Source organism: Vibrio sp. R11-SG3-ISO9, assembly GCF_059834255.1.
Genome location: NZ_JCBDGU010000038.1, coordinates 57672 through 161074, shown reverse-complemented (window position 1 = coordinate 161074; position 103403 = coordinate 57672). Strand labels below are relative to the sequence as shown.

96 protein-coding genes, 5 tRNA genes and 1 other annotated feature (1 of these 102 only partly in view) are annotated in these 103403 nt (G+C 45.0%); of the genes, 31 read left to right on the top strand and 70 right to left on the bottom strand.

The annotated features are described in order from the left end of the window. Positions 1 to 41: 41 nt before the first annotated feature. The 7 genes from AC6R05_RS12385 to uvrY form a co-directional block, all read right to left on the bottom strand. Positions 42 to 117, bottom strand: a tRNA-Gly gene (locus AC6R05_RS12385). A 33-nt stretch (positions 118 to 150) separates the two neighbouring features. Then, positions 151 to 227 (bottom strand) — tRNA-Met (locus AC6R05_RS12380). A 45-nt stretch (positions 228 to 272) separates the two neighbouring features. After that, positions 273 to 348: transfer RNA gene (locus tag AC6R05_RS12375), tRNA-Gly, on the bottom strand. A 25-nt stretch (positions 349 to 373) separates the two neighbouring features. Then, positions 374 to 447, bottom strand: a tRNA-Cys gene (locus AC6R05_RS12370). 269 nt (positions 448 to 716) lie between these two features. Then, on the bottom strand, positions 717 to 1274 hold the full coding sequence (pgsA, locus tag AC6R05_RS12365) for a CDP-diacylglycerol--glycerol-3-phosphate 3-phosphatidyltransferase (protein WP_285403806.1): 558 nt from the start codon (positions 1272 to 1274) through the stop codon (positions 717 to 719). Positions 1275 to 1320: 46 nt separating this feature from the next. After that, entirely contained in the window at positions 1321 to 3153 is a 1833-nt protein-coding gene (uvrC, locus tag AC6R05_RS12360) for an excinuclease ABC subunit UvrC (RefSeq protein ID WP_500647521.1), read from the bottom strand. A gap of 15 nt (positions 3154 to 3168) precedes the next feature. After that, positions 3169 to 3813 (bottom strand): UvrY/SirA/GacA family response regulator transcription factor, encoded by a 645-nt coding sequence (gene uvrY / locus AC6R05_RS12355; protein ID WP_032549301.1) that lies wholly within the window; start codon positions 3811 to 3813, stop codon positions 3169 to 3171. A gap of 435 nt (positions 3814 to 4248) precedes the next feature. On the opposite strand from uvrY, the gene AC6R05_RS12350 reads away from it, so the two are divergent. Further along, a complete protein-coding gene (locus AC6R05_RS12350; protein ID WP_500647520.1) occupies positions 4249 to 6612 on the top strand; it encodes a DNA polymerase II in 2364 nt (787 codons plus the stop codon). Positions 6613 to 6692: 80 nt separating this feature from the next. Here the strand turns inward: AC6R05_RS12350 and AC6R05_RS12345 are convergent, their stop codons facing one another. Beyond that, a complete protein-coding gene (locus AC6R05_RS12345) occupies positions 6693 to 7460 on the bottom strand; it encodes a nucleotidyltransferase domain-containing protein (RefSeq protein ID WP_500647519.1) in 768 nt (255 codons plus the stop codon). Positions 7461 to 7597: 137 nt separating this feature from the next. On the opposite strand from AC6R05_RS12345, the gene efpL reads away from it, so the two are divergent. From efpL to AC6R05_RS12330, 3 genes are all read left to right on the top strand, one after another. Beyond that, positions 7598 to 8167, top strand: a complete 570-nt coding sequence (gene efpL / locus AC6R05_RS12340) for an elongation factor P-like protein EfpL (RefSeq protein ID WP_032549304.1) — start codon at positions 7598 to 7600, stop codon at positions 8165 to 8167. Between the two features lie 9 nt (positions 8168 to 8176). Next, positions 8177 to 8506 (top strand): HI1450 family dsDNA-mimic protein, encoded by a 330-nt coding sequence (locus AC6R05_RS12335; RefSeq protein WP_032549305.1) that lies wholly within the window; start codon positions 8177 to 8179, stop codon positions 8504 to 8506. A 98-nt stretch (positions 8507 to 8604) separates the two neighbouring features. Next, positions 8605 to 9087, top strand: coding sequence for an RNA methyltransferase (locus AC6R05_RS12330; RefSeq protein WP_500647518.1), 483 nt, complete (start codon positions 8605 to 8607; stop codon positions 9085 to 9087). A 243-nt stretch (positions 9088 to 9330) separates the two neighbouring features. On the opposite strand, the gene rluB is transcribed toward AC6R05_RS12330, so the two are convergent. From rluB to rnm, 3 genes are all read right to left on the bottom strand, one after another. Next, positions 9331 to 10371, bottom strand: a complete 1041-nt coding sequence (gene rluB, locus AC6R05_RS12325; RefSeq protein ID WP_032549307.1) for a 23S rRNA pseudouridine(2605) synthase RluB — start codon at positions 10369 to 10371, stop codon at positions 9331 to 9333. A gap of 160 nt (positions 10372 to 10531) precedes the next feature. Next, positions 10532 to 11152, bottom strand: a complete 621-nt coding sequence (locus AC6R05_RS12320) for an L-threonylcarbamoyladenylate synthase (protein ID WP_032549308.1) — start codon at positions 11150 to 11152, stop codon at positions 10532 to 10534. Next, positions 11152 to 12069, bottom strand: coding sequence for an RNase RNM (gene rnm, locus AC6R05_RS12315; RefSeq protein WP_500647517.1), 918 nt, complete (start codon positions 12067 to 12069; stop codon positions 11152 to 11154). Before rnm ends, AC6R05_RS12320 begins: the two co-directional genes overlap by 1 nt. A gap of 118 nt (positions 12070 to 12187) precedes the next feature. On the opposite strand from rnm, the gene trpL2 reads away from it, so the two are divergent. The 7 genes from trpL2 (at position 12188) to trpA (ending at position 19301) form a co-directional block, all read left to right on the top strand. Beyond that, a complete protein-coding gene (gene trpL2 / locus AC6R05_RS12310) occupies positions 12188 to 12313 on the top strand; it encodes a tryptophan operon leader peptide (RefSeq protein ID WP_032549309.1) in 126 nt (41 codons plus the stop codon). Then, positions 12260 to 12374, top strand: a sequence feature (Trp leader region). (Overlaps the previous gene by 54 nt.) Before the next feature lie 125 nt (positions 12375 to 12499). Then, positions 12500 to 14095 (top strand): anthranilate synthase component 1, encoded by a 1596-nt coding sequence (locus AC6R05_RS12305; protein ID WP_285403812.1) that lies wholly within the window; start codon positions 12500 to 12502, stop codon positions 14093 to 14095. A gap of 2 nt (positions 14096 to 14097) precedes the next feature. Then, positions 14098 to 14706 carry an aminodeoxychorismate/anthranilate synthase component II gene (locus AC6R05_RS12300; protein WP_261903923.1) on the top strand — a complete coding sequence of 203 codons (609 nt, stop codon included), beginning with the start codon at positions 14098 to 14100 and terminating at the stop codon, positions 14704 to 14706. A gap of 9 nt (positions 14707 to 14715) precedes the next feature. Next, positions 14716 to 15714, top strand: a complete 999-nt coding sequence (gene trpD, locus AC6R05_RS12295; RefSeq protein ID WP_500647516.1) for an anthranilate phosphoribosyltransferase — start codon at positions 14716 to 14718, stop codon at positions 15712 to 15714. Between the two features lie 24 nt (positions 15715 to 15738). Then, positions 15739 to 17166, top strand: a complete 1428-nt coding sequence (gene trpCF / locus AC6R05_RS12290) for a bifunctional indole-3-glycerol-phosphate synthase TrpC/phosphoribosylanthranilate isomerase TrpF (RefSeq protein ID WP_500647515.1) — start codon at positions 15739 to 15741, stop codon at positions 17164 to 17166. Between the two features lie 138 nt (positions 17167 to 17304). Next, complete coding sequence (gene trpB / locus AC6R05_RS12285) at positions 17305 to 18495, top strand: tryptophan synthase subunit beta (protein ID WP_032549317.1); 1191 nt, start codon at positions 17305 to 17307, stop codon at positions 18493 to 18495. Further along, positions 18495 to 19301 (top strand): tryptophan synthase subunit alpha, encoded by an 807-nt coding sequence (gene trpA / locus AC6R05_RS12280; protein ID WP_285403816.1) that lies wholly within the window; start codon positions 18495 to 18497, stop codon positions 19299 to 19301. The genes trpB and trpA overlap by 1 nt, the downstream gene beginning before the upstream one ends. A gap of 98 nt (positions 19302 to 19399) precedes the next feature. Here trpA and AC6R05_RS12275 read toward each other — a convergent pair whose 3' ends face one another. Together AC6R05_RS12275 and AC6R05_RS12270 are read right to left on the bottom strand one after the other, a co-directional pair. Beyond that, positions 19400 to 20197 (bottom strand): slipin family protein, encoded by a 798-nt coding sequence (locus tag AC6R05_RS12275; protein WP_500647514.1) that lies wholly within the window; start codon positions 20195 to 20197, stop codon positions 19400 to 19402. A gap of 66 nt (positions 20198 to 20263) precedes the next feature. Next, complete coding sequence (locus AC6R05_RS12270) at positions 20264 to 21715, bottom strand: NfeD family protein (RefSeq protein WP_500647513.1); 1452 nt, start codon at positions 21713 to 21715, stop codon at positions 20264 to 20266. Between the two features lie 530 nt (positions 21716 to 22245). Here AC6R05_RS12270 and AC6R05_RS12265 point away from each other — a divergent pair. Next, positions 22246 to 23445, top strand: a complete 1200-nt coding sequence (locus AC6R05_RS12265; protein ID WP_500647526.1) for a dicarboxylate/amino acid:cation symporter — start codon at positions 22246 to 22248, stop codon at positions 23443 to 23445. A 126-nt stretch (positions 23446 to 23571) separates the two neighbouring features. Here the strand turns inward: AC6R05_RS12265 and AC6R05_RS12260 are convergent, their stop codons facing one another. The 6 genes from AC6R05_RS12260 to hisC all read right to left on the bottom strand — a co-directional run bounded on the left by AC6R05_RS12260 (position 23572) and on the right by hisC (position 29904). Then, positions 23572 to 24153 (bottom strand): TetR/AcrR family transcriptional regulator, encoded by a 582-nt coding sequence (locus tag AC6R05_RS12260; RefSeq protein ID WP_500647512.1) that lies wholly within the window; start codon positions 24151 to 24153, stop codon positions 23572 to 23574. A 282-nt stretch (positions 24154 to 24435) separates the two neighbouring features. Beyond that, complete coding sequence (locus AC6R05_RS12255) at positions 24436 to 24831, bottom strand: hypothetical protein (RefSeq protein WP_032549323.1); 396 nt, start codon at positions 24829 to 24831, stop codon at positions 24436 to 24438. An 11-nt stretch (positions 24832 to 24842) separates the two neighbouring features. Continuing rightward, positions 24843 to 26093: a porin family protein gene (locus AC6R05_RS12250; RefSeq protein WP_150895057.1), complete on the bottom strand. Its 1251-nt coding sequence runs from the start codon at positions 26091 to 26093 to the stop codon at positions 24843 to 24845. Positions 26094 to 26105: 12 nt separating this feature from the next. Next, positions 26106 to 27725 carry a methyl-accepting chemotaxis protein gene (locus tag AC6R05_RS12245; protein WP_500647511.1) on the bottom strand — a complete coding sequence of 540 codons (1620 nt, stop codon included), beginning with the start codon at positions 27723 to 27725 and terminating at the stop codon, positions 26106 to 26108. 270 nt (positions 27726 to 27995) lie between these two features. Beyond that, positions 27996 to 28769: an ABC transporter substrate-binding protein gene (locus AC6R05_RS12240; RefSeq protein WP_152469535.1), complete on the bottom strand. Its 774-nt coding sequence runs from the start codon at positions 28767 to 28769 to the stop codon at positions 27996 to 27998. Positions 28770 to 28779: 10 nt separating this feature from the next. Continuing rightward, positions 28780 to 29904, bottom strand: a complete 1125-nt coding sequence (hisC, locus tag AC6R05_RS12235) for a histidinol-phosphate transaminase (protein ID WP_500647510.1) — start codon at positions 29902 to 29904, stop codon at positions 28780 to 28782. A 181-nt stretch (positions 29905 to 30085) separates the two neighbouring features. On the opposite strand from hisC, the gene AC6R05_RS12230 reads away from it, so the two are divergent. The 6 genes from AC6R05_RS12230 (at position 30086) to AC6R05_RS12205 (ending at position 33663) form a co-directional block, all read left to right on the top strand. Then, positions 30086 to 30973 carry a LysR substrate-binding domain-containing protein gene (locus tag AC6R05_RS12230; RefSeq protein ID WP_500647509.1) on the top strand — a complete coding sequence of 296 codons (888 nt, stop codon included), beginning with the start codon at positions 30086 to 30088 and terminating at the stop codon, positions 30971 to 30973. 353 nt (positions 30974 to 31326) lie between these two features. Further along, a complete protein-coding gene (locus AC6R05_RS12225; protein ID WP_032549329.1) occupies positions 31327 to 31575 on the top strand; it encodes a hypothetical protein in 249 nt (82 codons plus the stop codon). Between the two features lie 109 nt (positions 31576 to 31684). Next, entirely contained in the window at positions 31685 to 32251 is a 567-nt protein-coding gene (locus AC6R05_RS12220) for a septation protein A (RefSeq protein ID WP_500647508.1), read from the top strand. Between the two features lie 118 nt (positions 32252 to 32369). Beyond that, positions 32370 to 32765, top strand: coding sequence for an acyl-CoA thioester hydrolase YciA (gene yciA / locus AC6R05_RS12215; RefSeq protein ID WP_150871970.1), 396 nt, complete (start codon positions 32370 to 32372; stop codon positions 32763 to 32765). A 204-nt stretch (positions 32766 to 32969) separates the two neighbouring features. Then, the gene (locus tag AC6R05_RS12210; RefSeq protein WP_032549334.1) at positions 32970 to 33266 is read left to right on the top strand and encodes a YciI family protein; all 297 of its coding nucleotides are present in this window, start codon (positions 32970 to 32972) and stop codon (positions 33264 to 33266) included. A 1-nt stretch (position 33267) separates the two neighbouring features. After that, complete coding sequence (locus AC6R05_RS12205; protein WP_032549335.1) at positions 33268 to 33663, top strand: GspS/AspS pilotin family protein; 396 nt, start codon at positions 33268 to 33270, stop codon at positions 33661 to 33663. 103 nt (positions 33664 to 33766) lie between these two features. Here AC6R05_RS12205 and metE read toward each other — a convergent pair whose 3' ends face one another. Further along, entirely contained in the window at positions 33767 to 36082 is a 2316-nt protein-coding gene (gene metE / locus AC6R05_RS12200) for a 5-methyltetrahydropteroyltriglutamate--homocysteine S-methyltransferase (protein ID WP_500647507.1), read from the bottom strand. 269 nt (positions 36083 to 36351) lie between these two features. Between metE and AC6R05_RS12195 the strand changes: the two genes are divergently transcribed. Continuing rightward, positions 36352 to 37263 carry a LysR substrate-binding domain-containing protein gene (locus tag AC6R05_RS12195; protein ID WP_150871962.1) on the top strand — a complete coding sequence of 304 codons (912 nt, stop codon included), beginning with the start codon at positions 36352 to 36354 and terminating at the stop codon, positions 37261 to 37263. Positions 37264 to 37396: 133 nt separating this feature from the next. Here the strand turns inward: AC6R05_RS12195 and AC6R05_RS12190 are convergent, their stop codons facing one another. Next, entirely contained in the window at positions 37397 to 37597 is a 201-nt protein-coding gene (locus AC6R05_RS12190; RefSeq protein WP_150871959.1) for a DUF4250 domain-containing protein, read from the bottom strand. Positions 37598 to 37741: 144 nt separating this feature from the next. Beyond that, positions 37742 to 38422 carry an HI_1241 family integral membrane domain gene (locus AC6R05_RS12185; protein ID WP_500647506.1) on the bottom strand — a complete coding sequence of 227 codons (681 nt, stop codon included), beginning with the start codon at positions 38420 to 38422 and terminating at the stop codon, positions 37742 to 37744. A 246-nt stretch (positions 38423 to 38668) separates the two neighbouring features. Here AC6R05_RS12185 and AC6R05_RS12180 point away from each other — a divergent pair, with 246 nt between their 5' ends. After that, the gene (locus tag AC6R05_RS12180) at positions 38669 to 41038 is read left to right on the top strand and encodes a YgiQ family radical SAM protein (RefSeq protein ID WP_500647505.1); all 2370 of its coding nucleotides are present in this window, start codon (positions 38669 to 38671) and stop codon (positions 41036 to 41038) included. A gap of 134 nt (positions 41039 to 41172) precedes the next feature. On the opposite strand, the gene AC6R05_RS12175 is transcribed toward AC6R05_RS12180, so the two are convergent. Genes AC6R05_RS12175 through AC6R05_RS12165 form a run of 3 tightly spaced genes read right to left on the bottom strand, consistent with a single transcriptional unit; the run spans position 41173 to position 44106 of the window. Next, positions 41173 to 41634 carry a GtrA family protein gene (locus tag AC6R05_RS12175; protein ID WP_500647504.1) on the bottom strand — a complete coding sequence of 154 codons (462 nt, stop codon included), beginning with the start codon at positions 41632 to 41634 and terminating at the stop codon, positions 41173 to 41175. Continuing rightward, on the bottom strand, positions 41612 to 43087 hold the full coding sequence (locus AC6R05_RS12170) for an ArnT family glycosyltransferase (RefSeq protein WP_500647503.1): 1476 nt from the start codon (positions 43085 to 43087) through the stop codon (positions 41612 to 41614). The genes AC6R05_RS12175 and AC6R05_RS12170 overlap by 23 nt, the downstream gene beginning before the upstream one ends. After that, entirely contained in the window at positions 43084 to 44106 is a 1023-nt protein-coding gene (locus AC6R05_RS12165; protein ID WP_500647502.1) for a glycosyltransferase family 2 protein, read from the bottom strand. Before AC6R05_RS12165 ends, AC6R05_RS12170 begins: the two co-directional genes overlap by 4 nt. Positions 44107 to 44235: 129 nt before the next feature. On the opposite strand from AC6R05_RS12165, the gene AC6R05_RS12160 reads away from it, so the two are divergent. From AC6R05_RS12160 to AC6R05_RS12145, 4 genes are all read left to right on the top strand, one after another. Further along, positions 44236 to 44913: a response regulator transcription factor gene (locus AC6R05_RS12160; protein WP_150871944.1), complete on the top strand. Its 678-nt coding sequence runs from the start codon at positions 44236 to 44238 to the stop codon at positions 44911 to 44913. Further along, the gene (locus AC6R05_RS12155) at positions 44910 to 46181 is read left to right on the top strand and encodes a sensor histidine kinase (protein WP_500647501.1); all 1272 of its coding nucleotides are present in this window, start codon (positions 44910 to 44912) and stop codon (positions 46179 to 46181) included. Before AC6R05_RS12160 ends, AC6R05_RS12155 begins: the two co-directional genes overlap by 4 nt. 145 nt (positions 46182 to 46326) lie before the next feature. Then, a complete protein-coding gene (locus AC6R05_RS12150; protein ID WP_500647500.1) occupies positions 46327 to 47253 on the top strand; it encodes a pyridoxal-phosphate dependent enzyme in 927 nt (308 codons plus the stop codon). A gap of 111 nt (positions 47254 to 47364) precedes the next feature. Further along, positions 47365 to 48102, top strand: coding sequence for a dienelactone hydrolase family protein (locus tag AC6R05_RS12145; protein WP_500647499.1), 738 nt, complete (start codon positions 47365 to 47367; stop codon positions 48100 to 48102). 122 nt (positions 48103 to 48224) lie between these two features. Here AC6R05_RS12145 and AC6R05_RS12140 read toward each other — a convergent pair whose 3' ends face one another. From AC6R05_RS12140 to AC6R05_RS12085, 12 genes are all read right to left on the bottom strand, one after another. Then, positions 48225 to 49478 carry a D-amino acid dehydrogenase gene (locus tag AC6R05_RS12140; protein WP_500647498.1) on the bottom strand — a complete coding sequence of 418 codons (1254 nt, stop codon included), beginning with the start codon at positions 49476 to 49478 and terminating at the stop codon, positions 48225 to 48227. A gap of 249 nt (positions 49479 to 49727) precedes the next feature. Beyond that, positions 49728 to 50717 (bottom strand): DHH family phosphoesterase, encoded by a 990-nt coding sequence (locus AC6R05_RS12135; RefSeq protein WP_500647497.1) that lies wholly within the window; start codon positions 50715 to 50717, stop codon positions 49728 to 49730. Between the two features lie 58 nt (positions 50718 to 50775). Further along, positions 50776 to 51582 carry an ETEC_3214 domain-containing protein gene (locus AC6R05_RS12130; protein ID WP_032549347.1) on the bottom strand — a complete coding sequence of 269 codons (807 nt, stop codon included), beginning with the start codon at positions 51580 to 51582 and terminating at the stop codon, positions 50776 to 50778. A 2-nt stretch (positions 51583 to 51584) separates the two neighbouring features. Then, complete coding sequence (locus tag AC6R05_RS12125; protein WP_017071746.1) at positions 51585 to 51755, bottom strand: hypothetical protein; 171 nt, start codon at positions 51753 to 51755, stop codon at positions 51585 to 51587. Positions 51756 to 51833: 78 nt separating this feature from the next. After that, complete coding sequence (locus AC6R05_RS12120) at positions 51834 to 53327, bottom strand: transglycosylase SLT domain-containing protein (protein WP_500647496.1); 1494 nt, start codon at positions 53325 to 53327, stop codon at positions 51834 to 51836. Between the two features lie 84 nt (positions 53328 to 53411). Beyond that, positions 53412 to 54023, bottom strand: a complete 612-nt coding sequence (locus tag AC6R05_RS12115; RefSeq protein ID WP_152468497.1) for a lipoprotein — start codon at positions 54021 to 54023, stop codon at positions 53412 to 53414. Positions 54024 to 54026: 3 nt separating this feature from the next. Next, entirely contained in the window at positions 54027 to 55043 is a 1017-nt protein-coding gene (locus tag AC6R05_RS12110; protein ID WP_500647495.1) for a hypothetical protein, read from the bottom strand. 50 nt (positions 55044 to 55093) lie between these two features. After that, the gene (locus AC6R05_RS12105) at positions 55094 to 56077 is read right to left on the bottom strand and encodes an LPP20 family lipoprotein (RefSeq protein WP_500647494.1); all 984 of its coding nucleotides are present in this window, start codon (positions 56075 to 56077) and stop codon (positions 55094 to 55096) included. A 758-nt stretch (positions 56078 to 56835) separates the two neighbouring features. Continuing rightward, positions 56836 to 57621 carry an HAD-IIB family hydrolase gene (locus tag AC6R05_RS12100; protein WP_500647493.1) on the bottom strand — a complete coding sequence of 262 codons (786 nt, stop codon included), beginning with the start codon at positions 57619 to 57621 and terminating at the stop codon, positions 56836 to 56838. Positions 57622 to 57656: 35 nt separating this feature from the next. Next, entirely contained in the window at positions 57657 to 58940 is a 1284-nt protein-coding gene (locus AC6R05_RS12095) for a TRAP transporter large permease (RefSeq protein ID WP_150871913.1), read from the bottom strand. A gap of 9 nt (positions 58941 to 58949) precedes the next feature. Further along, on the bottom strand, positions 58950 to 59414 hold the full coding sequence (locus AC6R05_RS12090; RefSeq protein ID WP_500647492.1) for a TRAP transporter small permease: 465 nt from the start codon (positions 59412 to 59414) through the stop codon (positions 58950 to 58952). Positions 59415 to 59516: 102 nt separating this feature from the next. After that, positions 59517 to 60530, bottom strand: coding sequence for a C4-dicarboxylate TRAP transporter substrate-binding protein (locus AC6R05_RS12085; RefSeq protein ID WP_255230967.1), 1014 nt, complete (start codon positions 60528 to 60530; stop codon positions 59517 to 59519). Positions 60531 to 60774: 244 nt separating this feature from the next. On the opposite strand from AC6R05_RS12085, the gene AC6R05_RS12080 reads away from it, so the two are divergent. Both AC6R05_RS12080 and AC6R05_RS12075 read left to right on the top strand, forming a co-directional pair. Further along, positions 60775 to 61479 carry a glycerophosphodiester phosphodiesterase family protein gene (locus AC6R05_RS12080; RefSeq protein ID WP_500647525.1) on the top strand — a complete coding sequence of 235 codons (705 nt, stop codon included), beginning with the start codon at positions 60775 to 60777 and terminating at the stop codon, positions 61477 to 61479. Positions 61480 to 61488: 9 nt separating this feature from the next. Beyond that, positions 61489 to 62241, top strand: a complete 753-nt coding sequence (locus AC6R05_RS12075; protein WP_500647491.1) for a DeoR/GlpR family DNA-binding transcription regulator — start codon at positions 61489 to 61491, stop codon at positions 62239 to 62241. Positions 62242 to 62251: 10 nt separating this feature from the next. Here the strand turns inward: AC6R05_RS12075 and AC6R05_RS12070 are convergent, their stop codons facing one another. Then, a complete protein-coding gene (locus AC6R05_RS12070) occupies positions 62252 to 63184 on the bottom strand; it encodes a LysR family transcriptional regulator (protein ID WP_285464237.1) in 933 nt (310 codons plus the stop codon). A gap of 268 nt (positions 63185 to 63452) precedes the next feature. On the opposite strand from AC6R05_RS12070, the gene AC6R05_RS12065 reads away from it, so the two are divergent. Then, positions 63453 to 64124 carry a DUF1826 domain-containing protein gene (locus tag AC6R05_RS12065; protein ID WP_500647490.1) on the top strand — a complete coding sequence of 224 codons (672 nt, stop codon included), beginning with the start codon at positions 63453 to 63455 and terminating at the stop codon, positions 64122 to 64124. A 107-nt stretch (positions 64125 to 64231) separates the two neighbouring features. Here AC6R05_RS12065 and AC6R05_RS12060 read toward each other — a convergent pair whose 3' ends face one another. From AC6R05_RS12060 to AC6R05_RS11995, 14 genes are all read right to left on the bottom strand, one after another. Then, positions 64232 to 64426 carry a hypothetical protein gene (locus AC6R05_RS12060; protein ID WP_500647489.1) on the bottom strand — a complete coding sequence of 65 codons (195 nt, stop codon included), beginning with the start codon at positions 64424 to 64426 and terminating at the stop codon, positions 64232 to 64234. Positions 64427 to 64802: 376 nt separating this feature from the next. Continuing rightward, the gene (locus AC6R05_RS12055) at positions 64803 to 66737 is read right to left on the bottom strand and encodes an alpha-amylase family protein (protein WP_500647488.1); all 1935 of its coding nucleotides are present in this window, start codon (positions 66735 to 66737) and stop codon (positions 64803 to 64805) included. Then, complete coding sequence (locus AC6R05_RS12050; protein WP_500647487.1) at positions 66737 to 68212, bottom strand: glycoside hydrolase family 32 protein; 1476 nt, start codon at positions 68210 to 68212, stop codon at positions 66737 to 66739. Before AC6R05_RS12050 ends, AC6R05_RS12055 begins: the two co-directional genes overlap by 1 nt. A 168-nt stretch (positions 68213 to 68380) precedes the next feature. Next, complete coding sequence (locus AC6R05_RS12045) at positions 68381 to 69430, bottom strand: OmpG porin family protein (RefSeq protein WP_500647486.1); 1050 nt, start codon at positions 69428 to 69430, stop codon at positions 68381 to 68383. Positions 69431 to 69596: 166 nt separating this feature from the next. Then, on the bottom strand, positions 69597 to 70733 hold the full coding sequence (locus AC6R05_RS12040; protein ID WP_150871887.1) for an ABC transporter ATP-binding protein: 1137 nt from the start codon (positions 70731 to 70733) through the stop codon (positions 69597 to 69599). A gap of 105 nt (positions 70734 to 70838) precedes the next feature. After that, positions 70839 to 71471 (bottom strand): beta-phosphoglucomutase, encoded by a 633-nt coding sequence (gene pgmB / locus AC6R05_RS12035; RefSeq protein ID WP_150871884.1) that lies wholly within the window; start codon positions 71469 to 71471, stop codon positions 70839 to 70841. Then, positions 71464 to 73806, bottom strand: coding sequence for a glycoside hydrolase family 65 protein (locus AC6R05_RS12030; protein WP_500647485.1), 2343 nt, complete (start codon positions 73804 to 73806; stop codon positions 71464 to 71466). The genes pgmB and AC6R05_RS12030 overlap by 8 nt, the downstream gene beginning before the upstream one ends. A gap of 18 nt (positions 73807 to 73824) precedes the next feature. Further along, complete coding sequence (locus AC6R05_RS12025; RefSeq protein ID WP_500647484.1) at positions 73825 to 75243, bottom strand: carbohydrate ABC transporter permease; 1419 nt, start codon at positions 75241 to 75243, stop codon at positions 73825 to 73827. Continuing rightward, positions 75236 to 76330, bottom strand: a complete 1095-nt coding sequence (locus tag AC6R05_RS12020) for a carbohydrate ABC transporter permease (protein ID WP_500647483.1) — start codon at positions 76328 to 76330, stop codon at positions 75236 to 75238. Before AC6R05_RS12020 ends, AC6R05_RS12025 begins: the two co-directional genes overlap by 8 nt. An 11-nt stretch (positions 76331 to 76341) precedes the next feature. Beyond that, a complete protein-coding gene (locus tag AC6R05_RS12015) occupies positions 76342 to 77580 on the bottom strand; it encodes an extracellular solute-binding protein (RefSeq protein WP_500647482.1) in 1239 nt (412 codons plus the stop codon). Between the two features lie 298 nt (positions 77581 to 77878). Continuing rightward, positions 77879 to 78856, bottom strand: a complete 978-nt coding sequence (locus tag AC6R05_RS12010; protein WP_500647481.1) for a LacI family DNA-binding transcriptional regulator — start codon at positions 78854 to 78856, stop codon at positions 77879 to 77881. A gap of 410 nt (positions 78857 to 79266) precedes the next feature. After that, positions 79267 to 79354: transfer RNA gene (locus tag AC6R05_RS12005), tRNA-Ser, on the bottom strand. Between the two features lie 154 nt (positions 79355 to 79508). Next, positions 79509 to 79958, bottom strand: a complete 450-nt coding sequence (locus AC6R05_RS12000) for an L-alanine exporter AlaE (RefSeq protein ID WP_032549397.1) — start codon at positions 79956 to 79958, stop codon at positions 79509 to 79511. Between the two features lie 247 nt (positions 79959 to 80205). Further along, positions 80206 to 82641, bottom strand: coding sequence for a hybrid sensor histidine kinase/response regulator (locus tag AC6R05_RS11995; RefSeq protein ID WP_500647480.1), 2436 nt, complete (start codon positions 82639 to 82641; stop codon positions 80206 to 80208). A gap of 138 nt (positions 82642 to 82779) precedes the next feature. On the opposite strand from AC6R05_RS11995, the gene AC6R05_RS11990 reads away from it, so the two are divergent. Then, positions 82780 to 83349 (top strand): UPF0149 family protein, encoded by a 570-nt coding sequence (locus AC6R05_RS11990; RefSeq protein ID WP_500647479.1) that lies wholly within the window; start codon positions 82780 to 82782, stop codon positions 83347 to 83349. 108 nt (positions 83350 to 83457) lie between these two features. Here the strand turns inward: AC6R05_RS11990 and AC6R05_RS11985 are convergent, their stop codons facing one another. The 18 genes from AC6R05_RS11985 to aspS all read right to left on the bottom strand — a co-directional run bounded on the left by AC6R05_RS11985 (position 83458) and on the right by aspS (position 101084). Further along, a complete protein-coding gene (locus AC6R05_RS11985) occupies positions 83458 to 84504 on the bottom strand; it encodes a potassium channel family protein (protein ID WP_500647478.1) in 1047 nt (348 codons plus the stop codon). 145 nt (positions 84505 to 84649) lie between these two features. Beyond that, positions 84650 to 85711, bottom strand: coding sequence for a quinolinate synthase NadA (gene nadA / locus AC6R05_RS11980; RefSeq protein ID WP_500647477.1), 1062 nt, complete (start codon positions 85709 to 85711; stop codon positions 84650 to 84652). Positions 85712 to 85828: 117 nt separating this feature from the next. Further along, positions 85829 to 86611: a tol-pal system protein YbgF gene (gene ybgF / locus AC6R05_RS11975; RefSeq protein ID WP_500647476.1), complete on the bottom strand. Its 783-nt coding sequence runs from the start codon at positions 86609 to 86611 to the stop codon at positions 85829 to 85831. 31 nt (positions 86612 to 86642) lie between these two features. Next, positions 86643 to 87185, bottom strand: a complete 543-nt coding sequence (gene pal, locus AC6R05_RS11970) for a peptidoglycan-associated lipoprotein Pal (RefSeq protein WP_032549405.1) — start codon at positions 87183 to 87185, stop codon at positions 86643 to 86645. Between the two features lie 110 nt (positions 87186 to 87295). Continuing rightward, positions 87296 to 88648 (bottom strand): Tol-Pal system beta propeller repeat protein TolB, encoded by a 1353-nt coding sequence (tolB, locus tag AC6R05_RS11965; RefSeq protein ID WP_500647475.1) that lies wholly within the window; start codon positions 88646 to 88648, stop codon positions 87296 to 87298. Between the two features lie 12 nt (positions 88649 to 88660). Continuing rightward, positions 88661 to 89728, bottom strand: coding sequence for a cell envelope integrity protein TolA (tolA, locus tag AC6R05_RS11960; protein WP_500647474.1), 1068 nt, complete (start codon positions 89726 to 89728; stop codon positions 88661 to 88663). A 13-nt stretch (positions 89729 to 89741) separates the two neighbouring features. Further along, the gene (tolR, locus tag AC6R05_RS11955; RefSeq protein WP_032549409.1) at positions 89742 to 90185 is read right to left on the bottom strand and encodes a protein TolR; all 444 of its coding nucleotides are present in this window, start codon (positions 90183 to 90185) and stop codon (positions 89742 to 89744) included. A 3-nt stretch (positions 90186 to 90188) separates the two neighbouring features. Next, positions 90189 to 90872 (bottom strand): protein TolQ, encoded by a 684-nt coding sequence (tolQ, locus tag AC6R05_RS11950; protein WP_032549410.1) that lies wholly within the window; start codon positions 90870 to 90872, stop codon positions 90189 to 90191. Next, on the bottom strand, positions 90862 to 91299 hold the full coding sequence (gene ybgC, locus AC6R05_RS11945; RefSeq protein WP_150872871.1) for a tol-pal system-associated acyl-CoA thioesterase: 438 nt from the start codon (positions 91297 to 91299) through the stop codon (positions 90862 to 90864). The genes tolQ and ybgC overlap by 11 nt, the downstream gene beginning before the upstream one ends. Positions 91300 to 91464: 165 nt before the next feature. Then, entirely contained in the window at positions 91465 to 91767 is a 303-nt protein-coding gene (ybgE, locus tag AC6R05_RS11940) for a cyd operon protein YbgE (RefSeq protein WP_032549411.1), read from the bottom strand. Next, entirely contained in the window at positions 91760 to 91867 is a 108-nt protein-coding gene (cydX, locus tag AC6R05_RS11935) for a cytochrome bd-I oxidase subunit CydX (protein ID WP_000270284.1), read from the bottom strand. Before cydX ends, ybgE begins: the two co-directional genes overlap by 8 nt. 31 nt (positions 91868 to 91898) lie before the next feature. Further along, positions 91899 to 93035 carry a cytochrome d ubiquinol oxidase subunit II gene (gene cydB / locus AC6R05_RS11930; RefSeq protein WP_032549412.1) on the bottom strand — a complete coding sequence of 379 codons (1137 nt, stop codon included), beginning with the start codon at positions 93033 to 93035 and terminating at the stop codon, positions 91899 to 91901. Between the two features lie 13 nt (positions 93036 to 93048). Further along, positions 93049 to 94635 carry a cytochrome ubiquinol oxidase subunit I gene (cydA, locus tag AC6R05_RS11925; RefSeq protein ID WP_032549413.1) on the bottom strand — a complete coding sequence of 529 codons (1587 nt, stop codon included), beginning with the start codon at positions 94633 to 94635 and terminating at the stop codon, positions 93049 to 93051. A gap of 555 nt (positions 94636 to 95190) precedes the next feature. Continuing rightward, the gene (gene ruvB, locus AC6R05_RS11920; RefSeq protein WP_500647473.1) at positions 95191 to 96201 is read right to left on the bottom strand and encodes a Holliday junction branch migration DNA helicase RuvB; all 1011 of its coding nucleotides are present in this window, start codon (positions 96199 to 96201) and stop codon (positions 95191 to 95193) included. A gap of 122 nt (positions 96202 to 96323) precedes the next feature. After that, positions 96324 to 96935 (bottom strand): Holliday junction branch migration protein RuvA, encoded by a 612-nt coding sequence (gene ruvA, locus AC6R05_RS11915; protein WP_500647472.1) that lies wholly within the window; start codon positions 96933 to 96935, stop codon positions 96324 to 96326. Positions 96936 to 97026: 91 nt separating this feature from the next. Then, the gene (locus tag AC6R05_RS11910) at positions 97027 to 98487 is read right to left on the bottom strand and encodes a methyl-accepting chemotaxis protein (protein WP_500647471.1); all 1461 of its coding nucleotides are present in this window, start codon (positions 98485 to 98487) and stop codon (positions 97027 to 97029) included. 153 nt (positions 98488 to 98640) lie between these two features. Next, on the bottom strand, positions 98641 to 99162 hold the full coding sequence (gene ruvC / locus AC6R05_RS11905) for a crossover junction endodeoxyribonuclease RuvC (protein ID WP_032549418.1): 522 nt from the start codon (positions 99160 to 99162) through the stop codon (positions 98641 to 98643). 137 nt (positions 99163 to 99299) lie between these two features. Then, positions 99300 to 101084, bottom strand: coding sequence for an aspartate--tRNA ligase (gene aspS, locus AC6R05_RS11900; protein WP_500647470.1), 1785 nt, complete (start codon positions 101082 to 101084; stop codon positions 99300 to 99302). Between the two features lie 306 nt (positions 101085 to 101390). On the opposite strand from aspS, the gene AC6R05_RS11895 reads away from it, so the two are divergent. From AC6R05_RS11895 to cmoB, 3 genes are all read left to right on the top strand, one after another. Further along, positions 101391 to 102275 (top strand): DUF72 domain-containing protein, encoded by an 885-nt coding sequence (locus tag AC6R05_RS11895; protein WP_500647524.1) that lies wholly within the window; start codon positions 101391 to 101393, stop codon positions 102273 to 102275. Positions 102276 to 102422: 147 nt separating this feature from the next. Then, a complete protein-coding gene (cmoA, locus tag AC6R05_RS11890) occupies positions 102423 to 103151 on the top strand; it encodes a carboxy-S-adenosyl-L-methionine synthase CmoA (protein WP_500647469.1) in 729 nt (242 codons plus the stop codon). Between the two features lie 236 nt (positions 103152 to 103387). Further along, on the top strand, positions 103388 to 103403 hold the 5' portion of the coding sequence (gene cmoB, locus AC6R05_RS11885; protein ID WP_032549422.1) for a tRNA 5-methoxyuridine(34)/uridine 5-oxyacetic acid(34) synthase CmoB. The gene runs 956 nt beyond the window's last position; 16 of the gene's 972 nt are visible here — the first part of the coding sequence; the start codon lies at positions 103388 to 103390; the stop codon falls past the right edge of the window.

Below are 103403 nucleotides of genomic sequence, written 5' to 3'. Positions count from 1 at the left end.
TGCAAAAAAGGCTCACCGTTTCCAGTGAGCCTTTTTCAATTTGGAGCGACACACGAGGTTCGAACTCGTGACCTCAACCTTGGCAAGGTTGCGCTCTACCAGCTGAGCTAGTGTCGCATAAGTTAACCGCTAATGCGTTTAACTGTAATGTGGTTGCGGGAGCCGGATTTGAACCGACGACCTTCGGGTTATGAGCCCGACGAGCTACCAAGCTGCTCCATCCCGCGTCCGGATGCCATCATTTAAAGTAGATGCCAATGAACTTATCAATTTGGAGCGACACACGAGGTTCGAACTCGTGACCTCAACCTTGGCAAGGTTGCGCTCTACCAGCTGAGCTAGTGTCGCATAGTATTCAAACTCGAGGTTTGAATGGAGGCGCCTCCCGGAGTCGAACCGAGGTCCACGGATTTGCAATCCGCTGCATAGCCACTCTGCCAAGGCGCCTTAGTAACTCCAATCGAATCGCTTAGCGCCATCCTCTTGGGTACGGGATGCATTCTACGGAATCACACGTTTGAGTCAACACTATTTTTGTATTTTTAATTCGTTTGAATAGTATTTATACGAAAAGGGCTAAATAGCTAACTTAATGTACAAAAAGACCGAAAGAATCGATGACTAAAGTTGATCAGCATCACACTGTCACGTCACTAGATTACTTCGATGGTGAAATTCAAAGATCAAAAAAGCGAGCCTTAGCTCGCTTTTCTCAATTAATGATGTTGTTCATCCAACAAATCATCTTTGGCTGCCATTAAATACTGCGCCATTGACCAGTAAGTCAGAATGGTTGCCACATAAAGTGCTGCATAACCTACCCAAATCATCCAATCATCGTAGCGCCAGATGAGTACCCAAAGAGCGAACATCTGAGAGACAGTTTTCACTTTCCCGACCCAAGAAACAGCAACACTTGCGCGTTTGCCAATTTCGGCCATCCACTCGCGCAGTGCTGAGATAATGATCTCTCGTGCAATCATGGTCACGGCTGGTATCGTCACCCAAATTGAGTGGTAGTGTTCAGTAATCAGAATCAGTGCCGTCGCTACGAGAACTTTATCAGCTACTGGGTCAATAAAGGCACCAAAACGAGATGTTTGACCTAGCTTACGCGCTAGCATGCCATCGAGCCAGTCAGTGAATCCGGCTACCCAAAAAACCATAGCAGCTGCGAAAGGAGCCCATTGATAAGGAAGGTAGAAAACGATAACGAATACTGGGATTAAGAAAAGTCTCAGTAGGGACAAAATGTTGGGTATATTCAAACGCATATTATTAGGCTCTTTTCCATTGCGCGTTTATGGTGCGGGATTTTTACTATTGTTTCAATGCTTGATAAATGTTTTCTGCCAAAGAATGACTAATGCCCGGCACTTTGGCTATTTCTTCAACACTTGCACGCTTAAGTTCCTGCAATCCACCCATATATTTCAAAAGAGCTTGGCGACGTTTTGGCCCTACCCCTTCAATCCCCTCAAGCGCACTGGTGCGACGTGTTTTACCACGCTTGGCTCGGTGACCAGCAATCGCATGATTATGGCTTTCATCACGGATGTGTTGGATCAGGTGCAACGCCGGAGCATCACTCGGTAAGTTAAATTCTTCACCTTCAAGCGTAATCAGGGTTTCAAGACCCGGCTTACGTGTCACGCCTTTGGCAATACCCATCATTCTCGGTCGGACTGGCCAATCACCCCAATACTGTGAAATGATCTCATGAGCACGATTGAGCTGACCTTTACCACCATCAATGAAAATAATATCTGGGATCTTATCAACATCGAGTTGCTTGGAGTAACGGCGCTCCAATGCCTGCCCCATCGCGGCATAGTCATCGCCTCCGGTGATTCCGGTGATGTTATAACGACGATATTCCTGCTTCACTGGGCCTTCTTGATTAAAGACAACGCATGACGCTATCGTACTTTCACCCATGGTATGACTGATATCAAAACACTCCATGCGCTTAATCGCGTCCATCGACAGAACATCTTGAAGCTCTTTAAAACGCTGATTAATCGTCATTTTGTGATTAATCTTGGTGGTTATCGCCGTTAACGCATTGGTGTTCGACAGCTTAAGGTAGCGGCCTCGAATACCAGAAGGGTTGGTATTGAAGTGAATCTTTCTACCCGCGACTTCACACAAAGCTTCTTGAATCGGAGTGACGTCTTCCAACAAATCAGCATTTAGGATCAAACGAGTTGGGATGGTTCTCGCTTCATTGTGTGCAAGATAGTACTGGCTCAAGAAGCTCGAAAATACCTCTTCTCGAACTGTGTTGTTCGGGATCTTAGGAAAGTGACTGCGGCTACCCAACACCTTACCCTGACGAATCATTAAGATATGGATACAAGCAACACCATTCTCTTGGGCGAAACCGAGCACATCCATATCTTCCATGGAGTCATCAGATACGTACTGCTGCTCTTGAACACGTCGAATCGCTTGAATTTGATCACGGAAGGTCGCAGCCTGTTCAAACTTAAGTTGCTGACTCGCTTGTTCCATTTTTTCAACAAGGGTTTCCAGCACTTGATTGTCTTTGCCTTGTAGGAACAGACGAACGTAACCGATCAGCTCTGCATACTCTTCATCTGAGATAATAGAACTAACACATGGCGCAGCGCATCGACCAATCTGATACATCAAACATGGACGCGTACGATTGGCGTAGACGGTATCTTCGCACTGGCGTGCAGGGAAAATCTTCTGCAACAAGTGCAGCGTTTCTCGAACGGCCCCTGAATCTGGATATGGACCGAAATACTCCCCTTTCTTCTTTTTCGCACCCCGGTGCATCGAGAGTCTTGGGTGTTTATGGCCGCTGATAAAGATATAAGGGTAAGATTTATCATCACGCAGCAAAACATTGTACTTAGGCAAGTACTGTTTTATGTAGTTGTGCTCGAGGATGAGGGCTTCTGTCTCAGTGTGTGTGACCGTTACGTCTATTTTGGCAATGTTGCTGACCAAAGCGCGCGTCTTTTCACTGTCTACTTTCTTACGAAAATAGCTAGTTAGGCGTTTTTTAAGGTTCTTTGCTTTGCCGACGTAAATAACAACAGCCTCGGCGTTATACATTCGATAAACGCCGGGCTGCTCTGTTACGGTCTTTAGGAACGAGACTGAGTCAAATGAGGATGTCACTATATAATCTCAGTGCTAGAGGGTCTCGGTGTCTAGCATTCCGTGTCTAATCGCTAAGTGAGTAAGTTCTACATCACCGCTGATGTCTAGCTTACTGAACAGTCGGTAACGGTAGCTATTGACTGTCTTAGGGCTTAGATTAAGTTGTTCTGAAATATCCGTCACTTTTTGGCCTTTGGTGATCATCATCATTATCTGAAGTTCACGCTCAGAAAGGTCAGCGAATGGGTTTTCAGACGCAGGCGAGAATTGGCTCAATGCCATCTGCTGCGCGATTTCTGGTGAAATGTAACGCTGACCGCTGTTTACTACGCGTATCGCATTGACCATTTCGTCCGGACCTGCCCCTTTAGTAAGGTAACCAGCAGCTCCAGCTTGCATCACTTTAGTTGGAAACGGATTTTCCGTATGAACAGTTAAAACGATGATTTTAATGTCTGGGTTAAAGCGTAAAATCTTCTTGGTTGCTTCTAAGCCACCAATGCCAGGCATGTTCATGTCCATCAAAATGACGTCTGTATTATTGGTACGACACCATTTTGCTGCTTCTTCACCGCTTTCAGCTTCCCCTGCTACGTTCATTCCACGGACGTCTTCAATAATACGTCGTATCCCTGTGCGAACCAGCTCGTGATCATCTACAAGGAAAACATTTATCAAACTTGTATCTCCACACTATTAATTGGCTCTGCAACCACCGTATTGATTCATGTATTTGAAACAATTGAACAAAGGAACAGTGGATCGCAGCATTGCTGTACATCTTAACGTAAATCGCTAAAAAAAGCTCTGTTGAATATGTGCTGAAACGCGAACTTTAGCAAGTACTTATTTACAAGAACCACATTTACTTGACTAAGCTTTATTAAAAAACAATCAGTTAAGATGCCGACCATTTAATTTACACAAGATAAATATATTTTCAATACCGTGAATTGAACAATTGTTACAAAATCACCTTTTTGTTCGATAAGTCCCGTTCTGCAGACCTTCAGGACAAAAAATCTGGCTATTTTCACTGACTTTTGTATCAGGTTGGGCACTAAGTGCTAGAATCGGCTACCTATTTCAAGAACAGCACCACAGGCAACGATATTGGACATTCAGCAAGGCTTTGTACTTACACGACAAGCAAGAGACTTTTCCGGCCAGACTCAAATCGACATTTGGGTGAGCACGCCTAAAGGCCCTACCTTGCTGACGGTACAAGGCGAAAAGCCTATCTTCTTTATTGAACAGTCCAACATCGACACATGTCAACACTTAGCCAAAGAAGCAAGAATAGCTTGTGAAATAAAACCCCTTGAGCTGACCAATTTCTCCCATACCCCTCTCGCGGGTTGCTATACGTGCCTCATTCGCGAGAGTAGCGCACTCAACCAAGCATTCAACCAAGAGTCTATTCCTACATTCGAAGGTGATATCCGCCTCGCCGATCGCTTCCTTATGGAACGCTTCATCAAAGGCAGTGTCGAGTTCACTGGCACTATGACTGCGCGCCACCAGCATCATAAAGTGACTCAAGCCAAATGCAGAGCTGGCGAATACTTACCTACCCTATCCGTCGTCTCATTGGATATAGAGTGTTCTGAGAAAGGCATCCTCTACTCGATTGGCCTCGACAGCCCGATGGACAGCCGCGTCATCATGGTAGGCTCAGAACAAGAGGCCGATACCGCCATACAATGGGTAAAGGATGAAGCTGCTTTATTAGAAGCCATGATTGATTGGTTTAAGCGCTTTGACCCAGATGTGATCATCGGCTGGAACGTGATTGATTTTGACTTTCGACTACTCCACAAACGCGCGGAATGGAACAAGATTAAACTCAATATCGGTCGTGATAACCAACCCAGTTTTTTCCGTAGCTCAGCTCAAAGTCAGCAAGGATTTATTACGATTCCCGGGCGTGTGGTGTTGGACGGCATCGACATGCTCAAAACCGCAACCTACCACTTCAGGTCTTGGTCTTTAGAATCGGTATCTCAGGAGCTTCTCAATGAAGGTAAAGACATCCATAACGTGCATGACCGTATGGATGAGATTAACCGTATGTTTAAGTTTGATAAGCCCTCACTGGCGAAATACAACCTTCAAGACTGTGTTTTGGTAAACCGTATCTTTGAACATACTCACCTTATTGAATTTGCCATTGAACGATCTCGTTTAACCGGTGTTGAGCTTGATAAGGTTGGAGGCTCTGTGGCGGCCTTTACTAACCTCTATTTGCCTCAGATTCATCGCGCTGGCTACATAGCCCCAAACCTAGAGCCAGAGAACTGGATTGCTAGCCCTGGCGGCTACGTGATGGATTCGATCCCTAACCTTTACAATTCAGTACTGGTATTGGACTTTAAGAGCCTATACCCCTCTATTATTCGCTCTTTCCTAATTGACCCAATGGGCTTGATCGAAGGGTTGAAGCAACAGGTTGGACGTGGTGATGACCAAGCAGTCGAAGGGTTTAGGGGTGGTCAGTTCCACCGCAGCAAACACTTTCTTCCTGAGATGATCGAAACCTTATGGGCTGCGCGCGACGTTGCAAAGAAGAACAATGAAAAGGCCTTCTCGCAGGCGATCAAAATCATAATGAACTCATTTTATGGAGTATTAGGCTCATCAGGTTGTCGCTTCTTTGATACTCGTTTAGCGTCGTCGATTACCATGCGCGGGCATGAGATCATGAAACAGACCAAAGTACTTATCGAAGAGAAAGGTTATCAAGTTATCTATGGTGATACCGACTCTACATTTGTATCTCTGAATGGTAGTTACAGTCAAGAAGACGCCGATGAAATCGGTCAATCGCTTGTCGCATATATCAACGATTGGTGGACACAACATCTTAAAGACAAGTACAACCTGACTTCCATCCTTGAACTCGAGTACGAAACTCACTATCGCAAGTTCTTGATGCCCACTATTCGTGGTTCAGAGACAGGCTCAAAGAAACGCTATGCAGGACTAATCGGCGAACAAGGCGATGAGAAGATCGTATTTAAAGGCCTAGAGAGCGCACGTACTGACTGGACTCCACTTGCACAACGCTTTCAACAAACCTTGTATGAAATGGTTTTTCATGACCAAGACCCAACCGACTACGTCCGCAATTTTGTCGATGAAACAGCGGCTGGCAAACACGACGATTTGCTGGTTTATCAAAAACGCTTGAGACGTCAACTGCACGAATATCAGAAAAATATTCCGCCTCAAGTAAGAGCAGCACGTATGGCGGATGAGATAAACGAAGAGCTAGGCCGCCCTCTTCAATATCAAAACAAAGGGCGAATTGAGTATTTGATTACCTTAAACGGCCCAGAGCCAAAAGAGTACTTGAAAAGCGGTATCGACTATCAACATTATATTGATAAGCAGTTGAAACCTGTCGCGGAAGCGATATTGCCTTTTATTGGACTCGATTTTGAACAAGTCAGTGGCCAACAGTTAGGGTTGTTCTAGAGTCACTTATTCCAAATAGCCCATAGTAAATAGCAAAAAGCAGAAGCGCCGTGCTTCTGCTCTCTATCATTTACCCACTTTTAACCAATCCTAAACTCGGTTTTCTCATACTGTTTGACCAACCACTCGCCAAAGCCATCCAAAATCCCAATTACCGAACGTTTAGGAACTGGCTTGCCTGCCAACAATATCCCTAAGCGTTGAATTTCTACTTCTCTGTCAGGATGATATTTCAAAAACTGCTGACCACACTCTAATGGATCGTCATACCAATATTTATCTCGGTACATGATCAGCGAGTAACTGGCTCTGAGTAGTTTTTTGGTAATGATAACCTGCGCGGCAATCTGCTCTTCAGGCGTTGCGGCTCTGGCAATCTTGTTGCGATAAACCGCTAGCCAGTTTTCAACGTCCATATTCCAGTGCTTCGCGATCTCCCAACTGGTTTCGAAATCGCCATAGCAATCTGAAAGATCCTCACCATACACGCACACCGCCAAATGCTTCAGCATGAAACCCCAAGTGAAGATATTCTCAAAGTCGACAATTTCACTGACTAGCGCTGTTTTAATAGAGACTTGCGTTACCTGAGGAAAACTCTTTTGGAAGCGCCACTTAATCGTATTGAGTAACGTGGTTCTTTGATCGGCAAACGAACGGTGCGTGACTACAACAACATCAAGATTAGATTGCCCAGGTTTTGCCGTTTTCCTCGCTACACTGCCATAAATGTAAACGCTGTGAAGATTCGAACCTAAGCCACTTTTTAAAAATGTAATCAGGTCGTTTACCACAGGTTGAAACTCGGGCTGAAAAGGCACTTTCGGGTCAATAACAGGTAGCTGCATAAGTGAGTTCGTCAATAAATTGAATGATTTAACTATTTCTCTATGATCGCTTAGGAGACTTTATGATTCAAGCTATTCCTATTTATAGGTTCTCCGAGATATAATCAGCGGATAGAACCAATAAGGATAAACACAAAATGCCTAGAGCAAGTGAAATTAAAAAAGGTTTTGCGATCGACGTAGATGGCAAAACGCTTCTAGTTAAAGATATCGAAATCACAACACCAGGCGGTCGTGGTGGTCAAAAGATCTACCGTTTCCGTGGTAACGACGTAGCAACAGGCGTAAAAGCTGAAGTTCGCCATAAGGCTGACGAAATCGTTGAAACTATCGATGTGACTAAGCGCGCTGTAATGTTCTCTTACGTTGATGGCAACGAGTACATCTTCATGGACAACGAAGATTATACGCAGTACATCTTTAACGGCGAGATGATCGAAGACGAGCTTCTATTCATCAACGAAGAAACTCAAGGTATGTACGCAATCCTAATCGATGGTAACGCTGCAACACTTGAGCTTCCAACTTCTGTTGAGCTTGTTATCGAAGAGACAGACCCGTCAATCAAAGGCGCTTCTGCATCTGCTCGTACTAAGCCAGCTCGTTTCGCAACAGGCCTAACCGTTCAAGTTCCAGAGTACATCGCAACGGGTGATAAAGTTGTGATCAACACTGCTGAACGTAAATACATGAACCGCGCAAGCTAAGATACTGATATGACTGAAGCTAATGACTTAATGTCTTATGATGATGCAATCGACACTGCATACGACATCTTCCTAGAGATGGCACCGGATAACCTAGAGCCTGCAGACGTGATTCTATTCACTGCACAGTTCGAAGATCGCGGCGCTGCTGAACTTGTTGAAACGGGTGACGATTGGGTCGGTCATGTTGGCTTTGAAGTCGACAAAGAGATCTACGCTGAAATTCGCATTGGTCTAGTAAACGAAGAAGACGACGTTTTAGATGACGTTTTCGCGCGTATGCTGATCAGCCGCGACCCAGACCATAAGTTCTGCCACATGCTGTGGAAGCGTGACTAGAACTTAAGCTTGTGCTGCTCTATTCAATGAGCACACCAATATCTTAGCCGGGCTCTATGCTCGGCTAATTTTTGTCACCGATTTCACCATTACCAATTATGACCAAAGCAAAAACTGATACTCAGTCAAAAGGCTATGCCTGTATTGGCTTGGTAAACCCAAAAACACCAGAAAACGTAGGCTCGGTTATGCGTGCAGCAGGCTGTTACGGCGCAAATTCTGTGTTCTATACAGGTACGCGCTACGACCACGCACGTCAATTCCATACCGATACTAAAGAGAAGCACTTAGAACTTCCGTTGATTGGTGTTGAAGACCTAAAAGACATTATTCCTGTAGGATGCGTACCCGTTGCTGTTGATTTGATTGAAGGCGCTAAGCCTCTGCCTGAATACAAGCACCCTCCTCGCGCGTTCTACATTTTCGGCCCTGAAGACGGTACATTGAAGAAAGAGATCACCGATTTCTGTCGCGAGACGATTTACGTTCCAACCAATGGTTGTATGAACTTAGCCGCAGCGGTGAACGTGGTGCTGTACGATCGATTGGCGAAAGGCGATAACTTCTCGAATCATAAATAGAAAATGAGATACGAGATACGAGATACGAGATACGAGATACGAGATACGAGATACGAGATACGAGATACGAAGAGATTTATAGCTTCACGAAATCAAAGCAAGAAAAGCGTAAAACACAAGACAGTTGATCACTGCAGCGCTTTTCGCTACTCGATTACTCTCATCTCGCATCTTCCCCTTCTTTTGGACGTAAAAAAACCTGCTAAGTTAGCAGGTTTTTTAGTATTCAAAAGAAGTCGTTAATTATTGACGAGTTCTTGGCTTAGCTGGCTTGTTAGGGCGGTTCGTGTTGTTGCCACGAGAACCATTTCCTGAACGAGAGTTGCTTGGCTTACCCTTGCTGCTCGGTGCGCTGCGACCTGCATCTGGCGTTGTGGTGCCGCGAGTTGCTGGCTTCTTACGCTTAGGCTGGTTGCTACGGCCTTTTGGTGCGTTTGCACGCTCTTCGTGACGCTTAACAGCACGACGAATCTTCTGGCTACGAGAACGCTCACGTTTACGTGATGTATTCGAAGGGTCAAGATCTAGTAGCGTCTCTTTCTCAGGCTTAAGCTCTACCAGTTGACGTAGGTAGTTTACCTCTTGAAGATCGAGCTCTTTCCAACCGCCACGAGGCAGTTTCTTGTCTAGATAGATATCACCGTAACGAACACGCTTTAGACGGCTCACTGTCGTTTCTTGTGATTCCCAAAGACGACGAACCTCACGGTTACGACCTTCGTTAATCGCTACGTAGAAAGTATGGTTCATACCTTCGCCACCAGCGTAAACGACGTCTTCGAAACGTGCCATGCCATCTTCTAGCTCAACACCGCGTACTAGGTTCTTAACCTTCTGTTCAGTCACTTCACCGAACACACGTACTAGGTACTCACGCTCAACTTGACGGCTTGGGTGCATTAGACGGTTTGCTAGCTCACCATCAGTTGTGAAAAGTAGAAGACCTGATGTATTCGCATCAAGACGACCTACCGAGATCCAACGTGAACCGCGGATTTTAGGTAGACGATCAAACACAGTACGACGACCTTCTGGGTCATGGCGAGTACAAAGCTCACCTTCTGGCTTGTAGTAAGCAAGTACGCGACAAACCACTTCTTCAGACGCTTTACCTGATACAGTGTGACCATCAATACGAATCACTGAGTTTTCGTCTTCTAGACGCTCACCCAATTTCGCGACTTGGCCGTTAACGCTTACACGACCTGCTCTGATTAAAGCTTCCAGCTCACGACGAGAGCCGTGACCAGCTCGCGCTAAAACCTTCTGTAATTTTTCGCTCATTTACTCTTTTCTACCTAATTGTCGTCTTCACAGACGTCGAATGAAATATACGCGACCAAAATCGCGGTCGCGCATTATCGCAAAGAACCTTTGAAAAATCACTCGTTATTTACACATTACCGTCGAATGCACAGTAACATGATGTGAACGAGTTTCAGGGTTACTCGAACGGTTCTGGATCGCCTGAACCAACACGAACGACTACTGGATCATCATCGCTAAAGTCAACTACCGTGGTTGGTTGCTCACCTAAGTAACCGCCATTAAGAATTACGTCAACTGCATGTTCTAGACGATCACGGATCTCTTCAGGATCAGATTCCGTTGTCTCGTTACCCGGTAGAATCAAAGACGTTGACATCAAAGGTTCGCCCAGTGCTTCCAATAGATCGAGTGCAATCTTGTTATCCGGAACACGAATACCAATGGTTTTTCTCTTCGAGTTCATTAGCCGACGTGGCACCTCTTTCGTTCCTTTAAAGATGAACGTGTAAGGGCCCGGCGTGTGAGCTTTTAATAGACGAAATGCCGTGTTATCAACACGTGCATAAAGAGAAAGCTCAGAAAGATCGCGACAAAGCAACGTGAAGTTATGCTTATCATCGATTTTACGAATCTGACAGATACGATCTAATGCTTGTTTGTTTTCAAGCTGACAGCCAAGAGCATAACCCGAGTCTGTTGGATAAACCACAACACCGCCATTACGGACAATAGCAACCGCTTGATTAATCAAACGAGCTTGTGGGTTATCTGGGTGTACATAAAAAAACTGGCTCATTATTTTTCCTCATTATCGAGTCTCTCGACTCTATCTTCAGAAGGAGCTTGTTCGTCTGGTAATGTTTCAGATGACGAAAACGTTTGAAACTCCCAATCTTTCCATACTTCTTCGACTCCAGAAGGCAGCCAAAGATTGCGCCCTAACTCCATCCAAGGAGATGGGTAATGAAAATCACTGCCTTGAGAGGCTAATAGTTTGTATTGTATAGCATAATCCGCAAGAGTGCGTCTTTCTTGTTGCGCCTGCTGCGGTTGAGCCACTTCCATCGCGTCACCATTTGCTTCAACAAATGCAGTCAATAGACGTTTCACCCACTTAGCGGTAAAACCATAGCGCCCCGGATGAGCAAGTACCGCTTGCCCACCAGCCGCATGAATTGCCGTCACCGCATCACTCATGCTGCACCATGTTGGTGGCACATAGCCCGGGTTATTGCGCGTTAAGAACTTCTTAAACACTTGCTGCATGGTCTTCGCGTAGCCATTGTCAACCAGCCACTTAGCAAAGTGAGCTCGGGTAATAGGCGCATCACCGGCAATCGCTTTCACTTCTTCTAACACACCTTCGCGCGTCGCTTTTTCCAGTCGCTGGGCGATCAGCTCCGCTCTGCCAATACGATGCTGTTTCTGCTGGTCAATTAACGCACTGAGTTCTGGTGATTCTGGGTCGACATTCAAACCAACAATATGGATGTCTTTGTTCTGCCAAACGGTTGAAATTTCGATACCGTTAATCAATTGAATTGGCAGCTTATTATCAAGGATATAACGATGCGCCTCATCAAGGGCATCAACTGTGTCATGATCGGTAATAGCCAGAACTTCAATATTGAAGCTCAACGCACGGTCAATCAGTTCAGGTGGTGTAAGTCGACCATCTGAAGCTGTGGTATGGCTATGTAGATCAATTCTCATATTTTCTGTTCATTATTTTTGCATTTAACACGATATTTGCTTTATTGGGCTTGACTTGCGAGCCTTGAACTAGTTAACTAGTACACAAATACGAAGTACCTTTATTTATAGGCTCACTATGTTACAAGAATTTAACCAGCACCATAAAGATAAAGTTTTAGAACTTTCTTCAGTAGAAGCAAGTTCAGAGCTTAATTGGTGGCGCACTTGGACAGGTTCTTGGTGGGCTAACGTGTACTTCTAATTAAACAGATTGTTTATAAAAAGTTTATCACTAAGCCCGCTTTCATAGCGGGCTTTTTAATTTGTCGGACATCTCACATTCAACTGACTAACAAATCAACGAATTGACCAGATTCTAGATTGGGCGAACGGTATCTTTATGCGACTATGTACGGCAGGAAATTTAAAGAATCATAAAGGAGGTCTTGTGAACAAGGCCATTGAAATCAAAAAGCTGGGAACTATTGATGTCATCAATGCGACAGTTCCTTACTCGCAAGATCCAACAAGCGTGTTCCACACATTGTGTGAAAATAAAACAGACAGCTTGTTGCTAGAATCTGCTGAGATTGAGTCTAAACAAAACCTCACTAGCCTACTGCTTATCGATTCTGCCGTGCGTATCGTATGCGAAGGCCATCAGGTCACTTTCCAAGCTCTGACAGATAACGGTCAACATCTGATCGAACACCTAAATGCGAACGTGAAATCAGACATTGAATCTGAACTGAAAGACAATGTACTGACTCTGACCTTTACTCAACCAAGCATTAACCTAGACGAAGACTCTCGCCTAAGAGAAGCTTCTTCATTCGATGCACTTCGTTTAGTTCAGCACAGCTTTACACAAGACCCAGACAACAAGCACGCGCTTTTCATGGCGGGTCTATTTGCATACGACATCGTGGCAAACTTCGAGCCACTTGGCGATGCAGAAGCGACTAATAACTGCCCTGACTTTGTCTTCTACGTGGCTGAAACGCTACTTCGTTTTGACCATCAACAGAACGAAGGTCTGCTTCATGCGAGCGTTTTCTCAGAAGATCAAACAATCAAAACTCGCCTGACTGAACGTTTAGCGGATATCCAAACTCAATGCCAATCACTCAAAGAGATTGCAGAAGTCACTCCGCTTGATAACGTTGAAGCTGTACCAAGTGTTTCTGACGAAGATTTTTGCCAGACGGTTCGTGACCTAAAAGAGTACGTGGTAAAAGGCGATGTATTCCAAGTGGTTCCTTCTCGTCGCTTTACTCTTCCTTGTCCTGCACCACTAGCAGCGTACAAAGAGCTAAAACAGAGCAACCCAAGCCCTTACATGTTCTACATGCAAGATGAGCTGTTTACTCTGTTCGGTGCTTCACCAGAGAGTGCTCTGAAATACGAGAAAGAGACTAATCAAGTAGAAATCTACCCTATCGCCGGTACTCGCCGTCGAGGTAAGCGTCCGAACGGTCAAATCGACTTCGACCTAGATAGCCGCATTGAATTAGAGCTGCGCACCGATAAAAAAGAGAACGCTGAGCACATGATGCTGGTTGACCTAGCGCGAAACGACGTTGCACGTATCTCTGAAGCAGGCACTCGCCACGTAGCAGACCTATTGAAAGTAGACCGTTACAGCCACGTAATGCACCTCGTTTCTCGCGTTGTAGGCCAACTTCGTGAAGACCTTGATGCTCTGCACGCTTACCAAGCTTGTATGAACATGGGCACGCTAACAGGCGCACCTAAGATTCGTGCAATGCAGCTGATTCGTGATGTTGAACAGACTCGTCGTGGCAGCTATGGCGGCGCAGTAGGCTACCTAACGGGTGAAGGCACTCTAGATACTTGTATCGTGATTCGCTCAGCTTACGTTGAAAACGGTATTGCTCAAGTTCAAGCTGGCGCAGGTGTGGTATTCGATTCAGACCCACAAGCAGAAGCCGATGAAACTCGTGGTAAAGCTCAGGCAGTCATCTCTGCTATTCAAGCAGCACACACTGCATCTAAGCCAACCTCTAGCAAGCAGGAGTCTTAATCATGGCTGATATCGTATTTATTGATAACTTTGACTCGTTCACTTACAACCTAGTAGACCAGTTCCGTTCACTAGGCCACAACGTGAAGATCTACCGTAATAACATTCCTGCGGAAGCGGTAGAAGCAGCGATTAATGAGCTAGAAAACCCAGTTGCGTTGCTGTCTCCAGGTCCAGGTGCTCCTGCTGACGCGGGTTGCATGCCAGAGCTGATTCAACGCCTCAAAGGCAAAGTCCCTATGATTGGTATTTGTCTTGGTCACCAAGCGATTGTTGAAGCGTATGGCGGTACAGTTGCAGGCGCTGGCGAAATCATTCATGGTAAGGTGTCTATGATGGAACACGACAATCATGCCACTTACCATGGCCTACCTTCGCCACTTGCGATTGCACGTTACCACTCTTTGGTTGCGACTCACGTACCGGAAAGCCTAACGATTACCGCTGAAGTGGATGATTTGGTGATGTCGGTGGTTCAAGAGCAAGACAAGGTGTGTGGTTTCCAATTCCACCCTGAATCCATCATGACAACATACGGCGCAACTCTATTGGCGAACGCCATTGAATGGGCTTTAGAAAAGAACACAACTCTTGAGAAGAATGGAAAATAGGACACGATCATGGAACAGATTATTAATAAGCTTTACGACCAACAACCTCTTACTCAAGAAGAAAGCCAACAGCTTTTCGACATCATCATTAAAGGCGAACTTGACCCTATTTTGATGGCGTCAGTACTGACTGCACTAAAAATTAAGGGCGAGACACCTGAAGAGATCGCAGGCGCAGCGAAAGCACTGCTAGCAAACGCTAACCCTTTCCCACGCCCTGATTACGACTTTGCAGATATCGTAGGTACAGGTGGTGATGGTCATGACACGATCAACATCTCTACAACTTCTGCTTTCGTTGCAGCGGCTTGTGGTCTAAAAATCGCAAAACACGGTAACCGCAGCGTATCAAGCAAATCGGGTTCATCGGATCTTCTTGATAAGTTTGGTATCAACCTAGCGATGAGCGCAGAAGACACTCGCTCTGCCGTTGATAAGCTTGGCGTTGCTTTCCTATTTGCACCGCAATACCACGGTGGTGTACGTCACGCGATGCCAGTACGTCAAACAATGAAAACTCGCACCATTTTTAACATCCTTGGTCCACTAATTAACCCTGCACGCCCTAACATTGAACTTATGGGTGTTTACAGCAAAGAGCTAGTGCGCCCTATCGCTGAAACCATGCTGCAAATGGGTATGAAGCGTGCAGCTGTGGTTCACGGCAGTGGTCTAGATGAAGTTGCAATTCACGGTGAAACCATCGTTGCAGAGATCAAAGATGGTCAGATTCATGAATACATTGTGTCTCCTGAAGATTTCGGCCTCAATCAGCATCCGCTAGAAGCAATCAAAGGCGGTACGCCAGACGAGAACAAAGCTATCACCACAAATATCCTAACAGGTAAAGGGACTGAAGCTCAGACGGGTGCAGTAGCGGTTAACGTTGCTCTACTGATGCGTCTATTTGGTCATGAAGATCTAAAAGCCAACGTAGCGAAGGCAATGGAAGCAATGAACTCTGGCAAAGCGTATGAGCTTGTACAGCAACTTGCCGACCACGCATAACGAACAAGATTTGAGACTACAAAGATGACACAGACAAACGATAAGTTATCGACTCACGTTTCTGTAAAAGAAGCAGAAATGGCAGAAGTATTAGCAAAAATTGTTCGCGACAAGTATCAATGGGTTGAAGCGCGTAAAAAGCAGCAACCGCTAAATGAGTTCAAAGATGCGCTAATCGCTTCAGACCGCAGCTTCTACGATGCACTAAGCCAAGAGCAAACCGTATTCATCACCGAGTGTAAAAAGGCGTCTCCTTCTAAAGGCTTGATTCGTGATGACTTCGATCTTGAATACATTGCATCGGTTTACAATAACCATGCAAACGCGATTTCGGTGCTGACTGACGAGAAGTACTTCCAAGGAGATTTCGAATTTTTGCCTAAAGTACGCAGCATCGCTAAGCAACCAATCCTATGTAAAGACTTCATGGTCGACACGTATCAGGTTTACTTAGCTCGTCACTACTCGGCAGACGCTATCCTACTGATGCTATCTGTACTAAACGATGATGAGTACCGTACTCTCGCTGAAGTTGCTCACTCATTAGGCATGGGCGTGCTAACAGAGGTTAGTAACGAAGAAGAGCTGCACCGTGCTGTCGGATTAGACGCGAAAGTGATTGGCATCAACAACCGTAACCTTCGTGACCTAAGCACAGATCTGAACCGTACCAAAGAGCTGGCACCTCTACTTCGTGAGTTAGCACCAAACGCAGTCGTAATATCAGAGTCTGGTATCTACACTCATCAGCAAGTGCGTGACTTAGCGACATTTGCAGACGGCTTCCTTATCGGTAGCTCATTGATGGCAGAAGAGAATCTAGAGCTTGCCGTTCGCAAAGTAACATTGGGTGAAAACAAAGTTTGTGGCTTAACTCACCCTGACGATGCAGCTAAAGCTTACCAAGCCGGCGCGGTATTCGGTGGTCTAATTTTTGTTGAGGCGTCTAAGCGTTGTGTTGACCTAGAAGCAGCACGCTTGACCATGAGTGGTGCACCGCTTAAGTACATTGGCGTATTCCAAAACCATGACCAAGCTAGCGTTATCAAAGCCGTGAAAGAGCTTGGTTTACACGGTGTTCAGCTTCATGGTGAAGAATCACAACAGTACGTGACTGAACTTGCAAATCAGCTACCAGAACAAGTAGAGATTTGGAAAGCTTACGGCGTTGAAGATTCGCTGCCTACGCTGTTAGAAAGCAATGTGTCTCGCCACCTGCTTGATGCAAAAGTAGGCTCTCAGACTGGTGGGACAGGTCAAGTCTTCGACTGGCAGCTGATCAACGATCAGAGCTCTGTGATGTTAGCGGGTGGTTTGAACCCAGATAATACACAGCAAGCAGCCACTTTAGGCTGTTTAGGGCTCGACCTTAACTCAGGTGTTGAGAGTGCTCCGGGTAAGAAAGATGCAGACAAACTCAACAAAGCGTTTGCTGCCATTCGCCAATACTGAGCGACTAGCCCAACTTAAGAACAGATGATTCACTGTAGACAGTCTACAGACCCTATTTCAGAGCATCGCAATGAGGTGCTCTACAAGATTAAAGACATTGGTATCCAGACATACCAAGCAAATTGAAGGAATAACACGATGGCTAAACTTGATGCCTACTTTGGTGAATACGGTGGTCAATACGTACCACAGATTCTAGTGCCAGCCCTAGAGCAACTGGAACAAGCGTTTATCGACGCTCAAGCGGATCCAGAATTCCGCAGTGAGTTCATGACGCTGCTTCAAGAGTACGCAGGTCGTCCAACGGCACTGACACTAACTCGCAACCTAACGAAAGGCACTAAAACCAAGCTTTACCTAAAGCGTGAAGACTTACTGCACGGTGGCGCGCACAAAACCAACCAAGTGCTTGGTCAAGCTCTGCTTGCAAAGCGTATGGGTAAAGAAGAGATCATCGCTGAAACTGGCGCAGGTCAACACGGTGTGGCAACGGCTCTGGCTTGTGCACTGCTTGGCCTTAAGTGTCGTGTATACATGGGTGCAAAAGACGTTGAACGTCAGAGCCCGAACGTATTCCGTATGAAGCTAATGGGCGCAGAGGTTATCCCTGTGCACTCTGGCTCTGCAACGCTAAAAGATGCGTGTAACGAAGCGCTACGTGACTGGTCAGCAACATATGAAGACGCGCACTACCTACTGGGTACAGCAGCTGGTCCTCACCCATTCCCAACCATCGTTCGTGATTTCCAACGCATGATTGGCGAAGAGACTAAGAACCAAATTCTAGCTCGTGAAGGTCGCCTGCCTGACGCAGTTATCGCTTGTGTAGGTGGTGGTTCAAACGCAATCGGTATGTTTGCTGATTTCATCGAAGAAGAGAGTGTTCGCCTAATCGGTGTTGAGCCAGCGGGTAAAGGTATCGATACTGACCAGCACGGTGCACCGCTTAAGCATGGTAAAACGGGCATCTTCTTTGGTATGAAGGCGCCGCTAATGCAAGACCCTAACGGTCAAGTTGAAGAGTCTTACTCTGTATCAGCAGGTCTAGACTTCCCTTCTGTTGGTCCTCAGCACGCACACCTTAATGCAATTGGCCGTGCAGAATACGACAACGTGACCGATGATGAAGCACTAGAAGCTTTCCAAGAAATCGCGCGCAACGAAGGTATCATCCCTGCACTTGAGTCTTCTCACGCTGTTGCACACGCACTGAAAATGGCTCGTGAGAACCCAGAAAAAGAGCAACTATTGGTTGTAAACCTATCAGGTCGTGGTGACAAAGACATCTTCACCGTACACGCCATCTTAGAAGAAAAAGGAGCTATCTAATGAACCGTTATGAGAAGATGTTTACGCGCCTAAACGAGAAAAACCAAGGCGCATTTGTACCGTTCGTAACGGTTTGCGATCCAAACGCAGAGCAGTCTTACAAAATCATGGAAACCCTAGTTGAAGCTGGTGCCGATGCACTAGAACTGGGTATTCCATTCTCTGATCCGCTAGCAGATGGTCCAACTATCCAAGGTGCCAACATCCGTGCTCTGGATTCAGGCGCAACTCCTGATATCTGTTTTGAGCAGATTGGTAAGATTCGCGCGAAATACCCAGAACTGCCGATTGGCCTTCTAATGTATGCAAACCTTGTGTACTCACGCGGTATTGAAGACTTCTACGAGCGCTGTTCTAAAGCTGGTATCGATTCTGTTCTGATTGCTGACGTTCCAACTAACGAGAGCGCAGAGTTTGTTGCGGCTGCTGAGAAGTTCGGTATCCATCCAATCTTCATCGCACCACCAACAGCAAGCGATGAAACATTGAAGCAAGTTGCTGAGCTTGGCGGTGGTTACACTTACCTACTTTCTCGTGCCGGTGTTACAGGTGCAGAGACAAAAGCAAACATGCCTGTTGGACACATGCTTGATCGCCTAAACCAATTCAACGCGCCACCAGCGCTATTAGGTTTTGGTATTTCAGCACCTGAGCAAGTGAAAGAAGCGATTGAAGCAGGCGCTGCGGGTGCTATCTCTGGTTCTGCTGTCGTTAAGATCATCGAACAAAACGTAGAACAGCCACAAATCATGCTTGATAAACTGGCTGACTTCATTGCTCCAATGAAGGCGGCAACGCAAAAGTAATCGCCAACAAAGCATTCGCCAAAGGTGATTAGAGCCACTTTAAGTAACAGAAAGCGCCTGAGTTTGGGCGCTTTTTTTATTACTTAGAAAGTTGACAACTAATCATCACTCTTCATCGCTTTCTTAATAGCGGCTTCGTTCAATGTTGCCTTGATGGGATCTGTTATCTTATCTACCAAGTCGACCGGCATTGGGAATACAATCGTGGTGGTCCTCTCGTTCGCCACTTCTGTTAGCGTCTGCATATATCGCAATTGAATCGCATTCGGTGACTTGTTCAGTACATCCGCTGCTTCTTGTAATTTAGTCGACGCTTCTAGCTCACCCGTTGCATGTATCACCTTAGCACGGCGAGAACGCTCTGCTTCTGCTTGTTTAGCGAGTGCTCGAACCATACTGTCATCAAGGTCGACATGTTTAATTTCAACATTGGCGATTTTAATACCCCAGTTATCAGTGTGCTGATCCAGTATCGCTTGTAAGTCTTTATTGAGCTCTTCACGCTCTGACAAAAGCTCATCCAGCTCATGCTGACCCAGCACCGAGCGCAGCGTAGTTTGAGAGAGCTGACTGGTCGCCTCAAGATAATTCTCGACATTGTTGATCGCCATCTTAGGGTCAAGCACTCGGAAATAGACCACAGCGTTCACTTTCACCGACACGTTATCTCTGGTGATTAAGTCTTGTGTGGGTACATCTAAGACTATGGTACGTAAGTCGACTCGCACGATTTGTTGGATAAAAGGAATGATGACGATCAGACCTGGCCCTTTCACTCGATAAAAACGCCCTAAGAAAAACACCACTGCACGCTCGTACTCGCGCAGCACTTTGAACATGCTAGCTATCAACAAAATAACGAGCACAACCACAATACCTATCGTGTGTATAAACATAACCGCCCCCTTACTGGTAACGATAACTAAGGAGATTTCATTGGGTCATCTCTCCACCCATTTCACCTATTTAGACCGAGTCGATGATCCACCGACATGATCTTCGATATCAACTGTTTCGTCATCTAGCGCTTCAACATCTAGCGCTTCAACATCTAACGAAAGACCTGTTAGCTTAGTCACTCTGATACTTTGTCCAGCTTGCAGCTTATCGGTACATTTGGCTTGCCAGATTTCGCCTTCAACCAAAACCCTACCAGCTCCGGGAAAACCGCTGACCACTTTACCTGTTCCACCTACTACCGCTTCCATCCCCGTCGTCACTCGCTGATTTCTCACACGAACCAACATGGATATCGTCACAACAATAAAGCCGACAGAGAACAAGCTGATGCCAATGATTAATGGTAGAGCGATTTGATAGCCGGGCACTTCGGTATCCATCAACATGATTGAACCGAGTGAAAACGCCGCTACTCCCCCTAAACCGAAAATGCCGAAGCTTGGACTGAAAGCTTCAGCAATCATCAGGGCGATCCCAAGCAGTATTAGTGCAAGGCCAGCGTAACTAACAGGCAGCATTTGCAATGAATACATCGCTAACAGCAAACAGATACCACCAAGCACACCCGGTAGACCGACTCCAGGGTTATAAAATTCAAGAAGTAAGCCGTAAATACCGATGAGCATAAGAATGTAGGCAACGTTAGGATTGGTGATCACTGACAGCAGACTGAAACGCCAATCTTGCTCCCGCTCTACAAAGGCGACCTGATTGAGCTGAATTTCCTGATTGATGCCATTGATGATAACAGTGCGTCCATTGGTCATCTCAACCAACTGCTGTAAATCGCTCGCGATGAAATCAATCACATTTAGCTCAAGTGCATTTTCTGAGTCCAAGCTAGCCGCTTCTCTTACCGCTTTTTCGGCCCACTCTTCATTGCGATTGTGCAGTTTCGCCAAGCTGACGATGTAAGCTGCAGCATCGTTGATGACTTTTTTCTCCATCGCAGTGGTTGCTTTTACTTGGTCAGGGCTCTCTTGCTTAGTATCGTCCTGCTCACTCGGTTTCGATTTTTCATCTTTATTAGAGTCGTCTTGCGGAGACAAAGGATCGGAAGGTGCTTTCCCTCCCCCAAGCGAGACGGGTGTTGCAGCGCCTAAATTGGTTCCGGGAGCCATAGAGGCGATGTGACTGGCGAGTAAGATATAAGTGCCAGCACTAGCGGCTCGCGAGCCTGCAGGCCCAACCCAAGTCGCGATAGGAACCGGTGATGTAGTGATGGAGCGAATGATGTCACGCATCGACGAATCCAACCCGCCGGGCGTATTTATTTTTAATATGACGAGCTTAGCTTGCTCATCATGAGCTTGTTCTATTTCTCTCGTGAGATAATCGCTGGTCGCCGGACCTATCCCTCCATTCACCTCTATGACCCAAACATCGTCGGCTTGAGAATTTGCAGAGCTGAACAGCAGAAGAAACGCAAACAGGCACTTCAATATAAAAGCCATGCCTCTCTCCTTACAACTGAGATGCTAGATAGACGTTTTATTTTAAAGCGCAGAGGTAACATCTTGGTAATAACTCGATACCTAAAGCATAGTTCAGGCTAAATTTCGCACAACAAACATACTAATCTCGATCCACACTAGAACGCTTAAAAAAAGCGCACAAATGAAACGCAAATGTTAAAGACTGTGTATTAACATCCTCAACCTGAAAGTATTCACAAAACACACAGGAGTCAGGTTTTTATAAATTAAACAAATAACACCACATCAAAAAACCAAAGCAAACGTTTGCCTTGGAGCAAAAGATCGCCAAATAACATTAATGTCACGTTTTTTGATGCATTTTCGTCTCTGCTCATATTGATAAATGTAACAGATAAGTGTAAAACTCATCACGAAATATTCATCCAATGGTACGACGTACATTGGCATGTAGTTCTAGGAATTTTACATTTTGTAGCACAGAGGTAACGGAAGTGTTAAAAGAAAAGAGTTTACTAGGCAATATCGGCATTCAAGTCGTTATTGCTATGATCGTGGGTACTGTAGTGGGTGCCATGATGGGCGAGAGCGCAACGATGTTCGCTCCTCTAGGTGCGATCTTTATCAATTTAATCAAGATGCTGGTTATCCCATTGGTAGCCGTTGCACTGATCTCAGGTGCGGCAGGCTTAGGCAATAGCTCATCAGCGGGTAAAGTAGGTATCACTACTCTAGGTTACTTTGCACTGACTTCTGCACTGGCTGTTGCCCTTGCATTGATCATGGGTGAAGTATTCGAACCAGGACGCGGTATCGACGTTTCTGGTGTTGAAGGTATGTTCTCATCTGAATATGCATCGAAAGGCGAACTTCCAACTTTCTGGGCTACCATCACTGGTATGATCCCAACCAACGTTTTCCAGTCTTTAAACGAAGCAAACATCCTTCAGATCCTAGTATTCTGCCTATTCTTTGGTATCGCAATCTCTAAGCAAGCAAAAGAGAAGCGTGATCCAATCATCAACGGTGTAAACGCTATCGTTGACGCTATGGTTTGGATGATCAACAAAGTCATGATCATCGCTCCTCTTGGCGTATTTGGTCTGATGGCTGAAGCGGTAGGTACGTTCGGTTTTGGCGCACTAATGGTTGTATTCAAACTGTTCGTTGTTTACGTAGCTGCAATCCTAGTATTCGGCTTCGTTGCGTACCCACTGATGATTCAAATCTTCACAAAGACATCAGCGAAGAAATTCCTGACAGCAATGAAGAAGCCTCAAGCCGTTGCACTTTCAACAGCCTCTTCTATGGCAACACTTCCAGTAACAATGGATACAGTTGAGAATGAGCTAGGTGTAAGAAACTCTACTGCTTCATTTGTTCTGCCACTTGGTGCAACAATCAATATGAGTGGTAATGCTATTTACTACGGTCTAGTTGCTATCTTCTTTGCACAACTATTCAACATCGACCTATCAATGGGCGCGTACATCGCAATCATCGTAACATCAACTCTTGGTGCTGTAGGCCAAGCGGGTGTTCCAGGTCCATCATTCCTAGTTGTAGCCGTTCTGCTAGCAGCAGGTATTCCAATCGAAGGTCTACCACTACTGTTCGCACTTGACCGTATCTTCGACATGATTCGTACAGCACTGAACATCACTGGTGATGCAGCGTGTGCGGTTATCGTTGACTCACTGATCAAAGACGAAGAGAACGAAGCTGAGCTACAGAAGCAGCAAGCGTAATTTCGATTCCATCGATAAGCAAAAAGCCACTCTATGAGTGGCTTTTTTTGTTCTAAGGGAAGTAAATAGTTGAAAAGGCTTAAACTGCTTTGCTTCCGATTATCTCGAAGTAACGTATAAAGCAACTCAATATGGATGGCTACTTTCGGTCTTGAGTAAGCTTGCTATTACTTCCTGATATTGGTTTAAGTTAAAGGTAGAACGGTCAGAGTTATATTTTTTCTGCCTCGATTCTAAATAGGGTTGAGAAACCAGTGAGTTCATCAACATTTGGTAGTAGTGAAAATTCGATTCGTTACAGCCATCAACTAAATAAAGGAGGTTTTCAAGAGTTTTGTGATAGGTGAAACCGAACTTAGATTCTTTTAATCTTTGTACATTATCGTGATTAAATGAACTGCCACCAAGGGTAAAGAATAAAAATATATTGGGTGCGCTTTCCCAAAAATCAATTAGCTCAGAGATTAACTGCTGTAACTGTACCCCTTCTACTCTTTGATATTTGGAAAACTGCTTTTCAAAACGATGGGTATGCTCTTCGATGAGCTGATCAAATAATTGCTCTTTATTATTAAAGTAATAGAGAATTAACGCAGGACTCACTCCTGCAGATTTAGCAATAGAGCGAATAGATACTTTATTATAAGGCTGACAAATAAATAGCTTTTCTGCTGCACTTAATATTTCTTCTCTTTTTTCATTAGGCATCAGATTATATTCCACCCGCTTGTTTGCATATACAACACATCTTATAACTCGAATAAACAATCTCAATATGGAACAAAAACATTTAGAACACGGTTAAGCAACCTGCATGATGAGGCAACATTTAACAAATGCTCTTGAAATGTAATCAAAACAAAGCTGAGTAATTACTCCAACAAACAATAACATAGAAGTTTGCAGTACCATGTAAGGGTTCAGTAAGAGCTATTGCTTCAACGTAAGCCAATGTAAGAGTGGCGCTCAAATTGAGCGCCACTTTTAAGTCTAGAGTTTTAAAATCACTTTAACTGAACTATCAACTAAGGATTCATCAATATAAGCAATGGTATTCGAGGAGCTTGCAACCATGTCCTTTGCAAGGCTCTCCTGCCCTACTGATTTAGGTGGTTGACCTTTACCTGTAAATACTCGTTTAGCCCAATATGCTTGTAACTGAGCCTCTGTCTTTTGAGTAATGGCTTGATGGAACTCAGTTTTCATTGGATGGCCATCTTCCAAGTCAACCGCTTCAATTTGCAGCGACTTCGCTTTGCCCAAATACAACTTCTTAACTGTGGATGCATCAAGCTCGCTCATCGACGGGCTTCCAACTACAACGATACCTGCGAACGCATTTACACTGCTAAGAAGAGCAGCGGCTAATAATGTTTTTTTCAACATGACTCTCTTCCTTAAAATACAGCGTCAACTTTCAAAGTGTACAAAATGTTTTCGTCGTTCTTATATTCCGATGCTACGCCGCCATAAGTGGAGCCAAAACCAGTTAGGTAGCTAATGTCACCTTTCAGGGCAATGTTTGGAAGGAAGTCCCAACGTGCACCGATACTGTACGTAGTGCGTTGTGTATTTAGCTTATCAGCCAATGCTTTTGCTGAGCCATATGCGTATCTCGCAGATACACTGTTTGGATTTTGAAGTAGATTTGCAAGCTGTCGGTCTGCCGTTGCGTTTCGCTCATCATCGTCTTGTGTTTCCATGTGTGAAACTGTCACGTATGGCGTTACTTCATCCAAGCGGTACGCCGCTGTTAGGTACGCAGCATCAACGTCGTAGTAAAAACCTTCAACCGTTGTACGAGTCACTTCAGAAACCAGCATTAGGTTGCCATTTTCGTATCGACCACCAACACCGTAGAACTTAGCTTTGTCATCATCAAACGTTGAATTTAGCACTGACTGGTTGTTTTCGTTCCAATTCGTAGAAGAGCTAATCACAGACTGTGCGTAAACGGCACGAAGCGTCCAAGTGTCATCCGTCCAATTGACTACACCACCAGCAATATCATCAAACTGTGTATCAGCGTTGTAGCTGTGCTTTGATGCCGATAGCTTTTGTGAACCGGCAAAACCTTGGAATGAAAGCGTACTGTCATCCAGTTCCATATCGTAAATGAAGTCACCACCAGTGAGAGAGGTTAAAACCACTGAGCCGTATACTTCGTTAGGAACTCTCACGCCAACCTGTGCATAACCAACTTCTAAGTAGTCAGAGTACATGAACAGTGGCAAACGCAACTTACCACCACGAACAGTCAAATTAGGTGTCACTTTGTGGCTTAAGAATGCCCACTCTACATCTGGAGACCAGTTCTCTTTTTTATTGCCACGAGCGACCATTTGAACAACCGCAGAAGTCGATTCATTAACTTCGAACTCACCTTGCAAACCGAACAAAGAACCTTCATCAAAACGCACTTTGTTTTCCGACTTCATGAAGCCGTGGTTTTGATTACCTAATTGCATGTTTAAAGACGCAAAGCCATTGAAGCTAAACTTATCCGCAATTGAGTTTTGCTCTTTCGCTTCAAGGATCGCGACCTTTTTCTCTAGCTCAGCCAATTTTTGCTCATCTGCAGCTTGTGTTGCGAACGACGCCGCAAGCGCTACTGCCACAGGCAATAAGCGAAATGGGGAGTGAGTCATTATTGTTCTCCGTTATACTTTGAATTGTGAAGTGGATTTGCTCAGCTCTGTAACGATGTCACTGAGTTGGTGACTCAGAGCTTCTAATTGATCGGTAGACTGAGATACTTGGTGAGAGCACTGTCTAAAATCATCCATATGGGTATGAATCTGTTTTGAAGCGCGAGCCTGATGTTCTGTCGTACTCGCTATCTGACGATTAAGTTCGGTAATTTCCTCAACCTGCCCACTTATTTCGAGTAAGTAGTCTCCTGCGTTTTGCGCATCTCCAACGGCCTGGGACGAGCTTGCAAGCCCTTGGTCCATAGCACCTACCGCGGCATTTGAGCCAGACTTTAGTTCACCGAGTAAAGCATTAATCTCTGTCGCAGATTGCTGGGTATTATTGGCGAGGACACGTACCTCATCGGAAACGACGGCAAAACCGCGCCCATGGTCCCCCGCTCGAGCGGCTTCAATGGCAGCATTGAGTGCGAGTAGATTGGTTTGCTCCGCAACGCTTTGTATCGTGCTCAAGATTGAGCCAACGTTGCTCGCATTCTTGTCCAACTGTTTTAACTTAGTTGCCGTATCACGGATGTTGCTTGCCAGCTCTTCTATTTCCTGGCTTGTTTTCAATACAACTTGAGTACCCGTTTGCGCACTTGCATTCGCTTTCTGTGCTTGTGAATCAGCATGTGATGCAAAGCCAACAACTTGTTCAATGAGAGCGATGATGTTGTTAACCGCATCAGTCACTTCTTCAATATGGTCACGTTGAGTGCTGTTTAACGCCAAGGTTTGATGGGATTCACTGCGAATCTTATCGCTCACAACTTCCAGCTCCTGCCCAATACTCAAAGTGCTTGCGATGATCCCTTGAAGCTTTTCAATAAATTGGTTAACGCTTTGCACTAAGGTTGCAATTTCATCTTTGCCTGAGTAATCAATTCGGACCGTCAGGTCGCCATCACCTGTGGCAATGGCTTGCATTTTTTCGGTTACCAACAGGATTGAGCTAATAACAGATTTGAAGATTGCATAACCGACAGCAAAAACAGACAAGAGAAAGAAAACACCAAGCCAAACTGATTGTTGGGCAGCATCATTTGCGGCGTTCTCTGAGTGCAAAATGGTATCAACGACATTTTGGCTCGCTGATGCACGTAGCTGGTCGCTTAACGCAAGTAACGAGTCATAATCTTCGCTGAGCTTATTCGACCTAACCGTTAAGCTATCAAAGGAGTCATTTAAATTAATAAAATCTAAACTCAAGGCATATGCAGATTCGGTGTATTTTTTTAGCGAAAGTGACAATTGATTAAACGCATCAGCTTGTGAAGGTAGAACTATCGCTCCCTTATTTGCTTCGACTTGTAAATCAGCGGATATTTGGCGTGCATAATCTATAGCCTGCTCGTCTTCCATGATCACAGCGGCTTCAAATTGTTGTCGCACATTTGGCAACAGAGAGTTTATTTTTGTGGCATGCTCTAATGCAGGGTAATAACTTAACTCTAATTGAGTGAGTCGCTGACTATTATCACGGTGAATAAAGACATTGATGGTAATTATCGCCGCTAAACTGAGCGAGATAATTGATAAAAGAACGACGAATTGTACTTTTATATTGATATAACGAGACAGCAGCATATGGTTCTATTTAATTATCGCAAATTGACAATTATGTTACCGTCAGATCACTTCCTTCAGTGAATGGATTCACTAAACAAATGACACGTTATGTTCAAACTAGGTTTAATCAATGATTATAATTTTGTTAAAGCCTCGCTTACCCATCACCCAAAGAAAAACCCCGAGGACTTGAGCTCTCGGGGTTTATTATTCGATATTAAATTACTAGCATTTCCACTATGCACATATTAATCGTTTAAATTGTTTTCTAAATTTGATACTTCAAATTTACAGATCACTACCATAGATATCAAAAGAGAAATACTTAGCGGCAATCTTATCGTAGGTGCCGTTCGCTCGAATCTCTTCGATGGCATTATTGAACTGCTCCGCTAATTTTGCATCTTGTTTTCTTAACGCCAGCGCAGTGCCTTCACCGATATAAGCTTTATCGGTTACCGCTTTACCTTTGAATTCGAAATCCTTTCCTTCTGTTTTATCTAGGAACGCAAGTGATAGCTGATCTGAGTTACCAAACGTGACGTCTAGACGACCGTTCTGAAGATCAAGGTAGACTTCATCTTGGCCAGTATAACGCTTGATGGTTGCCACACTGCCGAACTTGTCGGTCACGTAGCGGTCATGAATAGTACCTTGCTGCACGCCTATGGTTTTACCCGCTAAGCCATCTTGGTCAATATCAAATGTCGCGCTTTTAGCGGCAACGAATACTGCCGGGGTTTGATAGTACTTATCCGTAAACAGGATCTTACGCTTACGCTCTTCCGTAATACGCATCGACGCCATAATCACATCTGACTTTCTTGCCAATAGGCTGGGAATCAGTGAATCCCAGCTTTGCGATACCCAAGTACAGTCCAATTTCGCTTGCTCACATAAGGCATCGGCTATCTCAATATCGAACCCAACAGGCACACCGTCGCTGTTTTTGTAGTTAAAAGGTGGATAGGTAAAATCTGAGGCCAAGCGAACCTCTTTCGCCTGTACGGCGGTACCAAGTAGAGCAGCTGCGCAAGTGAGTCCTAGTAGTATCTTTTTCATCATTGCCATCCTAGATATGATCTTTATCGAGTTGAAGTTGAGGTTCTGTATTCTGAGTGTGTTGTCCCTGACGTAATTCTTTCTGGTAGTGATTCAGTGACGCTATCACTTCATCCATGCTCTCTTTACTGCCAATACTGATGCGAACGCAATTACGTAACGCAGGTTCATGATGTTGATTCCTGGTTACAATGCCATTTTTCGCCAATACGCTAAACAGTTGGTGTTCAGGCTTGTGCTTCAGCAACACAAAGTTGGTCGACGACGGGTAAACTTGCTCAATGAAATCAAACTCTGCCAATTGAGTTGCAAAGCGATTACGAACTTCAACCAAGTCTAATGTCGAATCTCGCATTGCTGAAACTCGCTCGTCAGACAGTGCCTCTAGTACTATTTGCGATGAGCAATCCGGCATTGGGTATGGCGGTATCAGCTTCGCGACATACTGCATCACATTTGGGCTAGCCAAGATAAACCCGCAACGCACGGCAGCTAGTCCAAACGCCTTAGACAAAGTGCGAATCACCACTAAGTGTGGATAGCGCTTAATTAGGTTTACGGCTGATGTCTGCGGTTCAAACTCAATATACGCTTCATCAACTACCACGAGTGATTTGCCTTGCGTACCTTCAAGTACTTCTACCAGATCCGATTTAGGGATCACATTGCCAGTTGGGTTGTTTGGTGAACAAAGGAAAACGATATTCGCTAACTCTGCTTTCTTTATCACGTCGGCAATATCTAAGCTGAAATCTTCCTCAAGCGGCGAATCTAGCGTTTCAATCGCCAACGCATCAGCACAAAACTCATACATTGCGTAGGTTGGAGAGCAAATTAGTATCTTGTCTTGAGCAGGTTTACAGAATGTTCTGATTAATAGATCAATCGCTTCATCCGCTCCACGCACCGCAACCGTGTCAGCATCCGTTTCGCAATACGCTTGGTATGCTTTCGCTATGTCTTGCGGCAAAAAGTCAGGGTAGCGGTTATGCCCTACTTCGCCCGGAAACAGTGAGCTCTCTAACTCGTTTGCATTTAACCAAACACGCCCATCACCACCAATTCTTCTCGCCGATTGGTAAGGTATTAATTTTTTTACTGCCTGAGGCACTAAGCTATCGATAAAAGATATCAAGAGGCGTTCCTTTCCACATAATCAGAATGTTATCACCACCGATTTCATATTCAATATATTCGACATATCAACATATTGAATCATAAATGATGATTAAGTATTTACATTCAAACAGAACACTATTGATAAATGAATCGAAATAATTACATAATAGCCATGATAAAAAGTCATAGGTATATATATGAATCATTCGCTGCCTTCCACCAAAACCTTGCTCGCCTTTCTATCAACAGCAAGGCACTTGAATTTTACCCATGCCGCTCATGAACTAAACGTCACGCAAGGGGCTGTTAGCCGTCAGGTTTTAGCCTTTGAAGACAGCTTAGGGTGTGATCTTTTTTATCGTCATGCTCGTGGCCTATCGTTAACACCTAAAGGTGAAGAGTTGGTTCCACTTATTCAAGCAACCATCCAACAGCTGCAATCTGCTCTGAATCAAGTATCGAGCTCTCCTTCAAAAATAAAACTCAATGCCCCAAGCTGTATTACCTCTTGGCTGCTACCCAAATTGATGTCGTTTCAACAGGCTTACCCTGAGATTGATGTAGAGTTAACATCCACTATTAAGCACGTCTTTGAGCCGAGCTTTGACCCATTTGACGCTGTAATCACCTATGGTAAAAAACCCAACCAACACTCAATCGTCAGTCAGCTGTTGTTTAACGAGCAACTTGCGCCAATATGCCAATCGCAGATTATTGTTAAAGAACACCTAACAGAGATTGAATCGAACATCATCAAGCCACACAAGCTGTCCCAATACACCTGGCTTCACGCTAATAATGAGCAAAGTGACTGGCGATTGTGGTTAGAACATATCGGCAGTAATGAGCTTTCAAGCAAAAATAACCAGCAATTCGCGACACTTGATCAGGCAATGAATGCGGCAATTCAGGGGTTCGGTATTGCCATTGGTGATATCACGCTTGCAAAGCAAGACATCGATTTAGGTAGATTAGTGAAAGTGAGCGAAGGCAGTGTGTTCTCAGGAAATGGTTATTTCTTGTTGCAACCGAAGAACCGCCAGAATACTTCGCTATCTACTCTGGTTGATTGGTTGGTTGATTAGCTTTGATGGGATAGAAACGGATCGGACATGAATAGACGATAAACCCCGCGCGGAAAGCGTAGAACTTACAGGTTGCCGACATTTTTCAAAATGAGAATCGAGTTATTCTCAAATTGATGCGGAATATTGCCTCTCAAAATAAAACTATTCTTCTCGCAACACGTATTGTTTTGGTGAAAGCAGACGAAGCATTCTCTTAACTGAATGAAAAGGCGCAACAAATCGTTCTTTCGAGTTAACAAGCTCCACCTTCAATACGAAAATGGCACTCGAATTGCTTTGTCATAGACAACCCAACCAATATAAAGCAGGTTGCACTTTTTTTTATTGCAGCTTGTCACGGAGGATAGGCTATGACCTTACAAAGACATACGTATTACGGCTTAATTCACCACGGAATTAAAACCTTACTAATGGATCGTATTGGCCACTTTACTGAGCGTGAATATCACGAGTATTTGGACCTTACTACGGGTAAATCAACTTGCTTCATGATGAGTGAAGAAGAGCTCGAACAAACACTCGACAACCTCAAAAGTGAAGGTTACTTGGAAGACATTAAACAACTTATCCCACGTTACCAAACTGCATGTACGCGGTGACAAGATCACTCAATCAAACATTTCATTTTCAAGTGCTTCGGTCTATTTTGCATCGAGGCACTTTTAGCTAGACTGAATAGAAGTATCTCAACAGGATGTTCGGTCTAACATGAAGCAAATTATCGACTTTATCCCACTTATCATCTTCTTTGCTCTGTATAAGATGTACGACATCTACACCGCGACAGGGGCATTGATCGCCGCAACCGCCATTCAAATTGCATTGACTTACCTACTCTACAGAAAAGTGGAGAAGATGCAGGTCATCACCTTCGCTATGGTTGCTGTATTCGGTGGTATGACAATATTCCTGCATGACGATAACTTTATTAAGTGGAAAGTCACCATTGTTTACGCACTGTTCGCTATTGGTTTAACTGTAAGCCAACTAATGGGAAAACCGGCAATTAAGGGGATGCTTGGAAAAGAGCTGACTCTGCCTGATTCTGTATGGCGTAACATCAACTGGGCATGGACGGCATTTTTCGTGTTATGCGCCGCTTTAAATGTCTATGTTGCCTTCAATTTATCACTCGACGTATGGGTGAACTTCAAAGTATTTGGTCTTTTGGTCGCAACCATTACATTTACTTTGTTGACAGGTTTATACATCTACAAAAGCTTACCTAAAGACAAGCAACAGCCCCTTTCTGGGAAAAATCGAGACGAGGAGTAATGGTCGAATGAGATCTCAATCTCATTTTTTGTTACAATCTTGCACATTATTTCGTTCACAGTGGTCACTAGGATAAACGCTGGCCGCTGACTTATTGATGTTTTGGGAATCCCTTATAATGAGTCACACTTCTGATGCGCCAAAAGGCCAACTTCTTCTTCGCACACTTGCTATGCCTGCCGACACCAACGCCAATGGCGACGTGTTCGGTGGCTGGATCATGTCTCAGCTCGATTTAGCTGGCGGCATTCTAGCGAAAGAAATCTCATGCGGCCGCATCGTAACGGTATCGGTTTCGAGCATTACGTTCAAAAAGCCTGTGAAGGTGGGTGACGTGGTATGTGTTTACGGCGAATGTACCAAAATCGGTCGCACTTCAATGAGCATCGACTTGGCGGTATGGGTTAAGCCCGTTCGTGACCACGGTATCGAAGACCGTTTTATGGTCTGTGACGCGACCTTTAACTATGTCGCTATCGATTCTGAAGGCAAGCCTCGCGCTATTGCGAAGTAGTCCAACAACTTAACAATCCAATAGCCAATTAATATCGGGTCTTTAGAACGTTTTCTATTCAGCTTTTAAAGACCTACCCTCTTCGATTCGCATCAATTCACACTTTCTTCTTTTTCCCTCTTCCAAATACAATTAGTTCGCGTAAATTAGCTACATAGCTCATTGAGCCTCTTTTTTGTGAAGTATAAATAAGGATATACCAATATGTGGTACGTGATTTTTTCTCAAGACGTCGAAAACTCATTGGAAAAGCGCTTAAGCGTTCGCCCTCAACATTTAGAGCGCCTACAAACACTTCACGATGAAGGTCGTTTATTGACTGCTGGCCCAATGCCTGCAATAGATTCTGATAATCCAGGTGAAGCTGGTTTTACAGGCTCAACGGTTATTGCAGAATTTAATTCACTAGAAGAAGCGCAAGCTTGGGCAGATGCAGACCCATATATTGAAGCTGGCGTCTATGCTAATGTGATTGTAAAACCATTTAAGAAAGTATTTTAAAGTGAAAAAGTGGATTATCGGATCACTGGCTGCACTCGTCCTAGCGGGCTGTAGTTCAAGTGACCAAGACAAACAACGTCAATTAGAGATGATGGCGCAGCACCGTGCAGGTGTTCTATCAGCTGGCCTACCGATCGAATACGGCCCGTTGAAAGTAATGCGTGTCTTGGCAAAGAACACCGTGATTGAAATCATGATGATCTACAACCAAGATGCTCAAGGTGCAAAGCCGCTTAATCAAGTATTGAAAAGCAGCGTGAATAGCTACTGTACCAGCTCAGAAGTAAGAGCTAACCTAGATATGGGCTTGGCGTACAACATCAAGATTCGTAACACACGTGGTCAATTGATGGTCGAGCAACTTATCAGCAAGCAAACCTGCGAAAGCGGTAGCTAATTCGAGATTCGAACAAATGTTAATAACAGAAGCCTCGCGATTGCGAGGCTTTTTTATGCAATTCAGGCTTCAGATATACACCCTTAATCTAGCTTTACTTGTCTTACACTTCTTCAGCTTCCCACTCTTTTCGCAATACTTTCGTCGCTGACACAAGGTTTGCTAATGCAGCTTCGGTTTCTTCCCAGTTACGGGTTTTGAGGCCGCAGTCTGGGTTAGCCCATAAACGCTCTGCTGGGATCTTCTCTGCTGCCTTCTTAAGTAGGCCAACAATCCACTCCTCTGATGGAATGTTTGGCGAGTGAATATCATAAACACCAGGGCCGATTTCATTCGGATAATTGAACTCTTCAAACGCCTTGAGCAACTCCATGTTTGAGCGAGACGTTTCAATGGTAATCACATCGGCATCCAACGCAGCCACTGACTCGATGATTTCATTAAATTCGCTGTAACACATATGAGTATGAATTTGAGTTTCTGGTTTCGCGCTTGCAGCAGAGACTTTAAACGCATCCACAGCCCACTCTAAATACTCCGCATGATCGGCTTTCTTCAAAGGTAAACCTTCACGGATTGCCGGTTCATCAATCTGAATAATGTTGATGCCGGCATCTTGCAAATCAGACACTTCATCACGCAGTGCGAACGCCAACTGGTTAGCAATCTCTTTACGGGAGATATCTTCACGAGGGAAGGTCCAACACAGAATGGTCACAGGCCCTGTTAGCATGCCTTTCATCTGCTTAGAGGTCAGCGACTGGGCGTAAGTCGACCACTCAACAGTGATTGGTTTTTCTCGCTCAATATCAGCAACAACGATAGCTGGCTTCACGCAGCGAGAGCCATAACTTTGAACCCATCCAAACTTGGTCGTCTGGAAACCAGCTAAGTTCTCAGCAAAGTACTCCACCATATCATTACGTTCTGCTTCCCCGTGAACAAGCACATCAAGATCGAGTACCTCTTGGCGTTTAACGGCATCTGCAATGTGCCCTTTTAGCGCTTGTTTGTATTCACTTTCATTCAGTTTTCCTGCGCGATAAGCACTGCGTTGAACTCGTATCTCTCCGGTTTGCGGGAAAGAGCCAATGGTCGTTGTCGGTAACAATGGCAAACCTAGTACTTCAGACTGATGAGCCGCACGCTCTGCATAAGGTGCGCTGCGCTCGCCAATTGCTTTCGTCAGCGTTTTTAATCTCGCTTGAACATGTGGCTTATTCACGTGGGTCGCTTGCTTACGCGCTTCAATCGGTAAGCTGTAAGTTTCACAGGCTAATATCGCTTTCTGATCGCCATCTAACGCGGCACCTAACAAGCTCACTTCAGTCACTTTTTGCTTAGCGAATGCGAACCAACTCTTCACTTCTTCAGTTAAAACCTCTTCAAGATCTAAATCGACCGGGCTATGGAGTAGAGAACAAGAACTTGCCACCCACAGTCTCTCTCCTAACGACTCTTTGATAGGTTGCAGCAATGCCAATTGATTAGCCAAGTCAGCGCGCCATACGTTGCGTCCATTAATAACACCCGCAGAAAGCACCCAATCTTGAGGTAGCTTTTCAACGACGTCGTTCAGTTGTTGCGGAGCTGCAGCCAAATCAATATGCAGACCGTTTACAGGAAGGTCGATAATCTTATCTAGCGTATCGCTCACCGAATCAAAATAGGTAGTGAGTAGTAGCTTTACGTCTCCCTGAATCACTTGATAAGCGAGCTTAAATGAATCTGCCCATTTCGCTTCTAGCTCCAAGGCAAGGATTGGCTCATCAACCTGTACCCACTCGACACCTAACTTAGCTAACTTGGCCAGAATTCCCTGGTAGGCAGTTAGCAAGCGAGGCAACAAACTCAAACGGTCAAACCCCTCTTCCACTTCCTTGCCTAGGTAGAGGTATGACAGTGGCCCTAACAATACTGGTTTCACTTTATGGCCCGCTTTAATCGCCTGATTGACCTCATCAAACAGTTGCGGCCAGCTAACCTCAAAAGAGTCGTCCTTGCTGAACTCAGGCACAATGTAGTGATAATTGGTGTTAAACCATTTGGTCATGTCTGATGCCGCGGCGCCACTTTGGTCATGATTATGATTTGAACCACAGCAACTGCTCTGAGATCGGCCGCGACCAACACGGAACAGCGTATCCAAATCAGGGAAGCTTTGGTCATGACGCTTTGGCACATGACCAAGAAGCAACGTAGTAGCAAGAACATGATCGTACCAAGCGAAATCGCCAGCCGTGACAAAACTTAAATTGGCGTCCGATTGAACTTGCCAGTTTCGTTCGCGCAACTGACTGCCGACAGCTTTTAGCTCCGTTTGATCGATTTCCCCACGCCAATACTTTTCTAAAGCGAATTTGAGTTCTCGTTTTTCGCCAATACGTGGGTAGCCTAAAATATGAGTCGTTGTTGTCATGAGCCTATTCCTTAATCACTATTTTAAATCCGGTCAGACGCTGAATCATTTCGAAAAAGGCGTCTGGATGGCTAAACTATCTCGCCAAACGTCTTTGTGAACAATCTCCAAATATTCAACTTGTTTATTAAAAAACCTCATGTTCACGAATTCACACATGAGAAAACCGAAAACATTTAGACGTCCAGATGTTTACACATCCACAAAAACGACGTAGGGTAGTTATTAAGAAATATTGAACATCAGCTTAGGAACTATGAGGATTACTCATGATAGAGCTCAAACATCTGCGAACATTGACCACATTGCGTGATAGTGGCTCTTTAACAGCGACCGCGACATCACTGCACCTGACGCAATCTGCGTTATCGCATCAATTGAAAGATCTTGAGGCTCGCGTGGGTGGGCAGCTTTTTCTGCGTAAAACTCGCCCAGTGAAGTTCACCTCCGAGGGCGAGATACTGCTCAGGCTGGCCGATGAAGTGTTACCGAAACTGGCAAAGGCGGAGAATGAACTGGCCAGTCTCAAGGAAGATGTTAACGGCAGGCTCCATATGGCGATTGAGTGCCACTCCTGTTTTCAATGGTTAATGCCAGCACTTAAAGAGTATCAAGTGACTTGGCCAAGCGTGACCCTCGATTTCTCATCCGGCTTTGGCTTTGAGCCTTTACCGGCTTTGATGGCTGGAGAACTGGATCTGGTGATCACCTCCGATATCCAGCCAAGATCTGAAGTTCACTATGAGCCGCTGTTCGATTTTGAAATGCGTCTTATCACAGCAATTAACTCACCTCTCGCAGAGAAAAAAGCAATTCAGCCAGAAGACTTGGTCGATCTGACGATGCTCTCCTACCCAGTTCAGAAGCAGCGCCTTGATGTGGTAAAACACTTTCTTCAACCGGCAGGTATCGAGCCTAAGAAATGGAAACAAGCGGATAACACCTTGATGTTAGTACAAATGGTATCTGCAGGATTAGGTGTGGCAGCACTACCCAACTGGGCAATCAGCGAGTTTTCAAGACAAGGATTGATTGCTAGTAAACCGCTGGGGAAAGGTCTGTCTCGCCGTCTGTTTGCAGCCGTAAGAAACTCAGATAAAGATAAGCGCTACTTACAAGCCTTCTTCAGTACTGCAAGACAACAAAGTAAGAGTCACCTCGATGGAATCAAAGTCGTCTAGCTGACGTGAACCTGTTTGTTATAAAAGGTACTGTTTTAAAAATTCCAAAAACAACAAAGCCACAGACTGATCATCTGTGACTTTTTAAGCTATTTAAACTGTTACCATGTTAAACCATTACGGTGCCATGCAGTTATCTCGGATAAGATTTGAATTGATTGGTCAATGGATCGTATTGGTAGCCGAGCATATCCAGTTTGCCCACCACGCTTTCGATATCCATTTCATACATGCTGACAAGCTCTTCAAAACTATCACATTCAAGGCGTAACTTTTCGTTGACGATCCCTAACAGAATAATGCTATCTAGGCTTTTGACGTTGCTTAAATCCATCTCGTACTCCTTACGAACACATCGACTGATTTAAGTTTAGAACGACAATGGTAAACCCGCTTATTAACAGATCACATTTCTCGCTCAATCAAAGAACAATTCGCAGCTTTCTGAGGTTCCCAAATTTCTATAGTTTCCAAATTACTAAAGCGCCCAGATTGGCTCTAAGCCTACAACCGACGTGATCAGCATCAGCAAGGCAACTGCAAGCTGGATTTTTTCAGGTGTTTTTGCGAACAACAGGTGCCAACACCAAACCACAATCGATGAAATCAACAGGGCAAAGCTGAACAGTAGCGACGGTACCATAGGTTCCAATACTGCTTCAGAAAGCGAATAAACACCAAGCACAGTAGCAAGCACCACCAACATACCACTCAGGATACCAGCAACCGGCAAAATACGATGGAATGCCTGAAGGCGCGTTCGTGCAATCGTCAGCAATAGATGAGAGAAGGCGCTACCTAGTAGAACTGTGAGAAGCAGAGATGAGATTAGACCAACTAATGTTGCCTTTTCGCTCGCTTGAATACCCACATAAGAGAGTGCCAAACCACAAGCCAGATACATTACCCAGATAGGGCCAGCATCACGAGTCTTCTTAGTCTGAACTTGAGAGAAGAAATAGAAGATGGCAAATACCACTAAGAAAGCTTCGACCTTGAGTGATGCAACCGCCAACCAAAGTACACCGATAGCCGGTAATACCTTATGAATACGACCGCGCTGGCCTGGGCAGATATCGCCTTTCACTAAGATCAGCGTAAGGACGAGTTGTGCACCCAATAACATAGGCGCAAATTGAAGTAATACAGATTCGATCATTGGGATCTACTTATATGGACTTATTTTCGCAGAATGATATCAAAAACTGCTTGGAACACTAATCAAAATCATCAATTTGCTCACTGTCTCGTATCCTTGGTCTATGCTCTTTCCAAGAATCTCATCCCGACATAGAGATGCATAGCTTATTGGGGGAAAGACACTAGAACTATCAGGGGCATGTTCTACTGGCTAGTCAGGGCGCATGCCGCTATAATTCCCGCCTCAAAAATCAGAGGTCGAAATATGTACAGCGATATCACTCCTATTCACGAACACAAAAAATACTGGGCCGAATGCTACGGCACAGCTCCCTTTTTACCAACCAGTAGAAAGGAAATGGATGCTCTTGGATGGGACAGCTGTGACATTATCATCGTAACGGGCGACGCTTATGTCGATCACCCTAGCTTTGGTATGGCGATCATCGGCCGTTTGCTTGAAGCACAAGGCTTCCGCGTAGGTATTATTGCTCAACCAAAATGGGACAATAAAGATGCCTTCATGAAGCTAGGCAAACCAAACCTATTCTTCGGCATTACTGCGGGCAACATGGACTCCATGATCAACCGTTACACCTCTGACCGTAAGTTACGTCACGATGATGCTTACACGCCAAATAACGAAGGTGGCAAGCGTCCTGACCGTGCAACACTGGTTTACTCGCAGCGTTGTCGTGAAGCATACAAAGGCACGCCGATTGTTCTAGGTGGCATCGAAGCAAGTCTTCGCCGCGTGGCTCACTACGATTACTGGTCTGACAAAGTTCGTCGTTCTGTTCTTTTCGATGCAAAAGCAGACATCCTTCTATTTGGTAACGCAGAGCGCGCATTGGTTGAAGTTGCACACCGCCTAGCCGATGGTGAAGAACTAGCGAATATGACCAACATTCGTGGTACTGCTGTCAACTTGCCTGCAGCACCAGAAGGTTACAAGATCATCGACTCTTCTCGTATCGAAAAGCCAAATAAAGCCTACGTACCGGTTAACCCATACGAGGTTGAAACCCAGTGCGATACGAAGAAAGACGAAGAGCCAAAAGCGCAGCCGATTACGATCCGCCCTTCTCGCCATGATGCGAATACAACAGCGGTTCGTATCCCTGCGTTTGAAAAGCTTAACAATGACCGCATTCTTTACGCTCACGCTAGCCGTATTCTTCACTTAGAGACCAACCCATACTCTGGTCGTGCTCTGATTCAACGTCACGGTGATCGCGAACTTTGGGTAAACCAAGCGCCAATCCCTCTGACGACAGAAGAAATGGACTACGTATTTGGCCTTGCATACAAGCGTGTCCCTCACCCTATGTACGGCAAAGCGAAGATTCCTGCTTACGACATGATCAAAACGTCAGTTAACATCATGCGTGGCTGTTTCGGTGGTTGTTCGTTCTGTTCAATTACCGAGCACGAAGGTCGTATCATTCAGAACCGCTCAAAAGAGTCTATCTTGGATGAAATCGAAGACATTAAAGAGAAAGTACCTGGCTTTACGGGCACTATCTCTGACTTGGGTGGCCCAACTGCGAACATGTACCGCTTAGGTTGTTCGGACCCGAAAGCGGAAGTGAACTGTCGTCGTCCATCGTGTGTGTTCCCTAAGATCTGTGAGAAACTAAACACAGACCACAAACACACTATCGACTTGTACCGCTCTGCACGTAAAGTGGAAGGCGTTAAGAAGATCATGATTGCGTCTGGCGTCCGTTACGACTTAGCGATTGAGTCTCCAGAATATGTTCGTGAGCTTGTAACGCACCACGTTGGTGGCTATCTGAAAATCGCACCAGAGCATACTGAAAAAGGCCCTCTTGATCTGATGATGAAGCCGGGTATGGGTACTTACGACCGCTTTAAAGAGATGTTCGAGAAGTACAGTGCTGAAGCGGGCAAGAAACAGTATCTGATCCCTTACTTCATCTCGGCGCACCCGGGTACAGAAGATGAAGACATGCTTAACCTTGCGCTTTGGCTGAAGAAGCACAACTACGAGTGTGACCAAGTACAGAACTTCTACCCATCGCCAATGTGTAACGCAACGTCAATGTACTACTCAGAGACCAACCCTCTGAAACGCGTTAAGTACAAGAAGCGTGAAGATATTCCTGTGCCAAAAGGTGACCGTCAACGTCGTCTGCACAAAGCACTATTGCGTTACCACGATCCAGAGAACTGGAAACTGATCCGTGAAGCGCTGATCGACATGGGTAAGAAACACCTAATCGGTGATAAGCCGGGTTGTTTGGTGCCAGAAGAAGACTTTGATGCACAAACACCAGCGCAACGCCGTAAATCAGGCCGTCACGGTGCTCACCGTTTCGCGACCAAGCACAGCAAATCTCAACCGGGTCTAGGCGGCGAGAAGCCACGTAACCATTCAGGCAAAAAGCCAGGTGGTAAGAAGCCTAACAGTAACAACGGCCAAGGTAATGGTCATCAGGGCAACGGTAATGGCGGCGGCAACGGTCGTAAACCAACGAGCGGTTTCATTAAGAAAGGTCCGGGCGGCCAATCTCAAGGAAACGGCAAACCAAACCGCAACAAAGCAGGCAATGGCCAAGGTGGCAAACCTTCTGGTAACGGAAAGAACCGCCAACGTGCGGCGCAGCGCTAACTCTTAATAACAACGAGAGCTTTCAGTAGCGATGTTAACTTTAAGTAGTTGAGCGACAACCCTTCGCTTTAAATGACAAAAGTCCAAGTGATTTCCCCACTTGGACTTTTTTGTTTCTGTGGCTAGATGAGTGGCTAAGCTTGAGTTTGTTTAAACACCCAAGCCTTGCTGAGTAAGTAGTTGCTGACCATGCCAACTAACACCCCGACCGCCATAGCCAAAAACAGCGAGCCATAGAATTCAGGCAGTATCAATGTGAGTGCCTTAAAACAGATTAAGTTGGGTACGGCCGATATCATTGCCGAGGTCATGAACTTTTGCCATTGCTTAAAATCATCCCTGCGTGACCCTGTCCCTTGGTATTCGAACGTTAGCACTCGGTTACCAATCCAAGTGCTGGTTGCCGCGACAAGAAAGGCCAACACCCTTGCCCACATCACCGACAAATCACCCACAAAATGAGACAGTGCAAAAGCGGCACAATCAACGAAAAATCCACCCGCACCAACACATGCAAACTTAATTAGCTGATGATGAGGCCTCAATACTCTTTCGACGTTTGAGGTCATCGTTCTAAAGTGAAATGGCATTTTCATCGAGAATCTTTACGGCAACGGGTTCAGCAACAGCTGTCGGACTCATTGGCTTACAACTGAATAACGCGCGTTTCTGTTTATCAACGGGTTCTCGCACACAGCTTAATGCATTCTGTGCAATGACCGACTCAACCTCTGCCTTCTTGCCAATCAAGTAGAACTTATCACTCGTATCTGCCTCTGAGATATCGGTGATTTTTTTGGCTTGCCCTAAGCTATAGAACTGACCAGAGAATGGACGCTTACCGATGTAGTAACTTGGGGCGTCGTCTTCAATATGGTTGAAGATAATGCGGTCACTCTTCTCGTTCGCCTTACCTAAATTCAAATACACCATGGCTATCATCAGCAATACAGGCAACACTAGCGCGACACTTGAGAACCACTTCTTATCTTTCTCTACCACCAGCATTGCCACAAGCAGACCTAACGCTGGAATACCCGGTAACACGTAAGCAGGGAGAATATTTCCCGCCATAGTGAACAGCAGCAGTGGTGAAATCAGCCAGCAAATTAGGAATGAAAATAAGCCACTGTTGGTTTGGTTTTGCTCTTGGATCTTTTGGCGACGAGCAAATGCCAGTATTGGCAGTACAATCGACCAAGGGGCTGCAGCTTGAATCCAGAATACCCAGATCATGCCTCGGGCTTCATCATGAGCTGAACCATAGAGGTCGCCCTCCCAACCGCTTACGACAAAACGCTTGAAGTGTTCGCCAACGATGAAGTAATCGATAAAGCCCGGTGTCGCCATTTCTGCCATGATGTACCAAGGCAGAGCAATCGCCATCATTAACACTAAACCAGATACAATTGGAAAACGCTGCCACAAGACTTTGAATGCACCAATCAATCCATGTTGTAAAACAAGCCACGGGAAAACCGCGATACCCATGATCACAATCGCGACAGGACCTTTGGCAAGCAGACCGCAAGCAAGACCAATGAAACCGACATAACCCCAAGCATTATTAATACGCTTGCTGCCCTCTCCTTTCCAACACAAGTAGAAGCCGAGCATAGCTATGGTCATGGCCAGTGTAAGAGCAATATCCGTCATCACCGCGCCCGCAGCAATCGAGAAAATGCCACATGTTGCCAATACCACAGCAGCAACCAATGCGCTCTGCCCGGTACGTTTAGCAAAATAGGCGATCAATAAGATAGTGAATACGCCCGCTAACCAATGAGGAGCACGAACTGCGAATTCACTCAAACCAAACAGCTCGATGCCGGCTGCACTCATCCAAGTAAACAGTGGCGGCTTACCCCAAAAAGGCACACCGTAGTCAAACTGAGGTGTGAGCCAGTTGCCGGTTTCAACCATCAGGCGAGCCATTTCGCCGTAACGTGCTTCAGTAGTATCCATCAACGGATACGTCGCCAGTGACAGCAACCTAAGAATTAGCGCGAAGGCTAATAAATACCACAGGTGCGTTCTGTTCAGGCTCATGCTGATTCCTCTAATTTATACGCTGTTTTTTTGAGTGCCGGTTTATCGACAACAGATTGAATGAGATATAAAGGGCGATTCTTGGTTTCGATGAAGATACGGCCAATGTATTCGCCCATAAGACCAATACTAAGAAGCTGGATACCACCAAGCGCCAACTGGACAACCATCATCGACGGATAACCCGTAATCGGCTCACCAAACATCAAGGTTTTAAAGATGATAAACATGCCGTAAACAAAGGCACTGAGAGCGACCATACTGCCAAGCGCGGTTGCGATACGCAGTGGTCGAATAGAGAAAGAGGTTATGCCATCCATCGCCAAGCCCAGCAGCTTGAGGTAGTTCCATTTGGTCTCACCACAAAAGCGTGCATCGCGTTTGAATTGCACTGTGGTTTGTTTAAAGCCAGGCCAAGAGAAGATGCCTTTCATGTAGCGGTTACGCTCTGGAAGCTGATTGATGTGATCGACAACTTCACGGCTTAGCAGACGAAAATCTCCAACGTTCTCAGGTACATCGATTTTTGCTGCGGCGTTCATTACGCGATAAAAGCTTGCTGCTGAGAACTTCTTAAACCAAGTCTCGCCATCACGCTGGCTACGCTGCATATTGACAACGTCATAACCTTCTCGCCATTTAGAAACCATATCTGGAATCAGTTCTGGCGGATCTTGTAAGTCCGCATCCAATAAGATCACCGCTTGACCACGGCAATGTTCTAAACCTGCGCTCATCGCAGACTCTTTACCAAAATTACGTGATAGACCAATGACTGAAATAGAGCTCGCAATTGACTTAAACGACTCCACCAAAGCCAAGCTATTGTCTTTGCTACCATCATCGACATAAACGATCTCACTCGAGATGGGCAATTCATCAAGTACCTTAGTTAAGCGTGAGTGGAACTCAGGCAGTACTTCCTCTTCATTAAAGAAAGGGACAATGATAGACAGCGAGATTGCCGGGCTAATTTGAGGTTCGCTTGAGCGGCGCGAATTGATGTGAAGTTCAGTCATAATACGGTCTTCTATTTTTTGATTCCGCAGGCAGACTAACTACCGCACCATGAAAGTTATGTTATTGACATATTTTTCACGTCAATTCAGGATGATCGTTATAACAAATAAGTCCTAATGGGTAATGAGATGAAACGAGTATTGCTAGTAGAAGATAACCGTGAAATTGCAGGTGTACTGTTCGACTACTTTGAGTGTATTGGCATGGAGCTCGATTATGCTGATAATGGCGAACTCGGCTTACAACTCGCTATGGATAACTCTTTCGATATCATTATCCTAGACCTGATGCTGCCTCGTATGGATGGACTCACTGTCTGCAACAAACTCCGTGAGAACGGCAACACCACCCCTATTCTGATGCTTACTGCACTAGATAGCCGAGACGACATGCTCGCTGGTTTTGAACATGGTGCCGATGATTATCTGACCAAGCCATTTGACCTCGATATCCTTGAAGCTCGAATGAAAGCGTTAGTTCGTCGATACCACGGCACTGTCGCATCGAGTAAGTTGGTATTTGGTGAAATCAGCATTGACCAAAAGACGCGTAAAGCCTATCGACAAGACAAGCTATTGGCTCTCAATCCAACCACTTATACCATCCTTGAGATGTTATGTAAGAGTGCACCGGATGTGGTTACCCGTGAGGATATCTCCTATAAGCTTTGGGAAGAAGATGAACCCAATAATGATGTCCTGCGCAGCCACATTTATCAGCTAAGAAACCAACTAGACAAACCTTTTGACCAGCAGATGTTGATTACCGTGCCCAAGGTCGGTTTTAGATTGGAGTCCAACTCGTGATATTAAGTGTACTGAGCAGCACCAAAAGCCTAACCGGCCGACTCGCCCTATTCTTTGGGTTGATGGCCGTTATCATCACCGCCTTTGTCTATGCGGTCTTTATCGCTGCTCTGTATCTATCGGAAGACCGAGTCGGTGAAAGGCGTATCCTTATCGACCGGAACTATGCCGTCACCCTCTTTGAAGCCGGCGCACAAGGTGAAGTCCGTATTGATGACCTCACCACCGCTTTCAATGACCCTGCTCTGGTGCCAGATCGCTATAAAAAATATATCGATAACAAAGAGAGTTTTATTGGCGAGGTCGGCGATGAGCCACATTCGCGCATGGTGTATGTCGGAGAGTACTCTCACGAAGGGGTAACCTATCCTCTTATCTTACTCTCTGAAATAGACCGAATAGAATTTGACGTCACAGAGCTTCTCTATGCGACCTCCTTTGTCCTTACATTGTTAGCGATTTTAATCTTCAGCTTTGGGGCGCTGCTGTACCGCCTCTCTCAACGATTAATCGAGCCATTTAATTCACTGGCAAAACAGCTAGAGAGCAATAAAAACAACCTCAATCAGGAGTTTTCCGTCCAAGATGGCGCAGCGATTGAGTTCCGACAGCTCACCAACCAGCTCAATGAATATCGTCGTGAAATCAATGCGCTAGTAAAACGTGAACAGGCTTTCGCTCGCTACTCTAGCCATGAACTGCGCACGCCTCTTACCATTGCGCGAGGTTCGAACAAACTGCTCCTGCGCAGCCAGATGACAGAATTCCAACATCGCCAAGTAAAACGGGTCGACGATGCAGTTTCTCAGATGTCCGAAATGGTAGACGCGCTATTAGGGCTAGTGCGTTATGAACGAAATCAAGACGACGCGCCAATTCGCCTGTTCAGCCAACAAGAGCTCGAACAGATCATTGCTAAGAACTCAGCACAAGCGAGCGAAAAGCAAGTTGATGTAACACTGGAAGTGGAAGGTGAGCCCAGCATTCGAGCCACCAGCGCGATACTTAATATGTTGATTGGCAACCTGTTGAGAAACGCCATTGCTGCCACCAACCGTGGCAAAGTGGAAATCACCCTGACCCAACATTTAATCAGCATCCAGGACCAAGGTGAAGGTTTGTCTGAACAGTACAACCCAAGTGGGCACGGCCTGGGCTTGTTAATCGTGGAAGATCTTTGTAACCGATACCATTGGGATTTTGAGCTCATTAACCATCAAGATGGTGGCTGTGTGGCACTGGTAGTGTTTGACCAACAACCACAATGATTTCAATCTCACACTAAACACACAAGACCCGATGTTTGGGTGAACTATCCACCCAAACATTGATTCAAACGGTTTACTTGAACTGCCAGTTACCTGATACTGCGCCTCCAACTGTTCAACACGTGCCTCGTGGCACCCATCCAACATGAAACTCAACAACAGCCCTATTACCCAACATCAGTTCAATGGCCGCACTTTCTTTTTAAAGCGTGATGATCAATTGCATACTCATTTTTGTGGCAACAAAGCGCGTAAGTTCATGCAGCTTCTTGAAGAGGAGCATCCAAACATCACGACATTGATCTGCTATGGTTCAGCCCAAGCAAACTCGTTGTTATCACTGGCTGCACTGGCAAAGATAAAGGGTTGGAATTTGGAGTTTTACGTTGACCACTTACCTCAATGGTTGATTGATGAGCCGATAGGAAACTACCGTGGTGCGCTGGACCTTGGCGCCAAGGTAATCAGCATGCAAGTGGTCGCTAGTGACTTGCACCCAAGAGATTATATCGAACAAGTCAGACAGCCGGGGCCTGAGTGTATCGTGCTACCAGAGGGTGGACGCAGCAAGATGTCTGAGTATGGCGTGAAACAGCTCGCAATGGAGATCCTAAGCTGGACACGTTTCGAACCTAAATATGACTTTGTCATCGCCCTACCAGCAGGCACAGGGAGCACCGCTCTTTATCTCCACAAACATCTTAAAGTGCACAACATTCCCGTCATTACCTGCGCTTGTGTTGGTGGTAGTGACTACCTGACGAAACAGTTTGAAGAGCTGGGTGAAAACGATCACCCACAAATTCTTCCTCTGGAGACCAAGCACCACTTCGGTAAACTCTATCAACGAGATTACCAAATGTGGCTCAACCTCCTAGAAGAAACCGATGTCGAGTTTGATCTACTTTACGACCCTTTGATGTGGCAATGTCTAGAGCAATGGCAACAAGATAACCCAGACAAAACACTGATCTACATTCATCAAGGCGGCTTGCTCGGCAACGAATCTATGCTGCCTCGCTATCAACGTAAATACCCAGAAATGACAGCCAGTCAGACACTGGATTGGTAGTCAGTTTAAGTATTGCCTTCGAAGTAATATCTCGTTTTTATGTTGTCAACCATGCAGCAGTAAAGTTCTTTTCTATACTTTCCATTGGGAAAATACCGACAGGAAGGACCTATGCAAATTCGAACGGCTCTATCTTTACTCAGTGCAGCACTCTGCGCGCCTGTTATCGCAGGCGAGAACATACCCTATACCGTCGATGGCCTTGAATACGAAGGTTATTGGAGCGAATCCAGTGACAACTCACCATTGGTGTTGCTTGTTCATGACTGGGATGGCTTGACTGACTACGAAAAAAAGCGAGCAGAGATGCTCAATGAACTGGGTTACAACGTATTTGCTGTCGACCTTTTTGGCAAAGGTATTCGCCCAACTGAGGTGAAAGACAAAAAACAACACACGGGTGAGCTCTACAAAGACCGTGAAAAGATGCGTTCACTGCTCGTTGGTGCTGCCGCTCAAGCGGAGAAGCTGGGTGGAAACCTCGATAACAACGTCATGATGGGATACTGTTTTGGTGGCGCTGCCGTCTTAGAAGCGGCTCGGGCTGCGATTCCATCTAAAGCTTATGTCTCTTTCCATGGCGGTCTATCAACACCTGACGGGCAAGACTACTCCCAAACACCGTCCCAAGTCGTCATTTTCCACGGTACTGCAGATGCCATGATCTCTATGGCGGATTTTGGCAGCCTGGCTGAACAACTGGAATCAGCAAACGTTGAACATGAGATGCTGACGTATAGCGGCGCTCCTCATGCATTCACAGTATTTGGCTCTATGAACTATCAACTCGAAGCCGACCAAAAGTCTTGGGCTCGCTTTACCGAAGTGCTTGAGTCCGCGACACAATAACTCCAGATCCGACATCCCATATACAAAAAGCGCCTCCAAATTATTTGGAGGCGCTATCTGATATCTTATTGTTCCACAGAGCTTTTCGTATCTCGTATCTCGTATCTCGTATCTTCAAGATTCTACTGATATCGAGAAACGCTCAGATCATCACTTTCGACTTCTGGTACTTTTCCACTCACTACACTCGCAAGAATTTTTCCTGAACCACATGCCATCGTCCAACCTAACGTTCCGTGACCAGTATTCGTATAGAGGTTACTCACAGGCGTCTTACCTATGATTGGCGTACCGTCCGGGGTCATCGGCCGTAACCCTGTCCAGTATTCCGCTTTCGCGTGATCACCCGCCTCTGGGAATAAGTCTTTGATCACCATATCGATGGTCGCTTTACGCTTCTCTGGAATGTCAAAGTTAAAACCTGCCAGCTCTGCAGTACCCGCAATACGGATGCGATCGTCAAAGCGTGTCATTGCTACTTTGTATGTCTCATCCATCACCGTAGACGTCGGAGCCTTATCTGCATTAACAATCGGTAGCGTTAACGAGTAGCCCTTTACTGGATAAACCGGGACATCAATATCAATCTGCTTCAAAAGCTCTGTCGAGTAGCTTCCCGTTGCCAGAACAAAAGCGTCTGCTTTCAATTCACCAGCGCTGGTGTTGATGCTCCTTAGTGATGAACCCTCTCGATTCAATGCGTGCACTTCAGTATCAAACATAAATTCAACACCTAAGGCTTTGGCTTTCTCAGTCAGTTCAATACAGAACTTATGGCAATCACCCGTTTCGTCTCCTGGTAAATACAAGCCGCCAACAAGCTTGTCTTGAACGGATTTAAGCCCTGGTTCAACTTTTATACACTCTTCTACATTCAACAAAGAGTGCTCAATACCGCTCTCTTTAAGCAATTTCATATCTTGTTGAATCGCTTCCAGTTGCTTAGCATCACGGAACACTTGAAGCGTTCCTTGCTGGCGGCCTTCATAATCAAGGTGCTCGGTTTCACGGAGCTCTGTTAAACAATCTCGGCTGTAATTCGCAATGCGTAACATGCGAGATTTATTGATAGCGTATTTTGCAGGGCTGCAGTTCGACAACATCTGAGTTGCCCATTGAATCAAAGCAGGCGATAGAGAAGGTTTCACTTTCAGCGGTGCGTGCTCTTGCGTCAGCCATTTAAGAGCCTTGACAGGGATACCGGGCGCAGCCCAAGGTGATGAATAGCCATAAGAGATTTGACCTGCATTAGCAAAGCTGGTCTCTTTACCACTACTATCTTGACGATCGATGACCGTTACCTTGTGCCCTTCTTTTGCCAAGTACCAAGCACTGGTCAATCCAATCACACCACTACCAATCACAATCACTTCCATTGCTCTGCCCCTGTATTTAGCAACATTTTCGTAACTTAGGGACACTTTATGAAGCGAGCGTTGACTTAACAATATTGATAGCGTTGACTAAAAGTCATTTATGTAGAATAAACACCTAATTCACTGATTATGTGTATTTTTTCCACGAAAAATTGCGGTTGCAGATTACAAAAACACCGCTGAAACTTAGGTTACCAGCGGTATCAGCAAACTTAGCAAGGCAATAATAAAGGCCGCAAAATACGTAAATTATGATGCTTTTGCGGCATCCAGAACAAGACTCGGACGAATCAGCTCATAAAGACAATCGAGCTCCTCACCTGAGCGAAACTTTCGTGGGATCATGCCTGCTGCCATATGCGGGTGCCCTCCCCCAAAACCAATGCCTTTTTCATTCAACGCTTTCTGAATTATTTGAGCGACATTGTTTTCTGAGCACTCTGAGCGCAGTGAGATAAATGTCTTTTCACTGGTTCTTGCGGTAAGCACTATGATATCGAGTTCATCGACACTAAGAAGAAAATCTCCCAAAACCCCCAACATGTTTTTTGGACAACCTTCAGGCAGAACCGCAAACGCGGCGTTTTTCTCGCGACGCATGCTGGCAAGCATAGAATTAAACAACTGTAGCTCTTCAAACTGAACTTGGTTTCTACAAATCTTATTAACGATCGCGTTATCCGCTTTGGCTTGCAAATACGCAAGCGCCTTAAGATCGGCAGCACCGACACTTCGAGTAAAGTTGGCAGTATCAAAACTTAAACCTACCAATAATGCAGTAGCGACTCGTTTAGGCATATTTATAGAGAAATACTGGTAATACTCGACCATCATAGTGGCGGTCGCACCATAGTTTGAGCGAATATCGCTATACCAGACCGACTCTGGCGCTTCCACCTGATGATGATCGATAACGCCGACCTCTTCACCGGTGAAATCAGTGATGTTTTTCTCACCAATACAGCCATCAACAACGATAATCTTGTCATCTGGCTCTAGGTGTAGATCTTCTGGCTTATGCACAGGAATCTCTAACCAATCAATGAGATTTCGCAGTGATACTCGATCAATGTGCCCTTTGAAGGTAATGAATGGGTTCAAACCTTCTGTTTTTAGCAGATATGCCAAGGCATAAGCCGAAGAGATCGCATCATGGTCTGGGAAATCATGAGCCTGAACAATTACTCTTTTGTTCGCTTTAAGCTTGTCTAGGAAAGCTTCAAATTCAATATTTGCCATTATTAAACTGCTCATAAAAAACTAGCCCCCGAAGAGGCTAGTGAAAAGGTAAGGTGTTTTAAATCTTATGAATTAATCTGTATTCGGTATTAGACAGAATCGCTTCTTCTAGTGCACCGACACCTAACGTGCTGTATCCATAAAAATTCGGTTTCGCGTTGCTACGCAAAGATTGAACGCTTTCCACAACGTTCTCATCCATTGTTAAGGCGTCTACCACTTCCGAAAGCAGCTTCCTGTTCTCTTGTGACATCGGCGAAATAAACTCACTAGCCCCACTGATTGATGAGTACAAGTAGCCAAATTCGCCACCATTATTCTCTTCAATGTAGTAGTTACCTGTTCTTGCAAACGATGCACGGATCTCATTGACACTTTCAATAGAACTAAACGTCTGGGCAAAAAACTCAGAACCACCTGCATGCTCTAACGTTTCTGGAGCAAAGCCTTCATTTGGGAAGACCAGATAAGCGACGATCGCATTATCTCGAGTAATCGCAGAAAGGATGAAGTTATCGTCCTGGTAGTACTTAATCACATCATCCGTTGTCGCGCGCTTAATATAAACAGGCGCACCAAATGTCTGGTCTAAGATTTCGGCAGATGAGCGAATATAGATTTTGTCCAACTTTCTATGCGATGGGATGTCTGTCATTTGAGAAAGACCAAAATCGAACATCTTTTCTAGCGCATCAAAGCTGTCATTAAAGCCGCCCAAAGCAATGGAAATAACCGACACCAAACCGATAGTTCGTGCTATACCGCCCTTTTTCTGCTCTTCCAACAGAGACTCTTGAGTGTCTTGAAGTTCTTGTAACTCTTCCTGTATATCTTTTTGAATATCCTTGTTTTGCTCTTCAGACATTTTTAACCTTTGATCTCGTCGATTTTATCCATTAGCGCATCTGTACCGTCTTCAGCTTTCTCTTGAACTCGCTCAAACGCATCCGTGTCCATGATGCTTTCAATTTCATCGCTGTAATTAAGACCAAGATAGATGCCGACACCGATAAATACTAAAGCGAAAATTTTAAACATTGCTACTCTCAATTCATTAACTGGTAAACCAAGTACATGCTAATGACATGTGCTTGGTTGTTTTGCTTACCTGATTTATTACTTATACAAAGCGATACGACTGTTTACTTTCTTCAAGTAATTTTTGGTTTCGTCATACGGCAGATTAACCACTAGCTGGTCATAGACTTGTTGAGGCGTCAGCTGATTGATAATCTTCGACGCTTTGCCAATACTGGTGGAACGATCTTTATTGAACGCTCTAGCCACATTACCCGCACCAGTGTTATATGCGGCAATGACACAGTACAAACGACTTTCGTCATTCTTTATCTTACGAAGATACTTACTGTTTAGGATGTCTAAATAAGCCGTACCTGTTTCTACGTTGATAACTGGTTGATACAGATCCGCCACTTTCATTGGCGCATCGATATTACGGACTTGCTTATTAACATCATGACCTGCACTGGTCGGTACCACTTGCATCAAACCAAACGCAGGCACGTGTGATTTAGCATCTGGACGGAACGCCGACTCCGAGTGCATGATTGCCATAATCAGTGCAGCATCAACTTCCCAGTTTTTACTCTCTTTCTCAGCCAGCGCACTGTACTTGCTAGCACGTGCTTTTAAGCTGTTCTCAGGGAGCTTAACTTTATAACTGATCACCTTTTTCGGCTTAACCGGTGCCGCCACAACATCAACGACTGGCTTAGGCTTTACCACTACTGGCGCTGGCACTTTTTCGACGACCTTTTCCACAACTTTTGGCGGCTGCTTTTCTGTTGGTGTCGGCTCTAGCTTGGCAACCTCTTTTGGTAGTTCAACTTTTTCTGCTGGCTTTACGACCTCAACTTCTGGTTCTGGTCGTTTAACCTCAATACCGTGTTTGGCACGCATTTCGTCATACAGTTTGGTTTGCGCCGCAATCCGCTCCTGAGCCTTTGCCAGTAGCGCCATTTTCTTATTATGAGCACGCTGGTAAATGAAAGAATCTGGAATACCAGTATCAGATAAAATCAGTCTCTCGGCTTGCACATCCAACTCATTCATCTGGCTTTGCGTCTGTTGGATAACGAAGTTTTTCTCTTCTTGCTCTTTCTCCAAAGAGTAAAGCACCGCGTGATCTTCTGCTTTGAGCTCCGCTAGCTCAACGTTTTGACCAGCAACCTCAACCGGAATGTTTTTAACAAGTGCTTTGATCTCTTCAGGACTACTATCTTCATCCACCAATACAGATACGGTTGCAGTGTTGGTTTCGTAATCGACGGAAGTTTTCACTTGATCGTCTTGAGAGTAATCCACCTGTTTGGTTTGAGATGAAACCTCACCCTCACCCCAAGTCTTGATTAGATCGGTTCTGCGCTCATCGAGGTTATTGGTGTATTCATCACGCCAAGCTTCGTACTCATCCAAATAAGCATTAACGTAAGCATGAAACTCTTTGATCTTGTCTTCTTGAGACTGGCTTGCTTTGGCAACAGCATTGTTTAGCTGCTGCTTTTGATCTTCTGACACAGCAAATGCCTGAGAACTGATAGCTGTCGAAATAACGACAGCTAACACAGTCTTATTGATCATTTTGTACATAGTTCACTCCCAGAGTGTATAGAGACAAAAGGCCACTCAAATGGCGGCCTTTTTCACTAATACTAATCGCGGTTCCGTTCGCGGTTATTTTTTCAATGCATCGAACGCTGCAGCAAGGTCCGCTGCCGCTTTCTCATTGTTGAATTGATCCCATAAAGCAGAATCTTCACCACCAACTTCATCGATTACTTTGTTCATATTCGCATCGTATGCAGCTTGGTCCATACCGACTAAGACGTACAGACCACCCGTTGGGCTAGCTTGGCTCACGATAACGCGGCTGTTAGTTAGCGTTTTATTCACGACTGTCTTAGTTATGTTCTCGAATGTCTCTTGAACATCTTCAGTCACTAGCGTTACACCTTCTGCTGCTGATGTAGAAGTCACACCTTCAGTAGCCGCTTGGAATAGGTTGCTCACGTCAGTTTCAAACTCAGCAGCAAGGTTTACACGAGCATCATTAACCGCGATTTTGCGCATAACGCTCATACCAGCTGCACTCTTCTTAGAGTAGCCTTTTGCCGCTGCAGCGATATCGCTTGGAATCACGTCACAAATCCAACCCGGTGCAGATACAGTAGGTGCATCTGGGAAAGTACATGGAGCGAAGTTTTGCGCTTCCTTAACCGTCGCGTTGTTGCTCTGACAGCCAGCTAGAGCTGCTACTAGTGAAGTTGCAATAAGTAGTTTTTTCATAGATTAAAAAGTTTCCGTAACTGCTTTTTCAGCATTTTTTGCATGACATTCAAGATCTGTTAGATCACATTGAATACTAGACGCATCCACCTTGCTCATCGTGCCTTTCTTAATTTTAAGTGACAGTTCTTCGTCAATCACAACCCAAGAATACTTCTCGGTCACCGCATTGACTTCATTGTTAACAACGTAGCCTTCACCAATTGGGAACACTTCTGTTTCACCCTCTAGATTTTTCATAGCGTTCGAAAATAGGATGTCGGCTTTAGGCTTGATTTTCTGTTTTTTACCCATAGCAATACGTACTTGCGTGCCCGCTTCACACTGACGCATTTCAAGAACTGGAGCTCTTGCCGCTAACATTTTGTTGAGTTCGGTAGAGTGATTGACAGCCTCAGCAGCAGCTTTAGCAGCCATTGAGCCGTACCCTGAATCACTTATTGGGCATCGTGAGTTACTTGTTTCTGTAGACGCATAATGATCGCCCTTTAGGTTAATACGTTTCATCACATCCATGCTTGGTAGTGCGACGACTTTTGCAACTGCCTCCACGTCGAAGTCATAGCTACATGACGGTGGCACAACAATCGTTTCACCATCATCATTTACGTATGTACGACGTTCACTAAATGACGTACCTAAATCAGCATGAGTAATTTCCGTGATAATCGCGTAATCAGCAATTGGCACACCTTTCGTGTTTAAGCGACCACTCTGTTCAGCAAGCTTAATTTCACCTTTTACTTTGTTCGCTATTTTACGATCAACGAGGTTTGTACCTGTCTCGTCAATCTGTGTCTCTAACGCATTACGCATCGCAGACTGCATCTTTTTAGATGCTGAGTTTTTAAAATCAAGTTCAACAGGAAGAACAACTACCTTGCTATTTTCTGAAGAAGGCATTTGCACTTCTGCCGTTTCAATATCTACACGAGTATCGGGAGTGCACACCGTATCAATAGACGCACACCCAGACAAAGTTGCAAGTACAGCACTAGCCATTAACGTTTTCTTTAACATATTTTCTCTCCCGAATATGTTTATTTTATTTTTATAGGACTAGAGATTCGCTATTTAATTAAGCCCAGCGCAGTCCAAATCCCTTTCTCTTTTATTTGCTCATCAAAGTGGCGAGCAGCCCCTTCGTCGGCATATTTGTAACTGGTTACAGAGTTTCCTGTAGAGACAATTTCACTACGAGACACTGTTTTAGATTTTTTATTTACAATTTTGATATTAGAGACCAAGGTTGAAATATACGCATCTCCAACTTTGTTTCTTCGACGCTCAGAATCTACTTTCAACACATGGGTTTGGTTTTTGTTCTTTGAAGTTGAGGTCGCAATATTGAACTCAGATAACTGGTTCCCCAGCAGTTCAATTGCTTTTCTCGACTCTCTATCTGAAGAGAGACGGATATTAATTTGGCTGCTTAGTTTTTGGTGCGCAATAGTCAGCTGTTCAATTGCGCTGATGTCAGATTTATAACTAGGCTTCAGAGATGAAAGCATTGCGATACGTACAGAAGCATCGTGTTCAGTTTGATAAACACTACGATTATCTAACCACCAAAGTAATTTGTCTTCGTGAGAAAGCGCATCAAGCTCGATTTGAGATTTACGGTTTAGATCTTTTATTTCGCGAATCAGCTGTTGAGTCACGAGTGATTTTTTCACTCTTACTTCGACAAATGCACCAAGATCATTCTCTTCCATTTGTACATATTCGATACCATTCAAAGTCAAGGATTCAGTCTTAGTATTAACTTTGTTGTCAACTAAACTATTTGAAAAGCCCTTACCATTAGTTTCTCGAACTGTGTCTCTCATGTAGAAAGACGACTCGACTTGAGTCCATAACTTTTCGTTGATGTTGTTTACAGCGATTTTTTTAGCATGAGATAGAGTTCGCGCTTGAGAAACTGCATAAATGTACTCATCACTGTCTGCTTGGGGCTTCAGATACCATTCAGGTTTTGTAGATTGACAGCCAGAAAGAACAAGCAACGCGAATAGCGCTATGAAAAAGCGAACTATTTTTTTATTTGAAGACATTTGGAACCAATATCGAAAAAGTTTGTCGCAATCTTATATCCTCAAAATTAAACATTCAAACGACCAAATTTATAGTTCGATTCATTTTCGAGCTAAATATGTTTATTTTCTATTGGTTTGACGCATCAAATTTATACAAAACCTCCGCTAATTAACAAAAAAAACAATACAAAGTCTTGATTTTGAGACAGTTGATGTAAATTATAAATTACACAATAACCCTTAAATTTTCATTGATAAAAACGTGAACAAAGTCTTAAAAAAACTGAATTTCAGTTCAAAAAAAACACATAATTTAGACTAAAAAAGTGATATTTATTCAATAAAAGTGAGACGCTGGTCTCAGTGATAAATTTGATATTAACAGCAGATTCTTATCTCTATCCTAAATAAAGAGACCAGACAGATACTCGAAAAAATGAAATTCCGTTAATCACAACAATGTTAATAGAACACTATCACAGGATTTACAGGAATGAGATGGATACTTTTCATACCAATATTGATAAAAATGAAAATAGTCTAATTAATTGGATGCAAGAAATATAGGATAGTAGTGGATGAATAATGAGATGGTGTAGATCTTGTAGGAAAATGAATTATTGTTAGTTTCTATTTAAATCGAACCAAGAAGCCAAATAAAACACCAATAGAAAATAAATCCTTATTAAAAACCACCTTCATAGACAGAAAGTATAGATAGCACCTTAAGGGTAGTTTCACTTTTGTCTATGAAGGGTTTGAGCATGCCTGTCTGACTATTTTAGCGCGAGTAACTTGTCCGTAAACTCGGCAAAACCATATCCACCCGGTTGAGTCATCACAACGATTGGGTGGTGTTCAAGGCGTTGCCAATAGTGCTGAATGTTCGCTACCCCAACGCTATTTGGTAAGGCTTCAAACATGTATTGATCGTTCATAGAGTCACCAACATAACAACTATGTTTGAGTATCTCTTCAGATGATAAGCCCTTTTCCTCGAGAAAAGTCGTCGCGGTGGCTTTTTTGGAGTGTTCGCCATACCAAGCATTGATATGTATCGAACTGGCTGTGGCATGAGCGCCCAATGCACGTATCTTTGCAACAACCTCTTCAATAATGTTCTCATCGACACGTGGACGATTCTGACCGATATCAATAGCAACTTCACACAGTCTGTACGATTGGTCCAACGTCAACTCAAGATCTGGGTATTCGTTTAAGATTGTTAGCACTTGCTGTTTGAGCTGTTGTTGTTTCTCGCTGATTACGCTTAACGGCACACTCGAGCGAAGGGTAAGGAAACCATTTTTCTTTTCCATAATAAAAGCGCCATTCTCACCAAGCACCGCATCAACAGGCCAAAGTTGAGCAATATGATCGCACCACCCTGCGCAGGCACCCGTTACCGCAACCACTTTTTTGCCCGCTTCTCGAAGCTTTTTCAATGCGATCAGTGTTTCAGGTGGCAGTTCACCTTTCCAAGTCAGAGTGTCATCGACATCTGTTAAAACCCAATCTACGTTTTTCCAATTCTGATTTAATTCATTCGATACCGAATTCATTTTTACACCTCTAAATAATGATTAACGACACAGTGTTAAAGCAAATTCGGCAAGAACATCACCACGCTCTCTGAGAACGTCAGCAACATTAATACCGCTAACAGTGCTAGCAACAGGGGAGCCACTTCTTTAACGAAGTCGACCATACGAACTTTCAATATTGAGCAGACCGTAAACATCATGGAGCCGAATGGCGGAGTGACACCACCAATCATAATGTTCACAATCACGATAATGCCAAAGTGAACCGGATTAACTCCCAAGTTCAATACCGCCGGAAGCAGCAGCGGCGTCAGAATGATCATCGCTGCACCGCCCTCAATGAACATGCCAACCACCAGCAACAAAACGTTGATCAGTAGCAGCAAAACCAACTTGTTGTCTGTTAGCTCAATCAAAGCCGATGCAACATTGTGGGGGATCTGCTCAAGTGTCATGTAATAACCAAAGACCATCGCGCCGATGATAATGAACATCACACTACTGGTACCCTGCACCGTCTCTCGCATAATTTGAGGAATGTGTTTGAAACTCAACTCTCGGTAGATAAACGCACCAATAATGACACAAAGTAGAACTGCAATAGCGCCGGCTTCCGTTGGGGTAAAGAGCCCAAAGCGCATTCCCAAAATAATGCCGAACGGGATCAAAAGAGCGGGTACCGCCTTAAAGAAGTAATGAAGACGCTCTTTGGCTGTCGCCGGCTTCGATCGTGAAGGTTTATAGTTTCGCTTACGAGAGATAAACCAAATGGTGACCATTAAGGACAGAGCCATCAAAAACGCTGGTACATAACCTGCGATGAACATTTGGTGCACAGATACGTTCGCCAATAAAGCGAAAATAATCAAGTTAATACCAGGTGGAATCACTGGACTAATACTTGAAGATGCTGCAGTCACGGCCGCAGTAAACGGTAAGTCGTAGCCGCGTTTGGTCATCTCTGGCGCTAAGATTTTTGACTGCATTGCGGCATCGGCATTGGCTGAACCTGAGATGCCACCCATCAAGGTACTCAGGGCCACGTTAACCTGAGCTAATCCGCCCGTCTTATGACCAATCATTGAATCTGCAAACGCGAGTAAGCTTTTACTGATCCCCGCATAATTCATCACCGATCCCACCATAATGAAAAACGGGATTGCCAGTAACGGAAACGACTCTGCCGAACTGATGAACCTCTGCATAACCAAGGTCACGGGAATCGAATTATTGATAAACAGGAAATAGACCATTGCGGACGATATCAGAGAGAACGCAATCGGAATGTTCAGTAGGAAAAGAGCAAAAAGAATGAAAATTGGAAGATAGCTTTCCATTGAGAGTACCTACTGCTTAGAACGTTTTAAAGAAGCCACATCGTCCACGATAAATTTAACAGTGTGGATAGCCATCAAAGAAAAACTGAGTAACAGCACGCCATTTATAGCAAAGTAAGACATTCCCATTACTGGCGTGACTTTGCTAGAGAGCATCAAATACTGATAACTAAGAACTGACATCAAAATGTTGATGCCCAATAGGAATACCGAGACCCCTAGTTTAAAAATGCGTTTGGGACGCGTTGGTAACATGGCCACAATCACATCCACTCCCATATGAAGTTTGTGCTTGTAACATGAGCTGATGCCCAGATAGACAGCCCAAATAAAACAGATCACTGAGAGCTCTTCGCTCCAAGGGACAACAAAGCCAAATCCATAGCGTAAAACCACATTAACGATCACAACGAGCACTGTGATTGAAATAGCAATCGACGCTAAAATTTCTTCAAGGTTTCTTAATAAAAACAAGAGTTCCTCCTAGATTTACTCGCTATGAATGCTGCGAGTAAATAGGAATCAAGCGACCCAAAACTATTGGGTCGCTAGTGTTAACAAATGGGATTCTACTCGTTATTGAGCCGCACGAATCGTCTCAAGCTCTTTCATGATGGTCGCGTGAACACCTTCGCTCCAAGTAGGGAACTGGTTGTAAACGTCTGCCGTCAGCTGGTTAAACTCTTCAGAGTTCACTTCATTGAAGGTCACACCCAGTTCTTCTAGCTTCTGCTTGTATTCTTCATCAAGCTTAACCAGTTCTTGAGTATTAGATTCAACACCCGCTTCTAGCTCTTCGTTGATAATTGCTTGCTGTTCTGGCGTGAACTTATCCCACAACGTTGGAGAAATGTAGATGCCAACAGAGCCAAGGAAGTGCTTAGTTAGCGACATGTTCTTAGCAACTTCGTAGATCTTCGTTGAGTACATAGTCAAGATAGAGCCTTCTAGACCATCAACAACACCTTGCTGAACACCAGCGTATGTTTCTGGGAAAGGAAGAGAAGCTGGCGCTGCGCCCATAGCAGAGAGTGTACTAATAAACAGTTGGCTTTGTGGTACACGAATACGCATCCCCGCCATGTCTGAAGAGTTAACAATCTCTTTATTGGTGATCATATGACGGAAACCAAACATATAGTCCGCGTTTAATACCTTGATGCCCTTCTCTTCAGCTTGCTGTTTAAGACCTGCAACATAGTCTGTGTCCATCATTGCCAAGTATTCATCGTAAGAGTTGTACAACATAGGACCGGCAAGTGCTGCAAAATCAGGAACATAATCACCAAGGTAAGTCAGATCTTCTACAGCAATCCAGTTAGCACCGTTTACTACTTGCTCTAAGTTGTCTTTATAAACAGGCAGTTGACCACCAGGGAAGACTTTGATGTTAACCGATCCATCAGTGCGTTCACGAATCTTGTCCGTGACTTTGACTAGTTCTTGCGTTAGAAGCTCATTCTGAGTGAACACCAAGCTCATATTGATATCAATCGGCTCAATCTTTGCTTCTGTTGCTGCTTCATCTGCCTGACCACAACCGACAAGAAGCGCCGCGGCTGTCATTACTGTTCCTATTAGCTTTTTCATTTTGAATCCTTTGTTTTGGATGTGTTACTTCAATTGAGTATAGAAGGCTAAATTTTGGTTGAGTATGCGATTCAATTATTACATTCATATGAACATAAAAATGTTTATTTGAACATTGCGTAAAACATGACATTGTCCATAAAACGTAAATTTTGTCGCTCACTTTTCATATAGGTAGTAATAAATCTGTAATGATAGAGAGATAATGTTCACTCAACTTTCAAATGAACCATTAGATATTGATATGATCACAGGCCATCGCGGTGCAGCACTTTTGGCACCAGAAAATACATTGTTAAGTATTGAACGAGCAGCTCAAGCGGGCGCCAAGTGGGTAGAGATTGATACTCAGCTAACTGCGGATAAAATCCCAGTCGTTATTCATGATGAAACCGTTGATCGTTGTACTAACGGCACTGGTAAATTATCCGAACTGACACTCGCAGATATTCAAGCCTTAGATGCTGGCAGCTGGTTTGGTAAAGAATTCGAGGGAATTACGATTCCCACCTTGGAAGAGGCGATGCTCAAGTGTATGGAGCTTGGGGTAACTCTAAACCTCGAATTAAAGGTCTATAACCAACACACAACTCAATCACTGACCGATGAAGTGCTTGCGACTGTTGAACGTATTAATTACCCGCTAGATAAGTTGTTGTTTTCAAGCTTCAACCAAGATGTGTTGGCTCAATGCAAAACACACTACCCTCAAGTAAGACGCGGTTTTATCTGCGATAAGTGGTCTCAGAACAGCTTAAACGCACTTCTATGCTTAGACCTTTATAGTATTCATATCGACCACCAGCTACTCGATATTTCTATCGCCAATGAGATAAAAGAATCGGGTATAATCCTCAAGATATGGACACTCAATGAGCCATCGAAAGCGAAAGGATTCTATGAGATGGGTGTCGACAACATCATTACCGACATGCCGAACCAATTTTAGTGAAACACTATGGAATTAAACCAGCGCCAAAAGCAGATACTCGCCACTCTTAAATCCAATCAAGATGTTCAGATCGACCATCTCGCTGAACAGTTTGCTGTTACTACGCAAACTATTCGACGTGATGTCAACCAACTGTGCGAACAAGGATTAGCAAGACGTGTACATGGTGGCGTGAGCCTGCCGACCGCACTAACCAACACCAGTTATCGCTTTCGCACTGGCGTTGAGTCCGAAGTCAAAGACGGCATCGCAATGGCGGTCGCTAATGCGATACCGGAAGGGTCGACTGTAATGATGGGAATTGGCACGACCGTGACTCGAATCGCTCAATATCTGCTTGCAAAACCCGCTCTACGCGTTATCACTAATAACCTGCAAGTTGCGCGAATTTTAGAAGCTAACGAGCAAATCGAGGTCTATTTAGCAGGCGGTTTACTGCGCCGTGAACACCAAGACATGGTAGGCAGCAGCGTGGTTAGCTTCTTCTCTGATTTTGAAGCAGACATTGGTATTTGCGGTTGCGGCTCTATCACAACGAGCCACTATGCGATGGAGCATGAACAAGTTGAGGCCGATCTTTCCAAAGCCATTCTCAACAACAGCCGTGAATGCTGGCTAGTCGCAGACGCGAGTAAATGGGGGCGTTTTGCAGCCTTAAAAGTCGCTCCCCTAGATAGATTTGATCGTATCTATACCAATAATCGCCAACTCCCAGAAGAGCTAAACGTTCAGCTCATCGACGATACTGTATCTGCTTAATTTCCGCCGATTATCGAGCCAGCCCACTTGCATCGCTACGAAGGAAGTGGGTGTTTTCAACTAAGAAATCAAGCAATGTACTCGCTTGAGGGCTCAATGCCCGACCTTTTAGTGACTGCACTTTCACTCGAGCTTTAGACAAGATCTCAAGATCAGTCGGCACTATCTCAATCTCTCCCGATTCCACCTCTTCCAAGACCGTTAGCTTCGGCATAAAAGTAACGCCCAGCCCAGCTGATACAAAGTTTTTCAAGGCGCTCACAGAGTTGGTCTGCAACTTTGGAGAAAGACTCACATGTGAAACCTGCTCTGCATGATGAACAAGCCTACCCATACCAGTTGAATTATCGATCAGCGCGAGAGGTAAAGCCTGCAGATCTTGCAATGTTGTCGGTTCATCTTTCAACGTTAGAAGATGCCCTTTAGGGACGATGAGCTCTAGCGGATGACTGCGCTCTACATGAGTATGAAGCTTAGGATGGGGCGCGGCTGCATAGGTAATCGCGAAATCGATCTGCTGATCTTCAAGTAACTTAACGGCATCCAGTGCCCCAGCGATTTCGATCGACAGATTGATATCAGGATAACGCGTCATGAAAGTTTCCATCGGCTTCGATACCAAGTTGGTAATGAACCCCTCTCCGATTGCGATACTGACACTACCACCCGTTAAGTTTTTCAACTTCGTTAGCTGAGAAAGCACCGCCGCTTCACTGCGTATAATGTTGCGATAGTGATTAAGCAACTCATTACCAGCCTCGGTCAAATACGATTGGCGGTTATTGCGCTCCCATACTTTCATTTCAACCTGAGCTTCAAGTTGCCCTAGCATGCGACTCATGGCTGCCGGGTCTACGTTGAGCATTTTCGCCGCCTTGCGCAGTGAGCCGTACTTAGACAACCCATTTAGATACTCCAAAGCGCGTATATTGAAATGATGCATAATAAATCCTTGTACTACAGCAATTTGCTAAGGTTCTCATATTTGTTGCTATCTGATCTCGATAAATTTTCTTCATATCGTTGTTAGGGGAAAATCTGTGCTTGAGGTCACCTATCTACTGTCAAACTGAAAAAGTTATCCCAGCGTTGTTTAGTCGCTGCATTTTGATTGCCGCAATTGTTATGATATAACATTTCAAACATCAACTATTATTGATGCTGCGAAATGTCATATAGCGTTAACCAATTTAGACACTGGGGATAACACCATGAACACTGAAACTACTGAACTATTTGCTACTGATACCGAAACGAGCAATACACCTTCGTTCAGCAAAGGAAAATTACCAACAGTGCTTACAGATATCTATCAAGACAATCTGAATATGGTGGTTTGGGAGCGTGCTTTCAGTGAGGAACTGACACAAGCCATTGAAGAGTTTGTTGCTAATAACCCAGATTTCAGTAAGTCCGTGAACGTCTCTTCTGAAAGCGCTTATCAAGAATTACAAAAATCACTCGACGACTTGCCTCCAGCTTTAGTTCAGAACATTGCTGAGCTAGTCGATATGTTCTGTTGCTTATTCGATCTTAAAGATGCTGGTGTACGCCTAGCAACATTAAACAGTGCTATGTGCCCACGCTTTCATGTCGATCGTGTCCCTTGCCGATTAGTCACTACTTTCCATGGCACAGCCACACAATGGCTACCTAACCATGTACTTGATCGCTCTAAGCTTGGACATGGAAGCAAAGGACAACCTGACCACCTATCCGGCTTATACCAAGATGAAAGTAACGTTCAACAGTTGTCGTGTGGTGACGTCGCGCTATTAAAAGGCGGAGCGTGGATTGGTAATGAAGAAACGGCATTAGTGCACCGCTCACCAATGGTTTCTGCACAAGAGAATAGACTGCTGTTGACCGTAGACTTTGGTTAATGGTTGAACGCTGAAGTCCAGTCGCTTTTGGGCTTAACGTGAGTCGAATATTTTGAACAGCGAGGAAGTATAACCAACATAAAATTGGCGACTTCCTCTAAGTAGATTTAATGAGATGTTCGAGATGAAGAACGCTGCACGTGATACAAAGCGCCCCCTTTTGAAAAACATTGTGCCGGAGTCATATTGCCGATCAAGTTTCCATTGAAATAACACGCCATGACTGGTTCGGTGTTTTTAGGCATCTCAGCAACAGAAGACAAAGAAGTCAGCGCAACAGCGAGTGCGATTAGATATTTCATTTGGCTCTCCTAAGTTATCAGATTCAAAGCAACCTTTGGCAAGGTGACATTTAGATCTTAGTGCATGGAACCGTGGAGGACAAAGAAAATATCATTATTTTACAATGATTTATATTTACGCGACGTAAGTTTTTATTAGATAATTTTACGCACTGATAACAAATTAACGTAAAAAGCCTCACTACGTTGTGAGGCTTTTTATACTCTGTTTTCGTGAAGCCATTACGTAAACTGGCTATCTGTTTGATTGCTAAGCAAAGCTCAAAATACGCAGTTACGTAATGAGCGACATAAATGGAGCTCCTCTTATCCAGAGCCTTTCATCAAAATGTAATTCAGACTGATGATCTCCCCCCTCAATTACATTCCATTTTACCTAACTCGACTTAGCACTTTTAACCAACCACATCACCTCATAGGCCGGTACTACAATTGTCGGTTCAGAAATGCGTTGCCCAGATAGGATATCAATACAATCTCGACTGCCTAACACATCACAAATTGATGCCGGAATATGTTGAACCGTTTCACTAAAGCTGCATATCGCCAACAGGCTTTCACCATTTTCATGACTGCGGCAGTACGCAAACAAGTGTGGACGATAGGTCTCAAGGATTTCTGTTTTCGCCTCTCCAAACACTGGGTTTTGCTTACGCAGCGCTACCATCTGTTTCAGATCTTGGCTGATTCGGTTTTGGTAACTGCCAGATTGTTCAGCAAGTTTAATCGCATCAGCAGTGATAACGGGACGGTTTACCCAACGAGTATCATCACGTTTAAACTCATCCTCTAGATAAGCGTGGTCGTTCAGAATCCCTAACTCATCGCCTTGGTAGATTAGCGGGATACCACCAATACTGAGGTTGATACTGTTTAATAGACGAATACGTTTGAGAGCAAACTCAATCTCTTGTGAATCGTCGGCTTCAATAGCTTTTTCTAACCCCGCTAGAGATGCCAATGAACCACACACGCGACAATCGCCCGTAGTTGGATTTTCTTGGAATGGCACGCCTTGAGAGAATGAACCTTCAAACTTGCCGGTATAGAACTGGTTCAAGAATCGACGGTGCTCGAAACCATTGATGCCTAACTGTTCGGCAACTGCATCATCAAACGTCCAACCGATATCATCATGGCAACGGATGTAGTTCACCCATGAACACTCACCTGAGATTTCGAAACTCTTCTTAAGCGAAGCCGTCAGGAGCTCGGTTTTGCGTGTTGCGAGGCTCTCCCACATCAACGCCATCATTAATGGGTTATACGATAACTGGCATTCATCTTTGTCGATGTATTGTGCCACCTCGTCTGGGTGAACAATCGCCTCAGACTTGAACAGGACCGCTGGTGCCGCGATTTGTAGACAGGAGTTAAAACACTGAATCAGAGTATGTGCTTTTGGTAGGCTCTCACACTGTGTCCACTTCTCTTTCCAGATAAACGCAAGCGCGTCTAGGCGTAAGCCCTCACAGCCAATGTTCGCTAGGAATAGCATCTCATCAGTGATTGCATTAAACACCGCTGGGTTCGAATAGTTCAGATCCCATTGGAAGCTGTTGAACGTAGTCCAAACATGCTTTTGAATATCATCTAAATACGTAAAACTGCCACGGCGTACGGTTGGGAAAATCTCACGACAGGTTTGGTTGTAATCGTCGACATCTTGCTTGTCAGTGAAGAAATAGTAGAAGTCTTCAAACTCAGGATTGCCCTTGCGCGCTTGCTCAGCCCAGTGGTGCTCGTCTGAGGTGTGATTAAACACGAAATCAAGAACCAGACTGATGCCCTCTTCTGAGAGTGCCTCAGCCAATTGAGCTAAGTCTTTCTCTGTACCTAACTTCGGGTCTACCTTTCGGTAATCCGATACAGCATAACCACCGTCACTATCCCCTTCTGGCGCTTTGTATAGCGGCATTAGGTGTAGGTAATTAATACCCAATGATTTTAGGTAAGGGATCTTCTGTTGTAGCTTTTTCAGATCGCCCGCAAACAAGTCAACGTATACCGCCATGCCAAGCATTTTTTCACTTCGGTACCAAGTTGGATTCTTCAATCGCTTTTCATCTAGGTTCTTCCACTTTCGCTTACGGCCAGCGAACGCTTTCGCGAGCACAACCACCAGCTTTTGTAAGTGCAGGAAAAAGTCATAACGCTCACCGTAGAGCTCATGTAATTTGCTGGTAAGTGATGGGAAGTATTGCTCTAGACGTTCTAAAAATACCTTCTCATCTTTTTTGGTAAGCTTTGGTAGTTCAACTGAATCCAGTACTTGGTTCAATGCCTTTTGAGCTTGTTGTTCCGATAACATTATTTGTCTCCCATTAGACTGGCTACTTGGACATTGGCTAGGTTTAAGCTGCCGCTATCGACACTAAGTACCACGCTAGCATCGGTATTTTGGGCATAAACAAGATTGGTGAAACTGAACTCACCACCATTAATCAGGAGCTCGACCGAGCCTTTATCAATCAACACCTCAAATTGGAATTTGCTCTCGACAGGAAGCTCGATACGGTAGTCGTGTGGGAAGTACTCATCAATGCGCGATTTGCCAAACTGACCACGACGCACCGAGCGCACTTCAATGCCTTTTTCCGAGCGTTTAAATTCAAAGAAAGCTGGCGTGTCTTGATACAGGTTTAAGTGCAGAGTTTGCTCAGCTTCAAGCTCACAATGCGCGCTGAACTTCATTGTCTTATGTTGGCTGTAAATACTTACCGCTTGCTCATCACTTGGTAAGATCTCTTGCGCATCAAGGCTTAACGCCTTATTAAGCTCTTTGATAAAACGCTGCCCGACTCTCAAACCTGCTTTGCTTTCAAATAGGAATAACTCACGTGGCATCGCCATAGAGCTGCGGAATGCTTGCGTTGGCAGTTCGAGTGAGTATTGATGATTACTCATCCAAGTACTCACGATACGACGACCGTCTTGTGTTGGAATATCAGAGAAAGATTGTGTGGCGTAGTAATCACGACCGAAGTCTAACCATAGAACGGTCTCTGAGTGATTATGGTTAGTGAAGGTCTCACCATCAAAATCGCCAATGAAGTACTGTGTGCCTGCGCCACCACAATGCGCGCCTTCACCGATACCAACCACTAACACCCAGCGAGTCTCTTCACTGCCTTCTACCTGCATCTCAAACAGATCCGGACATTCCCAAGGGCCTTTGCTGTGTGCACCATGGCGATAACCAAACTCGCTCACTAAACGCCAATCTAATAGGTTGGTTGAGCGGTAGAACTCAATATGCTGCCCACACGAGACCACCATTACCCAAGCTTGGCTCTCTTCATGCCAGAGCACTTTCGGATCACGAAAGTCAGGGTTGCCACGAGCTGGGATAATCGGCGCGCCATCAGCATACTTCATCCAAGTCATGCCATCTTGGCTGTACGCTAGAGACTGTTGTTGAATAGGGTCTTCCACTTCCGAGCCATCAGCAAGGGTTACTTTCGGTTGGATAAACGAGGTGTAGAAAGCCAATAAGCCCGGCTTGCCATCTTCAAACAAACCAGAGGTATTATTCCAATCAACAATCGCACTGCCAGAGAAACACATGCCCGAATCATCTGGGTATAGCGCAGGATCATGCTCTTGCCAGTTGATTAGGTCATCACTGATTTTGTGTCCCCAATGCATTGGTCCCCACACCGTATCGTGTGGATAGTATTGGTAAAACTGGTGATATTGGCCGTTAAAATAAACTAGGCCATTGGGATCATTCATCCAGCCTCTGTCTGGAGTCATATGAAGTGAAGGGCGATATTGTTCGCTCATAAGCCGCTACCGATGTTGTTAAAAATATGTCTAGGTTCGAACAGGCAATAAAAAATGGAGTCTATGACTAGGCTCCGAAATGGACCTGTTGCCGCCAAAGCCAGCCCGAAACTAGAAATACTGATAGGAGTGGTTCCCCCTGCTTGATTAAGAGGGGGAGTTATGAATTTAGAAACTGTAGTTAACACCGATTAAGCCAAACGGCAGAGTGTTGTCACCTGTGTCACCGTTGTCGTATTCAATATCCACCGTCTTATAGCTGACTTCACCAAAAACGCGCCAATTTTTAGAAAGTGGGTAGTTAGCAGAAGCCCCCACTTTTACGTAGTCTTCTTTATGCTTGTTACCTGTTGCACCGAGTTCGTTCTCAAAAGAGCCTATCTCAGCAAACAGCGCAGTACCTAATTTGCCAAAGCTATACCACATACCAGGTTTAATAATGGTTTCAGTCTCAACGTTTTCGTGTGATACGCCTTTTTCTTCCCACGTGCCTTGTTGGTAACGGAAGTTAATCCAAGCGCCCATGTTATCGGCAATCTTAAAACCTAGACCCGGTTCGATTTCCCAGTAGTTAAAATTACCCATAGCTCGGCCAACAACAGAGCCGTCGTCTAACGTATGCCCCTCTTTACGCTTCATTTCTACTTGGTAGAGACCGTAGCCATGGACATCTAGCCAATCATTGATTTGGTAAGAGCCGAAGACTTTGGCACCCGGAACACTGCGATGGTCGATACTCTCTTGTGCATACTTGAGACCCCAGCCAATGTTGCCATTCTTGATGCCGTAACTCTTGTTTACATAGATTTCAGTAATGTCGTTTTGATCTTCATGGTTCGCTGAAAAGAGTGTGCCGTTGTAGATGAACTCACGAGCCATATAAAAACCAAAGTCGTAGCCTGGCAGGTCATCGTGACGGAAATTACCATTCGCAAGTGAGTATTTGACTTTACCACCTTCCCAGCTATCACCATTCGATCGGCTACCGCTCCACTCTTCGACCTCAACGTTGGTACCGATGGTGCCATGGAACTTGCCCTCTTGCGCTTTTCGCTCAGCGTTAAGAGCCGTTAGTAGTTCGGCTTTAGAGTATTCACCTTCTAGTGCCATTAGTTTTGCTTTCAAATCAGCGTTGCTTTTTGCTTTGTCTTCGGCAAAAGCTGCGCCAGATAGCATTAGAGCTAGAAATACAGAGGAAGCCACTACTGTCTTTTTCATGATTATTACCTTATTATCACTATGTTACTGTCGCTCCGATGAGGAGCAATTATTGGTACCTGCTACAACAGGCATTAATGTTCACGTTGGCATTGGCTGCAACCGTTGCTAACGCAGTAATCGAAAGCCCGCTCGCCCGCGGGCTTTTTTATTATTCTTATCGTAATTAACTTGCTTGCTGCACTTGAGGTGGCAACGTGATTAGGTCATTAAGCGTATGACCACGCTCGTATGCCTTACCTTTGCTATCGAATAGATGACACTTTTCAGCAGGGATGCGGATGTTCAAACGCTGCCCTACTTCAACATGTACCGTACCCGGAACGCGCACTAGTACCTCTTGTCCGCCGCGCACCAGTGTTGTGTAAAGTAGTGATTCCGTACCAAGACGCTCAAGACCTTCAACGATAACGCCAACGCCTTTCTCATCTAGGTGGATATCTTCAGGACGAATGCCCAATGTCATTAGCGCACCTTGTGTCGCTCCCTGAGCATTCACTTCCGCTTCAAATTTGTAGTCCCCGACTTCTACGTGCGCTTTTTCTTCACAAGCAGAAATCAGTGTCGCTGGCAGTAAGTTCATCTTTGGAGAACCAATAAAGCCGGCAACAAACAGAGTTTTCGGGAAGTAATAAAGATCTAACGGCGAACCGACTTGCTCAATCGCACCATCACGCAGTACCACGATTTTGTCTGCAAGAGTCATCGCTTCTACTTGGTCGTGCGTTACGTAAATCACCGTCGATTTCAATTTCTGATGGTATTCCGCTAATTGAAGACGCATACGAACACGCAGTGACGCGTCTAAGTTTGATAGCGGTTCATCAAGAAGGAAAAGTTTCGGGTTCCGGACAATCGCACGACCAATCGCCACACGCTGACGCTGACCACCAGAAAGTTGACTTGGTTTTTGCTTCATAAGGTTTGTCAGTTCAAGCATTTCGCCGACGTCTTTAACTGCTTTTTTGATTTCGTCTGCACTGAGCTTTTTCGCCAGCTTCAGACCAAATGCGATGTTCTCTTCTACCGTCATATGCGGGTAGAGTGCGTAGGATTGGAAAACCATCCCAATACCACGATCCGTAGGAGACAAGTTGTTCACTACCTCGCCATCTAGACACATTTCGCCTGAAGAAATCTCTTCTAAGCCAGCTACCATGCGCAGCATAGTTGATTTACCACAACCGGATGGGCCAACGAAAACCGTAAATTCACCGTCTTCGATCACTAGGTTGGCGTCTTTGATGATGTGCGCACCATCTGGATAGATTTTGTTGATGTTCTTCAGTTCTAAGCGTGCCATTGTTCTACCTACGTTCTAATTCTTTCGCCTTGTTGGGCGTATTAGGGGCAGGCAAGCTGCCCCTTTCTTATTATGTGTAAAGCTAATTTGTGCTAGCGATTTGCTTTACAGGATTGCAGCGAGTTTCATCTCAGCTGTATCCTCGAAGCGCCATGTTGCATGACCAACACGCTCATCAGGGCCGATACCCACAACGCGCATGCCTGCTTCTTTCGCTGCGTCTACACCCGCTTCTGCATCTTCAACCACAATGCACTCGTCAGCGTTTACGCCTACTTGGCCTGCAGCGTGAATAAATACATCTGGCGCAGGCTTAGAGCGCTGTACTGACCAACCATCACCGATTGCATCAAACAACGATGTTAGACCAAGGCGGTGTAGGATTGGACGCGCATTTTTACTTGCTGACGCCAGTGCTACCTTGATACCACGTGCGTTTAGCTCCAGTAGGAACTGTTCGATTCCTGGCAGTACATCTTTTGCAGAAATCGTGTTTAGCAAGTCAACGTAGTAGTCGTTCTTACGTTTCATTAGATCTGCAAATTTCTCTTCGCTGATCTCACGACCATCTAGGATGATTTTTAGAGATGCTTCGCGAGATACACCACGTAGCTGCTCGTTGATTTCGCGGTCGAAGTAGTAGCCTTCTTCGTTCGCCATACGCTGCCATGCTTGGTAGTGCAGTTCAGCGGTGTCGGTAATTACGCCATCAAGGTCGAAAATAAATGCCTTACACATTGAATACAGCCTCTGTTGATTCGATTACACGTGGCTCACCCGCAACTTCAATGTTAAGTGGTTGGCCGTTAAACTCTGGACGAACAATGCTTACTTGTGCGTTGTCTACCGTTACTTCTAGACGCTCACCTTTCCAGTAGATTGGGAAGTTCACGCTATCCCACTGTTTAGGCAGGTTAGGGTTAATGCGAAGCTCGCCACCCAACATACGTACGCCACCGAAGCCGTATACCACACACTGCCACATGCCACCGATAGACGCCGCGTGGATACCGTGATCCGAGCTCTTCATGTTTTGACCGATGTCGATAGACGCCGCTTGTTGGAACAGGTCGTAAGATAGCTCTGGGTTACCCACATCTGACGCTAATACAGAGTGAGTTGATAGGCTTAGAGACGAATCGTGTAGCGTTTTCGGCTCATAGTAGTTCCAGTTCGCAAGCTTAGTTTCTAGGTCAAACTTGTCTTCCTGTTGTAGGAAAAGAACCATGATGTCTGCTTGCTTAGAAACCTGCATCTCGTTCACTTGATCTAGGCTGTAGTCTTGGAACAAACCACCAACGAACGGCTGCTCTTTGTACTTAGTTAGGTCAATGATTTCTTTCTGTAGGTAAGTATCGTCCTGAGGGATGATCTTATCTTCTTCACGTGGTTGTGGTAGGTAGATGTCATCTACGCGCTCTAGCCACATCTTGCGAGCTTCAACTAGGTTTAGCTTGTCAGACAGCTTAGCCAGTAGCTCTGGGTTAGACGCTTCTAGATCTTCGTAGTAACGAATCGCTAGCTTGATGTTCTCTACTGCCATGTAGTTCGTAAACGCGTTGTTGTCGATGTGCTCTTTGTACTCATCAGGACCGATTACGTTACAGATACCCCACATGTTGCGGTCTTCTAGCCAATCTAGGCGGCTTGTCCAGAACGTTGCTGTGTCGAACATGATCTCGTAGCCCATGTCGTCCATGAACTTCTGGTCGCCCGTGATTTGGTAGTACTGCCATAGTGCGTAAGTGATATCACACGTGATGTGCTGCTCGATAAAACCAGACCAGATCTTAGTCGACTTACCAGTGATGATGTCTACTGCGCCCCATACTGGCGTTACTTCTTCACCTGTTAGTGCAGATTCCCATGGGAACTGAGCACCGATGTAGCCGTTGTCTGCTGCTTTCTTACGTGCGCCGCCCAGTGTCTTGAAGCGGTACTCAAGTAGGCTGCGTGCAACTTCTGGCATTGTGTAGATGAAGAACGGAAGCATGAATACTTCTGTATCCCAGAATGAGTGACCTTTGTAGCCCTCGCCAGATAGACCTTTCGCACCGATACCGAAGCGAGAGTCGTGCATTGGCGTAAAGATGTTTAGTTGGTACTGAGCGAAACGCGTCGCTAGTTGGTCAAAATCGTTACCACCGATGGTGATGTTCATGTTGTCCCAACGCTTATCCCACTCAACGGCGCTGTCTGCTAGTAGCTCGTCAAAGCTGCGGTCAGCGTTCATTTTTAGGTTAGTTAGCGCGTGGTCACGTAGAGCTTGTAGCTCATAGCCTTCAACATCGAACTGCTTGTCACGAGAAGTGTGTACAACACCCACTTTCTCAGTACCAAATGTCTCGCCTGCTTTTAGCTCTTGATGAATGTTCAGCCATACCTTACGGCGGTCCATCTGTAGACCTGGGTCGATCTCAACTTCTGTACCATTTACGAAGTAACGGTGAGACGTTAGGAATACGAAATCAACTTTGCTTTCTGTCGTGTGTTGTAGAAGCTCAATGAAGCGCTTGTCATAAATACGCTTCTCACCTTCGTGGAAGTGCTGAGCGCCTGAGTTTGACAGTTGAGCATCAACGCCCGAACGGATTTCGATTTTCGCATCGCTGTTTACAGCCTTAACTTGAACGTCGAACGCCATTAGGTGAAGATTCGCTTGAGAGATGAAGCGGCGGAAGCGCATCTCAAAAGCTTTACCTTCTGAGTTTGTCCATGTGAACTCACGAGTCAACTCACCGTTCTTCACATTTAGGCGACGAGAGTAGTTACTTACTTCGCCAGACTCTAGATGGAAACGACGACCGTCGATAAAGATTTCAATTGAGCTCATGTCAGCCGCATTTGGAAGCTCTGTTACTTCCTCTTCATCAAATTTGTTGTAAGTGCCTGCTACGAATAGGTTACGTACTTGACCTACGTACTTTTCTTCCGTTGCACTACGGGCACCCATGTAGCCATTGCCTTGGCTCATTACTACTTCACATTTACCTTGAAGTGCTGAATCAAATGCCGTTTCTTCAACGATCCAATTTTTTAGTTCGCCTTGACCAGCGGTGTAGTTCATAAACATCTTAAATATCCCCGAAATTTAACCTTTAACAGCGGAAGAAATATCGTTACCAACGAAGTAACGTTGAAATACCATAAATACAATCAGTACTGGGATTGTCGACAGGAACGCGCCCGCCAGAATCAGGTTCCAGTCACCTGCTACGCCATAAGCGTTACGTAAACTCAATAGACCAACAGGAAGCGTAAATGCGTCAGCTGGGCTGTTAATCACCACAAGCGGCCAGAAGAAGTCATTCCATGCACCTTGGAACCCAAGGATTGTTACCGACAGAATGGCTGGCTTCGCCAGTGGCATAAATACTTTCCAAAGAATCACGGCTGGGCTTGCGCCGTCTACGATTGCGGCTTCTTCCAGTTCTTTCGGAATATTCTCGAAGAACTGCTTCATAATCAGAACCTGACCCGATGCCACCACTGCTGTGATGACCGCCCAAGGCGTATTCAATAGACCGATATCTTTGTAGATTAGGTAGTTTGAAATAAACGTTACCTGACCTGGAATCATCATGCTGAACAGCATGAAAGCAAACACTGCGCGAGCACCAGTGAACTTCAATCGAGCTAGGGCGTAACCTGCTGTACAAGCGAAGAACAATGTCAGTAGAACCTTACCAATCGCGATGAAGAACGAGTTGATGGTCCAGCTCATAAATAAGCTCTTACCGGTTTCTAGGCTTACTGACTCGGTGTAAACACGAACGTAAGACTTAAATACATAACCAATAAGACCTGGCGCCGCGTTATCCCATGCCGCAACTCGACCGCGACGTTCCATCTTGCTTGGTGCTAGCGTGCTATCAATCAGCACCTGACCACGTGGCGCTTCAACGGTTAGAGGAAGCGTCGCAATTTCAGGACCATTACCTTGATAACGAACGTTGAATTCCCAAGTTTGGCTCTGGCCTTGCTTTGTAATTTCGTTACGACCACGCTTTTCGACATACGTGACATTGTCACTTGAACTCACTAGGCGCGGCTCACTCACCACAGCGTAATCAGAAGCGAAATCCGTCACTGTCGCAGCAGCCATACCAGTACCCGGACGACGACGTGGAACTTCGATGGTCGGAACTTTGAATTCCTTGCCCTCTTCCACCGCATAAGTCACCGTGAAGTTAACCTCTGCCCCCGGAGCAAAACCACCAAACATCGGTGCGTTGTTACCCTCTTGACCTAACTGGTAAGCTGCGCCCCAGTTACTTGGTTGAACCTGAGCAAAACTGAATTTAAATGGCTGTTCAAGCGGGTCATCTTTCAAACTTGCTAGGAAAGCAACGACAAACGTGCCTAGCATTACGGTTGCGACCAGAATCAGTGCGCTGTATACCCAAGCCACTTTTGCCCAGCGACGACGCGCTTGGAACTTGGAAATCTCTTCCATTGATGCCATAGGTTTCGCATCATCGTGATTCATGGTTGAAACGGGATTAGTCATCTGCTTTCTCCTTCACACCAAAGATTTTCTGCAGATAAACCACTGCCAATGTAATGAATGCCAATACCAATGCCGCCGCGCTCGCCATACCGATTTGTGGCGTGCCACCCGGTGGGAATGCATTGTGGTAAACGTAGTAAGCCAGAGTAATACGTGACTCAAGTGGGGCTGCTGAACCCAGCAGAGCGACTTGGTCAAACATCTGTAGCGTACCGATGATCGAGAAGGTCACGACAACGAATGTCACAGGAGCCAGTTGCGGAATCGTAATGTTCCAGTGTTGTTGCCACTTGTTCGCCCCATCAATGTGCGCGGCTTCGTACAACTCACCTGGAATGCCTTGCAAGCCCGCTAAAAACAGCAGCATGAAGGTTGGAATCGTGGTGTAGATGTTTTGAATCACGATCGCCCAAAGTGTTAATGGCATTGGACCAACATGGTCACGGGTGTTTAGCCAGTTAACCTCTACCACATCTTTGGTCACCTCAATCCAACCCATTGCACTTGCGATAAAGGCAGCGATACCCGCCACAATCACAGAGAGAATGGCCCATGCAGGGTCGAACCAGCCTACAGGCAGTCCCTTGATACGGTCTTTAGTCACTAGAACAAATTGAGTTGCCACCGCTACGAGCACGAAACAACTGATGTGTGGATAGTGATTCACAACATCTGTCACAAAACCATTTAGGTAACCGTTCTTTTGGTAGAACCAAATGAAAATCAGCGTAACCGCAGCACTGGAAAGAATGCTTGGTAGGTAAAAGGCTGTTCTAAAGAAGCTTTTCGCACGAATCTTAGAGTTAACTAGAATCGCTAGACCTAATGCTAATACCGTTTGCACACAGGTAACGATAAGGGAGAACCAAATCGTGTTTGCCAATGACAGTAAAAATAAGTCGTCGGTAAGCAATGCTTTGAAGTTCGCTAAACCAACCCATACCGCATCACTAAACAGGTCGTATTCAGTAAAACTGAAGTAAACCGTTCGAACCAATGCATAAAGAAAGAACACCACCAAAGTCAGTACAAATGGCCCAGCTAGGAGCCATCCGTAAACTTGTTGGCGAAGACGTAAAGAGTTCATCGCTCGTCCTACTACTTAGCCGTTAGTGCATCGTATTTAGCTTGAGCCATCTTGAGCGCTTCTTTTTGCGTCATTTGACCAAGCAGTACAGAGTTCAAGGCTTCGTTGATTGGAGTCATCCAAGCTGTACCGTAATCACCAAACGCAAAGGGTTCGACATTACCTTCTAGAGCACCTTTAAAGACTTGTTTCGCCAGTTCACTTTCTGAATCTTCAACCTCGAAGAATTTAGCGTCACTCAGAGATTCGCGGCTTGGAAGTGCAAGGCCTGAGTCCAGTACCCACTCTTGCGCTTCTTGGCTCGTTAAGATTTCGACTGCTTTTTGCGTTGCTTCTACATTTTTGCCATCAGCGTTTATGCCCCAAGCAACAGTAAATAGAAGGTTGCCGCGCTCACCTGTTTTCGGGTCGGTTGGCATTAAAGTTGTGCCGTAAGGAAGGTTTGGCGCTTTGTCACGCAGGTAGCCACTGATCCAGTTGCCTTCAAGCGCAACCGCTGTTTCTTCTGTACCAAAACAACCGCCACCCCAGCCCTGACCTAAGTCTGTAGCCAAAATACCGACTTCATCTTCAGAAACTAAGCCTGTGTAGAAGTTGAATGCACGCTCGAAGTTCTCATCAAGAACTGTTTCTCCTTCTTCATTGAATGGCTTCCAGCCTGTCGCCAATGCGAATGGAGCAAAACGTGCGTAATCAGGCATAACACAGATACCTGATACTTCATCGCCTAGTTCATCTTTCACCGCGATCAGCTTTTTACGTAAATCTTCCCAAGAATCGCTGTTAGTTGGGTAATCAACGCCGGCGTCATCGAAAATATCTTTGTTGTATTGCAGTGCGATCGTATTGAAATCCTTAGCAATTCCATACTGTTTACCATTTAACGTAAACGCACTATTGAGGCTTGGAATAACGGCAGAGCTAACGCTATTTAGCGATTCGCTGTTTGCAGCGACCTTACCCGAGTTGACCAAAGTGTTAGCGAAAACTACATCAACATAAAAAGCATCTGGTGCTGTACCTGCAGACAAAGAGTTAGTTATAAACTGAGAGAAATCACCTTCGACCGCTTGGTATTTAACGGTTAATCCCGCTTCTTCAAAATCATCGGCCAATACTTCTTTTACCAAGTTGTTCAGCACAACAACGTCATTACCACCCCACCCAGCGATAGTAACTTCCGTCTTTTCAGTTGCGGTTGCAGATAGGTTTGCAGCAAGTAGGGATGCCGCCAATATTGTTTTTTTCATGTTGCCCTCAGTTCCTTAATTTCAAAATCTGAGGGTATTATGCAGAGTTTACGTAAACGCTTACGTTAAATCGATCACAATTTCGTTTTGAGCAACGTTTGGTACATCTATTTTAGTGATCAGGATCTAATTTAGAGCCATAAATATCCATTTATGGGACATTTACTCCTATAAAAACCTATAAAAAGTACGTAATGAGCCCTATAAATGTCACGATTGAGTAAATTTTTCGTTAGGTTATATAAAAAGGGCATATCTTTCGATATGCCCTTTTTAGGTAATAGGTAAAACTATGTGTTTATGTCGTTTCACCGAGCTTCAATGTAATAGGCACTACAGCACCAACAGGCTGTTCGCCTAATATTGCTAGCTCAAGCATTGAGGCTGCTTTCGCCGCTATCTTGTCAGTGTCTTGAACAACGGTTGTTAAAGTTTTAGAGATTCCTGGCAAGCCATCATAGCCAACAACCGAAAAGTCTTCTGGGACACGATATCCACGGTCTTTCAAAGCAGCGATCACACCAAGCGCTGTTTCATCGCTTTCACAAACAAACCCTTGGTAACCGTCGAGTTGCTGCTTATCCATCGAAATAAAGTATCGGTATGCGGCAATCTCACCTAGTGGATCATGGCCTGTCCTTAGCTCTCTGATGGGAAGTGCATTACTCGCCATTACTGACATATAGCCTTGATGGCGGAATTGATAACCATCACCGTATGTCGTAGGTGTCACGAAACAGATATCGCTTAACCCTTTATCTACAAGGTGTTGCGTTGCCTCACGGCCACCATTAAAGTCATCAGGAGCGACCCAAAATGAACCTTCGCTCATTCCAATACAGACAAAAGGCAAGCCAAGGTCCTTACAGGTTTCGACACGCGGATCGTTAGCGGTCATACCTAATAAAATCGCACCACCCACTTGTTGTAAGTCCACCTCGCCAAAACTCACAGGCAACAAGTTACGTCCTGAGTTGCGAATCGTTGCAGAGAGAGACGGCCAAAGCATACCCAAGTAGCGTGAAGCGTAAAAATCGATAGGTCCTAGAGAAATCGCAATGGTATTTTTATGATTCCCCATTAGTTCGCGTGCCGATGTACTCGGTACGTAACCCAAATCCTTACAAATATCTAGAATACGTTTACGCGTTTTCTCACTGATGCCGGGTTTGTTATTTAAAGCTCGACTGACAGAAGCAATTGATACACCTGCGATTTTTGCAGCCTCATGTATCGTTGTTTTCTTTAAGTCGGCCTCAGTTTTCGATTCACTCACACTGGTCCCTCTGACTACAAACGTAAATTTTACGTTCATTATGTTCTTATAATCATATTTTTCAAGTAAAAATACGTAAACACAGAACGACTCATGATCACCATCACGGTTAGAACGCGTTGTTTAAAGCTTCTCAAACAACACAAACTCAAATGCCCTTTTACAAGCAGCACTCAAGTCCACTTTTACCTATTAGTTTCAATGGCATAGGAATCTAAGACATCGGTGACGACGAAGATGACATTAAACATTAGGGACAAGTGAGAATAGAAGTGACAGGGACAACGACGTAAAGAGAAAAGAAGGAATTTAAAGTAAATAGCTAAAGATATGTTTTTTGATATTTGCGCTTAGTTTTCTTAGCACTAAAACGACGAAAGCCTAGCATTGCTGCTAGGCTTTCCGGAATATGGCGGTGAGGGAGGGATTCGAACCCTCGATACGTTTCCGTATACACACTTTCCAGGCGTGCTCCTTCGGCCACTCGGACACCTCACCAAATTTTGTTGTTAAGCTGTGTTGCTCAACGAGGCGCTACTTTATTGATTCTGCTCGCATTGGTCAAGGGGCATTGTCAAAAAAGTTACCTTAATTGGTCTGTTCGCTTACAAATTAACTCATTCGTTTGAAAACAAACCAAATATCAACAAGATTACGCTTGTTGGTAGTAACCCGGTACACGGAACCATTTACGGCACATATCCAAGAAGTAGCCATATAGCACGCCCATGCCGCACGAAATCACTGCGTTACTGGTTACTGCTGTAACGATTTGATCAGTTGAAGCACCTACCGCGAACAAGATACCTGCATACACTGGAGACTGGAACAAAACGTACGCAACTAAATCAGACAGGTTTTTCGCCAATGAACTGTCTGAAATTTTCGCGCCGTTACGTAAAACCCAGTCACGAAAAACACCGTAAGGCCATGCGATCGCAATATTCACAGGAATAGAGAGCGTTCGTGATGCAAGAGACTGTTCAAACGACATACCAGAGATAAAAATCTCAACAATCATGCCAGAGATAAAACAGAAAACTACCATAGCAAAAGTATCCGCTGCTGCGTTACGAATACAAAATGGCCCACGAGACTTCATCGCATAAAACCCAAAATATACCACTGCCAATTCAGTGATTTAGTAACATATAAAAAGGGTAATTCAACACCCAACCAGATTATGTCGCTATTAAAACACAAGATTTGCAGTGATAGATTTCAAATTTAAAATAAAGTTGTAAATTTACAACCAGAATTGACAGTAAAACCAGTTACTTCGACCAAAAAAACAGATCTAGCTCAATTTTCACTCAAACCGTACTTCATTTACTGTAATTTAAATACAATTATTCAACTGGAATATTAACGGTTATTGAGTTGATGAGTTCTTGTGAAGGAAAGCGTCCTTTTGAAAGCTCTTGAATGGCTTGAGTCAACAATGACGGAAGCAAAGAATCCTCCGTCGGCTCAATATGGATAAGCAGATTCTCCAACGCAAACGTTGCTAATTCTATACTTTGATCTTCAAGTGCAATGTACAGAGTCACCAAAAGCTCCTCAGTATTGTCTGGAGCTTTGATCACAGGTTCTTCATTCGACTGTGGTTGAGAGCCATGATATTGATAGAGCTTGTTAGAGAACCTAAATAGCGCATCATCAAGCTCTCGCTCATCAATGGGCTTAGCTATGATGTAATCTACCCCTGCCCCAATCATTCGCTCACGAGTCTCTTTAAAGACGTCGGCAGTACACCCAAAAATGAGCACCGATGACATATCGTCAGCCAATGCGCGTATCGCAGTCGTTGACTCTACACCGTCCATCACTGGCATGTGATTATCCATCAGAATCAAATCAAAGCGCTCAGAAGCCACTGCCTGAATCGCAAGTTCACCGTTTTCAACGCTCTTGCAGCTGAAGCCTTTATTGTTCATAAAGGTTTCAATGATCACCGTATTAGTGCGATTGTCTTCCACAATAAGGACTTTTAAACCTGAGTAGTTAAGCTTCGAATGCGGTAGGCTTTCGACCTCTCCGGGTTCTGTAGGCTCAATTCTCAAGTTCACATCAAAACTTGTGCCAATCCCCTCTTCACTGGTTACTTGAATGTCTCCGTCCATTAACTCAGTGATTTTTTTCACAATCGCTAACCCAAGCCCGGTACCACCAAAACGACGCGTGGTGGAAGACTCAGCTTGCTCGAATGGATTGAAAATACGTTTTTGAGCTTCTTTGGAGATCCCAATACCGGTATCACGAACCCGAATGTTCAGGTAGGTGTTGCCATTTCGGGTAACCTCTTTGAAGTAGACTTCAACAAAGCCGCGCGAGGTAAATTTCACTGCGTTATTGAGCAAGTTAAACAGAACCTGACGCAGACGTGCCTTGTCAGAGAAGTACCAACGACCAGCTGGCACTTCAGTGTAGACCTTAAATTGCAGCCCTTTCTCCGCAGACAAGGTGTAGTAAACACTGTTAATACTGCCAATCAAGGAGTCGAGTGGGAAACGAGTGTTATCCAGGTCTAACTTACCCTGCTCTATCTTCGAAAAGTCTAAGATCTCGTTGAGTAGCGTCATCATATGATCGCCAGATTCGTACAAACTGCGCAGATGTTTCTCTTGCTCGCTGTTTAAAGGCGTCTTAAGAAGGATTTGTGCGGTACCCAAAACCCCATTCATTGGCGTTCGTATCTCGTGGGAAAGTGTTGCTAGGAACGCCGTTTTGGCATTGGTTGATGCTTGCGCTTTTACTTTCTCAGCTTCAAGGAATACGGTTTTTTCATTGAATGTTTTTATCAGGTAACCAATCTCATCTTGGCTCTGATAGTTAACATCTATGACGCCCCCCTCCTTGGATCCATCAACCTTAGCTGCAATGGTGGTAATTGGACTGATCAGGTAGCGATTTAATAGGTAGTAGCCGGCCATCACACATAAAAGTAGGAACGGTGCGATACCCCATTCAATACTCATTACCTGCCTAGATACTTCATCAGCGACTAATAGCTTGGAGTTGACGACATCGACCTGCCAATCAAACTGACCAAACTTGTGTTTACTGATATAAATGCCTTCAACCAGATTGAAATTGTGTGTCACCAATATTTGTTGATGTTGATCACGTAAGGTAATGCCGAGGTCGTACTCTTCGGCGTGGCTTTTTATGAAGTTTAGAAGCTCGGTTAAAGATAAATCCACCGTCGCGACACCCGAGAACTTACCATCCAAATAAAAAGGCGCTGAAGCTGTAATCATTTGAATATGAGTATATGGATCTAAGTAGACATCACTCCAAGATACTGTGCCAACAGGCTTTTCTACGACAGATGCGTACCACGCCTCTTGGTGGTACAGCATCGACTTAGGGTTGTTGTACGAGAAAAGCTGGTCGATTTTTCCGTCGTCAGCTTTATTAAAGAAGTAACTGTCTCGTTCTCGATCTGCTTCGTACACATAAGGTTCTGGCCAAATACCAGCACTGATAATGGTATCGTCACTGGTCGCAAGAATCGATTTGAAATGACGAGCCAGCAATTTTGAGTCAGGTTGAGCTTGTGCAAGGCCCACCAGGCTGTGTAAAAAGCCCTCTGAGCTATTGAGTGGTGCCTCAATTAATGATGAAAGGATTTCTGCCCTTAAGTCTAGGTTCTGCTGGAGCTTGGCTCGTACAGGCGATTCAACAACGAAATAGGTGACACTGCCGATGATGGCAATAAAGGTCGCTAGGTACAATCCAAGCGCAACCATACTTTTTTTCTTAAGAGAGGAACGTATCTGCATATAGTTTTATTGTTGCTTTTTTATTTAAGCTAGCGACTATATCCAGTTACATCAAGCCTTTTTAGATTGGGTTTTGATTGCGACAGCAAGATTGGTACTATAAGCATAAATTTGTTTCACCTACTATGGTACTTCAGTTTGACACTACAAGAAATTCTTGCGCTTCCTGAGCTGGAAGGCAAACTTATCACAGAACACAAAACACTTGGCTTTGTGACTGCTATGGCAGCCGCGCCGAACGTGTTAACGCCGCACGAATGGCTTCCATTCTTATGGGGCGGTGAAGAAGTTGCTCCTTTCACTGATGGCGAACAACTAGAGAGCTATATTGAGCTTATCATTGCGCTTTGGAATGAAACTCGCCCAGCTTTAATGGAAGGTAACTGGACTTGGCCAGAAGCTTGTCAGTTGGATGAAGAAGAAGTAGTGAACGAAGCAACTCGTGATTTCTGTGAGGGCCTGCTACAAGGTTGGCAGATCGCTCGTGATGACTGGGAAACCTTGATGCCTGAAGACAGTGAAGACAACGCACTGGTTGGCGGCGTCCTACTTTCTATCAGCATGCTTTACGATCCAGAGACTTCTATTGCGACACTAGCAGAGCAAGGCGTTGAAGGATTGGAGCAGTTTGAAGAGATCTTCAATGCTGTACCCGTTATGCTATGTGGCTTGACGCAACGCGGTATCGCTTTGGCTGAAGCTCAATAACGAATGACATCGAGCATGCATCACGCGGTGATGCTATGAACGAAAGAATAAAAGGCTTCCCATCGGAAGCCTTTTTTGATCTCGTTAACCAAGGATTACTCGGTTCCACTATTTGTTTGTAATGGTTTGCCAGTTGAACTCTGGGATTCGCTCATCCGCAATATAAAAGAGCTTTGATCCTCCACTAACTTCAACATTCAACTCAGGATTAAGCTCGATCCCCTTCCCCTTACCGTGATCTATTGCGATCAACGTCGCTTGATAGCGCTCTTTGAAAACACTAAAGATAGGCGCGACCGTTGTTGTTTCTGCATTCTCTGGATAGTAAGTGGAGTATTGCGTCATTCCCCGTGTCGAGCTAAGCAACTCTTGGTGCAAAGCACTCGAGCCCGGATCTACAGCCGCCTTAGCCAACATTTCCGCGCCCACTGCCGGAATGCACTCCGAGTTTGGACAATGTTTGTGGAGCAAATCGCTCAAAGCTTCGTCTTTAAAGTAAACCAGCAAATGCGCATCAGGGTTTCGATTCGCACAGTACAGAGCTGCTGACAAAGTAATATCATCTTCTGGATTATCAATCAGGATACAGCTTGCCAACTCTATCCCCGTCTTTTCCATCTCTTTACCATCGGTGTAGCTGTTCACTTTAACGAAGTTGATCTCTCCCGGAAGAGGGTTTTCTATATCAGAACGAGTACACAACACAATTGGGCGCTTACCAGTCTCTTCATGCTGCAGCATTCTTATAAGATGTATCGTTCTTTGCTCATTCCAACCTAACATTAAAATGTGGTTTTCCACTCGAATTCTCCTTTTACCCAACAGACCTGCACGCCAATATTCAACACCCTCGGTTGCTACCTTACCGAGCAAAGCAGCAAATAAGCTGAGGCCTCCGGGAATCACAAATAGAATCACTACCCACTGACCAAGCTCTGTGGTTGGTGACAAATCACCATACCCAACCGTCGATGCTGTCACGACCAGATAGTACGCGAAGGTAGTGATTGAGGACGTGAGATCGTGCTCGCCAGCAATGAACAACAACAGCCATGCCGTAAGCACATACCCTGCAAACGCGACCAACAAGTTCTTCCCGTTTAACACGAATAGATTCGCCTGAAGCCAACGCTTGAGCTGTAACCAGATAACCATCTGCACCTCAATTAAGTATTTTGTTAATTACATGCTAGGAAAAATTCGCGATATCAACAAGATATCTGGTGTGAAACTCGAGAAAAAAGGTACAAAAAAGCCAGCACGAATGCTGGCTTTTAAACTCTGAAGGTAAAGACCTTGCTTACGCGTTACCCTTCACCTGCATGTTCAATTGCTCTGCGAAATCAAGCATGCGGTTCAATGGGATAAGAGATTTCACGCGTAGCTCGTCAGAAACGAAAATCTCGTGTTGCTCACCACCATTCTCAAGTGCATTTTCAATCGCCTCTAGGCCATTCATCGCCATCCAAGGACAGTGAGCACAGCTACGACATGTCGCACCAGCACCTGCTGTTGGCGCTTCAATTAGTTCTTTTTCAGGCACCAATTGCTGCATCTTGAAGAAGATACCTTTGTCTGTCGCCACAATCATTTGTGTATGCGGTAACTCTTTCGCTTTTTTGATCAGCTGACTAGTGGAACCAACCGCATCAGCTAGCTCAACTACACTTGCTGGAGACTCTGGGTGTACAAGAATTGCTGCTTCAGGGTAAACAGACTTCATTTTTCTCAATGCATCAGCAGAGAACTCGTCGTGTACGATACACTCACCTTGCCACAGAAGCATGTCTGCGCCAGTTTGGTTAGCAATGTACGAACCTAGGTGACGGTCTGGTCCCCAAATGATTGGCTTGCCTTCAGCATCTAGGCTTTCGACAATCTCAAGTGCGATACTTGATGTCACAACCCAATCAGCACGTGCTTTAACAGCCGCAGAGGTGTTAGCATAAACCACGACAGTATGGTCTGGGTGTGCATCACAGAACTCAGTGAACTTGTCTGCTGGACAGCCAAGATCCAACGAACACTCAGCTTCTAGTGTTGGCATTAAGATGCGCTTTTCAGGTGTCAAAATTTTCGCGGATTCGCCCATGAATCGAACACCACCGATGATCAGTGTGCTCGCTGGGTGACGGTTACCAAACTTAGCCATCTCTAGCGAATCACCTACGAAACCACCCGTCTCTTCTGCGAGAGCCTGGATTTCAGGGTCCGTGTAATAGTGAGCGATCAAAACAGCATCTTTTTCTTTTAGTAGCTTTTTGATGTTCGCTATGTGAGCCTGCTTTTGAGCATCGTTCAATGGAACTGGCTTCGGTGGGAATGGGTAAACAGTGTCGATTTTATCTAATATATGGCTCATTGCTCTTGCTCTACGCAACTTCTTCCGAGAATTAGAGCATTCTACACAGTACAACGATTGGGATCAAAAAGGATTGGGCATAAAAAAAGGCGCTGATGCGCCTCTTTTACTAAAGAACTATAAATGAGTCTTGGCTACTTTTGCCGATGCACTGTTCGGGTATTCGGCAACCACTTGTTCGTAGTACTTTTTCGCTTGCTCAGAGTTATTGTTACGCGCAGCGATGTCGCCAAGCTTCACTAAAGCATCAGCGCGCTTGTTTGAGTCTTTGTAAGCTACAACAGCTGCAAAGCTCTTCACTGCCTCTTTATCTTGCTTCTTAGCAAAGTAGAGCTGACCTAACCAGTAGTGTGAGTTAGGTGTGAACGTAGAATCTGGGAAGTCTGTTTGAAACTTCTGGAATGCAGTAATCGCACCCGTGTAGTCTCGCTGTTTGAGGATCATATCCACAGCGTTTTGATAAGCGGTTTGCTCATCAACATCAGTACTGAAAGTACCTTCGGCGCCTTTCGCGTCTGCTGCCGGAACAACAGCGGCTGCAGAGCCTGATGTTTTCACTTCGCTTCTTACTTTATCAAGCTCGATAAACAGCTCACGCTGACGCTCTAACATCTGTTTCATGTCATAGCTGTTGCGTTCAAGTTGACCACGAAGCTCACTGATCTCAAGAGCCATGTCGTCCATTTGTTGCTGCATTTGAAGTTGAACGCGATTGCGGTTTTGTAGCAAGCGCTCTAGACGCTCGATATCGGTTTCATTGGAAGCCGCTCGAGTAGAAGAGGAAGTTGAATTGGTTGTGGTGCTATTAAGATCGGATACTGGAGCTGGTGCAGCGAGCGCGGTGCTCGCTGCACTTGCCAGTAACGAAAGCATAATGACACGCTTCGTGTTACTGAACATGAGGCTATTCCTCAATTAAAAAGTCTACTAATTAGTAAACTAGTACTGCACGACGGTTTTTAGCGTACACTTCTTCAGATTGACCAAGAAGAAGTGGCTTCTCTTCACCGTAGCTTACGATAGAGATTTGGTCAGCTTGAACACCTAGAGCTTGTAGGTACTTAGCAACAGCTTGTGCACGACGCTCGCCTAGAGCGATGTTGTACTCAGGAGTACCGCGCTCATCAGCGTGGCCTTCTACAGTTACTTTCATGTCTACGTTTTTGCTTAGGTAAGCTGCGTGAGCTGCTAGCATCTCTTCGTAATCACCCGCGATAGTAGCGTTGTCGAATGCGAAGTAGATAGTTTGAGTTTCACGTAGTGCTTGCTCTTTAAGCTCTTGCTCTGACAGTTGACCGTTCGCGTCAATTGGTGTCACAACAGTTGTGTCTACGTTGTTTTCTGAACCTGAAGTTGCTTGGTTAGTTTCAGTACCAGAAGTCGCAGATGTTGCATCATCACTTGAGCTACATGCTGTTACTGCCATCACTGGTAGTGCAATCATCAAGCCTTTAAGAACTTTATTAAGTTGCATCTTATTTTCCTTACGTTATCAAACTTAGTTTCTACAGCCGATAAATTGCTATAGATAGTTACTTGCTACAATAGTTATTACTATCAATAGCTAATTGCTTTTAAGCGTGGCTACAGAAACGGCGACCATGCTGGCGCTCTTACACGCCCATTAGTTGCCGGTAATCTAGCTTTAAAACGACCATCGATAGATACCATCGACAGTACGTTTGTTTGGTTGTAAATAGAGCTATAGATGACCATACCTCCATTTGGTGCAATACTTGGCGACTCGTCTAGTAAGGTTTTAGTTAGGACCTGTACCGCGCCTGTTTCCAAGTCTTGCTTGGCCAAGTTAAATCCAGAGTTGCTGCGATTCACCATAATCAGGAATCGACCATCAGGGGTAATTTGACCACCTAAGTTCTGGCTGCCTTGCCATGTAATTCTTTGGGTAGAATTATCTGACAAATTTACATTATAAATCTGGGGTTTACCACCGCGATCAGAAGTAAAAATGAGAGACTTGCCATCAGGATGCCAGAAAGGTTCCGTATTATTGGCACGACCGCGAGTAATTTGCGTCAGTTTACGAGTTTGTAGATCAAGCGTGTAAACCTGAAGGCTGCCTGTTTTCGAAAGCACTAGTGCCAGTTTCTTACCGTCAGGAGAGAATCTTGGCGCACCATTGTGACGAGGGTATGACGTCACCTTTTCACGTTCACCTGTCGAGATATTCATAATGAAAATTTCAGCTTGACCATTTTGGAAGCTCACGTACGCAAGCTTCTCACCATCTGGAGACCAAGCTGGAGACATCAGTGGTTGCATAGAACGAAGCACCAAGCGTTCGTTATAACCGTCGTAATCCGCTACGCGCAAATGGTATGGGAACTTGTCTTTGTCATTCACTACAACGTAAGCAATACGTGTATTGAACGCGCCCTTCTCACCAGTTAATTTTTCATAAACATGGTCTGAAATAATGTGGGCATATTCACGTAAACGTGGGCCTGGTACGGTTGCTTTTTTAGTGAAAAGTACGTGGTCTTTCGAAAGAACCAATTGGCCCTCGTTGTTTAGTGCGCGGCTTTGACCATTTGTTAACTGGCCACGAACAATATCAACCAATTGATAATAGATTACATATTGTCCTTGCGCATCTTGAGTGATGCTGCCTGTCAGCAATGCATCAACACCTAGGTTTGTCCATGCATCGAAGTCTACATCTGCTTCGCTATAGGGTGTTTGTGGCATTTTGCTAATTGCAACAGGGCTGAATTTACCACTGCGCTGTAAGTCTGATGCGATCACAGCAGAAACATCATGTGGCAGTTTCTCTTTGCCTTCCCATTTAAAAGGCACAATCGCAATCGGTCGTGCAGAGTTGATACCATCGGTAATAACGAGCTCCAACGCAGCGTGTGCAAACTGACTGCTGGTCGCTATTACAAATACAAAACTCAGTAATAGTTTCTTTAACACGGGTTCGTCCTTTTACTCTGGTAATACTGTTAGGTTAATGTTTTTCAAAGAGTTTACGATATCTGGGTCTTTCGGTAATGGGAAAGACTGCACTTGGGCTACTGCTCGTTTCGTCGCAGCACACAGGCGGCTGTCACCCTCAAGAATTGAAAGGTTACCCAAAATAGCGTTTGATCCAGTTGGGATCAGCTTGAGGTTTACCCTACACGATTTTCCCCTAAAGCTATCTTCCAACAGCAGGTTTTGCTCTATGAGCTGGGTATAAATCGCACCATATCGCTGAACTTCATCATCAATAAATTGTTGTCTTGCTGAAGAGTTTTGCGAAGCCTCGGTTTCAAGACCTGCAAAGATGTCATTAAGTGCCGCTTCTTGCTGCTTACGCTCTTCTTCAAGTCGCTTTAATCGCTCTTGCTCTTTACGTGCCTTTTCAGCTGCTTCTTTTGCCGCTTTCTCTTTCGCTAAACGCTCTTTTTCAGCACGTTCAGCGGCTTCTTTCTCTTTGCGTGCTTTTTCTGCTGCTTCTTTAGCCGCCTGCTCTTTTGCCAAGCGTTCCTGTTCTGCTTTTGCGATAGCCGCCTCTTTCGCTTTACGCTCTTGTTCCGCTTTAACTAATGCGGCTTCTTTGAGTTTACGATCGGCTTCAGCTTTCGCTGCGCGCTCTTTCTCTTGCTTAAGACGAACTTCTTCTGCTTTACGCTGTTTTTCCTGCTCAACGCGACGCTTCTCTGCTTCACGAGCCGCTTTTGCCTCTTTGGCTTGCTTCTCTTTCAGCTTGCGAATGTTCTCTTCTTCCGCCTTACGGTTGCGCTCTAAGCGTTCACTTTCTCGGCGTAGCTTATCAAGGCGCTCTTGTTCTTTCTTACTCGCAGCTTCGCGTTGCTGACGAATCTGCTGCGCTTGCTGGCGAACGAGCTGCGGATCAATAACAACCGCTTGAACCATTTGGCCGCTTGGCTCGGGCTCAGACATAGTAAAATCTGCACCCACAATCAGCACAACGAATAACACCACGTGCAGCGCTAGCGACACGATAAGTGGTGTACTTAAGCTATTCGATTTAGTCTTTTTTGTTTTCATGAATGCTACGGAGTTATTCCCTTATGTCCGTCAGTAGGCCAACCTTAGGCACCCCTGCTCGGCTTAATTCATCAAGTAGTAAAACAACTTCAGCATACGGCGTTGCAGCATCGCCACCAACCGCCACTGGTGAATTTGGTTTAATTGAAAGCTCCGCTTTCACTCGCACAATGATCTCTTCTAATGACAGACCACGTTGAACTTCTTCATTGTTTACACTTAGCCCTAGCTCACCGTCTTTATTTACTTCAACAATGATAAAGCTGGCGTTATCGTCACCGAGAAGATCTTGAGCCGATTTTGCTGTTGAGGCTTGTGGCAGCTCTACGTCCACACCTTGAGTAACGAACGGCGAGGTCACCATAAAAATAATCAGCAAAACCAGCATAACGTCGATGTAAGGTACAACGTTAATCTCTGCGGTCATTTTGCGCTTTTTAGGTTGGTATCCTGCCATCGATTATTCCCTGCCAGCCATCGCTTGACGGTGAAGAATGCTGTGGAACTCTTCGGAGAATGTCGCGTAGTTATGTTCTAGCTTACCTACACGGCTGCTGAATCGGTTGTACGCCATTACTGCAGGAATCGCTGCAAATAGACCCATCGCGGTTGCGATAAGTGCTTCTGCGATACCCGGCGCAACCATTGCTAGCGTTGCTTGTTTTACTTCACCCAATGCGATGAATGAGTGCATGATCCCCCATACGGTACCAAAAAGGCCGATGTATGGGCTGATTGAGCCAACTGTTGCAAGGAACGGCAAGTTGGTTTCTAGTTCATCGACTTCACGAGCAACGGCAACACGCATCGCACGGCCAGTACCTTCCATAATGAAATCTGGTGACGCCGCGTTAGATTTACGCAGGCGTGCAAATTCGGTGAAGCCTGCGTAGAAGATCTCTTCTGTACCAGACAGCTCGTCTTTACGCTTGTTGCTTTCTTGGTATAGCTTCGACAAATCAACACCTGACCAGAACTTATCTTCAAAGGTCTCTGTGTGTTTCGCCGCTTGAGAAAGCACTTTACTTCTTTTTATGATCATCGCCCACGAGACGACCGACATACCCATTAGGGTAAGCATTACCAGTTTAACCAGTAAGCTGGCTTCTAAAATAAGGCCTAAAATTGAGATTTCAGCAGTCACTGTTTGTCAGCTCCGTAAGAATAAAAGTCGGCATAGCCTTAGGTTTCATTTTCTGATTGTCGATACATGCTACCTTAACCATTGCTTTACACAATGCTTTGCCATCAGGATTTACGATCTCCTGACAGAATACTAGGGAAGCACGTTTCAGTTCATAAATCTTTGTAATGACTTGTAAAGCATCATCAAGGCGCGCACCTTGGATAAAATCGATATCCATGTGTCGGACAACAAAACCGATGTTTTGTTCTAAAAGGACTTGCTGAGATACCCCAATTGAGCGCAGCATCTCGGTTCGAGCGCGCTCAAAAAACTTCAGGTAGTTGGAATGATAAACGACGCCACCTGCATCTGTGTCTTCATAATAGACGGTGACAGGCCAGGTAAATGGCTTAGATGATCCCTGCAAACTCATACCACAATACAAAAACGTTAAAGATATCACTATAACTCAACTCTTTGACATTAATAGTATAACGGCATGAAATATTTGATTTGTGTGGTGAAAAAAAAGGCCATCTGTATAAGATGACCTCTTTTCGGCTAAAAACCAAACAGTGCGATAAAGCCTGTATTCACGGGCATTGCGCCGCTATATGAACCTTAACACTGTTAGGTAGAGCAAAATTGTGAGTGAAGCATATGGGCTAAATAGCAATTGCCATACCCACGCTCTAGGCTTAAAACCAACCCCGAAAACCATGCTTGAACACACCGCCCAAATCAACATTGGACCGATGACCGCATTGAAACCGCCAATACTCTCGGCGTAGGCTTCAGGATCCCACATAACCAAGCCAACATGCACGAAACCCAGTACTAGAGACAAAACTCGAAGAAGAGTCTTGTCCATAGGTTGGTGCAGCTTGGTCACTTGCTCAGTGAGATTACTCACTGTCTTTATCCATCATTTCTGAGTGCTCTAACCAAAGAGCGTTAATGATGCCGAATGCACATGCTAGAAGTACACCCAAAATCCATGCGAAATACCACATAAAATTTCTCCTAAGTTATTTAACTTCTAGCTTAGTAAGCTGAAACGTCATTATCTTCGATGTGTTTCTTATCAAGACGACCGAACATTTTGTAGTAAGTCCAAGTCGTGTAAGCAAGAATCACAGGTACCATTACCGCCGCTACTGCAGTCATCAGGCCAAGTGTTAGTTCACTCGCTGTTGAATCCCACATTGTTAAACTGTGGTTCGGGATTAGGCTTGAAGGCATCACGAATGGGAACATCGCAAAACCAGCCGTTAGGATAACACCAGCGTTTGACAGGCTTGAGAACAAGAATGCAAAACCACCACGCTCAAAGCGAGACGCGACAACCGCTAGCAATGGCATTACCACACCTAGGATAGGCGCAGCCCACATTGCTGGGTACGTTTCAAAGTTCGCCATCCAAGCACCAGCTTGAACTGCTACTTCTTTGTTTAGCGGGTTTGAGTCAGCCATTGTGTCTAGCGTGCTTGTGATCACGTAGCCATCGATAGATTGAACCCAGAAACCACCAGCTACGAATAACGCAACCGCGATTAGACCTGTGATTTGAGCAACACCTCGAGCACGCTCGTGTAGTGACTCAGTCGTCTTCATTTGCAGCCAAGTTGCACCTTGCATAACGAATAGCATCAAGCTTAGTACGCCACACAGTAGAGCAAATGGGTTCAGTAGAGCGAAGAACGAACCTTTGTACTCAGACATCAGCAGGCTGTTTAGCTCAAATGGAACACCTTGAAGCAGGTTACCAAAAGCAACACCAAAGATAACTGGTGGAACTGTGCCGCTGAAGCAAAGCGCGTAGTCCCAAGCTTTACGCCATTTTGGATCTTCAATCTTCGAACGGTAATCTAGAGCAAGTGGACGTAGCCAAAGTGCTGCTAGCGTCACGTACATCGCTAGATAGAACCCAGAAAACGACGTTGCGTAAACTAGAGGCCATGCAGCAAACAGTGCACCACCCGCTGTGATTAACCAAACTTGGTTACCATCCCAGTGAGGAGCAATGGTGTTCAGCATAATACGACGTTCAGTGTCGCTCTTACCGATAACAGGAGACAGAGCTGCAACGCCCATGTCGAAGCCATCAGTCACGGCGAAACCTACCAGTAGAACACCGATTAGGACCCACCAAATAAGTCGTAAGATTTCGTAATCAAACATAATATTCCCTCACTTATACTTCTACTGAACGGCTAACTTTGTCTTCAACAGAGTTGTCGTTTTGTTCGAAGTGGTAACGGCCTGTCTTAAGGCTACTTGGGCCTTTGCGAGCAAATTTAAGCATTAGGTACACTTCTGCAATTAGGAACACTGTGTAAAGCGCAAGAATTGCAAATAGTGATGTCCAAAGCTCGCCAATAGTCAGAGCTGATGCTGCAACGTTTGTCGGTAGGATTTCACCTACAGCCCACGGCTGACGACCGTATTCTGCAACAAACCAACCTGCTTCAATCGCAATCCAAGGTAGTGGGATTGAGAATAGAGCGGCTTTAAGAACCCATTGCTTCTGTTCGATTTTTTGACGACACGTTTGTACAAACGCAGCACCAAATACGAATAGCATGATGAAGCCACACGCAACCATGATACGGAACGACCAGAATAGAGGCCAAACAGTCGGGATAGAATCATCCGCCGCCATTTGGATTTGCTCTTCTGTCGCGTCAACCACGTTCTCTGTGTAGCGCTTAAGAAGTAGACCGTAACCTAGGTCACCTTTCACTTCATCAAATGCTGCCATGTTCTCTTCAGACTTGTCGCCTGCACGCAGTTTTTCTAGAAGCTCGTATGCGTACATACCCGTGCGGACACGATCAACGTGCTCGTCACGCAGATCACGTAGGCCTGTTACCTCTTTATCGAAAGAACGCGTTGCGATGATACCCATTACGTAAGGGATCTTAATCGCGTAGTCAGTATGCATTGTTTCTTGGTTTGGAATACCAAACACAGTAAACGCAGCCGGTGCTTCTTCTGTGTGCCATTCAGCTTCTACCGCTGCTAGCTTCACTTTCTGAACTTCACCTAACTCATAACCTGATTCGTCACCTAGAACGATTACAGATAAAATCGCAGCCATACCGAATGATGCAGCAATCGCGAAAGAGCGACGAGCAAAGGCAAGGTCTCGACCTTTTAGAATGTAGTAAGAGCTGATACCTAGGATGAACATTGCACCCGTTGTGTAACCAGAAGCCACTGTGTGTACGAATTTAACTTGCGCTACTGGGTTTAGGACAACTTCAGCGAAGCTCACCATTTCCATACGCATTGTTTCAAAGTTAAATTCAGCACCCACTGGGTTCTGCATCCAGCCGTTGGCAACCAGGATCCACAGCGCAGAGAAGTTAGAGCCAAGTGCTACCAACCATGTTACTGCTAAGTGCTGACGCTTTGACAATCTATCCCAACCGAAGAAGAAAAGACCAACAAAAGTAGACTCTAGGAAGAATGCAACAAGCGCTTCGATTGCCAGAGGGGCACCAAAGATATCGCCAACATAGTGAGAGTAATAAGACCAGTTAGTACCAAACTGAAACTCCATGGTTAAGCCAGTTGCTACACCTAGAGCGAAGTTGATACCAAACAATTTACCCCAGAACTTGGTCATGTCCTTGTAAATTTGTTTATCGGTCATTACATATAGAGACTCCATGATGGCAAGCAAAAACGCCATACCAAGAGTCAGTGGAACAAATAAGAAGTGATACATCGCTGTCAGTGCAAACTGCAATCGCGACAGATCAACAACATCAATCATGGTAACTCCTTTGTGTCGGCTGAATGACACTTGTGTGATTATTCACCGCAAAAATCCATGTTAAAACAATTAACGTGATTGTTATTACAAGTTGAAATTTGTAGCAAAAACGTACCGTTATAGTTAGATTATTGTTAAGCATGAGCTAATATAGCTGGCGCTAATATTACTGGTAAAATCAGTATGTTTCAAAAGGTTTATAGGAGAACCCTGCGTTGATTTGTATCAAATTTCTACGAGCAATTTAGAGTTATTTTTAACCAAACATGATTAAAATCACACCAATTATTAGGTTGGCAATAACGAGGCATGATATCTGTGACATGCCGCTATCACTCGATCAACATTTGAATTACAACTACCCATAAAGTATTAACAAGAATTATGACAACTTATTTCAATTTTTGTTAGCGACGTCAAATTTGAAATCAATGTTTTCAGTTTTGGAATGGCATATCGGCGACTAATATCGACTCGCGCAAAGAGTTGTTATTCTATAAAAAACTAAAAACCCCGGCGCTTATGCAACCAGGGTTTATAAAACACAACGATTAATTAACTTGGTTTGTCGATACCAAAATGAAGGTAAGCACGATCGGTAGCGATTCGTCCTCTTGGGGTTCGCTGTAGATAACCCTGTTGAATCAGATACGGCTCTAACACATCTTCAATGGTGTCACGCTCTTCACCAATAGCAGCGGCCATATTGTCGATACCTACCGGGCCACCGCCAAATTTCTCCATGATCGCCAACAGAAGCTTTCTATCCATATAGTCAAAGCCCTTGGCGTCGACATCGAGCATGTTAAGTGCCTTGTCAGCAACATCTGCACAAATATGACCATTGCCCTTCACTTCTGCAAAGTCACGCACACGACGCAGCAGACGGTTAGCAATACGAGGTGTACCTCGGGCGCGACGTGCCACTTCCAGTGCACCTTCAGGATCCATAGATAACCCCAAACAGTCAGCACTGCGCTGTACAATGTTTTGTAGGTCGTCAACCTTGTAGTACTCAAGGCGCTGCGTAATACCAAAACGGTCACGTAATGGCGATGTCAAAGAGCCCGCTCGCGTTGTCGCACCGATTAGGGTGAACGGAGGCAAATCGATTTTGATAGAACGCGCTGCTGGGCCTTCACCAATCATGATATCCAATTGGTAATCTTCCATCGCAGGATAGAGCACCTCTTCAACCATTGGGCTCAATCGGTGAATCTCATCGATGAACAGCATATCGTTTTCTTCAAGGTTGGTAAGAAGTGCCGCTAAGTCGCCAGCTTTTTCTAGTACCGGGCCAGAAGTGGTGCGGATATTCACATCCATTTCGTTCGCTACGATGTTGGCAAGTGTGGTTTTACCCAAACCTGGAGGGCCAAAAATCAATAGGTGGTCGAGCGCTTCATTACGAAGTTGCGCCGCTTTGATGAAGATCTCCATCTGATCACGGACGTGATCTTGGCCTTGGTAATCCGCTAACGCTTTAGGTCTTATTGCGCGATCGATGACGTCTTCGTCTTTGAATACTGGGTTGTCCGGCGCTATTAGGCGATCCGCTTCAATCATAGGTCATTCCAACTCAAGAGTGACAAGCTCTTGTTCTATTTAAGTTCTTTACTGCACTCCCCGACTCTAGCTTGAAGGCAAAGTGTTGTGGAGTGCATTTTATGTATACAGGTAAACCGAGTTTATACCATCGATTTTAGTGCTTCACGAATCAGTTGCTCGCTTGTCATGCCATCTTTCGCTATCTGTGACACAACCTTCGAAGCCTGAGTTGGTTTATAACCAAGAGCGAGAAGTGCACTTACCGCCTCTTCTTCAGCATCGTGCACATTCGGTGTTGAATCAATTGGAGCCGCATCCGTTGCCGGTGTAAACAGATCACCCGCGCCCCAGCCTTTGAGTCGATCTTTCATTTCTACAACCAAACGCTCAGCGGTTTTCTTACCCACGCCCGGAAGCTTAACCAACGTTGAGATATCTTCACGCTCAACACTCTGAACAAATTGGCTTGCAGTCATACCTGAAAGGATACCGAGGCCAAGTTTAGGACCAACACCATTAGCTTTAATCACTTCTCGGAACAGAGCTCGCTCTTTAACGGTATTAAAGCCATAAAGCAGCTGGGCATCTTCACGCACAACAAAATGAGTATAGATAATCGCTTCCTCGCCTACAGCAGGTAGTTCATAGAAACAGCTCATTGGCATTTGTACTTCATAGCCAACGCCACTCACTTCGATTAACAATTCTGGTGGCTGTTTTTCAATTAAAATACCGCGAAGACGTCCGATCACAACTTACTCTCTTGATGGAAAATTATTTGATGGACAGAATATAAAAGAACTGGATGCTTATCCAGTTCTTTCTATTTGATTGGGGAATTAATTAGGCGTGTTTGGCGTTTGACACCGCGCTATTCAGGCTTGTGACTAATTGCTTAACGAGATCGACTTGTTGATTCAACTGAATGCCGTTTGATGCAACTTGCCCTGATACGGTTTTGGTCTCTGCGACACTCTTTGCAACTTCAGTACTTGCCTGATCGAGCTCATGCAAAGATCCCATCTGCATGGTCATGATGTCAGTGAGCTGATTCACATCTGATGAGATGGTCTGAACCTCGGAAATAATGCCATTCATTTCAGCTTCCGTGGTTTCGATAATGGTACGCCCGTGCTCAACTTCTTCTTTACTTCGGTCTAGCAGTGTTCGGATCTCAATCGCAGAATGGCTACTTTTCGCGGATAGCTCACGCACTTGGTCCGCCACCACCGCAAAGCCTCGACCTTGTTCCCCTGCTCTCGCCGCTTCTATTGCTGCATTGAGTGCCAGTAGATTTGTCTGTTCGGCTACTGACGTAATCAGGTCTGCCACTTTCATGATCTCTTGATTACTTTGGATAATCTGGCTAATGGCATTGGTCGACGCTTCCAAAGATTCTGAGCTTTTCTGCGCTTTCACTCCAACCGCTTCGCTGCGCTCTTTAAGTTCATTGACGAACGAGTTGGACTCCTCAAGCCCTTCCGTCATCTGATGAAGCTGCTGACTCATTTGCTCAGCGGCACTCGCTTGAGATTCACAGTTCATGTTTAGAACTTCAACTTGAGAGTGGAGGTCTTTTGACTGCTGATCAAGCTGCACTGAGACGCCTTGCAAGCTCTGTGAATTATTGTTGGCGTGGTCTAACACAACAGAGAGTTGAGCTTCACTCTGAGTAGCTTGCGCAGCTACACTTTGACTCTCTGTTTTTGCAGCCTCGGCTTGCTCAATCGCAATCTCTTTCTGTTTAGCAGTAAAAGCTTGCGCTATGCATATCACTACCAATGGCATGACGACCCCAGACCAGGTCTCCACCACCATTGCCTGCTCATTTAGGGCGATATTTGGGAATACTACACCGTTCAAATGCATAGAGGTCATTACCACCGCCACGCCTATCACTAAGGCACTCCATGTAAGGGCGATAATTCTGGTTCCAGATAAGAAGAAAGCGACCACCAACAAAGGTACCCAGTAAGCTTGAGTAGAATCGACGACCCCGCCGCTTTGATAAATGATGTTTAGCGCATGAACGGCCATGCCGACAAAACCAAAATTAAGGGCCAAGATTGGATTTTTCGAGAGCTTTAAAACAAAGGCAGAAACCAGTTCAAGAACAATGAGGAAGATAGAGGTCGCAATTAATAGCTGTTCGCCATGCTTGCTCCATTTGATCAGACTGTAGAGTCCAACGATAAACGCAATGAAAGTAAACAGTAATAAAATGTCCGCCTGTCGCGACTCATTACTGCCCCATTGATGAGTTTTGGGTAGAAAGAGCGATCGCCACCATGTAATTGGGTTCATCGATAATCATCCTTGATTGACTTGTAAGACCTCCGACCAATGTTAGTTAATTGTTAAATGGAATGCGAACCTATTTAACAAAAACTGTTTTTGAAGTCTCATTTCATATCAAAGATAAGTAATTGATGGCGATTGGAATATCAATTGGAAGGATTAACGATAACGGCCGCGTCTCGCTGTAGTTGCTTTACCTGCTAACGCGATCAGCGTTTTATTGGTATTAGCATGACAAATTGCGACACCCAGTGCATCGGCAGCATCTGCTTGCGGTTTTGCTGGGAGTTTAAGCATGCTCATCACCATGTTTTGCACCAGTGATTTGTCTGCACCGCCATTGCCAGTTACGGCTTGCTTGATAAGACGTGCGGCGTACTCATGTACTGGAAGATCTGCATTTACAGCAGCAACAATCGCACTGCCACGGGCCTGACCGAGCTTAAGTGCCGAGTCGGCATTCTTCGCCATAAATACCTGCTCGATGGCGAACACGTCTGGCTGAAACTGCGTGATGATTTCGCTAACACCCGCATAAATCTGCTTCAAGCGTCCTGGCAGTTCTTTCTCCGACATGCGAATACAGCCACTACCCAAATATTGCAGGTGGCGACCATTTTGACGAATAACCCCGTAGCCTGTAATACGCGAGCCGGGATCGATTCCAAGAATAATAGACATAACTTAAAATACTGATTATTTATACATACTTTTATTTATAAGCTTAGTATATAGAAGCATAAAAAAAATGCCCGTTAAATTAACGGGCATTTCAATTCACTCCAAGAAAGAGTCATTTAAAGAAAAGTAGAGCGTGCTTATTCAGCTGACTCTTCTTTCTTTTCAGCAGCTTTCACCGCGATTGCTAGCTCTTCAAGCGCAGCTGGGTTAGCTAGGCTTGGTGCGTCTGTTAGTAGACAAGAAGCATTCGTTGTTTTCGGGAACGCGATAACGTCACGAATGTTCTCTGTACCACAAAGTAGCATTACTAGACGGTCAAGACCGAATGCTAGACCTGCGTGCGGTGGTGTACCGAACTTAAGTGCGTCTAGTAGGAAGCCAAACTTAGCTTGCTGCTCATCAGCTTCGATACCTAGGATGTCGAATACTGCAGATTGCATTTCAGCATTGTGGATACGTACAGAACCGCCGCCCACTTCGTAGCCGTTAAGAACCATATCGTACGCGTTTGAGTTAGCAGCCGCTGGGTTCGCTTTTAGCTCTTCCGCAGTCACACCTAGAGGTGATGTGAATGGGTGGTGCATAGCGTGTAGGTTGCCTTCGTCGTCTTCTTCGAACATTGGGAAGTCAACAACCCATAGCGGAGCCCATGCAGACTCGTCTGTCAGCTCTAGGTCTGTACCTAGTTTCAGACGTAGCGCGCCCATTGCTTCAGACACAGTGTTTGCTTTGTCTGCACCGAATAGGATGATATCGCCAGACTCAGCGCCAGTACGCTCAAGAATACCGTTGATCACGTCTTCGCTTAGGAACTTAGCAACTGGAGATTGGATACCTTCCATGCCAGCAGCACGGTCGTTAACCTTCATCCATGCAAGACCTTTCGCACCGTAGATACCAACGAACTCACCGTAACCGTCGATCTGCTTACGAGTTAGCTTAGCGCCATCTGGTACACGGATTACTGCAACGCGACCTTTTTCGTCGTTTGCTGGGCCAGAGAATACTTTGAACTCAACGTCTTTCACTAGGTCAGCAACGTCTACTAGCTCTAGTGGGTTACGTAGGTCTGGCTTGTCAGAACCGAAACGACGCATCGCTTCAGAGAATGGCATGATTGGGAACTCACCTAGATCAACGTCTAGAAGCTCTTGCCACATGTTACGAACCATCTTCTCAGTTGTTGCACGTACTTCTTCCGCGCTCATGAAAGATGTTTCGATATCGATTTGAGTGAATTCTGGTTGACGGTCAGCACGTAAGTCTTCATCACGGAAACACTTAACGATTTGGTAGTAACGGTCAAAACCAGACATCATTAGCAGCTGTTTGAATAGCTGTGGAGACTGAGGAAGCGCGTAGAACGAACCTTTATGAACACGGCTAGGTACTAGGTAGTCACGAGCACCTTCTGGTGTCGCTTTCGTTAGTACTGGTGTTTCGATGTCTAGGAAGCCGTTGTCATCTAGGAAACGACGAACAAAGCTAGACGCTTTAGCACGTAGCTTGATGCGATCGCTCATTTCTGGACGACGTAGGTCTAGGTAACGGTACTTTAGACGCTGCTCTTCTGAGTTCTTCTGGTTGAAGTCTAGTGGCAGAACGTCAGCACGGTTGATGATTTCAAGGCCTTTAGCGATGATCTCGACTTCACCCGTTGCCATGTCTTTGTTTACTTGGCTGTCTGGACGAACGCGTACTTCACCCGTTAGTTTGATACAGAATTCATTACGAAGTTGGTTAGCTACTTCGTACGCATCTGCCATATCTGGGTCTACAACTACCTGAACGATACCTTCACGATCTCGCATATCGATGAAAATAAGACCGCCCAAATCACGACGACGGTTTACCCAGCCGCAAAGTTCTACAGTTTGTCCCGCCAGGGACTTGTTCAGGTTACCACAGTAATGGGTACGCATAATGAATTTCCCAATCTTTTAATAATTACTAATTTCTATACTGTAACTAGACCGAATCTAATTACAATTCAAAGATCCATTTATACGCGGAAACTTGTCTAAAATCGACCTTTCCCACGCCTATTTGTTGTGTTTTATTCAGCTTTGACGCTTTATAGCTCACGAAACAGCCAAAGCGGCACAAATCTCGCACAAATATTCATCAACACTGAAAAAATTGGGCTAATTATATATTGAAAGTACCCAAGTCAGCAAAAGTCTCGTAGAGTGTTTTTGATTAAAGCAACCAAAGCACTTTTAGATACCATGACAAGATTACCTTTAAGACTCGGACTGACTATGTGGTCACACTCAGAGTGGCAGAGCCAATTCTATGGAAAAGGCACCAAACCTGCAGAAAGACTAGAGAAATATTGTCATGTTTTTCATACCGTTGAAGGTAATACTACCTTCTATGCGACGCCATCAATGACTACCGTCAATAACTGGCGTAACGCAAGTCACGATGACTTTCGTTTCACCTTCAAATTGCCAAAATTCATCACCCACCAGCAGCAGCTTAGACACTGCCAAGCAGAGTTGAAAGAGTTCCTTCAAATCATGTCACCGCTGCATGAACGTATCGGTCAATGGACGATTCAGTTGCCTCACCAGTTCGAGCCAGAATCACTGCCTGTGCTGCAACAGTTTTGCAAACTCTTCCCGAAAGAGATGAAACTTGGCGTAGAAGTACGTCACCTTAGCTTTTTTGATAAAAGCGACGACGAAAAGCGCTTTAATCAATGGTTAGTTGAAGAGAACATTAACCGGATCATTATGGACAGTCGCCCAGTATTTGCTGCAGCACCAACGACTGAGGCAATTATTGATGCACACAAGAAAAAACCTCGCGTGCCTGTGCATGCAATCGCGACATCTGACAACCCAATGATTCGCTTTATTGGTCAGCACGACGAGCAGCCCAACTTAGAGTTTTTCAAGCCATGGTTATCTAAACTTCCAACATGGATGGCAGAAGGAAAACAGCCTTATTTAATGATCCATACTCCGGATAATGACCATGCTCCAGAACTGGCGGCAACGATATACAAACAGCTTATCGAGCAATGTCAGCAGCATCACAATATCAAGTTACCCCAGCTCTCCGAATTCCCGGTTAACAAGGGCGATACGCAAATCAGCATGTTCTAACTCATCTATAACCAAACCATTGGCAGTTTGTATTGGCAGTGAAACCTGAGTTTTCGTGACACAGTGACATTTTTTACGTAAAATACGCCCCCCTTTTATTCAGCATGCGAAAGCCTGCTGATTTGCTGACTGTCGAGAGAGAACGCTATGAGCAACAAAGACACTATCTTTTCCGCTCCTATTGATAAAATTGGTGATTTCACCTTTGATGCAAGGGTTGCAGAAGTATTCCCAGATATGATTCAACGCTCCGTTCCAGGCTACAGCAACATCATTTCTGCTATCGGCATGATGGCCGAGCGCTTTGTGAAACCACACTCAAATATCTACGACCTAGGTTGTTCTTTGGGTGCTGCGACACTGTCTATGCGCCGTCACATTCAGCAAGAAGGCTGTACAATCTACGCAGTCGATAACTCCGAAGCCATGGTAGAGCGTTGTAAGCTTCACGTTAATGCTTACCGTAGCGATACTCCTGTAGAAGTGATTGAAGCGGACATTCGCGAAATCGAAATTACTGATGCTTCCGTGGTCGTCCTCAACTTCACACTGCAGTTTCTTTCACCAGAAGATCGCTTTGCACTGCTCGAGAAGATCTATGCTGGACTTCGTCCTGGTGGTGTGCTGATCTTGTCTGAAAAGTATGTCTTTGAAGATGAGAACGCAAACGAACTACTGATTGACCTGCACCACGATTTTAAGCGTGCAAACGGTTATAGCGAGTTGGAAGTGAGCCAAAAACGTAGCGCCATCGAAAACGTGATGCGCCCAGATTCAATTCAAATGCATAAAGAGCGCTTCTATAAGATTGGGTTCTCTAGCCACGAAGTTTGGTTCCAGTGCTTTAACTTCGGCTCAATGTTTGCGGTTAAGTAGTCTAGCTAATTGATACTGAAGAATCCCCGTCATTCCCTACAGTGAGGAACGAACGTGATAGGGAATCTCTTTTTTGCTTTAGCTTAATCACTAGTATTTTTTATGAGTGTCGAGCGACTCAGAAAGCGCCCTCAACAAACCACTCTAGCATCTATTTATAGCTCCCCGATGCACTCGTCGACTCGCGCTCGAGGATGACGATAGCCTCGGGAAACAAAATTTAGGAACTTGTTCTAATGTTTAATTTTGCCA

Bases quoted from the DNA above. Each gene is read 5' to 3' on its own strand.
- tolR (WP_032549409.1), bottom strand. From the start codon at position 90,185: ATGGCAGGATACCAACCTAAAAAGCGCAAAATGACCGCAGAGATTAAC.
- AC6R05_RS12160 (WP_150871944.1), top strand. From the start codon at position 44,236: ATGAAACGAGTATTGCTAGTAGAAGATAACCGTGAAATTGCAGGTGTA.
- AC6R05_RS12180 (WP_500647505.1), top strand. From the start codon at position 38,669: ATGTACAGCGATATCACTCCTATTCACGAACACAAAAAATACTGGGCC.
- efpL (WP_032549304.1), top strand. From the start codon at position 7,598: ATGCCTAGAGCAAGTGAAATTAAAAAAGGTTTTGCGATCGACGTAGAT.
- rnm (WP_500647517.1), bottom strand. From the start codon at position 12,069: ATGAGAATTGATCTACATAGCCATACCACAGCTTCAGATGGTCGACTT.
- AC6R05_RS12245 (WP_500647511.1), bottom strand. From the start codon at position 27,725: ATGCTGCTGTCTCGTTATATCAATATAAAAGTACAATTCGTCGTTCTT.
- AC6R05_RS12020 (WP_500647483.1), bottom strand. From the start codon at position 76,330: ATGAACTCTTTACGTCTTCGCCAACAAGTTTACGGATGGCTCCTAGCT.
- AC6R05_RS11910 (WP_500647471.1), bottom strand. From the start codon at position 98,487: ATGAACCCAATTACATGGTGGCGATCGCTCTTTCTACCCAAAACTCAT.
- AC6R05_RS12055 (WP_500647488.1), bottom strand. From the start codon at position 66,737: ATGTTATCGGAACAACAAGCTCAAAAGGCATTGAACCAAGTACTGGAT.
- trpCF (WP_500647515.1), top strand. From the start codon at position 15,739: ATGACACAGACAAACGATAAGTTATCGACTCACGTTTCTGTAAAAGAA.
- AC6R05_RS12300 (WP_261903923.1), top strand. From the start codon at position 14,098: ATGGCTGATATCGTATTTATTGATAACTTTGACTCGTTCACTTACAAC.
- AC6R05_RS12225 (WP_032549329.1), top strand. From the start codon at position 31,327: ATGACCTTACAAAGACATACGTATTACGGCTTAATTCACCACGGAATT.
- cydB (WP_032549412.1), bottom strand. From the start codon at position 93,035: ATGTTTGATTACGAAATCTTACGACTTATTTGGTGGGTCCTAATCGGT.
- AC6R05_RS12230 (WP_500647509.1), top strand. From the start codon at position 30,086: ATGAATCATTCGCTGCCTTCCACCAAAACCTTGCTCGCCTTTCTATCA.
- AC6R05_RS12085 (WP_255230967.1), bottom strand. From the start codon at position 60,530: ATGAAAAAGCTAATAGGAACAGTAATGACAGCCGCGGCGCTTCTTGTC.
- AC6R05_RS12175 (WP_500647504.1), bottom strand. From the start codon at position 41,634: ATGAAAATGCCATTTCACTTTAGAACGATGACCTCAAACGTCGAAAGA.
- AC6R05_RS12150 (WP_500647500.1), top strand. From the start codon at position 46,327: ATGAAACTCAACAACAGCCCTATTACCCAACATCAGTTCAATGGCCGC.
- pgmB (WP_150871884.1), bottom strand. From the start codon at position 71,471: ATGTGTAAGGCATTTATTTTCGACCTTGATGGCGTAATTACCGACACC.
- AC6R05_RS12270 (WP_500647513.1), bottom strand. From the start codon at position 21,715: ATGGCTTTTATATTGAAGTGCCTGTTTGCGTTTCTTCTGCTGTTCAGC.
- nadA (WP_500647477.1), bottom strand. From the start codon at position 85,711: ATGAGCCATATATTAGATAAAATCGACACTGTTTACCCATTCCCACCG.
- AC6R05_RS12265 (WP_500647526.1), top strand. From the start codon at position 22,246: ATGATCGTGGGTACTGTAGTGGGTGCCATGATGGGCGAGAGCGCAACG.
- AC6R05_RS12335 (WP_032549305.1), top strand. From the start codon at position 8,177: ATGACTGAAGCTAATGACTTAATGTCTTATGATGATGCAATCGACACT.
- AC6R05_RS12095 (WP_150871913.1), bottom strand. From the start codon at position 58,940: ATGGAAAGCTATCTTCCAATTTTCATTCTTTTTGCTCTTTTCCTACTG.
- tolA (WP_500647474.1), bottom strand. From the start codon at position 89,728: ATGAAAACAAAAAAGACTAAATCGAATAGCTTAAGTACACCACTTATC.
- AC6R05_RS12210 (WP_032549334.1), top strand. From the start codon at position 32,970: ATGTGGTACGTGATTTTTTCTCAAGACGTCGAAAACTCATTGGAAAAG.
- cydX (WP_000270284.1), bottom strand. From the start codon at position 91,867: ATGTGGTATTTCGCATGGATTTTGGGTGTACTTCTAGCATGTGCATTC.
- AC6R05_RS12100 (WP_500647493.1), bottom strand. From the start codon at position 57,621: ATGAATTCGGTATCGAATGAATTAAATCAGAATTGGAAAAACGTAGAT.
- AC6R05_RS12025 (WP_500647484.1), bottom strand. From the start codon at position 75,243: ATGACTAATCCCGTTTCAACCATGAATCACGATGATGCGAAACCTATG.
- trpL2 (WP_032549309.1), top strand. From the start codon at position 12,188: ATGTTACAAGAATTTAACCAGCACCATAAAGATAAAGTTTTAGAACTT.
- AC6R05_RS12030 (WP_500647485.1), bottom strand. From the start codon at position 73,806: ATGTTTATGAACTACACCGCTGGTCAAGGCGAACTAAAAAATTGGATC.
- AC6R05_RS12260 (WP_500647512.1), bottom strand. From the start codon at position 24,153: ATGCCTAATGAAAAAAGAGAAGAAATATTAAGTGCAGCAGAAAAGCTA.
- cmoA (WP_500647469.1), top strand. From the start codon at position 102,423: ATGAGCAACAAAGACACTATCTTTTCCGCTCCTATTGATAAAATTGGT.
- ruvB (WP_500647473.1), bottom strand. From the start codon at position 96,201: ATGATTGAAGCGGATCGCCTAATAGCGCCGGACAACCCAGTATTCAAA.
- AC6R05_RS12275 (WP_500647514.1), bottom strand. From the start codon at position 20,197: ATGTTTATACACACGATAGGTATTGTGGTTGTGCTCGTTATTTTGTTG.
- AC6R05_RS12320 (WP_032549308.1), bottom strand. From the start codon at position 11,152: ATGAGCCAGTTTTTTTATGTACACCCAGATAACCCACAAGCTCGTTTG.
- AC6R05_RS12045 (WP_500647486.1), bottom strand. From the start codon at position 69,430: ATGAAAAAGACAGTAGTGGCTTCCTCTGTATTTCTAGCTCTAATGCTA.
- AC6R05_RS12255 (WP_032549323.1), bottom strand. From the start codon at position 24,831: ATGTTGAAAAAAACATTATTAGCCGCTGCTCTTCTTAGCAGTGTAAAT.
- AC6R05_RS12000 (WP_032549397.1), bottom strand. From the start codon at position 79,958: ATGAAGTCTCGTGGGCCATTTTGTATTCGTAACGCAGCAGCGGATACT.
- yciA (WP_150871970.1), top strand. From the start codon at position 32,370: ATGAGTCACACTTCTGATGCGCCAAAAGGCCAACTTCTTCTTCGCACA.
- AC6R05_RS11995 (WP_500647480.1), bottom strand. From the start codon at position 82,641: ATGCAGATACGTTCCTCTCTTAAGAAAAAAAGTATGGTTGCGCTTGGA.
- ybgF (WP_500647476.1), bottom strand. From the start codon at position 86,611: ATGTTCAGTAACACGAAGCGTGTCATTATGCTTTCGTTACTGGCAAGT.
- rluB (WP_032549307.1), bottom strand. From the start codon at position 10,371: ATGAGCGAAAAATTACAGAAGGTTTTAGCGCGAGCTGGTCACGGCTCT.
- AC6R05_RS12115 (WP_152468497.1), bottom strand. From the start codon at position 54,023: ATGAAAAAACTACTTATTGCAACTTCACTAGTAGCAGCTCTAGCTGGC.
- AC6R05_RS12065 (WP_500647490.1), top strand. From the start codon at position 63,453: ATGAACACTGAAACTACTGAACTATTTGCTACTGATACCGAAACGAGC.
- AC6R05_RS12080 (WP_500647525.1), top strand. From the start codon at position 60,775: ATGATCACAGGCCATCGCGGTGCAGCACTTTTGGCACCAGAAAATACA.
- AC6R05_RS12220 (WP_500647508.1), top strand. From the start codon at position 31,685: ATGAAGCAAATTATCGACTTTATCCCACTTATCATCTTCTTTGCTCTG.
- AC6R05_RS12075 (WP_500647491.1), top strand. From the start codon at position 61,489: ATGGAATTAAACCAGCGCCAAAAGCAGATACTCGCCACTCTTAAATCC.
- AC6R05_RS12130 (WP_032549347.1), bottom strand. From the start codon at position 51,582: ATGTCTGAAGAGCAAAACAAGGATATTCAAAAAGATATACAGGAAGAG.
- AC6R05_RS12120 (WP_500647496.1), bottom strand. From the start codon at position 53,327: ATGTACAAAATGATCAATAAGACTGTGTTAGCTGTCGTTATTTCGACA.
- AC6R05_RS12170 (WP_500647503.1), bottom strand. From the start codon at position 43,087: ATGAGCCTGAACAGAACGCACCTGTGGTATTTATTAGCCTTCGCGCTA.
- AC6R05_RS12240 (WP_152469535.1), bottom strand. From the start codon at position 28,769: ATGAAAAAGATACTACTAGGACTCACTTGCGCAGCTGCTCTACTTGGT.
- cydA (WP_032549413.1), bottom strand. From the start codon at position 94,635: ATGATTGATGTTGTTGATCTGTCGCGATTGCAGTTTGCACTGACAGCG.
- AC6R05_RS12060 (WP_500647489.1), bottom strand. From the start codon at position 64,426: ATGAAATATCTAATCGCACTCGCTGTTGCGCTGACTTCTTTGTCTTCT.
- AC6R05_RS12140 (WP_500647498.1), bottom strand. From the start codon at position 49,478: ATGGAAGTGATTGTGATTGGTAGTGGTGTGATTGGATTGACCAGTGCT.
- ruvC (WP_032549418.1), bottom strand. From the start codon at position 99,162: ATGTCTATTATTCTTGGAATCGATCCCGGCTCGCGTATTACAGGCTAC.
- AC6R05_RS12250 (WP_150895057.1), bottom strand. From the start codon at position 26,093: ATGACTCACTCCCCATTTCGCTTATTGCCTGTGGCAGTAGCGCTTGCG.
- AC6R05_RS12165 (WP_500647502.1), bottom strand. From the start codon at position 44,106: ATGACTGAACTTCACATCAATTCGCGCCGCTCAAGCGAACCTCAAATT.
- pal (WP_032549405.1), bottom strand. From the start codon at position 87,185: ATGCAACTTAATAAAGTTCTTAAAGGCTTGATGATTGCACTACCAGTG.
- trpA (WP_285403816.1), top strand. From the start codon at position 18,495: ATGAACCGTTATGAGAAGATGTTTACGCGCCTAAACGAGAAAAACCAA.
- trpB (WP_032549317.1), top strand. From the start codon at position 17,305: ATGGCTAAACTTGATGCCTACTTTGGTGAATACGGTGGTCAATACGTA.
- AC6R05_RS12145 (WP_500647499.1), top strand. From the start codon at position 47,365: ATGCAAATTCGAACGGCTCTATCTTTACTCAGTGCAGCACTCTGCGCG.
- AC6R05_RS12185 (WP_500647506.1), bottom strand. From the start codon at position 38,422: ATGATCGAATCTGTATTACTTCAATTTGCGCCTATGTTATTGGGTGCA.
- AC6R05_RS12040 (WP_150871887.1), bottom strand. From the start codon at position 70,733: ATGGCACGCTTAGAACTGAAGAACATCAACAAAATCTATCCAGATGGT.
- AC6R05_RS12015 (WP_500647482.1), bottom strand. From the start codon at position 77,580: ATGAAAAAAACAATATTGGCGGCATCCCTACTTGCTGCAAACCTATCT.
- AC6R05_RS12135 (WP_500647497.1), bottom strand. From the start codon at position 50,717: ATGGCAAATATTGAATTTGAAGCTTTCCTAGACAAGCTTAAAGCGAAC.
- AC6R05_RS11985 (WP_500647478.1), bottom strand. From the start codon at position 84,504: ATGGTTATCTGGTTACAGCTCAAGCGTTGGCTTCAGGCGAATCTATTC.
- AC6R05_RS12125 (WP_017071746.1), bottom strand. From the start codon at position 51,755: ATGTTTAAAATTTTCGCTTTAGTATTTATCGGTGTCGGCATCTATCTT.
- AC6R05_RS12345 (WP_500647519.1), bottom strand. From the start codon at position 7,460: ATGCAGCTACCTGTTATTGACCCGAAAGTGCCTTTTCAGCCCGAGTTT.
- trpD (WP_500647516.1), top strand. From the start codon at position 14,716: ATGGAACAGATTATTAATAAGCTTTACGACCAACAACCTCTTACTCAA.
- AC6R05_RS12195 (WP_150871962.1), top strand. From the start codon at position 36,352: ATGATAGAGCTCAAACATCTGCGAACATTGACCACATTGCGTGATAGT.
- AC6R05_RS12070 (WP_285464237.1), bottom strand. From the start codon at position 63,184: ATGCATCATTTCAATATACGCGCTTTGGAGTATCTAAATGGGTTGTCT.
- pgsA (WP_285403806.1), bottom strand. From the start codon at position 1,274: ATGCGTTTGAATATACCCAACATTTTGTCCCTACTGAGACTTTTCTTA.
- AC6R05_RS11895 (WP_500647524.1), top strand. From the start codon at position 101,391: ATGACAAGATTACCTTTAAGACTCGGACTGACTATGTGGTCACACTCA.
- aspS (WP_500647470.1), bottom strand. From the start codon at position 101,084: ATGCGTACCCATTACTGTGGTAACCTGAACAAGTCCCTGGCGGGACAA.
- metE (WP_500647507.1), bottom strand. From the start codon at position 36,082: ATGACAACAACGACTCATATTTTAGGCTACCCACGTATTGGCGAAAAA.
- AC6R05_RS12050 (WP_500647487.1), bottom strand. From the start codon at position 68,212: ATGAGCGAACAATATCGCCCTTCACTTCATATGACTCCAGACAGAGGC.
- AC6R05_RS12110 (WP_500647495.1), bottom strand. From the start codon at position 55,043: ATGTTAAAGAAAACGTTAATGGCTAGTGCTGTACTTGCAACTTTGTCT.
- AC6R05_RS12105 (WP_500647494.1), bottom strand. From the start codon at position 56,077: ATGTCTTCAAATAAAAAAATAGTTCGCTTTTTCATAGCGCTATTCGCG.
- AC6R05_RS12330 (WP_500647518.1), top strand. From the start codon at position 8,605: ATGACCAAAGCAAAAACTGATACTCAGTCAAAAGGCTATGCCTGTATT.
- AC6R05_RS12190 (WP_150871959.1), bottom strand. From the start codon at position 37,597: ATGGATTTAAGCAACGTCAAAAGCCTAGATAGCATTATTCTGTTAGGG.